Consider the following 113,836-nt stretch of genomic DNA (forward strand, 5'->3'; position numbering starts at 1 on the left):
GCGAGACCCGCGGCACCAGCAGGTCGACGCCGAGCGGCACCCGGCGGGCCAGCCCGCCGAAGAACTCGGCCACCGGGTACAGGCTCGTCGGCCCGGCCGCAACCTCGCCGGCGGCGAACTTGGGCCCGGGCACCGCGTGTACCCGCGGCTGCGGCAGCTCGGGGAACAGGTCGCCCGCGCCGGGCCCGACCAGCGACAGCACGGCCAGCTCGCCGGTGGCCGCGCGCGGCTCGACGCGGGTGAAGAAGCGCATCATCTCGAGGTACTTGAGCAGGCCCGCGCCCGCACCCGGCTCGGTGTCGAGCCAGGCGGTCTCGCCGTCCTCGGTGACGTACGCGTGCTGCTCGACGTGGCCGTGCGGCGAGAGCACGAGCAGCTCGGTGCCCTGGTCCTTGGTGAGGTCGCTGAGGTGCTGCGTGGTGAGCGTGTGCAGCCAGCTCGCACGCTCCTCGCCGGGCACCGCGACCACGTCGCGGTTGGAGCGGTCGACCAGGCCCACCGCCGTGGCGAGCGTGCGCTGCTCGCGCATCGGGTCGCCGTAGTGAGCCGGAACGCCGCCGTCGGGCGACGCGGGGTCGAGGTCCTCGACCATCACCACGGTCATGTCACAGCTCCTTGCAATCCCCGCACACGCCGAAGAGCGACACGTGACCCACGTCGACCCGGAAGTCTCGCTCGCTCAGCAGCCGGTCGGTCACCGGTTGCATCACACTCGGGTCTACCTCACTGATCGACCCGCATCCACGGCAGACGAGGTGAACGTGCTGATCCTCACCCGCGGAGTGGTAGGTGGGCGAGCCGTGCGAGAGGTGGGTGTGGTTGACCAGCCCGAGCTCCTCGAGCAGCTCGAGCGTGCGGTACACCGTGGTGATGTTGACCCCGGCCACCCGCTCGCGCACGTGGTTGTGCACCTGCTCGGGGGTGGCGTGGCCGAGCTCGTGCACCGCCTCGAGGATCAGCTGGCGCTGCGGGGTGAGCCGCAGGCCACGCTCCCGGAGCATGGCGGCAAGCGAAGTGGCGGACACCCTCAGAAGGTTACGCTGCGGACGCTCAGCCGCCGACCCGCAACAGCCGCGCCGACATGTGCGGCAGCAGCCCGCTGTCGTCGATGGCGAGCTCGTGGGCGTAGAGCAGCGCGCCCTCGACGATGCCGAACAGCCGCTTGGCGCCGGTCGCGTGCTGGCCGGTCGGCGTGTAGGCGATCGCGTCGGCGTCGATCTCGAGCCGGGTCGTGCCGATGGTCTTGCCCAGGTAGAGCTCGGCGACGCCGTCCGGGTTGATCATCAGCGCTTCCATCTCGTCGGTGGCCCGGCCGTCGGCGCTGAGCACCGGCCGCCAGAACCCGGACTCGACGATCCACTCGCCGGCCGGCTTCGACTCCTCGTCGAGCAGCCACGAGCGCGACTCGAAGCGCAGGAACGGCCGGCCGTCGTGGCTGATCCGCACCTCCTGCGCGAAGTTGTAGTCGGCCTCGGCCGGGAAGCCGCCCTGCCCGCGGCCGCGCCACAGCCCGACGAACGGCAGCAGGCCGAGCAGCGCGCCGTGCAGGTCGGGCCCGGAGCGCAGGTCGTGGGTGTCCTCGTACGGGTAGGGGTCGACCGGAGGCGCGTTGAGCCAGGGCGGCGGGCCCAGCGGGTTCTCCTGCTGATCGCTCACCAACGCCCCCTCGACACGCGCATCGCCAGATAGCCGAGACCGCCCGCCAGCGCGCCCAGACCGGCGACCAGCAGGCTCACGAAACCGATTTCCGTAACCATGACCGGCCCATCTTAAGGGTGGGACATATGCTGGCCGCCATGGCACGTCTGCTGGTCGTCAAGGCAACCGCCGGAGCCGACGCCCCGGAGCGCTGTTCGCAGGCCTTCACGGTGGCGAGCACCGCGCTGTCGTCCGGGGTGGACGTGTCGTTCTGGCTCACCGGCGAGTCGACGTGGTTCGCGCTGCCGGGCCGGGCCGCCGAGTTCGAGCTGCCGCACGCGGCGCCGCTGCCCGACCTGCTCGACCTGCTGCTCTCGACCGGCCGGGTCACCGCCTGCACGCAGTGCGCCGCCCGCCGGGGCATCACGCCCGGCGACGTGCTGCCCGGCATCCGCATCGCCGGCGCCGCCGTCTTCGTCGAGGAGATCATGTCGGACGGGGCGCAGGCGCTCGTCTACTGACAGCCGCGGCTCACGGTCACCCGTCCGGGCAGCACGGTCACAGCGTCGTCGCCGGCCCGCCACGTCCAGCCGTCGCTGATGGGCACGAGCTTGCTGCGGCCCGCCACGGCGCGCACGGCCTCGCGCAGTTTCCGCTCGCCGGGTCGCAGATCCACCGCGTACGACACCCCGACCGTCCCGTCCGGACACGTGACCGCCCACGTCCGAGCGGGCTCCGCGTTGCCGCCCACCGCGCGCACGACGTCGGCGAGCAGGCGGGGCGCGGCCGGGACCGGGGGATCCCGTACGTCGGGGGTGCCGTCGCCGGCACGGGGCCGGCAGCCCGTCGACACCCGGAACGTCAGCTCCTGGGTGGTCGCGTCCTCGCTCAGGTCCACGCCCACGAAGTTGCCGGCGTCGGCGTGCAGCGACACCTGCGTGCCCCCGTGGCTGGTGCCCGCGTCGGCCCGGTAGCCGGCGGGCAGCGCGGCCGCGATCGACTCGACCGCCGCGGTGGCCTCGCCCACCGGCACGTAGACCACCACGCTGCGCGCCGCGCCCAGCCCCGAGCGCACGGGCGTGAGCTTGCAGTCCCGTTCCCACTGCAGCTCCTCGAGCGCCACGGTGCGGCCGTCACCGCTCGCGGCCGCGAAGACCGCGCCGGTGGCCCGCTGCAGGTCGGCGACCGCGAGGCCGATGTCGCGCTGCTCGGGCACGGTGGGCCGCTCGTGGCCCACCGACCAGACCGCGAGCGCCGCGACCACCACGATCCACGCCCCGACGACCGCGATCAGCACCCATCGCCGCTTGGCGGCCCGCGGCGTCGTGGTCACTTGCCGGCGAGGCGCTGCAGGGCGCCCAGGGCGACGTCGGAGCGGGTCGTGTACCAGAACGGGGGCAGCGACTTGCGCAGGAAGGCGCCGTAGCCGCGGGCCGTCTCGAGGCGGGAGTCGAGAACCGCCACCACGCCCTTGTCGCCGGTGGAGCGGATCAGGCGGCCCACGCCCTGCGCCAGCCGCACGGCCGCGATCGGCACGCTCACCGAGGCGAACCCGGAGCCGCCGTTCGCGTCGACGGCCGCGGCACGGGCCGCCGCGAGCGGCTCGTCGGGGCGCGGGAACGGCAGCCGGTCGATGACCACGAGCTGGCACGAGTCGCCCGGCACGTCGACGCCCTGCCAGAGCGACATCACGCCGAACAGGCAGCTCGCCTTGTCCTCCTTGAACCGCCGCACGAGTACCGGCAGCGACTCCTCGCCCTGGAGCAGGATCGGCAGGTCGGTGCGTGCGCGCAGCAGCTCGGCGGCCTGGGTGGCGGCCTTGCGCGACGAGAACAGGCCCAGCGTGCGGCCGCCGAGCGCGGTCACCAGCTGCACCAGCTCCTCGCCGGCGGCCGTGGGCAGGCCGGACATCTGCGGGCGGGGCAGGTGGGCGGCGACGTAGAGGATGCCCTGGCGCGGGTAGTCGAACGGCGAGCCCACGTCGAGCGACGTCCAGCCGTCGCCGGAGGCCGGGGACTGCGGGCTCGCCGGCGCGCCCGGCTCGGCCGCGGGCAGGCCGAGCGAGCGCGCCACGGTGTCGAAGCGGCCGCCCAGCGTCAGCGTCGCCGAGGTCGCCACCACCGTACGGTCGGAGTAGAGGCCCTGCGCGAGCGTGCCCGCCACCGACAGCGGCGCCACCACCAGCGCCCGCCGCCCGTTGCCCAGGTCGGATTTCTCGACCCAGGCCACGTCGAAGTCGGACTCCTCGAGCAGCCGCTGGGCGGTGTCGCTGAGGTCGTCGAGCGCGGCCTTGGCCTGCTGCTTGCGCACCGGGTCGGGGTCGTCGGCCTTGACGTCGCCGATCGCCGTGAGCCCGGCCCGGGTCGCCGACTCGACCAGCGTGACCGCCTGCTGCAGCAGCTCGGGCAGGCCCGCGGTGATGCGGCCGGCGGGCGTCTCGGCGAGCCCCACGGTGAGCGCGTCGGCGGCCTCGGCCAGCGACTCGGCGACCGCGGGCGGGATCAGCGTGCGGGCCCGGCGCGAGCACCGCTCGATCGCCTCGGGGGTCAGCTCGGCCTGCGAGGCCGACGAGACGCGGTCGGCGAGCTCGTGGGCCTCGTCGATGACGAGCAGCTTGTGCGGCGGGACGATGTGCCGCTCGGCGAGCATGTCGACGGCCAGCAGGCTGTGGTTGGTGACGACGATGTCGGCCTCACGGGCGCGGGCGCGCGACGCCTCGGCGAAGCACTCCGCGCCGTACGGGCACCGCTGCGCGCCGACGCAGTCGCGCGCCGGCATCGAGACCTGCCGCCAGGCCGTGTCGTCGACGCCGGGGTCGAGCTCGTCGCGGTCGCCGGTGGTCGTCTTTTCGGCCCAGGCCTGCAGCCGCTGGATCTGCTTGCCGAGCCGGCCTGCCTCGCCCAGCCACTGGGTGGCCCTGGGCGGCGCGTCGTCGAACAGCGTGTCGGTGGGCGCCTCTTCATCGGCGTGTTCCATCTTGGCCACGCAGAGGTAGTGGTGACGGCCCTTCAGCACGGCGAAGGTGGGTTTGCGGCCGAGCACCGGCTCGACCGCGGCGGCGAGGCGGGGAAGGTCGTGCTCGACGAGCTGGTTCTGCAGCGCGAGGGTGGCCGTGGAGACCACGACCGGGCCGTCGACGAGCAGCGACGGTGTCAGGTACGCCAGCGACTTGCCCGTGCCCGTGCCGGCCTGCACGAGCAGGTGCTCGCGGTCGCGTATCGCCTTGTCGATGGCGGCGACCATGGCCTCCTGGCCGGGGCGCGAGGAGCCGCCGGGCACGGCGCCGACGGCGGCCTGGAGGAGCTGCTCGGCAGTAGCCTTTTTCTTCGTTGCTGCGGGCACGCGCAGACGGTACCCGCCACCACCGACAGAAGCCGACCACCGTTAGGGTTCTTGCATGCCGAGTGACACCGTCCGGGTCGTCTACACGAAGTACGACGGTTCGGCCCACCGGGATTACCCCGCCCGCCGGTTCGACTCCGACGATCTCGGCGTCTGGGTCGGCGTGACACGCGGCACCGAGTCGGTCTACCACGGCCGGCAGTCCGTCGAGCAGATCCCGTTCGTGCTGCTCATCCCCCACCACGCGTGGTGGACCGGCATGTTCAACCCGCAGCCGCGCACCAGCGAGGTGTACTGCGACATCACCACGCCCGCGCGCTGGGAGGGCGACACCGTCCACATCATCGACCTCGACCTCGACGTGGTGCGCCGCCGCTCGACGGGCGTGGTCGAGCTGCGCGACGAGGACGAGTTCGACGAGCACCGCACCCGGTTCGGCTACCCCGACGACCTCGTGCGCGAGGCCCACGCCGCCGCCGAGAAGCTGCTGGTGGCGCTGGGCGACGGCAGCGAGCCGTTCGCCACGCACTACCACCAGTACCTACAGAAGGTCGCCGACTGACAGCTTCGCCGGGTTGAGCTGCTGGAACAGCCCGGTGATGCGGCCGTCCGCGACGGTGATGCCCAGCGCGCCCCGCAACGGCCGGCCGTCGTCGGACTCGCCGGAGACATAGAGACCGGCCGTTCCGTTGACCAGCGCGGGCTCGAGGACGGCGCCGGCCAGCCGGCCGCCGTGCACGATCCCCACGAAGAACCGGGCGACCTTGTCGGCGCCGAGGATCGGGCGCAGCGCGGTGCGCACGAAGCCGCCGCCGTCGCTGATCGCCACCACGTCGGGCGCCAGCACCGCGGCGAGCGCCTGCAGGTCGCCGCCGTTGACGGCGTCGACGAAGGCGGCGAGGAGCCGGCGCTGCTCGGCCAGGTCCGCGTTGTGCCGTACGCCGCCCTCCGACGCAGCCCGCCGCCCGCGCGAGGCGTGCTGGCGGGCGGTCGCCTCGGTGGTGCCCAGCACCTCGGCCACCTCGCCGTAGGGCACCGCGAACACGTCGTGCAGCACCAGCGCCACCCGCTGCTCGGGGGTGAGCCGTTCGAGCACCACGAGCAGCGCCAGCCCGACCTGCTCGCGCTGCTCGGCCTGCCCGGCGGGACCGGGGTCGGGGTCCACGAAGTAGTCCGGCAGCCACTGGCCGGTGTACGCCTCGCGGGACACGCGGGCGGACTTGAGCACGTCGAGGCAGAGCCGGCCGGTGACGGTCGTGAGCCAGCCCCGCAGGTCGCGGATCTCGTCGTCGCCGGTGCGCATGTAGCGCAGCCAGGCCTCCTGCACGACGTCCTGCGCCTCGGCGACGCTGCCCAGCATGCGGTAGGCGAGGGAGACCAGGTGGGCGCGCTCGGCTTCGAACGCCTCGGCTGACGGTGGCATGAAGGGAATTCTGCGCGACGTTGCCGGGCGACGGGTAGCAGGTGTGACAGAGTAGGAAACGCCCTATTTAGTACGAATCGGATGGTGCGCAGTGAACGACGGGCTTGCGATCGCAGGCGGCGTGGCCGGGGTCGCGGGGCTCGCCGGCATGGCCACGGCCGGGGTCGTCGTACTCCGCCGCCCCGGCGCCTACCTGAACAGCGGGCACGCGGTGGCGCGCCCGGACGACCTCGACCCGCTGCCCGGGGTGATCCGCCGCGGGCTGGGCGGCCTCACCGTGCCGGTCACGCCGGGCCCGCGCGGGGAGCTGTTCCTGGGCCCCGGGGCGCCGCAGCCCGGCCGCACGCTGCGCCGGCTCGTGCTGACCCCGCTGTTCGCCCGGGCCCGCGCGGGCGGCGGCCGGCTCGCCGACGAGCAGCAGGTGCCGTTCCGGCTCGCGGTCGAGTTCACCGGGGCGGTCCGCGACGCCGAGACGCTGCTGCGGGCGTACCGGATGCTCGACCAGCAGCTGCGCGACCACGCCGGGCTGCTCAGCCGCTGCGAGGACGGCGAGCCCTCGCCGGGCGCGGTCACCGTGTCGATCACGGGCATCGTCGACGTCCGTGAGCTGCTCGCGGCGCAGGATCTGCGGTACGCGTTCGCCGAGGGGTCGTTCGACGACATCGGCTCGCCCGCCGCGCCGCCCGCGCTCGTGCCGACGATCAGCGAGCCGTGGAGCCGGCGGTTCGGGTGGGACGGGCTCGAGCCGATCCCCGCGGAGGAGCGCCACCTGCTGCACGCCCTCGTGCGGTCCGCGCACGACGACGGGCGTACGGTCCGCATCTGCGGCCTGCCCCACGGGCCGCGCCGCGCACGGGCCGCGATCTGGGCCGAGCTGGGCGCCGCGGGCGTCGACGTGATCGCCGACCAGGACCAGCGCGGGCTGGCCCGGCATCTGCGCCGGCACCCGGTGAGCCGCTGGGTGGCCCGCGACCCGCTGCCCGCCCGGGCCCTACGGCGCCCCTCACCCCGGCCGACGACCACCCGGGGGGAACCACGACGGGAACCCGTTTAACGGGCGAACAACAGGTGAACCAGGGAAGGCCTTACCATTCGTGGTGATCATCCCCGCTCGTCGATCGAGGTTCGCGCCGTGAAGTTCTCGTTCCGCCCCGTCGAGGGCGCCTTCTACGACCTGTTCACGCAGGCCGCGAACAACCTCGTCAAGGGCACCACGCTGCTCAACGAGCTGGCGCTGCCCGGGGCCGACGTGCAGTCGGTGAGCGAGCGGCTGACCGACGTCGAGCACGACAGCGACCAGATCACGCACGACCTCTACAAGAAGATCAACTCGACCTTCATCACGCCGTTCGACCGTGAGGACATCTACTCGCTGGGCTCGCAGCTCGACGACGTGATGGACCACCTCGAGGCGGTCGGCAACCTGCTCTACCTCTACGGGCTGACCGAGCTGCCGTCGCTGCCGCGCGAGATGCACGAGCTCGCCGACGTGCTCGACCAGCAAGCCAAGATCACCGCCGAGGCGATGCCGAAGCTGCGCACGATGAAGGACCTCGACGAGTACTGGATCGAGATCAACCGCCTCGAGAACGAGGGCGACCGGGCGTACCGGATGCTTCTGGTCCGGCTCTTCTCGGGCGAGTACGACGCGCTCACGGTGCTCAAGATGAAGGAGGTGGCCGACGAGCTGGAGGCCGCCTGCGACGCGTTCGAGCACGTGGCGAACACCGTCGAGACCATCGCGGTCAAGGAGTCGTAGGCCTTGTCGCCCGAGTTCTTCGCCGTCCTCGCGGTGATCATCGCCGCGATGGCCTTCGACTACACCAACGGCTTCCACGACGCCGCCAACGCCATCGCCACCAGCATCAGCACGCGCGCGCTCACCCCGCGGGTGGCGCTGGCCATGGCCGCGGTCGGCAACTTCATCGGCGCCCACCTGGGCGGCGACGTCGCCAAGACCGTGGGCGACGGCCTGGTCAAGCTCGAGCTGGGCATCCCGAGCCTGGGCGTGGTCTTCGCCGGCGTGGTCGGCGCCGTCGCCTGGAACCTGATCACCTGGTGGTTCGGGCTTCCGTCCAGCTCGTCGCACGCGCTCTTCGGCGGCCTGGTCGGCGCCACGCTGGTGGCCGGCTCGGCGCTGGGCGACGTGCAGTGGCGGACCATCGTCGACAAGGTCCTGATCCCGATGGTCGCCTCGCCGGTGGTCGGCTTCCTGCTCGGCTTCGTCGTGATGGTCGCCATCATGTGGATCTTCCGCCGCGGCAACCCCGGACGGCTCAACCGCGGCTTCCGCATCGCGCAGACGCTCTCGGCCGCGCTGATGTCGCTCGGGCACGGCATCCAGGACGCGGCCAAGACCATGGGCATCGTGGTGCTGGCGCTCTACACCGGCGGGTTCCAGGACAACGCCACGGACATCCCGTGGTGGGTCTACATCACCACCGCCACGATGCTGGCCGCCGGCACCTACTCCGGCGGCTGGCGCATCATCCGCACGCTCGGCCGGAAGATCATCGACTTGGGACCGGCCGAGGGCTTCGCCGCCGAGACCGTGGCCAGCTCGGTGCTCTTCTTCAACGCGTACGTCCTGCACGCGCCCATCTCCACCACCCACACGATCACCTCAGCGATCATGGGCGTGGGCGCCACCAAGCGCCTGAACGCGGTCCGCTGGAACGTCGCCGGCAACATCGTGATCGCCTGGGTGACCACCTTCCCCGCGGCGGGCCTGATCGCCTGCCTCATGTACTTCCTGGTCCGCCCCCTCTTCAACTGACGGGCCGGCTCAGTACGCGACGCCGATCTCCTCGCGGATCGTGTCGAGCAGGGTCATGACCTCGAGCGTGGTGGCGTGCGGCATGAGCGGGCTCTCCAGCTCGCCCGCCAGCACGCACCGCTGCACCTCGGCGGCCTCGAACTGGTAGCCGCTGCCGGGGAAGTCGAACTCGAAGGTCTCCGGCTCGCGTCCGGGGCGCCGCAGCACGAACGAGCGCGGCACGAAGAAGCCCTCGGGCAGCTCGATCCGGCCGTCGGTGCCGGTGATCGTGGCGTTGTTGCGGCTCTCGCCGTTGATGCTGCAGGTCAGCGCCGCCACCGCGCCGGGCTGGTAGCCGAGCAGCACGCCGGTGTTCTCGTCGACGCCCTCGGGGGTCAGGTGCGCCCAGGCGTGCACCACGGCCGGCGTGCCCAGGATCAGGTGGACCAGGTTGATCGGATAGACGCCCAGGTCGAGCAGCGCCCCGCCGCCCAGCTGGGGGTCGCGCAGGCGGTGGCCGGCGTCGAACGGGCCCTGCAGGCCGAAGTCGGCGTGGATGGCGCTCACCCAGCCGATCGCGCCGTCCTCGACCAGCTCGGCGACCTTGCGCACGGCGGGGTTGAGGCGCATCCACATGGCCTCCATGAGGAAGACGCCCTTCTCGCGGGCCGCGGCCACCAGCCGGGCGGCGTCCGGCAGGTCGAGGGTGATGGGCTTCTCCACGAGCACGGACTTGCCGGCCTCGATGCACAGGTGCGCCGCCTCGGCGTGGAAGGCGTGCGGCGTCGCGATGTAGATGACGTCGACGTCGGGATCGGCGGCCAGGTCGGCGTACGAGCCGTGCGCCCGGGCGAACCCGAACCGCTCGGCGAACGCCTTGGCGCTCTCCACCCTGCGGCTTCCGACGGCGGCGAGCTCGGCGCCCGGCACGAACTGCAGGTCGGCGGCGAAACTGGCGGCGATCCCGCCCGGGCCGAGGATGCCCCAGCGAACCTTCTGTTCGGTCATGATCGCTACCGTACCGTCCCCCGGTGCCAGGATCAGGGGGTGACCGAATCGACGCCCTGGCGGCTTCCCCCGGCGATGGCCCGGCGTGCGCGCGAGTTCGACGGGGTCGCGGCGCCCCCGCGCGACGCGGCCACCGTCGTGCTCCTGCGCCCCACCGGCGAGACCTTCCAGCTGTACGTCCTGCGGCGCGCGGCGACGATGGCCTTCGGCGGCCTGTACGCGTTCCCCGGCGGCGGCGTCGACCCGGACGACCGCCCCGCGACGATCCGCACCGACTGGCCGGCCCGGCTCGGCGTCGGCGAGGACCGGGCCCACGCGGTCGTCGGCGCGGCCGTACGGGAGCTGTTCGAGGAGACCGGCGTCCTGCTCGCCGGGCCGGTCGACCACCCCGAGCGCGTCGTCAGCGACATCGGCACCACCGCGTGGGAGGCGGACCGGGCCGCCGTGCAGGCTCGCGAGCTGACGATGACCGGCCTGCTGCGCCGGCACCGGCTGCGGCTGCGCGACGACCTGCTGTTCCCGTGGGCGCGCTGGATCACCCCAGAGTTCGAGCCCAAGCGGTACGACACCTGGTTCTTCGTCTCGCTGCTGCCGCAGGGGCAGCACCCGCGCGACGTCTCCGGCGAGGCGACCGAGGCGACCTGGACCGACCCGGCGGCCGCCCGCGAGCTGGCCATGCTGCCGCCGACCCGCCGGACCGTGGACTCGCTCCTGCCGTACGGGACGGCGGGCGACGTGGTCGCGGCCGCGAGCCACCGCGATGCCGCCACCCCCGTGACACCCCGCCTCGAGCTCACCGACGACGGCGGCGCCCTGCTTCACCTCACGTGAAGCGGGACGCCGCCGCCCACTCTGCCCACCCCGCCCACCCAGGGGGCTGGCCCGAAAATACGCCGCCGGTGGGCCCCGGAAAGGGTTGTCCACAGGTGACGTGCGGGACAGTTCCTAGCCGAAGCGACCGGTGATGTAGTCCTCGGTCTTCTTCTGGGTCGGGTTGCTGAAGATCTTCTGGGTGTCGTCGTACTCGATGAGCCGGCCGGGGTCCCCGGTCTTGTCGATCGAGAAGAAGCCGGTCTTGTCGCTCACGCGGGCGGCCTGCTGCATGTTGTGCGTGACGATGATGATCGTGAAGCGGTCCTTCAGCTTGAACATCAGGTCCTCGATCGCCAGCGTCGAGATCGGGTCGAGCGCCGAGCAGGGCTCGTCCATGAGCACGACCTGCGGCTCGACCGCGATGGTGCGGGCGATGCAGAGACGCTGCTGCTGACCGCCGGAGAGGCCGGCGCCGGGCCGGTTGAGGCGGTCCTTGACCTCGTTCCACAGGTTCGCCGACTTGAGCGACTGCTCGGCGGCGTCGTCGAGCAGCGACTTCTTCTTGACGCCGTTGAGCTTGAGGCCGGCGACCACGTTCTCGTAGATCGACATCGTCGGGAACGGGTTGGGCCGCTGGAAGACCATGCCGATCATGCGGCGGACGGCCGTCACATCCACGTCGGGGTCGTAGATGTTCTGGTCGTCGATCGTGAGCGCGCCCTCGATGCGGGCGCCCGGCAGCACCTCGTGCATGCGGTTGATCGACCGCAGGAACGTGGACTTGCCGCAGCCCGAAGGGCCGATCAGGGCCGTGATCGTCTTGGGCTCGACGGTCATCGACACGCTGTCGATCGCCTTGAACGAGCCGTAGTAGGAGGAGACGTTGCTCGCCTCGATGCGCTTGGCCATGGGGTTACCTCTTAACGGGACAGACGGTTGCGGCGGGCGAGCAGCTTGGCGGCGACCGTCAGGACGAGCACGATCGCGACCAGGGTGAGCGCGGCCGTCCAGGCCCGCGCCGGCGCGTACCTCGAGGCGTCGCCGGCCTGCTGGTACACGAAGAGCGACAGCGACTGCTGGCCACCCGCGAACGGGTCGAAGTTGATCGCCGCGGCGCCACCGGCGACCAGCAGCACCGGCGCGGTCTCGCCGGCCGCGCGGGCGACGGCGAGCATGACGCCGGTGACGATGCCGGGCAGGGCGGTGGGCAGGACGACCTTGAGGATCGTCTTCCATTGCGGTACGCCGAGGGCGTACGCGCCCTCCCGCAGCGGCCCCGGCACCAGGCGCAGCATCTCCTCGGTGGAACGCACGATCGTCGGCAGCATGAGCACCGTCAGCGCCAGCGAGGCGGCAAATCCGGAGAACCGCGGCGTCCCGTTGTTGAACCACGGGCTGACGATCAGCACCCAGAACGACAGGATGAACAGACCGGCGACGATGGACGGAATGCCGGTCATGACGTCGACGAAGAAGCGCACGGTCATGGCGAACTTGCCCCGGCCGTACTCGACCAGGTAGATCGCGCCGAGCACGCCGAGCGGCACGGCCATCAGCGTGGCGATGCCGACCTGCTCCAGGGTGCCGATGATGGCGTGGTACGCGCCGCCCTCGGGGTCCCGGGCGCCGATGTTGTTCATCGACGTGCCGAAGAAGTTGCCGTCGAGCCGCCCGGCGCCCTTGGAGATCAGCGTCCACACCACCGAGGCGAGCGGCAGGATCGCCAGCACGCAGGCGGAGTAGATGAGCGCCTTCCACATGCGGTCGCGCGCGGCCCGCCGGCCCTCGATGCGGCCGGCCACGACCTGCAGGCCGACCAGGTAGAGGACGGCGCCGAGCACGACGACCAGCACCCAGTTGCCGATGCCGAACCCGAGCACCACCGCGGCCGCGACGACCAGGCCGGCCACCGCGATGCCGATATTGGCCGCCACGGGCAGGCGCTTGGAGCGAATGTTGTCCGGCGTCATGACGACACCGGCAGCCTCACGGTCAAGAAGTGTCATGCCGCACTGTCCCGGAACTCGCGCCGACGGTAGATGATCGCCCGCGCCGCCATGTTGACCACCAGGGTGATCGCGAAGAGGACGAGACCCGAGGCGATCAGCGCGCCGCGGCCGGTCTCGTTGGCCTCGCCGAAGGCGTTGGCGATGTTGGCGGCGATCGAGTTGCCGCCGTTCTCGATGACGTTGAACGAGATGTTGAAGACGATGCCCAGCGTCAGCGCCAGGGCGATCGTCTCGCCGAGCGCGCGGCCGAGGCCGAGCATCACCGCGGCGATGACACCCGGCTTGCCGTACGGCAGGACGGCGGTCCGCACCATCTCCCACCTGGTGGCGCCCAGCGCGAGCGCGGCCTCCTCGTTCATGCCCGGGGTCTGCTGGAAGACCTCACGGGACAGCGAGGTGACGATCGGCAGCACCATGATCGCCAGCACCAGGCTGCCGAGCAGCACCGAGCGGCCGAACGGGCCGTCGCCGCCGAAGATCGGGATCCAGCTGAAGTACTCGTTGAGCCACCCGGAGAAGTTGCGCACCGGCTCCATGAAGACGTCGCGGCCCCAGAGGCCGAACACGACGCTGGGCACCGCGGCGAGCAGGTCGATCACGAAACCCAGCGGGGTGGCCAGCCGCTTGGGCGCGTAGTGCGAGAGGAACAGCGCGATGCCGAGCGCGATCGGCACGGCGACGAGCAACGCGATGATCGAGGTCAGCACGGTGCCGAAGGCCAGGACCGCGATGCCGAACTTCGGCTCGGTCTCGTTCGGGAACCACTGCTTGTAGGTCAGGAAGTTCTCGGTGTCGGCGTTGATCGCCGGCACGGCCTTGGAGATCAGGAAGACCGCGATGGCGACGATGATGACCAGCACCATCGCGCCCGCCGCCACGGAGAGGCCCTTGAAGCCGGCCTCCATCCCGAAACGGGTCTTCCTGGGCAGGGCGCCCCCGCCGCCGCCGAATGGGGGTTCTTCGTAGCTACCCGGGGAAACGCCGGTGCCGGCGGCCCGGGCGTGACTCGTGGTCACACCCGGGTCGCCGGCGGTGGCGTTCTCCGAGCGGGAGGGGTAGTCACCCATCTGCTCGCTCGCTGTCGTCTCGGAGGGATGCGTCGGATCAGAAGATCGGCGTCAGATCAGGAGATCGAGGCGACCGCGGTCGCGACCTTGGCCCGGATGGTCTCCGGCAGCGGGGCGTAGCCCAGCTCGCTCAGCGCGTCCTGGCCCTCGGTGCTGGAGGTGTAGGTGAGGAAGTTCTTCAGCGAGGCCGCCTTCGTGGAGCCCTTGCTGCAGACGATCTCGTAGGTGACCAGGACGATCGGGTACGCGCCGGCGGTCTTGGCCTGGTAGTCGATGCTCAGCTTGAGGTCGTTGCCGGTGCCCGTGATCTTGGCGCCCTCGATGCCCTTGCCGGCGCTGTCGCCGTTGAGCTCGGTGTACTCGCCCGCGCCGTTCTTGATCTTGGCCTTCTGCAGGTCGTTGTTCTCGGCGTACGAGAGCTCGACGTACGAGATGGCGCCCTGGGTGCCCTTGACCGCGGTGGCCACGCCGTCGGACTTCGCCGCGCCGGTGCCGCCCTTGGCCTTCCAGGCCTTGGCGTTGCCGTAGGTCCAGTCGGACTCGGCGGTCTTGCTCAGGTACTTGGTGAAGTTGTCGGTCGTGCCCGACTCGTCCGAGCGGTGCACGGCGGTGATCGGGCTGTCCGGCAGCTTGGCGCCGCTGTTCTGCGCCGCGATCGCCGGGTCGTTCCACTTGGTGATCTTGCTGTCGAAGATCTTCGCGAGGGTCGGGGCGTCGAGCTGCAGCCCGTCGACTCCCTCGAGGTTGTAGACCACGGAGATCGGGCCGACGACCATCGGGAGGTTGAGCGCGGAGCCACCGGCGCACTTGGCGTCGGCCTGCGGCTGCTCCTCCTCCTTGAGGGCGGAGTCGGAACCCGCGAAGTCGGCGGTGCCCGCGATGAACGCCTGGATGCCGGCGCCCGAGGCGGTGCCCTGGTAGTCAACCTTCGCGTCAGCACACTTGCTCTGGTACGACTTGATCCACTCGTCCATGGCGTTCTTCTGCGCCGACGAACCCTGAGCAGTCAGGCTGCCGGCGACGCAGTCGCCGGTGCCGGCCGACGAGCCGCCCGCGGACGTCGACGGCTCGTTGTCCGAGCCACATGCGGCGAGCGCGAGCGTCGCCGTCAAAGCAATGCCGGCTGCCAGGTAACCGGACCGCTGGAGCTTCACAATTTTCCCTTCGGTGGTGTGCACGCCGGCTTCCGCACCGGCACCACCGAAGCTAGGGACGACAGGTAGCCGGTTAACCGGGCCCAAATGAACGCGCAGTGAACACGTGAACGCCCGAAAATGGCCTTCCCCTGAGGGCGAGTTGTCCGTTGCGTGAACCGAGGGACAGAAGACCGTAATGTCGGGTAATGGGGCCGACATTTCCGGCCCTGGAACGTCCTCTTGTCCGGCTTGTTGCTCGTGTGACCGCGCCCGGTGTGGCGCCCGCCACCCTGAGCAAATTATGGCCGCAGGTAGTTGATGTCCGTCTTGTAAACGGCGAAGCCCAGCCGGCGGTAGAGCGCGACGGCGGCGGAGTTCGACTCGTCGACGTAGAGGTTCGCCACGGTCAGGCCCTGATCGGCGAGGTGGCGCAGGCCGGCGACGCTCAGCGCGGCGCCCAGCCCGCGGCGGTGGCCGGCCGGGTCGACGCCCAGCACGTAGATCTCGCCGATCGCCGGGTCGGCGCCGGCGGCGGGATGCACCTTGGTCCAGTGGAAGCCCAGCACGGTGTCCTGAACGTCGACCGCGAGCAGGAAGCCGGCCGGGTCGAACCACGGCTCGGCCTCGCGCAGCTGCAGGTCGTCGAGCGTCCAGCGGCCCTGCTCGGGGTGGTGCGCGAACGCGCGGGAGTTGACGCCCAGCCAGGCCTGCTCGTCGGCGCCGGGACGGAAGGCGCGCACCGTCACGCCGGCCGGCAGCGGGATGTCGGGCAGGGGCTCGGTCAGCGAGCGGCGCATCTGCCACAGGACCCGTACGCGCTCGAAGCCGTTCTTCTCGGCGAACGCGCGGGCGCCGGCCTCGTCACCGTGCGCCCAGAAGCGGAGCGGCCCGGCCCCCGCGGCCGCGAGCAGGGCGGTGCCGTGCCCCCGGCGGCGCTGGTCGGGGTGCACGACCAGCTCGCCGGAGCCGTCGCGCTCGAGGAACGCGTATCCGGCCAGGCGGTCGCCGGCGAAGGAGAGCAGATGCGTGTGCGCGGCCGGGGAGCCCCCGCCGCGCACACGCAGCACCACGTCCTCGGACAGCGGGTAGACGCCGTCGGCCGCCTCCGCGGCAGTGGCCAACGCGAGCACGTCGGCCGCCTCGGCGGCACTCAACCGGTCGACAGACCTGACGGACGTCATGCCGGCACGCTAGACCGGCAGCGAGACGGGCTCGTTGTCAGGGAGCTGGCGGCCGGAGGGCGGGGTCACGAACTTGTAGCCCACCTGGCGCACCGTGCCGATCATCGACTCGTACTCCGAGCCGAGCTTGGCGCGCAGCCGGCGCACGTGCACGTCGACCGTGCGCGTGCCGCCGAAGTAGTCGTAGCCCCAGACCTCGCGCAGCAGCTGGTCGCGGGTGAAGACCCGGCCCGGGTGCTGGGCGAGGAACTTCAGCAGCTCGAACTCCTTGTAGGTCAGGTCGAGCGGGCGGCCCTTGAGCTTGGCCGCGTAGGTGTCGGGGTCGATGTTGAGCTCGCCCGCGCGGATCGAGCCGCCGGCGCCGGCGGTCGCGTTGCTCAGGCGTCCGACGGCCAGCCGCAGCCGGGCCTCGACCTCGGCCGGACCGGCGCTGGCCAGGATGACGTCGTCGACACCCCAGTCGGCGTTGAGGGCGATCAGGCCCGCCTCGGTGACGACCGCCATGAGCGGGACACCGATGCCGGTGGCGTGCAGCATGCGGCACGTGGCGCGGGCCTCGGAGAGCTCGGAGCGGGCGTCCACCAGCACGGCGTCGGGGCTGGGCCCGGACACCAGGGTGCGGACGTCGCGGGGCGCGGTGCGTACGGAGTGGGGAAGCAGATCCAGCGCGGGCAGCACAGCGGATGGCTCACCGGCACGTGCCGTCACCAACAGAAGGATTTCCACACTCACCTCCGTCCTTGCGGCTCGGGGCCGCTCGGGTGACTCGATGGCGTCACTCTCGGTGTCCGCCATCGGCGGACAGGTCCCGGCGTCACCGACGGGTGGGCTGGGATTACCTTAACCGATGCATCCTCGGCGACGCCTCGATCATTTGACTGAGTGATGTAGTGAACGCCCTTCCGGGCTACGTTTGGCAGTTTCGTAACAAGGCTTTAACGAGCGGCCGGCGAATTGGGCGGAGCGCCGGGTTCTGGCACGATCGCAGGGTGTTCCCCTCGATGCCGCAGGACGATGCCTGGGACGCCGACGTCTCGCGTGAGATCGCGAGGGGCGGCGGCAAGCGGCCGGCCGCGGGCCTGACGGACGAGACCGGGCCCGAGAGCCGCCGCGCGGACGAGCCCGACGACGCCGACGGCGAGGAGCTCGACGAGGTCGAGGTCGTACCCGTGCGCCCGCAGCTGTCGCTGGCCATCGCCGGGTTCGCCGGGCTGCTGGCGGTCGGCCTGGTGCTGGGAGCGCTGACCTCGGCGCCCGACTCCCGGTGGCCGTACGCCGTGGTGCTCTTCGGGGTGCAGTTGCTCTACCTGCTCGCGTGGGTGATGGCGCTCAACCCACCGGCCGCGAGTGTCACCGCGGGCGTGGCAGTCGTGGTCGCGCTCGTCGCCGACCATCAGGGCGTCACCCGTACGCCCCCGGGTCTGCTGCCCCTGCTCTGGCTGACGGCGGGCGGCTTCGTGGTCGCGCTGGCCGGTCAGCTGATCGTCACCCGCAGCCGCCGGCGCGTCATCGACTCGTGGCGCACCACGCTCGCGCTCGTGGCGGGCGTGGCGGCGTACTCGATCCCGATCGTGCTGACCCGTCAGGAGAGCGGCACGCAGACCGTGACCGTCTGCGCCGCAGCGGCCGGCGTGGCGCTCGTGGTGGCCCGGGCCGCCGACGCGGTCCTGCCCAAGCCCCGGCTCGCCGCCCAGGTGCCCCGCGGCGCGGCCGGGATCGTGCTCGGCGCGATGCTCGGCACGCTGGCGGCGGCCGCCATGGGCAGTGTGCTCGTGCTGCCGTTCACGCCGGCCAAGGGAGCGGTCATCGGCCTGACCGCGGTCGTGGCCGCGCACCTGATCGACCTGGCCGTGAACTTCGGGCAGGCGGACCGCCGGCTGGCCGGGGACGCGCCGACATTCTGGCTGGCCCGGCACATGCAGGGGCCGCTGGGCGCTTTCGCCCTGGTCGCCCCCGCCGCGTACGCCTTGAGCCACTGGTTCCTGCGATAGCCGTTTCGCCGGGCCCTGGATCCGGGCATGTACGGTTCTCCGAGCACATCTGGCTCGTCAGGAGGATCGGTGAGCGGCGAGGTCTACGGCACGCAGCGGCCGCGCAAGAAGCGGTGGGGGCGGCGTCTGCTCATCACCCTGCTGGTCTTCCTGATCCTGCTGGCGGCCGTGCTGGTGGCGCTCGACCGGTTCGCCGTCGGCTACGCCGAGCGCATGATCGGCGACCGGGTCTCCGAGCAGATCGCCGACCAGCGGGCGACCAGCGAGAAACCCGACGTCACGATCGAGGGCATCCCGTTCCTGACCCAGGTGGCCCGGGGCCGCTACCAGGACATCCGCATCCAGCTGACCAACCTGTCGGGGCCGGCCGGCAACAACCGTACGGTCCGGGTCGCCGACCTCGACGTGCACGCGCTCGACGTCGACGCGCCGATCGACACGATCCGCAGCGGCACCGGCGACATCGTCGCGCAGACCGTCACGGGGACGGGCACCATCGACTACCCGCAGCTCGCCGAGCTGATCGGCCAGCCCGGTCTCAAGCTCGCCGAGCAGAACGGCAAGCTGATCGGCAGCGCGCCGCTGCAGGCGCTGGGGCAGACCTTCAACGTCTCGGGCGCGGCCACCGTCGCCGTCCGGGGAGGCGTCGTGCAGGTGCGGTTCTCCGACGTCACCGCCGAGGGCCTGCCGAACGTGCCGCTGATCCGCACGCTGATCGACTCGTACGTCCAGCGGCTCTCCGTCGACCTGCGGGTCCCCGAGCTGCCGCTCAAGCTCGCCGTGCAGAAGGTCGAGCCGACGCCGCAGGGCCTGCGGTTCACCGCCGGCGCCGACGACGTGGCGCTCAACGCGGGCGGCCTGTGACGCCTCCCATGGTCCCGGATCGTGGTCGGTGCTGTTACCGATACGTGAACCGCTGATAGGGTCGCTTCCATGAGCCCGTTGCTCACGAAAAGGCGTGCGGTCGACCTGTGCCGCATGGCCGCCTGCCTGTGTCGCCCTGTCCTCTGACGGGGCCACCTGTGCTGTGAGCAAGGTCCAGCTCTTCCCGCCGGCATCGAGGCCGGTTCGTGGCGCCGTCGCACGACAGCCCTTACCACTGGGTTACGCGCGCGGTACGACACAGAACCCCGTGCGCTGACTCACCCCCATCTCTCACCGAATCAGGGAGTGAACCGATGAGTCGCGACACCGCACTCGTCTCGGCCGACTGGGCCGAGCAGAACCTCAACACCCCCGGCCTGGTCTTCGTCGAGGTCGACGAGGACACCACCGCCTACGACGGCGGCCACATCCCGGGCGCCATCAAGCTCGACTGGAAGAAGGACCTGCAGGACCCGGTCCGCCGCGACTTCGTCAACCAGGAGCAGTTCTCGGCCCTGCTGTCCGAGCGCGGCATCTCCAACGACGACACCGTGATCCTCTACGGCGGCAACAACAACTGGTTCGCGGCGTACGCGTACTGGTACTTCAAGCTGTACGGCCACGAGCAGGTCCGCCTGATCGACGGAGGCCGCAAGAAGTGGGAGCTCGACGCCCGCCCGTACACCAAGGACGTGCCGGTCCGCGCGAAGACCAACTACCAGGCCAAGGCGCCCGACCTGTCGATCCGCGCGTTCCGCGACGAGGTCGTCGAGGCCATCGGCGTCAAGAACCTGGTCGACGTGCGCAGCCCCGACGAGTTCGCCGGCCGGCTGCTCGCCCCGGCGCACCTGCCGCAGGAGCAGTCGCAGCGCGGCGGGCACATCCCGACCGCGATCAGCGTGCCGTGGAGCAAGGCGGCCAACGAGGACGGCACCTTCAAGTCCGACGACGAGCTGCGCAAGATCTACGGCGAGGCCGGCCTGGACGGCAGCAAGGACACCATCGCGTACTGCCGCATCGGCGAGCGCTCCTCGCACACGTGGTTCGTGCTGCGCGAGATCCTCGGCCAGCAGAACGTGAAGAACTACGACGGCTCGTGGACCGAGTACGGCTCGCTCATCGGTGTGCCGATCGCGCTCGGCGACGAGCCCGGAAAGGCGTGAGAACGATGACCTCTCCGAACATCGCGGCCGGCTGCGCTGCCCCCGACCAGTCGGCGCCCATTCCCGCGAGCGTCGACCTCAACCGCGAGACCGTGCTCACCGGCATCGTGCAGGCCGACGGCCAGCCCGTGGGCGGCGCCTACGTGCGGCTGCTCGACTCGTCCGGCGAGTTCACCGCCGAGGTGGTCTCGTCGCCCGAGGGCGTGTTCCGCTTCTTCGCCGCTCCCGGCTCGTGGACGCTGCGCGCCCTGAGCCGGAGCGGCAACGGCGAGGCCGTCGTCGACGCCACGGTCGGCGTCAACGAGGTCGCGCTGAGCGTTTCGCCTGCCTGACCCACGCTTGTTGGTTCACCCGGGAGCCCGCGCCGATCAGCGCGGGCTCCCGTCCCATTTCCACGTGGTCAACCGCGGCCGGCCGGGCAGCTCGAGGCGGCCGGTGCACCACAGCAGCGCCGTCCACGGGTCGGTGTCGCCCGGCGCGTCGGGGAAGAGCCGGGCCAGCGCGCGGGCGCACAGGTCGGCCGGCGGCGTCCAGTCGAGCTTCAGGCCGGCGGCCAGGTCGTGCATGTGGACCAGCACCTCGACGACGCCCATCGCGGCGAACCCGCTCGGATCGGACGCGCCGTAGCTGTGGAACGACATCCGCTCGGGCGGGGCGACGGCGACCATCGCGGCGAGCAGCCCGCCGGAGGACTCCAGAACCCGGAGCAGGCCGTCGGGGCCGTCCGCGCGGTCGACGAAGACGGTCAGACCGGGCCCACCCTCGCGGCGGTGCTGCCAGCCGTACGGGACGTTGGTCGTCAGCGACGGCTCGGTCAGGCTCAACTGGGCCGCGTACGTGAACAGGTCGTCCGCCACGTGCTCGACGGTTTCCCAGCAGGTCCAGGTCAGGTCGCCGGCCGGCGCCTCCCAGTCCCGATCGGTGGCGGCCGTCAACGTCGCGGCGGCCAAGTGCACGGCATGCGTCACATCGTCAGAGTTCATTGAATGACTTGTAGGCGAGGCGCACGTCGTTGCCAACCGAATTAGGCCCGCTCACGTGCCTCCGCCGGTGACCACCACCGCGGTCGGCGGCACCTCGGGGCGGCGGCGGGTCAGCCGGCGCACGCCGGTGTTGAGGACGGCGATCAGCGGTACGGCGATCAGCGCGCCGATGATGCCGGCCAGCACCACGCCCGAGGCGATGCCGACGATCACGGCGAGCGGGTGGATCGCGACCGCCCGGCCCATGATCAGCGGCTGGAGCACGTGGCCCTCGAGCTGCTGCACCAGGATCACCGCGCCGAGCACGACCAGCGAGATCACCCAGCCCTTGTCGACCAGCGCCACCAGCACGGCCACCGCGCCCGAGACGCCCGCCCCGACGATCGGGATGAACGCGCCCAGGAACACCAGCGCGGCCAGCGGGAACGGGAACGGGATGTCCAGGATCACCAGGGCGATGCCGATGCCCACCGCGTCGATGAAGGCGACCAGCACGGTGGCCCGCACGTAGGCACCGAGCGTGGCCCACGAGGCGTCGCCGGCGTCGGCGAGCGACCACCGCGCGTTCACCGGGAACAGCCGCACGACGAAACGCCAGATCTTGCGGCCGTCGCGCAGGAAGAAGAACGTCGAGAACAGCACGAGCAGCATGCCGGTCAGCACCTCGGCGACCGTCGCCGCGGTCGAGATGCCGGTCGAGGTGAGCGACGCGGTGTTCGCGTTGATCCACGCCTGCGCGTTGTCGATGGCCTGGTTGACCTGGTCGTCCGAGAGGTGCAGCGGGCCGGTCTTGGCCCACTCCTGGATCGTCCGCACACCGGCCGTCGCGCCCTGGGTGAGCTGGGGCAGCCCGTTCACGAACTGGGTGATCACCAGGGTGAGCGTGCCGGCGACCGCGGCCAGCCCGCAGATCAGCACGAGGAACGTGGCCAGCGACGGCGGCAGGCGCAGGCGGCGCAGCCAGCCCACCGCCGGGGCGAGCAGGGCCGAGAGCAGCAGCGAGATCGAGAGCGGGATGACCACCACGCTGATCACGCCGATGAAGCGCAGCAGCGCCCAGCCGACCAGGCCCACGACGATCAGCCGCCAGCCCCAGGCCGCGGCGATCCGCAGCGAGTGCGGCACCTCCGCGTCGTCCCGGCTGCTCGTCGAGTGGTGCACGTCGTCGGGCTCGGGCGGCGGCAGGACGAACTCGACCTCGTTGTCCGACTCGGTGGCGGTGTCCTCGCGCGCGTGGCGCACGGATTCGCGCCCCGACTCGTACGCCCTCCGGAGGTTGTCCCGGACTCGCTGCAAGCGGCTCACCCGCCGTACCTCCCTGTCCGTCGCGCTACGCCGATAACAACCTAGTGGCCCGGCGCTCCCCGCCGGGCCGCGGCTCGCGAGGGCGGGACACGGGCGTACCGTCTGCTCGTGAGCACCGACACCCGAACCGAGAGCGGACTGCCGATCCGCATGCTGCACGACCGCGTGCTCGTCCGGCAGGACGGCGGCGAAGGCGAGCGGCGGTCGTCGGCCGGCATCGTCATCCCGGCGACCGCGTCGATGGGTCGCCGGCTCTCGTGGGCGACCGCCGTGGGCGTCGGGCCGAACGTGCGCTCGATCGTCGTGGGCGACCGGGTGCTGTTCGACCCCGACGACCGCTCCGAGGTCGAACTGCACGGCCGCGAGTACGTGCTGCTCCGCGAGCGCGACGTGCACGCGGTCGCGGCCAGCCGGGTCGAATCCGACGGCACCGGGCTCTACCTCTAGTCCGTCCCGGCCGCCTCGGGCAGCCGGTCGCCGATCGGGTGACTACGCTGGCTGCATGGCCGACGTTTCGCCGGGCGGAACGCCCGACCAGGCTGCCCCGTCCTCGCCCGCTCCCGTGTCGTCACCCGCCCCGGAGTCCCCGGTCGCGGTCGCGGTCCCGGCTCCCGAGGGCGCGCGGCGCACCGGCTGGCGGCGCTGGCTGCCGATCGCCGGCGTGGTCTCGTTCCTGCTGGCCGGCGCGATCGGCATGCTGCTGTTCCTCGGCGTGGACATCGGCGTCACCGGCCTGGTCGTCGGTGTCACCGCCGCCGTCGTGCCGGTCCCGCTGCTGGTGGCCAGCTTCCTGTGGCTCGACCGCTACGAGCCCGAGCCGATCCGCTACCTGGCGTTCTGCTTCGCCTGGGGCGCCGCGATCGCCACCGCCGTCGCGCTGGTCGTCAACACCGGCGCGGCCGTGCTCTTCGAGAAGATCGGCCTGCCCGACGCGCTTGTCGCGGTCCTCGTGGCGCCCTTCATCGAGGAGCTCATGAAGGCCGCAGGCCCGCTGCTGCTGTTCTGGCGGCGCCGCTCCGAGTGGTCGGGCATCACCGACGGCATCGTCTACTGCGGCCTGTCCGCGCTCGGCTTCGCCATGGTCGAGAACATCCTCTACCTGGGCAAACACGGCTACGCGACGGGCGTCGAGGAGTTCGGCCCGGCCACCGGCCTGCAGAACCTGTTCGCCATCTTCATCGTCCGGATCCTGTTCACCGGCTTCGCCCACCCGCTGTTCTCGTCGATGACCGGCATCGGCCTGGGCATCGCGGCCCGCTCCGGCGACCGCCGCGTCCGCTGGCTGGCCCCCATCGGCGGCCTGCTGCTCGCGATGATCCTGCACGGCACGTTCAACCTGCTGCCGACGCTCTCGGTCAACCTGTCCCAGCCCCTGATCATGCTGTACGGCTACCTGGGCTTCATGGTCCCGCTGTTCTTCGCCGTCGTCGGCTTCGCGATCGCGCTGCGCAGCTGGGAGGGCCGCCTCACCGAGCGGGTGCTGCCCCACTACGTCAGCGCCGGCTGGTTCTCCCCACCCGAGGTCGCCGCGCTCGGCAGCCTGGGCCGCCGCTACTCGGCCCGCCAGTGGGCCAAGCGGGTCGCCGGCACGGGCGGCCAGAAGGCGATGAAGGGCTTCCAGTTCGCCTCCACCCAGCTGGCCCTGCTCCGCGACGGCATGAACCGGGGGTTGGACCGCAAGCCCGCCGACGTCGACCGGGCCGCCGCCGAGGAGAAGCGGCTGCTCAACGAGATCCTCCAATACAGGGCCGTCTTCACCGCCAAGGACCCGCAGTCGCCGCAGGCCTTCTGGGACGGTCGCAACTATCAGATCGCCTTCCCCGACGGGGTAACCCGCACCGTGCCGCCGCCCGCGGAGCCGGTGGTGCCCCTGCCGGTGCGGGTGCCTGCCTACGCCTACGGGGGTGGGGGGCCGGCCTATCCCGGCGCCTCTTACGGCGGTTTCCCGGGGGGCTCGCCGTACGGTCCCCCCTTGAGCGCGCCGCCCTACGGCAGCCAATCGGGTCCTCTGCCCAATGGCGGCCAGCCAGACGCTCTTTCTTGGGGCACCCCGCCGAGCGCGCCGCCCTACGCCACCCAGCCCTACGGCAGCCAGCCAAGTGCGCCGCCCTACGGCGCCCAGCCAGGGGCCCCGCTCTACGGCAGCCAGCCGACTGCCCAGCCCTACGGCTTCCAGCCAAGCGCGCCGCCCTATGGCGGTCAGCCGGCCGCTCCCCCTTACGGCACCCAGCCGAGCGCGCCGCCCTACGGCACCCAGCCGGGTTCCCCCCTCCACGGCAGCCAGCCGACTGCCCAGCCCTACGGCTCCCTGCCGAGCGCGCCGCCCAACGGGGGTCAGCCAGCGACTCCGCCTTATGGCGCGCAGCCGAGCGCGCCTCCCTATGGCGGCCACCCCTACGCCACCCCGGCCGGCTCCTACGGCGGCGTTGCGCCGACGTATCCGGCCCAGCCCGGTTACCCGAGTCAGCCTGGTTCTTCTGCGCAGCCCAGTTATCCAGCCCAGCCCGGTTATCCAGCCCACCCTGGCTATCCGGCCCAGCCTGGTTATCCGGCCCAGCCTGGTTATCCGGCCCAGCCGAACTACTGGTCTCAGCCCGGCCACTCGACCCACCCTGGCAACCCGGTTCAGCCCAGCCATCCGGCCCAGGCGCCGCAGCCCTCCGACGGCGCTCAGCCCGCCGGATCCCCCGGCAGCCCATCCGGCGACGGCCACCACCCCGCTCCCGGCTATCCCACGCCACCGCCGTTCGCGCCGCCGCCGCCCGCTGACCCCACCCCGAACACCGGCAGCGACGACCGTCCGGCGCCCCCGCAGGCGTCCGCAACCGAGGGTTAGGCCGGAGGCCGCCCCAACGCCGAGCGCGACGTGGGTTTTCGACGCCCGGCGCGGGCCCGACCGTGCCAGCCGACCGCCCGCCGAACCTGGCGCGGCGCCTCGGCGTAGTCCACGCCGCTGGCCCGCAGCAGGTCCGTAGCCGCCGTGCGCACCTGAGCGACGATCACCCCGCCCGAGAAGCCCACCCCTTCGTCGTACGCCCTCCCGCACTCCCCCGCCGCCCGCAGCGCCCTTTCCCGGGCGGCAACCGGCTCGACGCCCTTGGCCCACTCCTGCCGCAACAGGTCCACGGCGTCGCCCAGCAGCCCCACAGAGGCCGCCAGCACCTCCGGGATCGGCTCGTCGTCGCCCAGTGCCGTGTCGGCCCGGCGGATCATGACGCGGCAGTTCCTGAGGGCGTACGTCACGTGGTCCGCCCCGTCGACGTAAAGCCCGAGCGCACCCCGGCTCCGCCAGCGGGCCGGCGCCAGGGCCACGTTCTCGCGGGCGGCGGTGACGGACGACGAGAACGCGGCGAACGTTCCCTCCGCGGCCCGCAGCTGGGCCAGCGCCTCCTGGATCGTGCCGCGGCTGCGTTCGGTCAGGCCCGCGCTGACCTGATGCAGGCCGTCCGCCAGCGCGCGCAGGGCCGGATCGGCCGCTCGCCGCACCACGCTGAGCGGGTTGAGCGGCAGCAACACGGTCATCACCGCCAGCCCGACGCCGCCGCCGACCAGCGCGTCGAAGAACCGGGTCCACGGCAAACCGGTGGCCGAGGTTAGCGTCGCGACGAGCACCGCCGAGGACGCCGACTGCACGACCAGCGGCGTACCTCCACCGACCGCCGTCGCCACCAGCACCGCGAGCAGCACGATCAGCCCGATCTGCCACGGCCCGCTGCCGATCAGCAGGATGATCGCGTCGCCGAGCCCGATGCCGATCGCGACACCCAGCACCAGCTCGGCCGTGCGACGCACCCGCTGCCCGACCGACGACGCCAGCGTGATCACGGCCGCGATCGGCGCGAAGAACGGACTCGGCCGGCCGATCACATCGTGCGCGAGGAACCACGCCAGGCCCGCCGCCACTCCCGCCTGCAACGCCAGCGCCAGCCCGTAGCGCGTACGCCGCAGCCCGGCCCGGATCCCCGCGCGCGACCGACTCGTCGCCCGGGTCATCGCCCGCGCGAACCGTCCCTGCTGCGCGGCCTCGCTCATGCCCTAGAACCCTAGATCCTCCACCCCGACTCCGCGCAGATCCGCCCCGGCGCCTGTGGATGGGGCCGCTTTGTGGATAACTCCTCCACCGCTCCCCGGCCGCATAGGCTCGCCTCGCCTCGCCTCGCCTCGCCCCGTCCCTGGGTGGGCGGGGGAGGCGGTGGCCCACCGAGGAACGATCATCGCGCGGGCTGGTTGATCGAGGTCGGCGGGGAACGACTCGCGGGTCCGGTCTTGTACGGGCATCCGGTGGCTGAACGAAACCGCGGGCTGCCGGCCTTGTGGGGTCTGCTCGCCGTCGCGTCCGCGGGCCACCTGGGCCCGAGCCATGCGGGCGGCAGCGGCATGGACAGGGGACGTGGACGCGCACGGGAGCACGAGGCGGGACCGGGACGCGAGGCTGGAATGGGCGGGACGGAAGGGCGCGGGCGAGGGGCACGCGGGCGACACCGCGTGGGCGGTGCGCCCGGGCGAAGGCGCGAGGGCGAGGGGCAAAGGCGCGAGCGCGAGGGCAAGGCGAGGGCGCGAGGGCAACGCGAGGGCGCGAGGGCAACGCGAGGGCGCGAGGGCAACGCGAGGGCGCGAGGGCAACGCGAGGGCGCGAAGGCAACGCGAGGGCGCGAGCGCGAGGGCAAAGGGAGGGCGCGGGCGCGAGGGCGAGGGCGCGGGGGCGCGAGGGCGAGGGTGCGGGGGCGCGAGGGCGAGGGCGCGGGGGGCGCGAGGGCGAGGCCGAGGGGGCGGGCGCGAGGGCGAGGCCGAGGGGGCGGGGCGCGGCGGCGAGGCCGAGGGGCCGGGGGGCCGGGGCGCGGGGGGCCAGGCCGAGGGGGCGGGGTGCGGCGGGGCGAGGCCGAGGGGGCGGGGGCGCGAGCGCGAGACGGCAACTCAGGAGAGAGTCGGCGGCGAAGAGACCCCCGCGAAGACCGACCAGAAGCCGAACGCGAGGCAAAAGACCAAACCACGCCGACGAAGGGCTGAGCAGCGGCACTCAAACACCGGCCCCCGCGGGCCGCGGAAGGGCTGATGTCAGGATTGCGGCGTGGAGAAGCTTGTCAAGGACTTCCAGCAGGCGGCACGGGCGGCAGGGGCCACGGCTCAGGACGGCGACCTCGAAGCCGCCGCAGGTTATCTGCTGAGCAAGTGGTCGGAGCCGCAGCGGGAGTATCACACGGTGGCGCATCTGGGGGCCGTCCTCGAGGTGGTCGACCGGTTCGCGAACCTGGCGCCGCACCCGGAGAGGGTGCGGCTGGCGGCCTGGATGCACGACGCGGTCTACGATCCGCGGGCGCTGGGGGACGCGAACGAGCGGGACAGCGCCGAGTTCGCCGAGGGGCTGCTGCAGACGCTGGGGGTGCCGGACGCGACGGCCGCGGAGGTGGCTCGGCTGGTCGGCCTCACGGCGGGGCACGCGACGGGTGAGGACGACCCGGACGGGGAGCTGCTCTGCGACGCGGACCTGGCGGTTCTGGCGGGCGACGACGAGGCGTACGCGCAGTACACCGCGGCCATCCGGCGGGAGTATGCGCACGTGCCGGACGACGATTTCCGGGCCGGCCGGGCGCAGGTGCTCAAGGCGCTGCTGGAGCTGCCGTCGATCTATCGTCTGCAGCCGCTGCGGGAGCAGTGGGAGCAGCGGGCGCGCGCGAACCTGGAGCGCGAGCTGCGTGGAGGTGCTTAGGCCGGCGCAGACCGGACGCGCGCAGGCGGGCGGCCAGGTCGCGGGAGGGCAGCAGCGTCGCGCCGAGCCAGAGCGCGCTGCGGAAGCGGTGCGCCGGGATGTCGTAGTGGTCCCGGTCGAACGCCCGCCGCGGCGCGCCCAGCATCTCGGCGAAGACGTGCAGTTCGGCGTACGACAGGTCGCTGACCAGGTGCGACCAGAGGTGCCCGCGGGCGGGCCACAGCGGCTCGTCGACGAGGATCAAGGCGTGGTGAGCGGCAGGTCGACCCCGCGGTCGCGGGCGTAGCCGCGCACGTCCGGCGCGCCCAGGCGCGCGGCGTCGGCGGCCAGGTCGTCGGGCATGGTCTGCGACTGCCGTTCGGCGGCCACCCGGGCCAGGTAGTGCTCGACCTCGCGCTCGCGCTGCGCCTTGTCCCAGCCGAGCGCGTCGCCCATCACCTCGGCGGCGTGGGCGGCCGACTCCGTGCCGCGGTGCGCCGTCTCGATCGAGATCCGGGTGCGCCGGGTCAGCACGTCGTCGAGGTGCAGGGCGCCTTCGGCGAGGGCCGCGTACGCCACCTCGGCCGCAAGGTATTCCGGGGCGCCCGCGAGCGGGGCCGCGAGGGCCGGGTCCGTCTTCATCATCGCCAGCAGGTGCACGGTCAGGGTGCCGTACCGCTCCAGCAGGTGTTCCACCACGCCGGTGGTGACGCCGTGGCGCCGGGCCGTGTCCTGCCGGTCGCGCCAGGCGGCCGCGTAGCCGTCGGCGCCCAGCAGCGGAAGCTGGTCGGTGCGGGAGGGTCTGGTGGGGCCGCCGAGCCGCCGGACCGCCTGGTCGATCACGTCGGCGGCCATCACGCGGTAGGTGGTGTATTTGCCGCCCGCGACCAGCAGCAGCCCGAGCATCGGCTCGACCACCGCGTGTTCGCGGGACAGCTTGGACGTCGAGTCGGCCTCGCCGGAGAGCAGCGGCCGCAGCCCGGCGTAGACGCCCTCGATGTCGTCGGTGGTCAGCGGCCGGTCGAGCACCGTGTTGACCTGGTCGAGCAGGTATCGGATGTCGCGCGCGGAGGCGGCCGGGTGTGACCGGTCGAGCTTCCAGTCGGTGTCGGTGGTGCCGATGATCCAGTGGCCGCCCCACGGGATGACGAACAGCACCGAGGTGGGCGTGCGCAGGATGAGCCCGGCCTCGCCGGTGATCGCCGAGCGCGGCACCACGAGGTGGACGCCCTTGGAGGCGCGGACCTTGAACCCGGGGCGTACGCCGACGTCGCGCAGCATCTGCGACATGTCGTCGCTCCACACGCCGGTGGCGGCGACGACCGTACGGGCCCGGACCTCGAACTCGGGTGCGTCGGGCGCCTCGAGGTCGCGCACGCGCACGCCGACGACCTCGCGGGCCTCGCGCACGAAGCCGACCACGCGGGCGCTGGTGACCACGGCCGCGCCCAGGCTTGCCGCCGTACGGGCCAGGTCGACCACCAGGCGGGCGTCGTCCACCTGACCGTCGTAGTAGCGGATCGCCCCGCTCACCGCCTCGGCGCGCAGGCTCGGGAACAGGTGGCGGGCGCCGTCGCGGGTGAGGTGGCGGTGCAGCGGCATGCCGCGGCCGGGGCCGAAGATGCCGGCGAACACGTCGTAGGCGGCCACCCCGAGCCCGTAGTACGCCCGGCGGGCCACGCGGACGGCAGGGTTGCCGGCGGGCAGCGGAACCAGGATCGGCACGGGGCGTACGAGGTGGGGCGCCAGCCGGGTGGAGAGCAGCCCGCGCTCGGTCAGCGCCTCGTGCACCAGGTGCAGCTCGAGCTGTTCGAGGTAGCGCAGCCCACCGTGGATCAGCTTGCTGGACCGGCTGGACGTGCCGGCCGCGAGGTCGCGGGCCTCGACCAGCGCCACCTTGAGCCCGCGGGAGGCCGCGTCGAGGGCCGCGCCGGCGCCGGTGACGCCGCCACCGACCACGAGCACGTCGAACTGCTCGTCGCGCAGGCGCCGCAGATCGGCCACCCGCCGGATCGGGGAGAGCCGGCCGGCCGCGTAACGGGAGACGGAGGGATCGCGCACGTGTCCCACGTTAGCGCTCGCGGGCGCACCCGAAGCCACTCCCCGCTGCAACCGTCCGGCACTCTGCCGTCCCTAGCGTCGATCCTTGACCCTCACCGCCGGAGTGAGGGCTCGCCGCCCTAGAGACGACGGGGATCTGCATGCATCGAGCCGTTCTGCGGTCCAAGGCTTACCGGACGCTGGTCCTGGTGGTCGTGGCCACGGTCGCCCTCACGGCGACGATCACGATCCTGGGCAACAGGGCGGACGCGGCCATCATCAAGGATTTCATCTCCCGTTTCTCGGCGAACGTCAACGGTTCGATCGTGCTGCGCGGCAACACCAACATGGTGTGCCCGGCCGCCGCGGCCGGCTGCGTCGACGGCCAGAACGGCGTCAGCAGCGGCGACCTCGGCACGCTGAACAACAACAACTACGTCATGGAGTACGCGAACGCGGACAACGACCCGTCCACCTTCAACGACAGCACCACGACTCTCGCCCTGCCGGCCGGCAGCAAGGTGCTGTTCGCGGGCCTGTACTGGAGCGCCGACACGTCGCTGGGCAGCGGCGGCGCGGCGGCGCGGACAGCCGCCGACAAGAACAAGGTCAAGTTTCGTACGCCCGTCGCCGCCTGGACCCCGGTGACCGCCTCGACCGTGTTCGAGAACGGCACGAACGCGGCCTACCAGGGCTTCGCCGACGTGACCGCGCTGGTCTCGGGCGCCGGCAACGGCGTTTACAGCGTGGCCGACATCCAGGCCGGCACCGGCAAGGACCGGTACGCCGGCTGGGCGCTCGCGATCGCGTACCAGAACGCCGCCGAGCCGATGCACAGCCTGCGCGTCTTCGACGGCTTCGGCGTGGTGAGCAGCAGCGACACCAGCGTGGCCATCCCGGTCGACGGGTTCAAGACCCCGCAGAACGGCACGGTCGGCGCCACCATCGGCACGGTCGTCTACGAGGGCGACCTCGGCCTGACCGGCGACACCCTCATGCTCGACAACCAGCAGATGTCCGACGCCGTGAACCCGGGCACCAACTTCTTCAACAGCACCGTCAGCGAGGCCGGCCGGCTGCTCAACAGCGGCCGGGCGCCGGCGAACAAGAACTTGATGGGCGTCGACATCGATCAGTTCGACGCGAGCGGCAAGCTGACCAACAACGCGACGAGCGCGAAGCTGACGCTCACGACCGGCGGCGAGACCTTCTACCCCGGCGTGGTCACCTTCACCACCGACTTGTTCGCTCCCAACGTCGTCTCCACGGTCGACGCGACGGACGTGAACCACGGCGACCTGCTGCCCGGCGACGAGATCGAGTACACGGTCGAGGTTGAGAACATCGGCACCGACACCGCGATCAACAACGTCGTGACCGACGCCATCCCGACGCACACCACTTACGTCCCCGGCTCGCTCAAGATCGGTTCCGCCGGCCGGACCGACACGGTCGGCGACGACACCGCGCAGTTCGCCGACGGCAAAGTGACCTTCGGAGTCGGCTCGTCGTCCAACGGCACGGCGGGCGGCACGCTGGGCCCGAACGCCTCGACGACCGTCACCTTCCGCGTCAAGATCGACACGGACGCCCCGGCCGGCTACACGATCACCAACGTGGCCGGCACCGCGTACAACGCCCAGTTCACCGGCATGGCCGTCACCGGCGTGCCGGCGAGCAAGGACCTGATCGTCAAGCAGCCGCACGCCGACCTGGCGGCCGCGGTCACCGTCTCGCCCGGCGACGTGCAGCGCCCCGCCCTGCCGGCCGGCGTCACCTACACCGTCGTGGTCACCAACAACGGCACCGACCTGGAGCCGGCCGCCGAGGCGGAGCTGACCCTGCCGACCGGCGTCACCCCGGGCACGCTGCCCTCGGGCTGCTCGTACACGGCCCCGGTGGTCACCTGCCCGGCGGGCGCGCTGCTCGCCGGCACCCAGGCCACGTTCGTCGTCCCCGCGACCGTGGGCTCGGGCGCGGCCACCGGCACGGTCGCCACCGTGAAGGTCTCGGGCGTCGGCGCGGACGCGGTCGCGACCAACGACACCGCCTCGGCCCCGCTGCGCGTCAATGTCGCCCCGGTGGCCGTCCCGGACACCGCGGACACCACCAACGGCGTCACCGCGCACATCGACGTCCGCCGCAACGACACCGACTCGGACAACGACACGCTGACCGTCACGCTGGGCGCGGCGCCCTCGCACGGGCACGCGGTCGTCGAGGCGGACGGCACGGTCTCCTACACGCCCGACCTGGGCTGGACCGGCGACGACACGTTCAGCTACGCCGTCGCCGACGGCCACGGCGGCACCGACACCGCGGGCGTGGTCGTCACCACGGCGAACGCGCTGCCGGTCGTGATCGACGACTCCCGCTCCACCGCGTCGGGCGCCGCGATCGACATCCGGGTGCTGGACAACGACTCGGACCCGAACGGCGACACGATCCACGTCGCCTCGGTGACGCAGCCGCAGTCCGGCGCGGGCTCGGTCACGCTCAACGGCGATGTCGTGACCTACGCGCCCGCCGCCGCCTTCACCGGCACCGCGACCTTCTCGTACGTCGTCGAGGACAGCCTGCACGGGCGCAGCACCGGCCAGGTGGAGGTCGTCGTCGGCAACGCCGCGCCGCACGCGGCGGACGACCGGGCCGACGTGGCGTACCACGACAGTGCCGACATCGACGTGCTCGCCAACGACACCGACGCCAACGGACGCAGCACGCTCAGCGTCCGGTCGGTCGGCACGCCGAGCGCCGGCACGGCCACGATCTCGGGCGGCAAGATCACGTACCAGGCGCCGGTCGGTTTCTCCGGCGACGCCACCTTCACCTACGTGGTCACCGACGGCACCGACACGGACACCGCGACCGTCACCGTGACGGTCGCGAACGCGGCGCCCACCGCGGCCGACCAGTCCGTGCACACGGCGGCCAACACCGCCGTACGCGTCGACGCGCTGCTCGGCGCGAGCGACCCGAACATCCGCGACACGCTGCGGGTCGTCGGGTTCACCGACCCGCCGAACGGCAGCCTGGCCGACAACAACGACGGCACGCTGACCTACACCCCCGACCGGGGCTGGTCAGGCCCCGACAGCTTCACGTTCACGGTCGGTGACGGCCACGGCGGCACGGACACCAAGACCGTCACCGTGCAGGTCACCAACGGGGTGCCGGTCGCCGGCACCGACGCGGTCACCGTCCCGGCGGGCGTCGACACCGTCGTCGACGTGCTGGCGAACGACAGCGACCCGGACAACGACCACCTGACCGTCACCGTCGACGTCGCGCCCGCCCACGGCGTCGCCGCGGTCGGCGCCGACGGCAAGGTCACCTACCGGCCCACCGCCGGCTACGTCGGCCCCGACTCGTTCCACTACACCGTCGACGACGGCAACCGCGGCACCGCGGGCGCCACCGTCACGCTCGGCGTCGTCAACACCGCGCCGGAGGCCCGCGACGACGCGGTCGTCACCGACGCGGACACCGCCGTGACGATCACGCCGCTGACCAACGACACCGACCTGAACGGCGACGCGCTGACGGTCACCGCGATCACGGCGCCCGGCCACGGCACCGCCCAGCTCGCCACCGACGGCACGGTCACGTACACCCCGAACGCGGGCTTCGAGAGCAGCGACACCTTCACGTACTCGATCCGCGACGCCCACGGGCTCACCGCCTCGGCGCTGATCACGGTCACCGTGCGCAACGCCGCGCCGATCGCGGTCGACGACCGGTTCGTGGTCCGCCCCGGCGCCACCACCAAGCTGGACCTGCTCGCCAACGACCGCGACCCCAACACCGGCCAGACGCTGCGGATCTCCTCGTTCGGCTCGCCCGGCAAGGGCACGCTGACGCGCAACGCGGACGGCACGGTCGGCTACCGCCCGAACGCCCTCACCGAGGGCACGGACACGTTCGAGTACGTGGTCACCGACGACCTGGGCGCCACCGACACCGGCCGCGTCACGATCGTCATCGACGCGCTGCCGACCGCGACCTCGGACACCGCCACGGCCGCGGCCGCCACGGCCGTCGACATCGCGGTCACCGCCAACGACGTCGACCCCGAGCACGGCGCGCTGACGCTGGTCTCCGCCGGCGCTCCGCAGCACGGCACCGCCACCGTGGTGGACGGCAAGGTCCGCTACACCCCGGCGGCCGGGTTCAGCGGCACCGACACCTTCACCTACGAGGTGCGCGACGCCGCCGGCAACACCACGACCGGCACGGTCACCGTGACCGTCGCCAACGCCGCTCCCGTGGCCGCCGACGACGCGACCGCGGTGCTCGCGGGCAAGCACGTCGACCTGGACGTGCTGACCAACGACACCGAGTCCAACACCGGCCAGACGCTGACCGTCACCGCGGTGGGCACGCCGGCGCACGGCACGGCCATGATCGTGGACGGCCGGATCCGGTACACGGCGTCGCCCGACTACGCCGGCGCCGACACCTTCACGTACACCGTCGGCGACGGCCACGGCGGCACCGCCCAGGCGACGGTCACCGTGACCGTCAGCAACGGCGCGGCGGTGGCCGTGCCCGACGAGCGGACCACGCCGTACCAGCAGCCGGTGACCGTTCCGGTGCTCGGCAACGACCTGGACCCGGACCGCACGCTGGCGCTCACCAGCGTCACCGCGCCGGACCACGGCACCGCCGCGATCGTCGGCGGCAAGGTGAAGTACACGCCGCCGGCGGGCTTCACCGGCGTGGCGAAGTTCAGCTACACGGCCACCGACGGCGACGGCAACCACGTCACGACCAACGTGACGATCACCGTGGGCGCCCCGCCCGTGGTGCCGAACCAGTCGCTGCACGCCAAGCCGGGCAAGGCCCTGCGGGTCGTGCTACCCACCACCGACCAGCACGGCACGCCGGTGACGGTCCGCGCGATCGGCACGCCGAAGCACGGCACGGCCAAGCTCAACGCCGACGGCACGGTCACGTACGTGGCGGCGATGGGCTTCAGCGGCACGGACAGCTTCACGTACTCCGCCGCCGACGCGGACGGCAACGTCGCCGAGGGCACGATCACGATCAAGGTGGCCGGCACGAACACCAAGCCGGTCGCCAAGAACGACGCCGTCTCGGTGGACGCCGGCGGCTCGGTGGTCATCGCGCCGCTGGGGAACGACACGGACGCCAACACCGACGCACTCGGGGTCGTGACGATCGGCAAGCCGCGGCACGGCACGGCGGTGCTCAACAAGGACGGCACGGTCACGTACGCGCCGTTCCAGCACTACGCCGGCGGCCTGGACTCGTTCGTCTACACGATCAGCGACGGCCACGGTGGCACCGCCACCGCGATCGTCGCCGTCACCGTCAACGCCGCCGCGGCCGGGGACAACGACGGCACCGGCATCATCAAGCTGCCGAAGACCGGTATGGACCTCATCGCCGTGGTGGTCGCGGGTGGCATCGCCGTCCTGGTCGGCGGGTTCCTGCTGATGGCGGGCGGTGACCGGCTCGGGCTGGCCGTGCCGACGCCGGCGGGCGCCGGCCGGCACCGGCCCGGACGCCACCGGGGCTAGGCAGCGGAAAAGGGCGGGTCGCCGAGGCGACCCGCCCTTCTCGTGTTGCTACGACTGGACTCAGAAGTCCATGTCACCGCCGCCCGGGGCGCCGGCCGGGGCCGGGGTCTTCTCGGGCTTGTCGGCCACGACGGCCTCGGTGGTGAGGAACAGCGCGGCGATCGACGCGGCGTTCTGCAGCGCCGAGCGGGTGACCTTGGCCGGGTCGATGATGCCCGCGGCCAGCAGGTCGACGTACTCGCCGGTCGCGGCGTTGAGGCCGTGACCCGCGTCGAGGTTGCGCACCTTCTCGACCACGACGCCGCCCTCGAGGCCGGCGTTCACGGCGATCTGACGCAGCGGGGCGTCGAGCGCGACCTTGACGATGTTGGCGCCGGTGGCCTCGTCGCCCACCAGGTCCAGCTTGTCGAACGCGGTCTTGCCGGCCTGCACCAGGGCGACACCACCACCGGGCACGATGCCCTCCTCGACGGCCGCCTTCGCGTTGCGAACGGCGTCCTCGATGCGGTGCTTGCGCTCCTTGAGCTCGACCTCGGTGGCCGCGCCGACCTTGATGACCGCAACGCCGCCGGCCAGCTTGGCCAGGCGCTCCTGCAGCTTCTCGCGGTCGTAGTCGGAGTCCGACTTCTCGATCTCGGCACGGATCTGGTTGACCCGGCCCTGGATCTGCTCGGCGTTGCCGGCACCGTCGACGATGGTGGTCTCGTCCTTGGTGATGACGACCTTGCGGGCCTGGCCCAGCAGGCTCAGGTCGGCGTTCTCCAGCTTGAGGCCGACCTCCTCGCTGATGACCGCGCCACCGGTGAGGATGGCGATGTCCTCGAGCATGGCCTTGCGACGGTCACCGAAGCCGGGGGCCTTGACGGCGACCGACTTGAAGGTGCCGCGGACCTTGTTGACGACCAGGGTGGCCAGGGCCTCGCCCTCGACGTCCTCGGCGATGATGACCAGCGGCTTGCCGCCCTGCATGACCTTCTCCAGCACGGGGAGGAGGTCCTTGACCGCGGAGATCTTGCTGTTTGCGATCAGGATGTAGGGGTCGTCGAAGACGGCCTCCATGCGCTCGGCGTCGGTCATGAAGTACGCCGACACGAAGCCCTTGTCGAAGCGCATGCCCTCGGTGAGCTCGAGCTCGAGGCCGAAGGTGTTGCTCTCCTCGACGGTGATGACGCCTTCCTTGCCGACCTTGTCCATGGCCTCGGCGATGATCTCGCCGACCGTGGAGTCACCGGCGGAGATGGAGGCGGTCGAAGCGATCTGCTCCTTGGTCTCCACGTCCTTGGAGAGCTGCTGAAGGCCCTCGGAGACGCTCGCCACGGCGGCCTCGATGCCCCGCTTGAGGGCCATCGGGTTCGCGCCCGCGGCGACGTTGCGCAGGCCCTCACGGACCAGCGCCTGGGCGAGGACGGTCGCCGTCGTCGTGCCGTCACCGGCGACGTCGTCGGTCTTCTTCGCGACCTCCTTGACCAGCTCGGCGCCGATCTTCTCGTAGGAGTCCTCGAGCTCGATCTCCTTGGCGATCGACACACCATCGTTGGTGATGGTGGGCGCGCCCCACTTCTTCTCGAGCACGACGTTGCGGCCCTTGGGGCCGAGCGTCACCTTGACGGCGTCGGCGAGCTGGTTCATGCCCCGCTCGAGGCCGCGACGAGCTTCCTCGTCGAATGCGATGATCTTGGCCATACGGCTGTGTCCTCCTGGACAGTCGAGGTGCGTGGCCCGTGGCCGCGCCCCTCCGCACGTTTGCGGAACTCTGCGGACGTCACCACCTGGCGATGTGACGTCCTCAGGCCGAGCCGGATAGCCCGCGACGACCGGCCCCGTGCCCCGGCGCCGATGGCGGCGCCGCGACCGGAACCCCACCGTCCCGACCTGCTTGGCACTCAGCAGTCGCGAGTGCCAATGACCTGTTTAGCACTCCCCGGGTGCGAGTGCAAGGAAACCCCGTCTTGCGCGCAGGCGACCGCGGGGCTCACTCCTCCGGGGCAGCCAGCTCGTTGCGCAAGGATGCGCTGGTCACCGGCTCTTCGAGGCGACGGGCCTGGGCGTACGTCACCAGCGCCGCGATCGCCCACAGCTGAGCGAGCACCACGCCCGCCAGCGTGGCGGCCAGCCCGCCGAGGAACTCGTCGGCGATCTGCGGCACCACCGTGACGGCGGCCGCGGCGGCGATCAGCCCGACCGGCTGCACCCGGGCCAGCAGCCGCACCGTGCGGCGCCGCGCGTGTCCGCGTTCGATCAGCACGACGCAGCCCAGGACGCCTCCGAAGGTCAGCACGGCGGTCGAGACAGCCGCGAGCACGACGGCCAGCGGGACTCGCGCGGCCGGGCCGAGCGAGTCCTCGGTGAGCAGCAGCGGCAGGCTGCCGGTCAGCACGGAGAAGGCGGCGAACCACAGCCACAGCGCGCGCAGCCGCAGCGCGACCAGCGACCAGACCAGCCGCGGCCGGAGCCGGGCCCCGGCGGCCTGCGGCACCAGGACGCCGACCGCGCCGGCCAGCGTGATCACGTGGGGCAGCGCGGTCACCGCCAGATAGGCCAGCCACATGATCGGCAGCAGCAGCAGGCCGAAGCCGCCCGCGAGCTCGGACAGGTAGGGCGCCGCGATCACCGCCTCGTCGAGCCGGCCGACGAAGAAGTGCATGGGAAGCGCGGCCAGGGCCGTCACCGGCAGCAGGAGGACGCCCCCGCGGGTCAGCACCGCACCGAACCGGCCCGCCCAGGCGGCCGCGCCCGGGCCCGGGACCAGGCGGTCGGACAGCGCCGGCGCCGACGCCAGCCGGCGCAACGGCCCGGCGAGGTCGGCGGTGCGCCCCTCGGCGTCGAACGGATCGGCGGCGTTCACCACCGGCGGCTCGACCATGAAGATGGGAGCCTCACGGTGGTCCATCGGCACACCTTGCCTCAGCACGGGCCTTCGCCGCCACCCCGTGACTATTCGTGGCAACCGGGTTGCCGCACCGGCCCGCTGGGGGTAGTCAGGACGACATGGGGAGCTGGAGCGTGCACCGGATCAGGCCGCAGGACGCCGCCCGGATGCGGGCGCTGCGGCTCGAGATGCTCGCCGACAGCCCGCTGGCGTTCCTCGAGACGCTGGCCCAGGCGGCCGCCCGCTCGCACGACTCCTACCGGCAGCGGATCGCCCAGGCCGCCGCGGGTGACGACCTCGCCATGTTCGTGGCCGACCCCGGCGACGACGGCCGGCTGATCGGGCACGCGGGCGGCACGGTCGCGCCCGAGTTCCCCGGCGAGACGGTGATCTTCGCGGTCTACGTGACGCCGGCGTACCGCGGCGGCAAGGTGGTGGCCGACCTGATCGAGGCGGTCGTCGACTGGTCGCGGGCCGCGGGCCGCCCCCGGGCGCTGCTCGAGGTGGTCGTCGGCAACGACCGGGCCGTGCGGGCGTACGAGAAACTCGGCTTCTGCGACACCGGCGAGCGGGTGCCGCACCCGGTGGTCCCGACGCTCACCGAGCTGCGCATGCGGCGGCCCGCCTGATGGCCGCCCGGCACATCGCCCGCGGCCTGCTCACCGCGCTCAACGGCACCACGGGCGCGGGTCTGCTGATCGCGCTCGCCACCCGCAGCCGCATCCGGCGCGGGCGGCACGGCGTGCTGATCGCGGAGGGTTACCGGCTGCCCGTGCCGCCGGCCACCTGCTTCACGGTGGGCTCGGTGATCCTGACCCGGCGCAGCGCCGATTGGCTGCTCGCCGACGAGCGCACCGAGCTGTTCGGCCACGAGCACCGCCACGCCGGGCAGTACGCGGTGCTCGGTCCGCTGTTCTGGCCCGCCTACTGGGCGGCGTGCGGCTACTCGTACGCCACCACCGGCTCCTGGGGCGCGCGCAACTTCCTCGAGAAGCACGCGGGGCTGCGGGCCGGCGGTTATCCCACCGACCTGCCGCTGCGGCCGTGGGCGCGCCGGCTCAGAGGTTCTTCTGCCACTCCGTCCAGGCGTCGACCGCCCGGAAGCCCATCGCGCGGTTGATCCGCAGCATGAACGTGTTGGACGCCGCGTTGAAGGTGTCGATGGCCTCCAGCCGCGGCTTGTGCTCGCGCACCAGCGCCAGGTTCTCGAGTTTGACCAGCATGCCGAGCCGGTGACCGCGGTGCTCGGGGTCGACCAGCGTGGTGTACTGCCAGGCGTGGGCCGGCTGGTCGAGGTCGCCGACGATCCACGTCCAGGCGGCCAGCCGGTCGCCCAGCAGCGCCCCGGCGTGATAGCTGCGGCTGCCGCGCGCCGCCCGCCGCTGCTCGCCCCGGCGGATGCGGTCGGCGTCCATCTTCTCCGGCTGCCAGTTGATGTCGCCGGTCGGCGCGTCCGCGTTGAGCCGGCCCTCCAGGTAGGCCACGCCGTCGATGAGGTCGTCGGGCGGCACCCCCACCCAGCGCCGCAGCCGGTAGCCCTCGGCGTGTTTCCCGGCGTCCGCGCGCAAGCCGGCCAGCAGCGTGTCGTCGAGCGCGGTCACGTCGAGCCGGCTGCGGATCTCGTCCAGGCCCGCGGCGGCGCCGACCGCCCCGGCGAACGCTGCGCCGTCGGGATGGCGGTCGACGGTGGCGGCGATCAGGTGTTTGCGGCCGGCGGCCCGGGCCCGCTCGACGGCCACGTCGTGCAGCGCCCGGCCCAGCCCGTGCCGGCGGCGGCCGGGCAGGACCATCAGCTCGACCTCGACGTTGTCCAGGTTGTCGAGCTGCGGGAAGGTGAGCTCCAGCAGGCCGGCCGGCTCCCCGTCGAGATAGCCGACGTGTCGCTCGACCCGCTGCCCCGGCGGTGGCGTGTCGAAGCCCGCCAGGTAGGTCTCCCGGCTCGTGAACGGGATGTCGGGACAGTCGTGGATCGCCGTGGCACGCGCGATGTCGTAGGCGACCTGCGGGGACGTCAACGGCCCGGTCGAGATGCGCATGGCCGCCACCCTGCCGGGCGGCGGCCATGATCGCGAACGCTTTTTTCAGCGGGAGTTTGGTCGGGATGGCGGACGCACAGCGCCTCCGGCGCTGGGTCGTTGGGCCCCTCGAGAGATTGTCGCCAAGCTCGAAGGTGAGGGGCCGCGTACGGCGTCGCGCCCTCCCGCAGAGAGCATCCTGCCGATCCGGAGATCCCGGCGCAAGTCCTCGCGGGATGGAATTCTCACTTCTTGACGGAGCGCCGGTTACTCACGGTCATCCGAGCAGCCCGGCCTCGCGAGCGCCCTTGAGCGACGGCTTGATGCGGTGGGTGGGGCCGACCTGGCCCGCCACCGCGTCAAGCGTCTTGAGGCCCTCGCCGGTGTTGTAGACGACGGTCTCCTTCTCGGGGTCGAGCTTGCCGCTCTCGACCAGCTTCTTGAGCACCGCGACGGTGGTGCCGCCGGCGGTCTCGGCGAAGATGCCGGTGGTCTCGGCGAGCAGCCGGATGCCGGCGCGGATCTCGTCGTCGTCGGCGTAGTCCATCCAGCCGCCCGTGCGCCGGACCGCCTCGATCGCGTACGCCCCCGCGGCCGGGTCGCCGATGTTCAGCGACTTCGCGATGCCGGTCGGCTTGACCGGCACGATCTCGTCGGTGCCCGCGTGCAGCGCCGTGGCGATCGGGTTGCAGCCGGCCGACTGCGCGCCGAAGACCGTCCAGCCGCCCTCGGGCGCCTCCGCGAGGCCGATCTCGACCAGCTCGGCGAACGCCTTGTCGACCTTGGTGAGCAGCTCGCCGGAGGCCATCGGGATGACCACCTGGGCCGGGATGCGCCAGCCGAGCTGCTCGGCCACCTCGTAACCCAGCGTCTTGGAGCCCTCGGCGTAGAACGGCCGCACGTTGACGTTGACGAACGCGGTGTCCTCGAACTCGTCGGTCTCGACCAGCTCGCCGCAGAGGCGGTTCACGTCGTCGTAGGAGCCCTCGATCGCGACCAGGTCGCCGCCGTAGACCGCGGTCGTGATGACCTTGCCCTGCTCCAGGTCGTACGGGATGAAGACGATGCTCGGCGCACCCGCCCGGGCCGCGTGTGCGGCGACCGAGTTGGCCAGGTTGCCGGTGGAGGCGCAGGCGAAGCGGGTGAAGCCCAGCCCGCGGGCCGCGGTGAGCGCCACCGAGACGACCCGGTCCTTGAACGAGTGGGTGGGGTTGGCCGAGTCGTCCTTGACGTACAGCGGCGCGCGCAGGCCGACGGCGGCGGCCAGGGCGGGCGCGGCGACCAGCGGGGTGAGGCCGGGGTCGAGGCTGACCCGGGCGGCCGGGTCCTGCCCGGCCGGCAGCAGACCGGCGTAGCGCCAGATGTTCTGCGGCCCGGCTTCGATCTGCTCACGGGTGACCCGCGCGAGGAGTTCCTGGTCGTAGGCCACCTCGAGCGGGCCGAAACACTCGTAACAGGCGTGCTGTGCGACCAGCGGATATTCCGCGCCGCACGCACGGCAGACGAGGCCCTTGGCCGGGGAGGTGGTAGCGGTGGGTGCACTGACGGTAGACGTCATCGAGGCCTTCCCTCTCATCTTTCCCCGCGGCGGATGCCGGGCGAGGACGGAATTAGCACCTGCCGCGAAGGGCCTCGCCGTCGAGACTGCGCGGTGGTTGCCGGGGCTTCATCGGGCCGTTCCCTCTGCCCCTCTGGATGAGGTATTCAGTTGTGTTTCCACCACCTTACGACGGGATCCCGCGTTCCGGCTCGCGGGTTCCCGAGGTGTGAGCGAAGCCCCTCAGCGGGTCGGCAGGCGCAGGAAGGCCGACCGCGACCAGAAGAAGCCGAGCAACGAGAGCCCGGCGCACCAGGCGACCGCGACCCCCCAGGTGCCGAACCCGACCGGGGCGCCGGCCAGCAGCCCGCGCAGCGTGTCGATGATCGGGGTGAACGGCTGGTGCTCGGCGAACCAGCGCACCCCGGGCGACATCGACCCGGTCGGAACGAAGGCGCTGCTGACGAACGGCCCGAACTGGAAGAGCAGCGAGGACGAGTTGGCGCCCGCGACGGTCTTGGCGACCAGGCCGAACGCCGCGGTCATCCAGCTGACCGCGAACGTCGTCAGCACGAGCAGCCCCGCCACGCCGAACCAGTCGCCGACCCCGGCCCCGGCGCGGAAGCCGATCAGGTAGCCGACCCCCAGCACCAGCGCGAGGCTGAGCACCGTGCGCACCATGCCGCCGGCGACCTGCCCGGCCAGCACCGACGTACGGGAGATCGCCATCGTCCGGAGCCGGGCGATCACGCCCTCGGACATGTCGGTGTTGATGTTGATCGCGGTGCTGGCGCCCCCGCCGCCGATCGCCATGACGAGGATGCCGGGTATCAGATAGTTCACGTAGGCCGCGCGGTCGCCGCCGCCGATCGCGCCGCCGAAGACGTAGACGAACAGCAGCATCATCAGGCAGGCCAGCCCGATGCCGCTGATCAGCATGAGCGGGAACCGGACCGCGTGGCGCAGGTCGCGGCGGAACATCGTGGCGGTGTCGGCCAGCACGTACGTGGTCATCGGATGCCTCCGGTGAGGGCGAAGAAGACGTCGTCGAGCGTGGACTCGGCTCCCACGGAGCTCTTGAGCTCGTCGGCGGTGCCGGTGGCGACGAGCACGCCGTGGTCGAGCAGCGCGATGGTGTGCGCCAGCTCGTCGGCCTCGTCGAGGTACTGCGTGGTCAGGAAGATCGTGACGCCCTCGTCGGCGACCAGGCCGCGGATGATCTGCCACATCGTGCGGCGGCTGCGCGGGTCCAGGCCGGTGGTCGGCTCGTCGAGGAAGATCAGCTGAGGGTCGCCGACCAGCGTCATCGCGAGGTCGAGCCGGCGCCTCATGCCGCCGGAGTAGGTGGCGACCGGCCGGCCCGCCGCGTCCACCAGGTCGAAGCGCTCGAGCAGCTCCTCGGCCCGCGCCCGGCCCGCCCGGCGGCCGAGGTGCCGCAGGTCCGCGATCAGCTGCAGGTTCTCCCGGCCGGTGAGCAGGGCGTCGACCGCCGAGAACTGCCCGGTCACGCCGATCACCGAGCGGATGGCGTCCGGCTCGCGGCGCAGGTCGTGACCGGCGACGGTGACCTCGCCCGCGTCGGCCGGCAGCAGCGTCGTGAGGATCTCGACGATCGTGGTCTTGCCGGCGCCGTTGGGCCCCAGCAACGAGAAGACGGATCCGCGGGGCACGTGGAAGTCGACGCCGTCGAGGACGGCGTGCTTGCCGAAGGACTTCCGCAACCCCGACACGGTGATCATGTCTGACTGACCCATACGTAGAGCATACATATACGTATGCGTGGAGGCTACGTAGAAAAGCCGACAGGGCCGCGGCATCGTGCGCCGCGGCCCTGTTCTGCAGAGCGGGCCTTACGAGGTGATGTCCTTGCGGGTGAAGCGCCAGAACGCCACGCCCCAGCAGACGGTGGCGTACGCGACGGCGCTGATCGCGCCCTTCACCAGGTCGTCGGTCTGGGCCGGGGTGGACAGCAGCCCCATCCAGGCGTCGCTGAAGTGGGTCGGCAGCAGGGAGCGCAGCGCCCCCAGCGCGGTGATCTGGTCGAGGATGCTCGACAGGATCCACAGCATCACCGCGCCGCCCACGGCGCCCAGCGGCGCGTCGGTCAGCACCCCGAGCAGGAACGCGAGCCCGGCCACGACCAGCATCGACACGGCCAGATAGCCGACGATCGCGAACAGCCGCCCGAGGCCCGGCCAGGGCGCGATCTCGGCGGCCACCGTGCTGCCCAGCGGATGCCAGCCGTAGCGCAGGGTGCCGGCGAGCAGCGCGGTGACGGTCAGCGTGAGCAGCGCCAGCGCCGAGTACGCGAGCGCGACGATCAGCTTCACCGCCAGCAACCGGGCCCGCGGCACCGGAACCGCCAGCAGATAACGCAGGCTGCCCCAGCTCGCCTCGCTCGCCACCGTGTCGCCGCAGAACAGCGCCACCACCACGACCAGCAGGAAGCCCGCCGAGACGGCCAGGCAGAACAGCGCGAAGTTCAGCCCGCCCGAGGTGGCCAGGTCGACCAGGCTGTCGAAGGCGCCGCCGCCCTCCTCGTCCTCGCCGCCGCCGAACTCGAACGCGACCAGGATGATCAGCGGCAGCAGCGCCATGAAACCCAGAGCCAGCTGCGTACGCCGCCGGGACGCCTGCCGGCGCACCTCGGCCAGCAGCGGCAGCGTGCGCGACGGCCGGTAGCCCACCGCGCCGGAGGTCTGAACGCTCATCGGTCGCCGCTCCCTCGCGAGTTCTCCCCCACCAGCGCGAGGAAGGCGTCCTCCAGCCTTCGCCGCGGCACCACCCGGTCGACGGCGACGCCCGCGTGCACCAGCGAGGCCACCACCTCCGAGCGCGGCGTGCCGTTCATGTCGACGATCAGCCCGGACGGCCCGTCGGGCAGCACCGAGCGAACGCCCAGCCCGCTCAGCACCCGCTCGGCGGCCGGCACGTCGGAGACCTCGAGCTGCACCGACGGGGACTCGCCGACGATCTCCTCGACCGGCCCGGAGGCGACGATGCGGCCCTTGTTGACCACCACGGCGTGCGTGCAGGTCTGCTCCACCTCGGCGAGCAGGTGGCTCGAGACGAGCACCGCGCGGCCGTCGGTGGCGTAGCGCATGAGCACGCGGCGCATCTCGGCGATCTGCGGCGGGTCGAGCCCGTCGGTCGGCTCGTCCAGCACCAGCAGCTCGGGCAGCCCGAGCATGGCCTGGGCGATGGCGAGCCGCTGCCGCATGCCGTGGCTGTACTTCTTCGTGCGCCGGTGCACCGAGTCGCCGAGCCCCGCGATCTCCAGCGCCTCCTCGAACCGGGCGTCCGCCTCCGGCCGTCCGGTCGCCTTCCAGTACGCCCGCAGGTTCTCCAGCCCGGTCAGGTGGGGCAGGAAGCCCGGTCCCTCGACCAGCGCGCCCACCCGCGACAGCACCGGCGCGCCGGGCACCAGGCGGTGGCCGAACACCAGCGCCTCGCCCGCGGTCGGCATGGTCAGGCCCATCAGCACCCGCAGCGTGGTGGTCTTGCCGGCGCCGTTGGGCCCGAGCAGCCCGACCACCTGGCCGCGCTCCACGGTGAAGCTGATCTCCTCGACGGCCACGAACCCGTCCGCGTACGCCTTGCGCAGCCCACGGACCACCAGCGGCGTCTCCGCGTGCTCGGTCGCCGTGGGGGTGAGCTGCCCGCGCAGCCGGCGCCGCCGCACGAGCAGCACCGCGGCCAGGCCGAGCACGATCGCCGCGAGCAGCCCGGCCAGCACGTAGCGCCAGACGGTCTGCGGGTTGGCGACGGGCTCGCCCACCACGGTGGGCAGGGTCAGCAGGTTGCCGGCCTGGACGGTGTACGCCGCGGGCTGCGCCGGGGACAGGAACGCCTGGTCGGTGGTGGCGACCACGACGCGTACGGTGTGGCCGGCGTCGATCTGGCGGACGATGGCCGGCAGCTTGACCGTGCGCACCTCGGCGTCCTCGAGCGTGGGCGGCAGGCCGGTGAGCCGCACGGGGGCGACCAGACCCGCGCTCAGCGTCTCGGCGCCGTCCTGGTCGACGTCGTAGAGCTTGACGAACAGCGTGGCCTCCCCGGTCGGCGAGGCGGCCCGCAGCTGGACGGACGGGGATCCCACCACGTCGATGGGCTCCGGCACCGGCCCGGACTCGAAGGCCGCGAACTGCCCAGGAATGTCGGCGGCGACGCCGGAGAGCAGCTCGCTGAGCCGTCCGCCGGTGCCGGGCAGCGACGACAGAGCGCCGGGGCTGCCGTTCGGCGGGTTCGCGATCGCCTGCGCCGGCCCCTGCAGGATCAGCTGGGTGCTCCCGGTCCCGCTCAGGCCGGGGTACGCGCCGGTGGAGTAGCCGTTCGTCACGAGGTCACGGTCGAGCGCGCTGAAGCCCGCCACCCGCGAGTACGTGAAGTCGTCCGAGGGCGCCTCCCCCTCGCCCTTGACGTAGTGGTCGAGCCACTGCGCGGTCAGGTACTTCACCCTGTCCTGGTCCGTCTGCGGGCCGGCGCCGCCGTCGTGGCCGCCGGTGAACCAGGCGACCCGCACCGGGGTGCCGGTCGCCGCGATCGAGCGCGCGTTGGCGTCCGCCTCGCTCAGCGGGAACAGCGTGTCGACCGCGCCCTGCACGAGCAGCGTGGGCGCCTTGATCTGCCCGATCACGCTCGCCGGGCTCGACCGGCGCAGCAGCTCGAGGGTCGCCGGGTCGGGGTCACCGGTGGTCGCCGCGTCGAGGTAGGCGGCGCAGACGTCGGCCGCGAACCGCCCGCAGGCCGGGTCCGGGTTGACGCCCACCGGCGGAGCCTGCTGCCCGGTCGCCGAGAGCGCCCCGGCGTTGCCGAAGAAGACGCCGGCCCAGCCCTTCTTGAAGACGCCGGTCGCCGACGTGTCCGCCGACTGCGGCAGGAAGACGTTGGTCAGGTCGTTCCAGGTGATCGACGGGACGATCGCGTCGACCCGGCTGTCCTGCCCGGCCAGCAGCAGTGCCAGCGCCCCGCCGTAGGACCCGCCGACCACGCCGACCCGCGGGTCGCCGGAGGCGTCGGTCTGGATCTCGGGCCGGGCCGCGAGCCAGTCGAGCAGGCCCTGGGCGTCGCGGACCTCGTAGTCGGGGCTGTTCAGGTGGATCTGGCCGCCGCTGCGCCCGAAGCCCTCGGCGGTGTAGGTGAGCACCGCGTAGCCGCGCCCGGCCAGCGACTCGGCGTCGTCGCTCACCGACTCCTTGGTGCCGCCGAACCCGTGCGCCAGCAGCACGGCCGGCACCCGGCCGCCGCGGTCGCGGGGCAGGTAGAGCCGGGCGTCGAGGCTGACGCTCTCGTTGCGGCCGGGGCCGGAGAGCACGGTGATCGTCTGGTCGCGCGCGGTCCAGCCGGCGCGCTCGGGCCACACGGCCCAGCCGACGAGGACGGCGAGGATCAGGAGCACGGCCGAGCCGGCGAACAGGCGGCCGCGGGTGGGCCGGGGTAAGGCACGGCGCAGCCGGCTCGACCAAGACATGCCTGGAACGCTAGCTCCCGGGGTCTGAGCGATGCCTGTGAAACCTCTCAGGCGGGCGGTGGGCGATAACGTGGGCCGGGTGGATGAGGAACTGACGTTGACCGTCACCCAACGGCCGGCGGGGCTCGACGACCGCCGCGGCATCGTGCGGCTGCACCCCGACGTGATGGCCGCCCTCGAGATCAACGCCGGTGATCCCGTACGGCTGGAGGGGACCCGCGTCACCGCCGCGCTCGCGGCCAAGGCCCAGCCGGGCGCGAGCCGTGAGTTCCTCTACGCCGACGACCTCACGCTCGGCAACCTCGGCCTGCGCGACGGCGGCCGGGTCGGCATCGCCCGGCAGCCCGCGGTCGCGGCCCGGCGGGTCTCGCTGGCCGGCGCGGCCGACGTGGTCGCGCTGATCTCGCCCGAGATGCTGCGGCTGGCGCTGCTCGGCAAGGTGGTCAGCCGCGGCGACAACGTCTCGCTGCGCCCGCAGGACGTGCTGCCGCCGGCCGGGCTGCGGCCCCCGGGGCTCGACGTCGGCCGGAGCCTGCGCAACCGGCTCGGCTACCAGTGGACCACCGCGCTGCTCACGGTGACCGATGTGGCCGAGTCGGACGGCGCGGTGATCACCATGGACACCGTCGTCGGCTGGCAGGACGGACCGGTCTCGTCGCCGGTGCCGGGCCCGGCCGCCCGGCAGGAGGCGCCCGCCGCCACCGACCCCGAGGTGCCGCCGCCCAGCCTCGACGACCTGCCGGGCCTGCGCCCGCAGGCCAAGGAGCTGGAGGAGCTGCTCGATCTCGGCTTCAACCACCGCGAGGTGCTGGCCCGGCTGGGCACCACGGTCTCGCTCGGCGTGCTGATCTCGGGACCGGCCGGCTCCGGCAAGTCGGCGCTGGTCCGCGCGGTCGCCGCCCAGGTGGACGCGCGGGTGGTGCAGGTCTGGGCGCCCGAGCTCGCCGCGCTCACCAACACGGCGGCCGCCGCGCGGCTGCGCGAGCTGACCCGCGACGCCCGCGACGACGGACCGACCGTGCTGCTCTTCTCCGACGTGGACGCCCTCGCGCCCCGCGACGAGCCGGGCCCGATCTCCATCGTCTTCCGCCAGGTGCTCGAGGAGACGTTGCGGGCCGGGGTCGCCGTGGTCGCCACGACCAGCCGCCCGGAGTCGCTCGACACGTCGCTGCGCGCCCCCGATCTGCTCGCCGTGCAGCTGGCCGTGCCCCTGCCCGACACGGCCCTGCGCCGGGAACAGCTGGGCGTGCTCACCCGCGGCATGCGCCTGGCCGAGGACGTGCGCCTCGACGACATCGCGGGGCGCACGCCCGGCTTCGTCGCCGCCGACCTGGGCGCGCTGGCCCGCGAGGCCGGGGTGCGCGCCGCGCTGCGGCAGAAGGAGGCCGAGGACCCGGCCGTGACGATGGCCGACTTCGAGGCCGCGCTCGACGTGGTGCGGCCCACCTCGATGGCCGACTCCACGCTCGAGGTGGCCGCGGTGACCCTCGACGACGTGGGCGACATGGCCGAGGTCAAGCAGACGCTCACCGAGTCGGTGCTGTGGCCGCTGAACTACCCCGACACGTTCGCCCGGCTCGGGGTCTCGCCGCCGCGCGGCGTGCTGCTCTACGGGCCGCCCGGCTGCGGCAAGACGTACCTGGTCAAGGCGATCGCCGGCACGGGCAAGGCCAACGTGCTGTCGGTGAAGGGCGCCGAGCTGCTCACCAAGTGGGTGGGCGAGAGCGAGCGGGCGGTGCGCGAGCTGTTCCGCCGGGCCCGCGAGGCCGCGCCCACGCTGGTGTTCCTCGACGAGGTCGACGCGCTCGCGCCGACCCGCGGGCAGGCCTCCGACGGCGGCACCACCGACCGCGTCGTGGCGGCGTTGCTGACCGAGCTCGACGGCGTGGAGGACCTGCGCAACGTGGTGGTCATCGGCGCCACGAACCGGCCCGACCTGATCGACCCGGCGCTGCTGCGCCCCGGACGGCTGGAGCGGCTGGTCTACGTGCCGCCGCCGGACGCCGAGGCCCGCGCCGCGATCCTGTCCGCGTCGGCCAAGGCCGTGCCGCTGGACGAGTCGGTGGACCTCACGAAGCTGGGCGCCGAGCTGGAGGGCTTCTCGGCGGCCGACTGCGCGGCGCTGATCCGCGAGTCGGCGCTGGCCGCGATGCGCGACAGCCTGGAGGCGACGACCGTCACCGCGGCGAACGTGGCGACGGCGCGCAAACGCGTACGGGCGTCTCTGGACCCCACCCAGGTCGCGTGGCTCGAGGCGTACGCCTCCACGCACCAGCCCTAGCGGCGGCGGGTGCGGGCCCTGGTCGAGCGCAGGCGCCGCAGCCGGCCGACCAGCACGGGGTCGTGCTCGAGCGCGGCCGGATCGTCGAGCAGGGCGTTGAGCAGCTGGTAGTAGCGGGTGGACGAGAGCCCGAAGGTGTCGCGGATGGCCTGCTCCTTGGAGCCCGCGTGCTTCCACCACTTGCTCTCGAACGCGAGGATCTGCTGCTCGCGCTCGCCGAGGCCGGGCTGCGCCGGGGCCTGCTCGGGCGCGTCCGGCTCGCTGTCGGCCCGCGGGACGGGAATGTGCTGCTGCTCTTCGGACGAGTCCGCGGCCGGCTGCATGACGCTCCAAAGAAGAGGGACGAGCACAGGTGTACGAATCGGGGACCGTCAGCATATGCGCCGACGGCCCCCGGCCGCCCACCCGGTCGACGTTACCTCAGGTGACGTCCCGGCTACGCATGGTCCACATCGACACCACCACGATGAGCACGAACACGCCCGCGAGGATGGCGCCCGCCATCGGCCACGTCAGCGTCAGCGAGTCCGGCACGCACCCGCCCGCCGAGGAGTAGTCGCACGAGTTGTAGTCCTCGATCTTGATCTCCTTGTCCATCCAGGCGATCATCCAGACCGGGATCAGGTACGCGTCGGCAAACTTGACCTTCGCGAGGTTGAGCACGGTGCCCAGTCCGAACTGGAACACGATGAGCGCGCCGATCGTGACGCCCAGCGCCATCGCGGTGTGCCGGCCCAGCGAGGCCAGCCCGAACCCGAGCGCGGCCGCGACCACCACCAGGGCGAGACCGCGCAGCTCCATCAGCCCGATCGACTGCCAGGCGCCCGAGGTCATGCTGTCGGTGCTGCCGCGCAGCTCGGCGATCCCCACGAACAGCGCCGTCCACAGCGCGGAGAACACGACGGTCAGCACGGTGAAGAACACCAGCAGGGCCGCCAGCTTGGTGCCGAGCACCCGCAGCCGCTGCGGACGCCAGAGCAGCAGGTTCATCATGCCGCCGCTGCTCCACTCGGCGCCCACGAACGACGCGCCCACGATGAACGCGACCAGCGCGAGCAGCGCCGCCAGAGTGGTGACCATGTCGGGGAAGTTCTCGCGGAAATCGAACGTCGGCGGCATGTACCACTGCGTCTGGAAGTTGTCCTGGGTGGGCCCGGACATGCCCTCGCAGCCGGGCGGCCACCGGTCGGCATTCGGCGTTCCCTGCGCCGCCTTGCAGTCGGCCAGATCACGCTCGAACTGCTCGGTCGCCCGCTGGAAGTCCTGCTGCGCCTCGGCCCGCGCCGAGGCGATCTGCGCGGGGCCCACCTTCTGGTTGGTGAAGACCATGCCCGCCGCGACGGCGGCCAGGATCAGCGTAACGCCCAGCAGGAAGAGCCGGGTGAAGCGGCGCTTGGTCAGCCGCCGGGTCTCGGCGCGGTACAGGCTCACTGACCCCACCCCCCGCCCGCCGGCGCCATCGCCGTCTGGTCGACCTGCCGGTTCCGGCCCTCGACCGGCGCGGTGCCGGTGAGCTCGAGGAAGACGCTCTCGAGGTCGGCCGCGATCGGGGTGAGCTCGCTGACGTAGACCTGCCGCTCGGCGAGGATCCGCGTGATCTGCGCCGGGTTCGGGGCGTTCCCGACGGTGAAGTGGTCGTGCTCGACGGTCACCTGGGCGCCGTTGGCCCGCAGCAGCTCGACCGGGCCGCGCATGTCGACGCCCGGCTCGAGGCGTACCCGTACGCCCGTGGAGGTGTGCGTGGCCAGCACGTCGGCCACCGAGCCCGCGGCCACCCGCCGCCCCGCCGAGATGATCGTGACGGAGTCGCAGATGAGCTGGATCTCGCCGAGGATGTGGCTGGACAGCACGACGGTCATGCCCGACTCGGCGAGCGTGCGCATCAGCGAGCGCATCTCCCGGATGCCGCCCGGGTCCAGGCCGTTGGCCGGCTCGTCGAGTATGAGCAGCTTCGGCTCCTTGAGCAGCGCCGACGCCACCGCGAGCCGCTGCTTCATGCCCAGCGAGTACGTCTTGACCCGGTCCTTGGCCCGGTCCCGCAGCCCGACGAGCTCCAGCACCGCGTGCACCCGGTCGCGGCGGACGCCCCCGGCGTCCGCGAGCAGCGACAGCGTGTCCTGCGCGGTGAAGTTGCCGAAGAACTGCGGGCTCTCCACGATCGCGCCGACCTGCCCCGCCACCTCGGACAGGTGCGCGGGCACCTCGCGGCCGAGGATCGCCATGCGGCCGCCGTTGGGCCGGATCAGCCCCAGCAACGTCCGCAACGTGGTCGTCTTGCCCGAGCCGTTGGGCCCGAGGAAACCGTGCACCTGACCCGCCTCGACGGTCATGTCGAAGCCGTCGAGCGCTTTGCGCACACCTTTGCGGCTGCGATACGTCTTCTGCAGCCCGGCTATCTCCAATACGGCAGTCACGCGCGAGACTCTAGACACACCCGTCAATACACGCTGCTACGAAAGCTCTCAATCTCCCTTTGCGCGCTCACGGGCAGCTCACCGCAGTCCACCGATCCGGTGACGTCCCGCAATCGGGCCGCGAGATGCGGGTTGGCCTGCCAGAACTCCGCCGGCGCGCGCACCACGGCAACCAGCAGGTCACCCGCGTAGAAGTCACCCTCCGCGAGCGGATCCTGTTCCAGCCGCTCCAGCGCGAGCGGCACCAGCACCGGCAGGCCGATCTGCTGGCCGATGAGGATCCGCAGGTCCTCGACGCGGAGGTCGCCGACGGGCTTGCGGCGCAACCGGTGCACCGTCCCGATGAGATAGGTGGTGTCGCTGGGCGGGTCTCCCCAGTCGTCGCCCTCGATCTCCTGCAGCGAGCGGTCACGCGCAGATGACATGGACTCCGGCCTCGCGGAAGCGGGAGACGGTGTCGGGGGTGGCGCCGGAGTCGGTGACCAGGGTTTCGACCTTGGTGATGGGGCAGATGCGGGCGAAGGCGTGCCCGCCCAGCTTCGAGGAGTCGGCTATCACCACGACCCGCTTGGCGCGGGCCACCATCAGGCTGTTCATCGCGGCCTCGCCCTCGTGGTGGGAGGCGGCGCCCAGCTCGACGTCGAGGGCGTCGACGCCGAGCAGGACGATGTCGAGCGTGACCTCCTTGAGCAGCGCGCCGCCGAGCGGGCCGACCACCTCGAAGGACTGGGGGCGCACCACGCCGCCCGCGACGACGATCTTCATGCGCGAGCGGACCAGCAGCTCGTTGGCGATGTTGAGGGCGTTCGTGACCACGGTGAGCTGGGAGCCCTCGCCGCCGGCGTTCAGGTCGGGGCGTACGGCCAGGGCACGCGCGACCTCGGTGACGGTGGTGCCGCCGTTGAGCCCGACGACCGTGCCGGGCTCGACCAGGCCGGCGGCGGCCTCGCCGATGCGCTGCTTCTCGGCGGAGTGCTTGGCGCTCTTGTAGCGCAGCGGCAGGTCGTACGAGACGCCGTTGGCGACCGCCCCGCCGCGCGTACGCGTGATCATCTGCTGCTGGGCCAGCTGGTCGAAGTCGCGGCGGATGGTGGCCTGCGAGACGTCGAGGCGCTCGGCGGCGTCCTCGACGCTGACCCGGCCACTCTCCGCGAGTAGCTCGAGCAGGGCATTCCACCGCGCGTACCGGTCCACCCACACTCCCAGCTGCACGTTCCGTGATAAGAGTGTGCACATTAGTGCGCGAAAGCCGGGGAAGCAAAGCTCACCCCTGCGCGGACCGGCGACAACGCGACGTCCGGGCGGCTGCGATGGTTGCGTCCGCGCCGACCTTCCACGCAGAATGACGCTCGAAAGCGCGGGGAAACGAGCGCTTCTGCGCACGGTGTGAAGGGTGGCCCATGACGTACGTCAAGGTGGAGATCGCCAGCCAGCCGGAGTGCTGGCGCCGGGCGGCCAAGCTGACCGACTCCCCGGGCCTTCCGGAGCGCGGCGGGCGCGTGGCCGTCGTGGGCTGCGGCACCTCGTGGTTCATGGCCAAGGCGTACGCCGCCCTGCGCGAGCGCGCGGGCGAGGGCGAGACCGACGCGTTCCAGGCCTCGGAGTTCCCGCGCGGCCGCCGTTACGACCGGGTCGTCGCGATCACCCGCTCCGGCACGACCACCGAGGTTCTCGACCTGCTCAACGACCTGGCCGGGGGCACCCCGACCACCGTGCTGACCGCCGACGCGGCGCAGCCGGCCGCCCGGATCGCAGACGCGGCCGTGGTGCTCGACTTCGCCGACGAGCAGTCGGTGGTGCAGACCCGCTTCGCCACCAGCGCGCTCGCGCTGCTGCGCGCCCACCTCGGCGAGGACATCGAGTCGGTCGCCGCCGACGCCGAGGTCGCGATCCGGCTGCCGCTGCCCGTGCACCCCGCGCTGGCCGAGCAGATCACCTTCCTGGGCCGCGGCTGGACCGTCGGGCTCGCCGAGGAGGCCGCGCTCAAGTGCCGCGAGGCAGCCTCGTTCTGGGCCGAGGCCTATCCGGCGATGGACTACCGCCACGGTCCCATCTCGATCGCCGCCCCGCGCCGTGTGGTGTGGGCGTTCGGCGACGTCCCGACCGGGCTGGCCGACGAGGTCGAGGCCACCGGCGCCCTGTTCGTGCACAGCCGTCACCACGGCGGCTACGCCGCGCTCGGCAGCTGGTGCGGCGGGCGCGCCCCGCTCGACCCGATGGCCGACCTGGTCGTCGCGCAGCGCGTGGCCGTGCTGCTGGCCACCAGCCAGGGCCTCGACCCCGACCACCCGCGTCATCTGACCCGCTCGATCGTGCTGCGATGACCGACCGCGTGGTGGTCGCGCTCGACGTGGGCGGGACGGGCATGAAGTGCGCGCTGGTCCGGCCGGACGGGGCGGTCCATCACACCGAGCGGCACCCCACGCGCGCCGAGCGGGGACCGGAGGCCGTGCTCGGCACCATCCTCGAGGTCGCCGAGGGGCTCGCCACCAGGGCGAGGGCCGACGGCCTCGAGCCGGTGGCGGCCGGGGTCGCCGTGCCGGGCGTGGTCGACGAGGAGAACGGGCTCGCGGTCTGGTCGTCGAACGTCGGCTTCCGCGACGTGCCCGTCCGCGCCCGCCTCGAGGAGCGGCTGGGCGTGCCCGCCGCGCTCGGCCACGACGTGCGGGTCGGCGGCCTCGCCGAGGCCCGGCGGGGCGTCGGCCGCGGCCACCGGCACGTGCTTTTCGTGGCCATCGGCACCGGCATCGCGGCCGCGCTCGTGGTCGGCGGGGCGGGCTACTCCGGGGCGCACGGCGCGGCCGGCGAGCTCGGCCACATCGTCGTCCGGCCCGGTGGCACGCCCTGCCCGTGCGGGCAGCGGGGTTGCATGGAGGCGTACGGCTCGGCCCGCGCCATCGGGCTGCGCTACGCGGAGCTGGCCGGGGCCCCGGGCGCCACCGCGCTCGACGTCGTCACGCGGGCCGGCGGGGGCGACGAGCTGGCCCGCACGGTGTGGCGGGAGGCGATCGAGGCGCTGGCCGACGGCATGGTGATCGCTCAGGCGCTCTACGACGTCGACGTGTTCGTGATCGGCGGCGGCCTGGCCGAGGCCGGCGACGCGCTGCTGCACCCGCTCCAGCAGGTCTTCCGCCAACGGATCAGCTTCCACCGCGTGCCCGGGTTCGTCCGCGCCGGCCTGGGCGACGAGGCCGGCTGCATCGGCGCCGCCCTGCTCGCCCTCGACCACCTGGAGAACGCACAGTGACGCGCATCGGCGGCAGGATCGTCCGGCCCGGAGCGGTCGTCGAGGGGTACGTCGAGGTCGAGGGGCCGGCGATCCTGTCGGTCGAGGCCGCCACGGGCGCGGGCGACGACGTGATCGTGCCGGGCTTCGTCGACCTGCACTGCCACGGCGGCGGCGGGCACACGTTCACCACCGGCGACCCCGGGTCGGCGCGCGAGGCGGCCGGGTTCCACCTGCGCCACGGCACCACCACGATGCTGGCGAGCCTGGTCAGCTCGCCGTTCGAGCTGATGCGCGACGCGACCGCGGCGTACCGCCCGCTGGTCGCGGCCGGGGTCCTCGCGGGCGTGCACTACGAGGGGCCGTACCTGTCGGGCGTGCGCTGCGGCGCGCAGAACCCCGAGTTCCTGCGGCCGCCGTCCGCCGACGAGCTGACCGAGCTGATCAAGCTGGGCGAGGGCGCCGTACGCCTCGTGACGATCGCCCCCGAGCTGCCCGGCGCGCTCGAGGCGATCGCGTTGCTGCGCGACAACGGGGTGGCCGCCGCGGTCGGGCACACCGACGCCACGTACGAGCAGGCCCGCGCGGGCGTCGAGGCCGGGGCGACCGTGGGCACCCACCTGTTCAACGGCATGCGCCCGCCGCACCACCGCGAGCCGGGCCCGGTCGTCGGGCTGCTCTCCTCGCCGGTGGTGTGCGAGCTGATCGCCGACAACATCCACCTGCACCCGGGCATGCTGGCGTTCGCCGCGCGCGCCGCCGGGCCGGACCGCGCCGCGCTGATCACCGACGCGATCGACGCGACCGGCATGGCCGACGGCACGTACGACCTGGGCGGTCAGCAGGTCGTCGTGGCCGACCGGGTGGCGCGGCTCGCGCGTGACGGCTCGATCGCCGGCAGCACGCTGACCATGGACGAGGCGCTGCGCAACACGGTCGCCGCGGGCATCGCGCTGCCCGACGCGGTGGCGATGGCCTCGACCACCCCGGCGCGGGTGCTCGGCCTCGCCGACGAGTTGGGCGCGCTGGAGGCCGGGCTGCGCGCGGACCTCGTCGTGCTCTCCCCCGACCTGCGGGTCAAGCGTGTGATGCGGTCCGGTCGCTGGGTGTGAGCCCGGCGGGCCGCTCCCAGCCGCGCAGCGCGGGCAGCGGGACGCGGTCGAACGGGATGCGCTCGACCAGGCGGGCCAGCACGACGCCGAGCAGCAGCCCGGCGACCGAGTCGGTGAGCCAGTGGAATCCGGTGTAGACGGTCGTGACGAACACGATCGCCACGGGCAGCACCCGGATCGCGTACGTCTCCCGGCGGCTCAGCGGCCGGCGCAGCAGCGCGGCGGTCAGCATCGCCAGCACCGCGTACCAGACCAGCGAGTTTCCCAGGTGGCCCGACGGGTAGCTCATCGCGTACGCGCCCTCGGCGTACGGGTTGTGCATGACGACCCGCTCGGGGCCCTCGAAGCGCGGAGCGGCCCGGTCGGCCCAGATCTTGAGCGGCCCGATGGTCAAGTAGGTGATCAGGAAGGCCGCGGCGAACGGGAACACCGCCCGCACCGAGCGCGTGCGCCACGCGAGCAACCCGGTGAGCAGCAGCGACAGCGGCATGAGCACCTGCCCGCCCTGCCCCAGGTAGTTCAGCACCCGGGCGGTCCAGTACGGCACCCGCGGCTGGTGGGTCAGGGCCCAGTCGGCCACCCGCTCGTCGAGGGACAGCAGGTGACCCCGGATCAGCGCGACGGTGAGCGCCACGAACGCCGCCATCAGGACGGCGTCCAGCCACCAGCTTCTTTTGACGGGCACGCCCTCAGAGGTTAGAGGTACTTGGCGAGCCTGGTGGCGAGCAGGTCACCCCGTACGCCCGAATTGGGGCAACCGCCGAAGTGGTGCAGCGCCACCACCTTGTTCGTCGCACGCGAGAGCACCGGCGACCCGGACGAGCCGCCCTCGGTGTCGCAGTAGTACGCCACGTCGGAGGCGGTCGCGTACCCGTCGTAGCCCGGGTTCACCACCATGCAGTTGCCGGCCTTCTCCCCCAGCGCCCCGGAGATCCTGGTGGGCTTGCCCGCCGGGTGCTGCGGCACGTACAGCTGCTGGTTCTTCGCGGGCCGCTTGGTGTCCAGCGACAGGTAGCCGAACTTCTGCACCGACGCGAACTTGTCGACGCTGAACAGCGTGTAGTCCAGCGTGCGGTCGGTCGCGATCACCTGGGCGCCCCACACCTTGGTCGGCTTCACGACCTCCGGGCCGCCGCACTTGGCGCACTGGTAGTTGAACCAGACCTCGGTGTCGTACGCCTCGGCCGAGGTGGTGAAGCAGTGGTTGTTGGTGAGCAGGCGGTTCTGCGTGCCGATCCGCCAGCCGGTGCACAGCTCGGTGCCGTTGATCAGCAGCCGGGCGATCGCCTTGGACTTCGTGTACGCGACCGGGTCCGCCGATCGGTAGCAGACCGCGTCGGCGGAGGTGTCGCTGCCGCAGACCGACTCCTCGCGGCCGGTGCGGCCGGGGGCGATGAGCTGCTTCTCGGGCTGACGTTCCTGTTCCGTACGGCTGAAACCGCGCGCCACCCGGTCGACGTCGACGCCGGCCGGGCCGTCGAGGCCCTCCTCGTCCTGCTCGGCACGGTGCACCTCCAGCACGGCGGTGTCGCCGGTGACCGACATGGCCCACCGGTCGCCGCCGCGCGGGTCGTCCGGCGTGGGCGCCTCGTACCGGTGCTCCTCGGTGCCGTCCGCGTTCGAGACGGTGACATAGTCGCCCGGCTCCAGGTCCATGCGCGAGAAGTGCAGCTTCACGAAGGTCGCGCCGGGGTAGTGGAACTTCTCCCGCTGGGGCTGGTCGCCTTGCAGGCGCAGCAGCTTGCGGACGTTGACCAGCTCGCCGACCTGCTCGCGGCCGGTGGCGGCGCCCGACTCGACGGGCCGTTCGGGCGAGCCCGCCCGTGGGACGGTCGCGCTCTCCGGCTCCCGCGTCACGGAGCCGGGCTCGGCGGTGGCGGGCTCGGTCGCGAACGGCTCCGCGCCGGGTGACGCGACGACGGGCGAATCCGGTGCGGCCTCGCGCGCGGGCCTCTGCCCGGCCTTCTGGTCGTCGACGGAGACAGGCGTACGGGCCGCGGCCGCCGGAGCCTCGTGCCAGGTGCCGACCGGTTTCCCGTCGTCCCCGGCGGCATGCCAGGCGGCGCCCCCGGCCACACCGGCCAGGACCAGGGCGGCACAGGCCGCGAGCGCCAGGCGTGCCTTACGTGGACCGGTCTTCAAGGGCACTGTGTCAACCCCGCCATTCGCGTCATATCAGGGACATACGTCCTAACCGGGCTCTGTCGCACCTGTGTAACGAGCCACCTGCGGCAGCGACGCGCCGGGCGATACGTGCACACTGGTTCCGTGCGCATCACTTCCGCCGTCGTCGACCCGGCGCTGCTGGATCTGCCGTGGGGCGTGCCGCTCGAGGAGTGGCCGGCCGACCGCCTGGTCGCCCTGCCCCAGGGCATCTCGCGGCACGTCGTCCGGTTCGTCAAGCTCAACGACGTGGTCTACGCGCTCAAGGAGACCCGCGAGCGGATCGCCGAGAAGGAGTACGACCTGCTGCGCGCGCTGGAGCGCATCGACTTCCCGGCCGTCGAGGCGGTCGGCATCGTCACCGACCGCGAGGACGCCTCCGGTGAGCCGCTCGAGACCGTGCTGATCACGCGGCATCTGCAGTTCTCGCTGCCGTACCGGGCCCTGTTCTCGCACGTGCTGCGGCCCAACACGCTCAACCGCCTGCTCGACGCGCTCGCCGCCCTGGTCGTCCGGATGCACCTCACCGGCTTCTCGTGGGGCGACTGCTCGCTGTCCAACACGCTGTTCCGCCGCGACGCGGGCGCGTTCGCGGCCTATCTGGTCGACGCCGAGACCGGCAACCTCTACCCCAAGCTCTCCGAGGGGCAGCGCAGCGAGGACGTCGAGATCCTGCGGCTGAACATCTTCGGTGAGCTGCTCGACCTGCAGGCCGCCGAGCTGCTGCACGAGTCGATCGACCCCGAGGCGGTGGTCGACGACATCGTGGCCCGCTACGAGCGGCTGTGGCACGAGGTGACGTACGAGCAGCAGGTGCCGCTCGACGCCCGGCACGACATCGAGCGGCGCATCCGGCGGCTCAACGAGCTCGGCTTCGACGTGGCCGAGGTGGACATGTCCACGGTGGACGGCGGCTACCGCGTACGCCCGAAGGTCGTCGACGCCGGCTATCACACGCGCCGCCTGCTGCGGCTGACCGGCCTCGACGCCGAGGAGAACCAGGCCCGCCAGCTGCTCAACGACCTCGACGCGTACCGTGCCGAGAGCCTGCTCACCGACGAGCAGCAGGCCGCGCACCGCTGGCTCACCGAGGTGTTCGAGCCGGTGGTCCGCGCCGTGCCGCCCGACCTGCGCCGCAAGCTGGAACCGCAGGAGATCTTCACCCAGGTGATCCAGCACAAGTGGCTGCTCTCCGAGAAGGCGGGCCGCGACGTCGGCATGGCGGCCGCGGTGCAGTCCTACCTCATCGACGTGCTCGCCAAGAAGCCCGACGAGGAGGCCGTGCTCGGCGTCGAGGTGGACTCACTCGCCGGCGGCGTGCTCTAGCGGCGCCGCCTGCTCGATCAGGTCCCGCAGGCCCGCCCGGCGGGCCACCACCACGATCTCGTCGCCCGCGGCGAGCACCCGGCGGCCGTCGGGCAGCCAGTCGACCCATTCCGAGCCGGCCGCGGTCATGCCGATCACCCGCGCGCTGCCGGGCAGCTCGGCGCCGGCCACCGGCGCGCCGTCCAGCACCGATCCGGGCAGCACGCGCACCGTGCCGACCAGCAGCGCGTGCCGCTCGACCGGGATCGTCGCCAGCACCTCACGCTCGAGCATCGCGGCGGCGAAGGCGGGCGCGCACAGCCGCGAGACGCTCCGCGAGATGTTGACGTTGAAGGCGGTCTGCACCCGCCGGGCGAAGTCGTCGTCGAACAGCCGCAGCACCACCCGGATGTCCTCGCGGGCGGCCCGGGCGTGCAGCGCGGCCTGCAGGTTCACCGCGTCGTTCGTGGAGACCACCACGAGAGCCTGGGACTGCTCGATCGACGCGGCGTGCAGCGTCTCCTCGAGCGAGGCGTCGGCCTCGATCACCGGCACGCCCAGCGACGCGGCCACCTTGACGCCGCGCGCACCCGGGTTGCGGTCGATCGCCACCACGTCGAGGCCGAGGTCGACGAGCTGGCGCAGCACGCGGGTGCCCACCGTGCCGAGCCCCACCAGCACGATGTGCCCGGAGTGGACCCTGAGCACCTCGCCGCGGTCGAGCGCCAGCCGGGTCTTGACCACGCCGTCGACCACCGCGGCGGTGATCAGCGGGATCAGCGCGACGCCCGCGATCGTGAGCACGAGCTGCGCCGCCTGCGCGCCCGGCGCGTTCTGGGGCTCCACATCGGACGAGCCGACCATCGTCAGCAGCGTGACGTAGACCGACCGCCAGAAGCCCTGCACGCCGGTGAAATGCGTGAGCAGCACGCCGGAGACCGCGGTCAGGCCCAGCGCCACCAGCACCGCGATGCCCAGCTTGCGGGTCAGCCCCACGCGCAGCGCCCGCCCGATCGACAACCACGGGCGGCGACGGCGCCCGGCGCGGGCCAGGCGGCGGGCGGTCACCGCCTGCGCCGCCGGACGGCCGGTGGCCTCCGCGAGCACGACGTCGGAGGGCCGGCGCTGCCCGGGTTCCGGCTCGGCGGGCAGCACGGTGACGTGCCCGCCGTCGTCCGCGGTCGCCAGCGTCAGCAGCGCGGCCTGCTCGGGCACGTCGCCACGCTTCGCGACGTGCAGCGTGCGTGCCGCGTACCGGAAGTGGGTCGGCGCCACCTCGCCGAGCGCGGCCGCGACGAAGGCGGGAGCGGCCATCGCGGCGTCGGAGAGCACCGCGCAGTCGGCGAACAGGCGCCGCACCCCGTACGTCAGCCCCGACGTGAACATCCGGATGACCAGCCGCAGGTCGCCCTCCACCGCGCGGGCGCACAGCGCGGCGTGCAGGTTGACCATGTCGTCGGGCATCACCAGCGCCAGCGCGGCGGCCCCGGCCAGCCCGGCCTCGCGGAACGTGCGCTCGTCGAGCCGCTGGGCGGTGATCACCCGTACGCCCCGCTCGCGCAGACCCTCCAGATCGGGCACGGCCGGCCGCAGACCGGGCGGCGTGATCACGGTGAGCCGGATGCGCCCGGAGTTCGCCAGCTCGTCGGCGAGCGTGTAGACCAGCGCGTCCGACCCGCAGACAACGTAGTGCGGCCGGGCGTCGCCGTTGCGCTCCCGCAGCCGCGCCACCAGCGACCGCCGTACGCCCTGACCCGCCGGTTCCGTCGCCACGCCCGCGATGGTAGCCAGCCGGAACCCGTCGCCGGGCCCGCTCGTTGCCCCCTCCGATGTCTTTCGTCCGGAATCGGGCCCAATCCAGGAGGAGAACAGTGCGCAAGTTGTGGTGCGCCCTCGCCGGCGGGATCGTCCTGTTCGCGGCCTCACCCGCGCAGGCCGACGCGCTGCCCGGCGCCGCCGCCGCTCAGCCGGCCGACCGGTCCGCAATGGACCGTCCATCCGATCCGCTGCCGGCGCGCACGCTGCCCGACGTCTCCGGCATGCCCCTCGGCGGCGTGCTGCTCCCGCCCCTCACCGGCCCTTCCGCTGCCCCGACGCTGCCCGCCGCCGACGTGGTGCCGGCCCCGAGGACGACCGCACCGGCGCACAGCAGGCGCAGCCCGCGGCCGAAGGCCACGCCGTACGACCCGCGCCTGTTCGAAGAGCCCGTCGAGATCGACGACGAGCCGGAGCACCGCCCCGCCACCGCCGCCACACCGCACAAGTAGGACATTCCGCCTGTGGACAACCCGCTCCGGCGCCGCGCCGCGGCGTAGGATCGTCCCGCTCCCCGGGTGGGCGGGGGTATGGGCGGGCCCACAGCAAAGATCGGCTCACGAGATACGAGCAGCGAAAGGGCCCGCCCGGCACGACGCCGGACGGGCCCTTCGACTTACCGCCTGCCTACTCGGTGACCGTCGTGATCGCGATCGGCGCGCGGCCGACGACCGCGCCCTCGTCGGTCACGATGGCGACCTCGCCCGACAGGGCGCGGCCGGCCGGGGGCACCGCCAGCGCGGTGACCGAGGCGCTGACCTTGGTCGACGCGCCGTTGGCCAGCGTGACCGGCGGGGCCGACGCGGTGACCGAGCCGAGCGCCGGGCTGAAGTACACGTCGAGGTAGTCGTACGCCGTGGTGCCCGCGGGCACCGAGTAGCCGTCCACCTTGGCCGTGTACGTGCCGGCCGCCGGGTCCGCCACCGAGATCGACTCCTCCGAGTCACCGTCGGCGTCCTGGGCGACCAGCTTGCCGTCGCGGTACAGCGACAGGTCCAGGTCGGCGGTGGCGTCGGCCGGGTTGCCGATCGTCACGTCGAGCCGCGACGAGCCCTCGGGCACGACGATCTCGTACTCCTGGCTCGCGCCCTCGGCGATCGTCGGCCGCTGGCGGTCGGCGCTGCCGAGCGGGCCGCCCTGCGCGGTCACCGTCACCGGTCCGAAGTCGTTCCTCACGGTGAACTCGGCGGTGGCCGGCTGGTTGACCGTGACGCTGGGCAGCGTGACGGCCTCGGGCGTCAGCGTGACGCCCTGGATCTTCGCGGTCACCTGGAACGGGTTGCTCAGCAGCGGCGAAGTGCGCCGCGACTCGACCTCGAGCTCCCAGATGCCCGGGATCGGGTTCTCGTACGACCGCTCCTCCGGCTTGCAGGCCGCCGCGTCGGAGAAGTTGGTGTAGCAAGCGGTGCTCGCCGTGTCCTCGACCGGCACGCCCCAAGGGTTGATCGCGATCCAGCGGGTCTGCGAGCCGGACGCGATGCCGGACAGATCCACCTGCAGCGCCTTGGCGCCCTCGGGCACGGTCACGAAGTAGGACGTGGTCGAGCTGCGGTCCACCTTGCCGGAGAACGTCGTCGCGTACGACGGCTTCCTGGTGTCCACACCGGTGACGACCGTGTTGAGCACCTCGAAGTCGACCACCGGAGTCGCCGGGTCGTCGACCTTGAGGATGGCGCTCGCAACGCCGTCGGCCGCCCGCACGACGACCGGCACGCTGACGGTCTTGTTGAGCGGCAGCACCACCAGCGGCGCGGAGACGAACGACGAGCGGTCGCCGATCCACGACAGCCTGTGCACCACCGGGGAGCTCGGGCCGCTGGTCCGGGTCAGCTTGACCGTCTGAACCTTGACCTGGCCGGGCTTGAGCCCGCCGTCGGCGACGGCGCACCGGTTGTAGATGCCCGTGCCCTGTCCCGGGGTGGCGAACAGGTCGTCGAGCGGGGTGCAGACCGGCGCGGACGACGTGTACGTCCGGGTGGCCGGCTTCTTCGCGAGCAGCTTCCAGGCGTCCGGAACGTTCAGCTGGCCGTACCCCTGCTCGTTGACCTGCTCACCTCCGATCAGGTCGGCCGAGGAGTAGATCGCGCGGCGCAGCTGCGGCGGCGACACCTTGATGCCGTTGGCCTTGGCGGCCGACAACAGCAGCGCCGCGCCACCGGTGGCCTGCGGGGCGGCCATCGAGGTGCCGTTCTGCATCGAGTAGCCCGGCGGGAGGGTGTAGGGCACGGTCGTCACGCCTGCCACGTTCTCCCACAGCGGCGACAGCGAGATCGCCGAGCCGGGGGCCGAGATGTTCGGCTTGAAGCCGCCGTCCTCGCGCGGGCCACGCGACGAGAACGGGAACAGCTGCAGCTGCTTGCGGGTCTCCGCGCCGTAGTTGGACAGCCAGGTGTCGTCCGAGACGCTGGCCGCGACGCTGACCACCTCGGTCGCGCCCGACGGCTCGCCCATCGTGTTGACGCCCGGGCCGCTGTTGCCGGCCGAGATGAACAGCTGCACGCCGTACTTGGTGATGAGCTGGTTGTAGAGCTGCGCCTGCGCGTTGCTGCCGTCGTTGAGCGCGGGCAGGCCGCCGATCGACATGTTGACGACGTCGACGCCACGGTTGATGACCAGGTCGGCCATGCCGGTGGTCAGCGCGGCGTTCGTGCAGCCGCCGCCCCACGAGCAGGCCCGCGCCGACACGATCTTGGCGCCGGGCGCCTGGCCGTCGAACGCGGCGTTGCCGAACAGGTCGTTGCCCGCGGCGATGCCCGCCACGTGCGAGGCGTGCAGGCCCTCGGGGATGCCGATGTTGACGAAGTCGGCGGTGCCCTCGGCCCCGGCCGGCGTCAGGTCGACGTCCTCGCGGTACTCGACGACGAACGGCATCCGCTCGGCGATCGCGGTGGCGGGGTTGTCGGTGCCGAAGTGGCCGACGTCGAACTTCTCCTTGTACGGGCGCATGACCGCCTCGTCGGTGAAGTCCTGGTTCTGGTTGGTGTCCACGATGATGTCGTGGCTGACCGGGTTGTAGAGGATGCCCCACGAGTCGGTGGTGTCGCCGTCGCGGTTCACGTCGCCGGCCGGCTCGGACGCGGCCGTGATGTTCTCGTTGAAGCGGTTGATCCGCCAGGTGCCCGCGGGAGCCTTCCAGCTGACGCCCAGCCACGAGAACGCCGGCCCGGTGACCTCGGTCAGCATCGGGCGCCAGGTGAGGTCGTTCTCGAGCAGCGGGTCGGTGGCGGTGACCCAGTCGGAGATCTTGCGCTCCCCGGTGGTGGTCTTCGCCAGCGCCGGGTGGTCGAGGTCCACACCGGAGTCCATGATGCCGATGGTCACGCCGCGACCGTCGTACTTCGGGTTCTTCCGCTTGAAGTCCACCGAGCCGGTCTCGTCGGTCGGCAGGTACGGGTTGGCGGCCGGCGTCGACGGGCCGGGCGCGGCGAGCTGCTTCGCCTGCTGCGCCGACTTCTCACCGGCGCTGGTCTCGGGCAGCTCGATCGTCTCGTCGAGGTCGACGGCCGCGATACCGGACAGCTTCGCGGCGGTCAGCACCTTGCCGATCGGCACCGACGCGAGCACGTAGCCGATCTGGTCGAAGCGCCGGGTCACGACGCCGCCGAGCCCTTCGATCTTCGCGGCCACCTCGGCGGACTTGCCGTTGTCGGTGGCGACGATGACCGTGACGAACTTCTTCTTCGCGGCCTCGGCCTGGGCCAGCAGGTCGGCGTCGTGCGCGCCGAGGGTGTCGGCCGGCGACTCCTTGGGGGTGGCGGGGTTGTCGGCCGCCTTCTGCAAGGCGGCGGCGACCGCGTCCGCGCCCGGCGCCGCAGCGGCCGGCAGCGCGCCGCTGAACGTCACACCGGCGGCCACACCGACGGCCAGCATCGAGGTGAACGTTCGCCGGCCCCATGTGAATTGTTGTCTCACGTACGGGTCCTCCGGAAGGAAGGCGTCCAGCGGGGGTTCACTGGGCGCATCCACCGGATCTTCCGATCGATCGGGATGGAAGTCACTACAGTCGATGACGTTGTGACGAGGCCGTGACATTGGCGCCGACGCTCGGCACGAGATCATTTCTGGTGCGTTACCGCTGGTGGAGATAATCCTCGGACGTATCGACGGATGCGAAGCCAAATGTCCTTTGCCGCCGGCACTCTATGCGATGACGCCCGATTGACCGCCCGGATCGCGCCTCCGGCGGCCTGCCTTCGCATTGATCACGACCAGCACGACGAGGACGGCGGCGATCACCTCGACCGCGGCCGGAAGCAGCGGCGTGAGCAGAATCAGCACCACGGCGACCGGGTACACGGCCAGAAGCGCGCCGCTCTGGTGCGGGCGCAGATGCAGCAACCAGACGAAGAACAGGTAGCAGGCCACCGGAACGGCGATCGCGTACGCCGCGAGGGTCGCCGAGACCTCCGCGTGGTGGGTCACGTGGTCGACGCCGACCGCGAGCCCCGCGCCGACCGCGGCCGCCGACGCGAAGATGAAGTAGTGGCCGTAACCCCACAAGATGGACGTACGCAACGACGACAGCAGCCGGTGGGCGGACCGGTCGAAATAGATCCACCACAGCGCGAAGACGATCACGATCCCGCTGATCGCGAGGGCGACCAACCCCCGCTCGGCGGACGCGTCCTGGAACGCCACCGTCGCCGCCAGCACCGACTCGCCCAGCACGATGAGCGTGAACAACCCGTACCGCTCGGCGATGTGGTGCGGGTGGTACGTCGTCGGCCCGCCCGGCGCGCGCTCCGCCCAGACCGGCACGGCGATCTCGAGCAGCGCCAGCGCCACGAACACCGGCACCGTGGCCGCCGACTCCGCGGGCAGCAGCAGCCGCAGCAACCACAGCACCTGCACGCTGGTCACCCCGACCGCGTACCGGATGGCCGTGTCGCGGCGCTGCGGGTCCGACCGGGCGGCGCGCAGCCACTGCGCGACCAGCGCGAGCCGCATGACGACGTACCCGATGGTGATCAGCGTGAAGTCGGAGTGGTCGGAGGCCGCCTCCACCCCGGCGGCGAGCACCAGGGCGCCGGCGATCTGCACCAGCGTGGTGATGCGGTAGACGTCGTCGTCGGTGTCGTACGCCGAGGCGAACCAGGTGAAGTTCATCCACGCCCACCAGATCGCGAAGAACACCATCAGGAAGCCGCGCACGGCCACGAGCACGTGCCCCTCCGCGACCGCGTGGTGCAGGGGCACGGCGGCCTGCGACACGGCGACCACGAAGCACAGGTCGAAGAACAGCTCCAGCGGCGTGGCGACGCGGTGCGGCTCGTCGGTGGGGCGGGCCCGCATCGGCGTCAGCCAGCGGCGGCTCGGTTCGGGTTCGGTGGTCCGCTCGGTGCGCATGGCGGCCACCTTCTCACCTTCCGGTGAAAGGATTCGACCTGCCCGGGGCCGTAGCATGACGGCCGTGACCGAAGGGTTCGTGCTCGGCGTCGACCTGGGTACCTCGCACACCGTGGCCATGCTGCGCCACCCCGACGGGCGCACGCGGCCGCTGCTGTTCGACGGCCTCCCGCTGCTGCCCTCCGCGGTGTTCCTCGACGCCGCCGGCCGCCTGCACGTGGGCGCCGACGCGGTGCGCCTCGGCCACGCCGAGCCCGGCCGCCTGGAACCCCACCCCAAGCGTCGCGTCGACGACGGCACCGTGCTGCTCGGCGAGGACGCGAGCGTGCCCGTGGCCGACCTGCTGGCCGCCCTGCTCGGCGCGGTCGCCCGCGAGGCCGTGGCGACCGCCGGCTTCCTGCCGCCCGCCACGCTGACGTGCCCGGCATCCTGGGGGCCGCCCCGCCGTGCGGTGCTCGTGGACGCCCTCGCGCGTGCCGGCTGGCCCGCCGGGACGCCGCTGCTGCCCGAGCCGGTGGCGGCGGCCCGCTACTTCGCCGAGGTGCTGCGCCGCCCGCTGCCGGTGGGCGCGTCGCTGGCCGTCTTCGACTTCGGCGCCGGCACGCTCGACGTGGCCGTCGTGCGCCGCGACGCGGCCTTCTCCGTCATGGCCTCGGGCGGCGCCGACCTGGGCGGGCTCGACCTCGACGCGGCGCTCGTGGACCACCTGGGCACGTCGCTGGCCGCGGCCGAGCCTGCCGCCTGGCGGGCGATCACCGAGCCGGTCACGCTCGCGCAGTGGCGTGCCCGGCAGCAGTTCTGGGAGGACGTACGCGGCGCCAAGGAGATGCTGTCCCGCAGCTCCTCCGCTCCGGTGGCGGTCCCGGGCGTGGAGCACGCCGTCCCCCTGACCCGCGACGAGCTCGAGGCCGCCGCCGACCCCCTCGTACGCCGTGCCGTGACCGAGACCGCCGAGGTGATCGCCGCCGCCGGTCTGAAGCCCGCCGACCTGGCCGGCCTCTTCCTGGTCGGCGGCTCCTCGCGGGTGCCGCTGGTGGCCCGGCTGCTGCACGGCGAGCTGGGCATCGCCCCCACGGTGCTGGAGCAGCCCGAGCTCCCCGTCGCCGAGGGCGCCACCCTCGTCGCCGCCGAAGCCGCCGCCTCGATCCCGCCGGCGACCGCACCGGACCTCGACCCGCTGCCGGCTGCTTCCCCCGAACCGGCCACGGGCGCCCCCGCCGCCGCCTCACCCGCTGCGGCCACCTCTCCCCCGCCCTCACCCTCTCCCGCCCCGGTTGCCTCCGGGGGGAGCCCGGCCGACGACCGCCACTACGCCGAGCCCGTGGATCCGTGGGCGACCGGCGAGGCCGCCGCCATCGCTGCGGGCAGCCACGCCGTGCCCGGCTCGCCCGGCGCACCCGGCTCTCCCTTCGGACCGCCGAGCGCCGAACCCTGGCTGGCCTCCGACACCCCGCCCGGGCCCGCGCCTGCCGAGCCGCGCCGGCGCCGCCGCTGGATCGCCGCCGGTGCGGCCGCGGCGATCCTGGCCGGCGCGGGCATCGCGTGGGCGGTCCGGCCCGGCCATCCGGCCCTGGACTACCACGCGCTCGGCACACCCGTTCACGTCGCTCCCGCCGTACCCATCGGCTCGGGCTGGAAAGACGCGGTCGTCCGCGGCGACCGCGCCTATCTGGCTGGCGCCGACTACGACAGCGGCAAGGTCGGCGTGGTCGCCGTCGACACCGGCTCCGACAAGCCCGCCTGGACGAACGCCGACGTCGCCGTCGCCAAGCGCTGGGAGTCGATGGTCGCGTTGCCGGACGGCGTGGTCCTGTTCAGCGCCCCCGACTACGACACCGACAAGCGCCTGATGGTGGTCCTCGACGGCGACAGCGGCGACAAGCTCTGGCAGCGCGACCTGGGCGAGCAGGACCAGGTCCGCTTCGCCGCCGACCGGGCCGTGGTCGCCGACCGCGCCGGCAAGCGCTTGACCGGCCTCGACCTGGAGACCGGCGAGCAGCGCTGGGAGCAGCCCGACCCCGGCGGGTCCTCGTCGGCGCCGACGCTGATCACCGTGACGACACCCGCCGACCTGGCCGGACCCGCCGGCGTCGGGGGCGTCCCATGGTCCGCCGATCTGGGCGACGACCCCCGGCTGGTGCAGATCACCGGCGACCGCTCCGCCCGCGTGATCGACGCCCGCAACGGCGACGTGAAGGTCGACCGGCCCAACGTCGCGAGCACCAACGACGAGGTGGTCGCCCACAACGGGCGGCTGATCGTGCGCGAGTCCGAGGGCGCCCACCGCGTGGTGGCGTACGGCCTCGACAAGCTCGACGGCGTGGACATCGTCTATTCCGCGCCGTCGTCGACCGCCCGGCTCACCGCCCTGACCGCGTGCGGCGACGACCGCGTCTGCCTGGTGCAGGGCACCGGCTACGCCGACGACAAGGCGCAGGTGGTCGCCGTGGACGTCGCCGACGGCAAGCGCCTGTGGCAGGCCGAGGCGCCCGGCGCCACCGACCTGACCCCCGTCGGGGAGGCCGTGCTGGCCGTGAGCTCGTCCGGCACCCGCCTCCTCGACGCCGACGGGCACGAGGTGTGGTCGCACGAGGCCGCCGCGGCCCGGATCGACGCCGGTAACGTGCTGGAGTTCAGCAAGCCGCTGGCCGGCTACGCCGACGACCCCGCCCTGGCCGGCCGCCACCTCGGCGACGAGCCGGTGCAGCTGGGCCCGCTCAGCGACGTCCAGACCGACACCTGCTCGTGGAACACCGCCTGGCTGGCCTGCGCCGGCAAGGAGGACTTCGTGCTGGTCGAGTTCGCCGGCTGACACGAAACGGGCGGCCTCCCCGCTGGGAGACCGCCCGTTCCTATGGCTGTGTCGTTCAGATGCGAACGCCGGACTCCGCGTTGAACACGTGGAGGCTGTTCGTCTGCGGCTTGACGTAGACGGTCTCACCCATGCTCGGCATGTGCCGCCGGTCGGTGCGAACCGTGAACCGCTCCGAACCGCCGTCGAGCTCGGCGTGACCGTAGACGTTGGCGTCGGAACCCAGGTCCTCGACCAGGTCGACGACGATCGGGAAGCCGCCCTGACCCTCCGACACCAGGTCGGCGGCCTCGGGACGGAAGCCGATGGTCACCTTGCCGTTGCCGTTCTGCGCGCCCGCGACCTGCTCGCGGGTCAGCGGCACGGCCAGCGTGCCGAAGTGGCCGCCCGCCTCGGTCAGCGGAACGGTCTTGATGTTCATGGCCGGGGAGCCCATGAAGCCGGCGACGAAGACGTTGCCGGGGGTGTCGTACAGCGCCCGCGGGGTGTCCACCTGCTGCAGCACACCGTCGAGCATGACGGCCACGCGGTGGCCCATCGTCATGGCCTCGACCTGGTCGTGGGTCACGTACACGGTCGTGACGCCCAGCTTGGCCTGCAGCGTCGCGATCTGCGAACGGGTCTGGACGCGCAGCTTGGCGTCGAGGTTCGACAGCGGCTCGTCCATGAGGAACACCTGCGGCTCACGCACGATCGCGCGGCCCATCGCCACACGCTGGCGCTGGCCACCGGAGAGCGCCTTGGGCTTGCGGGACAGGTACTCGTCGAGCTGCAGGAGAGCCGCGGCCTCCTTGACCCGGCGGTCGATCTCGGCCTTCGAGGTCTTCCGCAGCTTGAGGGCGAACGCCATGTTCTCGTACACCGACATGTGCGGGTAGAGCGCGTAGTTCTGGAACACCATCGCGATGTCACGCGACTTCGGCGGGAGGTTGGTGACGTCCTTGCCCTCGATGAGGATCCGACCCCGGTCGACGTCCTCGAGGCCGGCGAGCATGCGCAGCGAGGTCGACTTGCCACAACCGGAGGGACCGACCAGAACGAGGAACTCCCCGTCGCCGATCTCGAGGTTCAGCTCGTTGACCGCGGGACGCTCGGCGCCCGGGTAGATCCGCGACGCGTGATCGTAAGTAACGGTGGCCATAGTGAACCAGACTTCCTTTCCACCGGCAGGAACGTGCCGGACGATCCGAGTGGAGGAACAGCCCTGTAAACGTAAAGGTTTTTACGCACCGTGCCAAGGTGGCCGGCAAGTTCCCAGCCGTTATGCTGGCCCCCACGCCCCTGTAGCTCAGATGGCCAGAGCACCCGTCTTGTAAACGGGAGGTCGTCGGTTCGATCCCGACCGGGGGCTCGTCGGGGGGCTCACCCTGCTCGCACACAGCGCGAGCCGGGCCGCCTCGCATTCTCACCTGGGGGCCGAGCCCCCAGACCCCACGGTGCGATGGTCACCCCGGGGGATTCGGTTACGCAGCGTAAAGCGCAGCGCGCGCGCCAGCAAAAAACCCGGCCCAGGCTTGGGGGATCTCCTTGCGACGGCGGCCAGAGCGAATCGCAACGAAAAGGGAGACGCAACCCGCCTTTTGGTTGCGTCTCCCTTTTCGTTGCGATTCGCTCTGGCCGCCGCCGCGAGGAGATCCCCCAAGCCCCCACCGCAACCATCGCCAGGGAGATCTCCGCAGCGATGGCCGGGGTCTGGGGCAGCGCCCCTGGGTCTTATCCCCCGTGAGTCCGCCGCCGAGCCACCTCAGCAAGCGTCACAGCAGCAGCCACCGAAGCGTTCAAAGACTCCACATCCGAGGCCATCGGAATAGAAACCCGCAGGTCACAGGTCTCCCCCACGAGGCGCGACAATCCACGCCCCTCGGATCCCACGACGACCAGCAGAGGCCCCACGGCGGCCTCCAGCTCATAGAGGTCGGTCTCCCCGTCGGCGTCGAGGCCGATCGCCGTGAACCCCTGCTGCTGCGCCGCCTTGATGGCGCGCGTCAGGTTCACCACCTGCGAGACCGGCACCCGGGCCGCCGCGCCCGCGCTCGTGCGCCAGGCGGTCGCGGTGATCCCCGCGGCGCGGCGCTCGGTCATGAACACGCCGTGGCCGCCGAAGGCAGCGACCGACCGGATGACGGCGCCGACGTTGCGCGGGTCGGTCACGCCGTCGAGGGCCACCAGCAGCGGCGCGGTCTGCTCCAGCGCCGCGGTCACCATGTCGTCGTAGTTCTCGTAGGCGAACGGCGGCACCTGCAGGCCGATGCCCTGGTGCAGCACGCCGCCGGTCATCCGGTCGAGCTCGTTGCGGCCGATCTCGAGGATCGGGATGCCGCGGTCGCCGGCGGTGCGGACGATCTCGGCGACCCGCTCGTCGATGTCGATGCCCTGCGCCACGTAGAGCGCCGTGGCGGGCACCGCGGCGCGCAGCGCCTCGACCACCGGGTTGCGGCCGAGCAGCAGCTCGGGGCCTTCCTTGGTGGGGTTGGAGCGCCGGCCGGGAGCGACCCGCGGGCCGCTGCGGCCGCGCTGCGGGGCCTGCCGCCCGTACGCCCGGCCGCCGCCCCGGCCCCACGTCGTGTCCTTGCTGCCGGGGACGCCCACCTTGGGCGCGCGGCCCTCGGCGGCCGCCGCACGGCGTTCCTTGTCCTGCTTGCGGGCGGTCTTGTCGGGCAGTTTCTCGGTGCCCGAGTAGCCCTTGTGCCAGGGCCGCTCGTCGGCGGGCAGGGTGCGGCCCTTGCCCTTGAGCCCGGAGCGGTTCTTGCCGCCCGACCCGCTCGGGGCGCCCTTCTTGGCGACGACCCGCTTGCTCGCGTTGCGTGAGTTGCCCGGCATCAGTGCTCTCCTACCGTCCAGCGCGGCCCGGCCGGAGTGTCCTCCACCTGAATTCCCGCGTTCTTGAGCTGGTCGCGCACCGAGTCGGCCGCCGACCAGTCCTTGCGTGCCCGCGCCTGCGAGCGTTGCTCGAGGGCGAGCTTGACCAGCGAGTCGACGACCGGTTTGAGGTCGCTCTGCGTCGCGCCGCCGGTCCAGACCTCGTCGAGCGGGTCGAGCCCGAGCACGCCGAGCATCGCGCGCACGGCGGTGAGCGCCCCGCGGATGCCGGCCTCGTCGCCCGCCGCGAGCGCGGTGTTGCCCTCGCGGATGCAGTCGTGCACGACGGCCAGCGCGGCCGACGTGTTGAGGTCGTCGTTCATCGCCGCGGCGAACGCGGGCGGCACGTCCTTGGGGCGGCCCGGACCGACGATCTCGGCGGCCCGGTGCACGAAGCCCTCGATCCGGCGGTAGGCGACCGCGGCCTCGCTCAGCGCGTCGTCGGAATAGTCGATGCGGGAGCGGTAGTGCGGGGTGCCGAGGTAGTAGCGCAGCTCGACGGGCCGGATGCCCTGCGCCCGCACCGACGCCAGGTCGATCACGTTGCCCAGCGACTTGCTCATCTTGGCCTCGCCGAGGTTGAGCAGCGCGTGGTGCACCCAGTGCCGGGCGAACGGCAGACCGGCCGAGCGGGACTGGGCGATCTCGTTCTCGTGGTGCGGGAACGTCAGGTCGAGCCCGCCGCCGTGGATGTCGAACTCGTCGCCGAGGTAGCGACGGGCCATCGCGGAGCACTCGATGTGCCAGCCGGGGCGGCCGCGGCCCCACGGGGACGGCCACGACGCGTCGCGCGGCTCGTCGGCCTTCACGCCTTTCCACAGCGCGAAGTCGCGGTAGTCATGCTTGTCGGGCTCGCCGCCGTCGGACGGCGGGCGCATGTCGTCGGGGTTCTGCCCCGAGAGGGCGCCGTAGTCCGCATAGGAGGGCACGTCGAAGTACACGTCGCCGGTGCCGCCGGCCGCCGGGTAGGCGTGCTCGCGCCGGATCAGTTCCTCGATCAGCTCGTGCATCTCGGGGATGTGCGCGGTCGCCAGCGGCTCGTAGGTCGGCGGCAGCACGTTGAGCGAGCGGTAGTCGGCGTCGAGAGCCAGCCTGTTCTCATACGCGATGGCCCAGAACGGGCGGCCGGAGGACTGCGACTTCTCGAGGATCTTGTCGTCGACGTCCGTGACGTTGCGGACGAACGTGACCTCGTAGTTGGTGTGCAGCAGCCAGCGGCGCAGCACGTCGTAGTTCACCGCGGAGCGCAGGTGACCGATGTGCGGCGAGGACTGCACGGTGAGGCCACACAGGTAGACACCGACCTTGCCGGGCGTCATCGGGACGAAGTCCCGGACCGATCGGGTCGCGGTGTCGTACAGGCGGATACTCACCCGACAAGGGTACCGGCCCCGCCAAGCGGGTAACCGCCCCGCCCGAGGGACCCGGGGAGGCGGTTATCCACACGTTGTCCACAGCCTCAGGGGCGGGTCATCCGCAGCACGTCGAGGGCCTCGTCGAGCTGCTGCTCGGTGAGCTTGCCGCTCGCCAGGTGGCCGCGCTCGACGACGACCTCGCGGATGGTGCGGTTCGAGGCGAGCGCGGCCTTGGCGATCGCGGCTGCCTCGTCGTAGCCCAGGAAGCGGTTCAGCGGGGTGACGATCGAGGGAGAGCCTTCCGCGTACGCGCGGGCGACGTCCACGTTCGGCTCGAGCCCGTCGATGCAGCGGTCGGCGAGCAGGCGCGCCGCGTTGGCCAGCAGCCTGATCGACTCGAGCAGGTTGCGGGCCATCACCGGCAGCATCACGTTGAGCTCGAAGTCGCCCTGCGAGCCCGCGAAGGACACGGTCGCGTCGTTGCCGATGACCTGGGCACAGACCTGCCGTACGGCCTCGGGCACCACCGGGTTCACCTTGCCCGGCATGATCGAGGAGCCGGGCTGCAGGTCGGGCAGGCGCAGCTCGCGCAGGCCGGCCCGCGGGCCCGAGCCCATCCAGCGGATGTCGTTCACGATCTTGTAGAGCCCCACGGCGATGACCTTGAGCTGGCCGGACGCCTCGACGAGCGCGTCGCGCGCGCCCTGGGCCTCGAAGTGGTCGCGGGCCTCGGTGACCGGCAGGCCGGTGGTCTGGCGCAGCCGATCGATGACCGCGGGCGCGAAGCCGGGCGGGGTGTTCACGCCGGTGCCGACGGCGGTGCCGCCCAGCGGCAGCTCGGCCAGGCGCGGCAGGGTGGCGGTGAGCCGTTCGATGCCGTTGGCGACCTGACGCGCGTACCCGGAGAACTCCTGCCCGAGCGTGACGGGGGTGGCGTCCATGAGGTGCGTACGCCCGCTCTTGACCACCTCGGACCAGGCGTCGGACTTGGCCAGCAGCGAGGAGCCGAGGTGCTCCAGGGCCGGGATGAGGTCGGCGGTGACCGCCTCGGTGGCGGCCAGGTGGATCGACGAGGGGAACACGTCGTTGCTCGACTGCGAGGCGTTGACGTGGTCGTTGGGGTGCACCGGGCGGCCCAGCTCGCGGGCCGCCAGCGTGGCGATCACCTCGTTGGCGTTCATGTTGGACGAGGTGCCCGAGCCGGTCTGGAAGACGTCGATCGGGAACTGGTCGTCGTACCCGCCGTCGGCCACGTGCGCGGCCGCCGTGGCGATCGCCTCGGCCAGATCCTTCTCGAGGACGCCGAGATCCGCGTTCACTTGCGCGGCCGCGCCCTTGATCTGGGCCAGCGCCTTGATGTGCGCGGACTCGAGGCCACGCCCGGAGAGGGGGAAGTTCTCGACCGCGCGCTGCGTCTGCGCGCGCCACAGGGCGTCGGCCGGCACCCGAACCTCACCCATCGTGTCCTTTTCGACCCGGTAACCGCTCTCGTCTGTAGTCGTCACGCCCCAATGGTCTCTCCGACCGCGCCGGTTCGCAGTTGATCCTCACCACCGATCCGGGCGAACGACTCCTCGACGTCGGCCAGCTCGTACGCCCCGAGGGCGGCCAGCGTGGCCCGGGCCCGGCCGAGCAGACGCCGCGCCTCGGCTCGATCCTCGTCGATCAGGTGGTCGCCGAGCCCGGCCTGGGCCAGCGCCAGGGCGTACGGGAGCCGCACCTGCTCGCTGACGCGCAGCGCCCGTTCGAGCAGCAGGCGCGCGGCGGCCCGGTCGCCGGCCAGCCGCAGGGTCTGCCCGAAGGCGAGGCAGATCCGCGACTCCAGCTCCCGGTCGGTCAGCCGCTCGGCGAGCGCGACGGCCCGCCGGTGACCGGCGATCGCCTCGGCGAGCCGGCCCTCCGCCGCGAGCAGCTTGGCCATCTCGTGCTGGGCGTTGGCCTCGCCGTGCGGATAGGCGGAGCGTTGCAGCAGCCGCAGCGCCACCCCCACCTGCCGGCGCGCCGCGGCGACGTTCACCTCGCCCAGCCGGTGCTTGAGCACGGCGATGTTCCACAGCGAGTCGGCTATCCGGGTGGGGTCGCGGACGTCGAGCTGCATCATCAGGCGCAGCCGGTGACAGCGCAGCGCCTCGCGGAAGCGGCCCAGGTGCTGGTAGGCGTTCGCGAGCACGTTGACCTCGTCGCGGCCGTACCTCGCCGCCGCCAGCCGCCGGACCTGCAGCGCGATCTCGATGCTCTGCTCCCACCGGCCGTTCTCGTGGTGCAGGACGGCCAGGTTCGCCAGCGCGCGGGCGAGGGCGTCGCGGTCGCCGAGCGTGCGGCGGATCGCGATGCACTGCTCCAGCAGCCGGGCGGCCTCGGCCATCTGCGACCGGCGGTAGTGCACGGAGGCCAGGTAGTTGAGCATGGTCGCGGTGCCCGCCCGGTCGCCGTCGCGCCGCAGCAGCGCCAGCGCGCGCTCGTTCATGCTCTGCACGTCGTCGAGGTAGCCCCGCATGAACAGCTGGCGCCAGGCCGCCCGCGGCAGCTTCCACGCGTAGTGGCCCAGGCCGGGGGCGCTCGCCGCGGCCTCCACATAGGCGCGCAGGTGCGGCCGTTCGCGTTCGAGCCGGGCGACCGGGTCGCTGACCGCCGCGAGCAGGTCGGGCCGCAGCGGGGACAGCTCGCCGATGTCGCGTTCGACGGCCCCGCGGTACGCCGGGAGGTTGCTCGCCACCGCCGCGTGCAGCTGCAGGTCGAGCGCCCCGCGCAGCGCCTCGGCGCGGTCCCCGGCGGGGATCTCGGTGGCCAGCGCGGCCGCGTACTCGCGCAGCAGGTCGTGCAGCCGGTAGACGCCGGGCTCGGGCTCGTCGACCAGGTGCACGTCGATCAGGTCGTCGAGGGTGTCCTGCGCGGCCGGCAGCGGCAGGCCGGTCATCGCGGCCGCGGTCAGGGCGTCGAAATCGGTGCCCGGGCTCAGCCCGAGCAGGCGGAACACCCGCCGTACGGCCTCCGGCAGCTGGCGGTACGAGACGGCGAACGCGCTGGCCACCGACCGCTCCTCGGCCGCGAGCTCGGGCAGCGCCGACTCGCCGAGCCGGCGCACGAGGTCGGCGACGCGCCACCGGGGCCGGTGCGCCAGCCGGGCGCCGGCCAGCCGCAGGGCCAGCGGCAGCCCGCCGCACCGCCGGGCCACCTCGGCGGCCGCCTCCGGCTCGGCCCGCACCCGCTCGCCGGCGATGCGGGCCAGCAGGTCGACCGCCTCGGCCGGCTCGAGCACCGGCAGCGACTCCGGGTGGACGCCGTCCAGGCCGAGCAGCCGGCGCCGCCCGGTGACCAGCGCGAGGCTGCCCGGCGTGGTGGGCAGCAGGTCGGCGAGCTGGGCGCTGGACGCGGCGTTGTCGAACAGCACGAGCACCCGCCGCTCGGCCAGCTCGGTGCGCCACAGCCCGATCCGGTCGACCAGCCCGGGCGGCACGCGGTCGGCCTCGACGCCGAGCTGGCGCAGCAGCACCAGCAGCGCCGCGGCCGGGTCGAGCGGCTGCTCGGCGCTGTGGCCGTGCAGGTCGACGAACAGGTGCGCGTCGGGGTAGCGGTCGCCCAGCAGCGCGGCCACGTGCAGCGCGAGCGTGGTCTTGCCGCTGCCGGCCATGCCGTCGATCACCGCGATCACCGGCGCGGACCGCCCGGCCGCGTCGATCGCGCCGACGAGCCGCCGCACCACCTCGTCGCGCCCGGTGAAGTCGCCGACCGTACGCGGAAGGCAGCGGATCACCGCCGTGGCCGACGCCGAGCCGGTCAGCGTCGTCACGTGCAGTCGCTGCAGCTCGGACCCGGGGTCGAGACCCAGCTCGTCGCGCAGGGCCGACCGGATCCGGCGGTACTCGGCGAGCGCGTCGGCCTGCCGCCCGGCGCCGCGCAGCGCCCGCATCAGCAGCCCGCTCAGCCTCTCCTGCAGCGGGAACCGGTCGACCGCGGCGGACAGCTCGCCGATCAGGTCGCGCTCGCGCCCGGCGGCCGTCTCGAGCTCGGCCCACGCCTCGATCGCGGCGACGTGCTGCTGGTCGAGGGCGTCCGCGGCCAGCCGTACGTCGTGGCTGTCGATCCCGGCCGCCGCGTCCCCGCGCCACAGGTCGAGCGCCCGCCGGTAGAGCGCCGTGTCGCCGCTGCGGCGGGCGTCGGCGACCAGCCGCAGGAACTCGGCGGCGTCGAGCTCGCCCAGGCCCGGAGTCAGGCAGTATCCGGCGGGGTCGCTGCGGATCGCGTCGGCGGGGAGCGAGCGGCGCAGCCGGGACACGCACGTCTGCAGCTGGCCGCGGGCGGTGGCGGGCGGGTCCACGCCCCAGACCGCGTCGGCCAGGGCGCCCACGCTCACCACGCGGCCGGCGTGCAGCAGCAGCATGGCCAGCACGACGCGATCACGGCCCGCCGTGACGGCGACGTCGTGCCCGTCGACGGTGACGGACAGTGGCCCGAGGATCCGGTAGCGCATGCCACCCTCCGTCCCCCTGGGAACATCGAGAGTAACCGAGGTGACGAGAGCGGGACGACAGTGGAACGACAGCGCGGTACGCCACGCTGAAGCCCACGCCGTCGCATCGTGGATGTATGACATCGCCCCAGCACGGTGCGGCGGCCCAGCGGGGGAGACGGGGGACGCGCAGCCCGTCCGCGCATCGCGCGGACGGGCTGTTCGTGCCCCGCCGATCACCGTCGGTTGGACGACGGGCGGACCGGAACGTAACGTTCGCGGGGCGTGCCCCGTCCCCGACCGAAGAGGATCACCTCATGCGACGCGCCCTGATGGCCGTGCTGGCCGGCGGCGTCCTGCTGACCGGCGCCGCCTGCGACAGCGACGCGACCAGCACCGAGGCGGCTCCGGCCGCCACACCCGAGAGCACCGCTCCGAGCAGCCCGCCCCCGCCGGACTACACCGCGAACACCCGCCAGGTCTGCGGCAAGCTGCAGACCGTCTACTCGGGCGAGATGCGCGACTTCGGCGCCGCGATGGGCAAGCTCATCACCTACCGCGAGACCAAGCAGGCCGCCGAGGCCAAGAAGGCCGAGAACACGGCGGTCGCCGAGCTCAAGGCCGTCGCCGCCAGGATCCGCAAGGAGACCGCGGCGGCGCAGAACCCGGAGTTCAAGGCCGCCGGCATGACCTCCGCCGCCAAGGTCGACGCGAGCGCGGTCAACCGGGCGTACATCAGGAAGGCGACCACCATGAAGGTGCTGACCAGCACCATCGAGGGTCAGTTCAAGGAGTGGCTGAGCCCGGTCGCCGGCTACTGCGCGAGCTAGCGCCGCCCGATCGAGAGGACGGGCTTCGTCACCTCGGCGAAGAAGTCGTTGCCCTTGTCGTCGACCACGATGAAGGCGGGGAAGTCCTCCACCTCGATCTTCCAGACCGCCTCCATGCCGAGCTCGGGGTACTCGAGCACCTCGACGTGGCGGATGCAGTCCTGGGCGAGCCGGGCCGCGGGGCCGCCGATCGAGCCCAGGTAGAACCCGCCGTACGTGTTGCAGGCGCGGGTCACCTGGGCGGAGCGGTTGCCCTTGGCGAGCATCACGAGCGAGCCGCCCGCGGCCTGGAAGCGCTCGACGTAGGAGTCCATCCGGCCGGCCGTCGTGGGGCCGAACGACCCGGAGGCGTACCCCTCGGGGGTCTTCGCCGGGCCGGCGTAGTAGACCGCGTGGTCGCGCAGGTACTGGGGCATCGGCTCCCCGGCGTCCAGCCGCTCGGCGATCTTGGCGTGCGCGATGTCGCGGGCCACCACCAGCGGGCCGGACAGCGACAGCCGGGTCTTCACCGGATAGCGGGACAGCTCGGCGCGGATCTCGGCCATCGGGCGGTTGAGGTCGACCTTCACGACCGGCTCCGCGTCGAGGTCTACCTCGGGCAGGAACCGCGCCGGGTCGGTCTCGAGCCGCTCCAGCCACACGCCGGACGGGGTGATCTTGGCGACGGCCTGGCGGTCGGCCGAGCACGAGACCGCGATGGCGACCGGGCAGGACGCGCCGTGCCGGGGCAGGCGGATCACCCGCACGTCGTGGCAGAAGTACCGGCCGCCGAACTGCGCGCCGATGCCGAAGTCGCGGGTCAGCTCGAGGACGGCCGCCTCCAGCTCGACGTCGCGGAAGCCGTGGGCCGACATCGTGCCGTGCCGGGGCAGGTTGTCCAGGTATTTCGCGCTGGCCAGCTTGGCGGTCTTGAGTGCGTACTCCGCGCTGGTGCCGCCGATGACCACCGCCAGGTGGTAGGGCGGGCAGGCGGACGTGCCGATCAGCCGCAGCTTCTCGTCCAGGAACTCCATCATCCGCGCCGGGTTCAGCAGCGCCTTGGTCTCCTGGTAGAGGAACGACTTGTTGGCCGAGCCGCCGCCCTTGGCCATGAACAGGAACTTGTACGCGTCGGGGGCGCCGCCCGGGTCCTCGGCGTACAGCTCGATCTGCGCCGGCAGGTTGGACCCGGTGTTGCGCTCGTCCCACATGGTCAGCGGCGCGAGCTGCGAGTAGCGCAGGTTGAGCCGGGTGTACGCCTGGTAGACGCCCTGCGCGATGGCTTCCTCGTCGGTGCCGTCGGTGAGCACGTGCCGCCCGCGCTTGCCCATCACGATCGCGGTGCCGGTGTCCTGGCACATCGGCAGCACGCCGCCGGCCGCGATGTTCGCGTTGCGCAGCAGGTCGATGGCCACGAACCGGTCGTTCGGCGAGGCCTTGGGGTCGTCGATGATCGCGCGCAGCTGGGCCAGGTGCGCCGGGCGCAGGTAGTGCGCGATGTCGTGCATCGCCTCGGCGGTGAGCTGCGTGATCGCGGCCGGCTCGACGGTGAGGAACCGGCGCCCGCCCGGGCCGTGTACGACGTCCACGCCCTCGTCCGTGACCAGTCGGTACTCGGTCAGGTCGTCGCCGGTGGGCAACAGCGGCGAGTACGAGAATGCGGCGCCTCTGCTCATGAGCGGCAAGCCTAGACAAGCGGCCACGGCATGTGCGAACCGCTCCGGCCCCGGACGCATACCGTTTCGGTCAAGCAAAGGGGAGATACGCCATCTCGCGCCCGGCGACGGCGATCATGCCGCCCGGCCCGACGGCGAAGATCCCGGCATCCGTACGCACGTCGGCCAGCACGCGGCCGCTGCCCGGCGAGACGGCCACGACCCGGTCGGGCTTGCGGGTCGTGATCACCGCTGCGTACCGGGTGAGCGCCGCGGTCACGTCCGTGCCGACCTGCCGTGACCAGGTCGTCCGGCCCCGGCTGAACGAGTAGCCGCGCAGCGTCCGCGAGTCCGCGCCGCGGATCACCCCGAAGCTGTCGTCGACGGCGAGCACGCTCTCGCCGCTGCCGCCGTGCCACATCACCCGCCCGTCGTGCGCGGCCAGCAGCTCCTCCCGCCCGGTCGGGTCGACGCCGAGGATCACGTCCTCGCCGCCCGCCGGGTCGTGTTCCTGCTTGCACTCCGCGCCGTTGTCGGCCGTACGCAGGTTGAGCCCGTCGCGCTGCCAGACCGGCGCGGACGAGGGCGGATCGGTCGCGACCACGCCGTAGTAGCAGGTGCCGTCCCGCGCCGTGCCGGTGACGGTGAGCACCCTGCCGCCGGCGATCGCGACCCGCTGGTCCGCCGCGGGCTGCGCGACCTGCAGGACCCGTCCGGTGGCAGTGTCGATCACCCGGACCCGCCCGTCGTCGGGCAACCCGATCAGCCCGGGCATCCGCCGCGGGCGGGCCACGTCGTCGTCCACCCGGCCGGCCGTGAGCTGGCGGGTGTCGGGCAGGTCGGGGTTGGCGGCGTTGAGCACGAAGCCGATGCCGCCGGTGTCGACGGTCCAGAGCGGCCTGGTGCCGCGCGGCGCCCAGGCGGTCAGCCGGCAGTCCCCGCCCTTGGCGCAGTGCAGGTCGAGCAGCGCGTTGCGGTAGGTCCAGACCGCGGTGGCCTCGGTGTCGGCGCGCAGCACCGAGCCGCTGCGCGGGTCGAGCACCTGGTAGCCCTTGGTGAGCAGCCGTCCCGTGGCGACCACGGCGTTGGCGCCGTCGCCCGCGATCGCGGCCCAGTCGGCGTCGCTGTCCCACAGCTTGACCCCGGCGGTCAGGCCGTACGCCTCGACGGACGTGCGGTATTCGACGACGACCGCGTCCCCGGCGATCGCGACGCTCTGCGGGCTGCCGCCGATGCGCTGCTGCCACCGGGCCGTGCCGCCGGCGATCGGCTCGCTGGTGTTGACCCAGCCCCAGACCCTGGGCCACGGGTTCCAAACGCCGGTCGTGGCCAGCACGATCACGATCACGATCGCGACCAGCGCGTACCCCTTCCAGGGGCTGCCACCCGACGCCATGCGCGACACGCTAGCCAGATCAATTACCCGTACGAGGGAACCTGATTCGCCCGTGTCGATACCGTATGGCCGACATGTCGGACGGGACGCCGGTGACATTGTGCAAGTTGCACCGTCGGGCGCCGTTGCGACGCCGCCGGGCGAGCACGGTGCGCAACCGCGCGGACAACTGTTGAAACGGCCTGTGACCTGCGACAACCTCAGTCAATGACGCAGACGATGGCTTACGGGACCCGCACCGACGACGTCTTTCCCGTCAAGGGCGTCGACCACCTCAAGTTCCTCGTGGGCAACGCCAAGCAGGCCGCCCACTACTATTCCACGGCCTTCGGCATGACCTGTGTCGCCTACCGCGGCCCCGAGCAGGGCTACCGCGACTCCGCCGAGTACGTGCTGGTCAGCGGCGGCGCGCGGTTCGTGCTCGCGGGCGCGGTGCACGCGGGCGCGCCCGGCGCCGACCACGTGACCAGGCACGGCGACGGCATCCAGGACATCGCGATCGAGGTGCCCGACGTCGACAAGGCGTACGCCCATGCGATCTCGGCCGGCGCCCGCAGCGTGACCGAGCCGCACGACCTGACCGACGAGCACGGCACCGTACGGGTGGCGGCCATCGCGGCGTACGGGGACACCGTGCACTCGCTGGTCGACCGCTCCCGCTACACCGGCCCCTTCCTGCCCGGCTTCGTCTCGCGCGCGCCGATCGTGGACCGGCAGCCCGCGATCGACGCCGGCCTGCAGCCCAAGCGCTTCTTCCAGGCCGTCGACCACGTGGTCGGCAACGTCGAGCTGGGCCGCATGGACGAGTGGGTCGGCTTCTACGGCCGCGTCATGGGCTTCACGAACATGGCCGAGTTCATCGGCGACGACATCGCGACCGACTACTCCGCGCTGATGTCCAAGGTCGTGGCGGACGGCACCCGCAAGGTCAAGTTCCCGCTCAACGAGCCGGCCGTCTCGCGGCGCAAGTCGCAGATCGACGAGTACCTCGAGTTCTACGGCGGACCCGGCGCCCAGCACGTCGCCGTCGCCACCAACGACATCCTGGCCAGCGTCGACGCGATGCGCGCCGCGGGCGTCGAGTTCCTGGACACGCCCGACTCCTACTACGAGGACCCCGAGCTGCGGGCCCGCATCGGCCAGGTGCGCGTGCCGATCGAGGAGCTCCAGCGGCGCAAGATCCTGGTGGACCGGGACGAGGACGGCTACCTGCTGCAGATCTTCACCACGCCGGTGCAGGACCGGCCGACGGTCTTCTTCGAGCTGATCGAGCGGCACGGCTCGCTCGGCTTCGGCAAGGGCAACTTCAAGGCGCTGTTCGAGGCGATCGAGCGGGAGCAGGAGCGTCGCGGCAATCTGTGACACTGGTCGCGTGACCCAGCCACCCGGGTACGGGCCCCAGACGGGGCCCGTGCACCCGCTCCGCCCGCCGGCTCCCGAGCCCGGCCGGCCCTGGACAACGCCGATGCCGCCGCCCGCGCCGCTGAGCCCGGCCGGTGCGCCGCTGGCGGCCTTCGCGGACCGGCTGCTGGCGCACCTGATCGACACCCTGCTGGTCGGGGCGGTCGGCCTCGTGCTGGCGACGCCGTTCCTGGTCCTTGTCGTCCGGCGGCTCTCCGTCGCGGACCCCTACGAGCAGACCGGTGCCGGCGCCGCGTTCGCCGACTTCGCGCTGCCCGTCCTGCTGTTCCAGGCGGGGTTCTTCGTCGCGATGGCGCTGCTCTACTACCTCTACCTGGTCGAGTACATGCACCGCAGGGGCCAGACCCTGGGCAAGCGGGCCATGGGGATCCGGGTCGTGCCGGTCGACCCCGGCCGCACGCTCACCCGCGGCATGGCCGCCAAGCGGTACGCCGTCACGTACTTCGGCGGCGTGTTCATCCCGATGTTCACCGTGCTGGACGGATTGTGGCCGCTCTGGGACAAGCCCTACCAGCAATCCCTGCACGACAAAACCGCCGGCACCGTGGTCGTTAAGGTTTCCCCATGAGCTCGCTGCCTGCCGGTTGGTACAAGGACCCGGCCGACCCCGACACCCAGCGTTACTGGGACGGCGAGGGGTGGATCGGGAAGGCGATCCCGGCCGACGCGGTGCCGCCGGAGGGTCCGCCCCCGGTCGAGGAGGAGCCGCCCGCGGCCGCCACCCCGCCCGCGCCGGCGCCGCCCACGCCGGCCGCAGCGCCCACGCCGCAGGCCCCACCGCCGGGCTGGGGCCCGCAGCCGCCGCCTCCGCCGGGCTGGCAGCCCCCGCCCGGATGGCAGGCGCCGCCACCCGGCTCCCAGCCCCCGCCCGGATGGCAGGCCCCGCCACCCGGCTCCCAGCCCCCGCCCGGATGGCAGGCCCCGCCGTCAGGCTGGCAGCCTCCGCCGGGATGGCAGCCGCCGCCCGGCATGCGCGCGGGCATGTTCCCGCCCGTGCAGGCGCGCCCGCACGGCTTCGCGCTGGCCGGGCTCGGCCCGCGGCTGGTGGCCCGGCTGATCGACATCCTCGCGGTGCTGCTGCTCAACGTCGTCGTCAACGGCTGGTTCGCCTACCAGTGGCTGCGCGAGTTCGTGCCGATGTACCGCGCCACCCTCGACGAGATGGCCAACGGCGGCAACGCCTTCGACGTGCAGGCCTCGGGCCGCATGGACGGGCTGCTCTGGGCCATGCTGATCGTCGCCACGCTGCTGTGGCTGGTCTACGAGGCGCCCGCGATCGCGAGCAGCGGCCAGACGCTGGGCAAGCGCATCATGCGCATCAAGGTCGTCGCGGTCGAGAACACCGAGCCGCTCGGGTTCGGCCGCGCCTTCGGCCGGTGGGCCCGCCTCGGCCTGTGGACCCCGGCGTGGGGCTGCGCCGGCATCGGCCTCGTGCTGCAGCTGATCGACTGCGTGTCGCCGCTGTTCGACCAGCAGCTGCGCCAGGCGTTCCACGACAAGACGGCCCGCACGGTCGTGATCGCGCTACCCCCCGACGACCGCCGCCCGGTCGACGCCACCACCCGTGGCGGCGGCACTACGGAAGGAAGATGATGACCCGCCTCACCCGCGCCGACCTCGACAACCTCCCCGCGTACGTGCCGGGCCGCAACCTGGCCGACCTGACCCGCGAGCTCGGCATCGCCGAGGCGATCAAGCTGGCCAGCAACGAGGTGCCGTACGGTCCCCTGCCCGGCGTGCCCGAGGCGGTGGCCGACGCGATGCTCCAGTCGCACCGCTACCCCGACATGGGCGCGCTGGAGCTTCGCGACGCGCTGGCCGGGCGGCTGGGCGTGCCCGCCGACCACATCGTGACCGGCTGCGGGTCGGTGGCGCTGGCCGAGATCCTGGTCAAGGCGACGTGCCTGCCCGGCGACGAGATCGTCTACTCGTGGCGCTCGTTCGAGGCGTACCCGATCATCGCGGCCGGCGCGAGCGTGACCAGCGTGCGCGTGCCCAACACCGCCGAGCACGGCCACGATCTGCAGGCGATGGCCGACGCGATCACCGAGCGGACCCGCCTGGTGATCGTCTGCAACCCGAACAACCCGACCGGCACGAGCGTGCGCAAGGCCGAGCTCGACCGGTTCGTCGAGGCCGTGCCCTCCGACGTGCTGATCGTGCTCGACGAGGCGTACCGGGAGCTGGTGACCGACCCCGAGGTGCCGGACGGCCTGGCTACGTACGGCGACCGGCACAACGTCCTCGTGCTGCGCACCATGAGCAAGGCGTGGGGCCTGGCCGGTCTGCGCATGGGTTATCTGGCGGCGCAGCCCGAGGTGGCGGCCGCGATCCGCAAGGTGCTCACCCCGTTCTCCACCAGCCTGGTCGCCCAGGCGGCCGCGATCGCCGCGCTGGCCCAGGAGGACGAGGTGCGCCGGCGGTGCGCGCTCGTGGTGGCCGAGCGCGACCGGGTCACCGAGGCGCTGCGCAAGATCGGCGCCGACGTGCCCGGCAGCCAGGCCAACTTCGTCTGGCTGCCGCTGGGCGACGAGTCGGCGGCGTTCGGCAAGGCGTGCGAGTCGCGCGGGGTCATCGTGCGGCCGTTCCAGGGCGACGGCGTACGGGTCACGATCGGCACCCCCGAGGAGAACGACGCGTTCCTGGCCGCGGCCGAGGCGGCCCTCAACGGCTAACCGACGAGCTGCGCCTCGGCGCGGTGGTGGTCCTCCTCGCTCAGCCGGGCGGGGAAGACCCGGCGGCCGGCCGTCACGATCAGCACGACGGCCGCCAGCGCCAGCCCGGCGGTGATCAGCGGCAGCCCGCCCAGGTGGCCGGCGCGCACCATCCGCTCGCCGAGCAGCGCGCCGCCGCCGATCCCGATCTGGAATGCGACCACGTACAGCGCCGATGCCGCGTCCCGGGCGCGCGGCGCGATCCGCAGCGGCGCCGCGGCGAGCAGCACCGGGATGGCCGTGAAGGCGCCGCCCCACAGCAGCGTCACGATCACGGTCGGCACCGGCCCCAGCACCGGCGCGAGCAGCGCCACCGACGCTGACAGCACGGTGAGCAGGACGACGAGCATCGTGCCGGGCCGCCGGTCCACGAAGCGGCCGGACACGTAGTTCATGACCAGCCCGACGAAGCCGTAGCCGAGCAGCAGCACGCTGAGCCCCGCGCCCTCCAGCCCGGCGTCGCGGCGCACGAGCGGGGCGATGTAGGTGTACGCCGAGAAGTGCCCGATCACCAGCACCGCCGTGATCAGGCAGAGCAGCAGCACGTGCGGATCGCGCCCGATGGTGATCGCGGCCCGCAGCTGCGCGCCGGCCCGCGTGTTCAGGTCGTGCGGCCGCGGCGGCAGTGCGGGCAGCACCTTGAGCAGCCCCGCGACGCACACCACGCCGCCCACGGCCATGGCGCCGACCGCCACCCGCCAGCCCAGCCACTGGCCAAGCGCGGTTCCGAGCGGCACGCCCAGCACGATCGCCAGCGAGTTGCCCACGAAGACCAGCGCGGTGGCGCGTCCGGCCTGCCCCGGCGGCGCCAGCCTCGCGGTGACGGGCCCGATCACCGACCAGAACACCCCGTGGGCCAGCGCGCAGATCAGCCGGGCGAGCACCAGCACGACGAACGTCGGCGCGAAGGTGGCCGCCGCCTGCGACACCACGAAGATCGCTACCGTGATCGCCAGCAGCAGGTGGCGCGGCACCCGCATGGTCAGCGCGGTCAGCGGGATCGTGCTCACCGCCGCCACGACCGCGTAGCTGGTCAGCAGCAGCCCGACGTCGGACTCCGCCACCCGCAGGTCGCCGGCGATCTCGGGCAGCAGCCCCACCGGGAGCGTCTCCGCGGTCACGTAGAAGAACGAGGTGGCGCCGAGGATGGCCAGCGCGGGACGGTTCAGGGTCACGTTCGTACATTAAGCTCTTTGTTCGAGCAAAATGAAGGGAAGCCACTGTGACGACGCGCTCAACCGACCTTCTCCGGTTGGTGCACACCCACCCCGGCATCACCCGTGCCGACGCCGCGCGCCGCCTCGGCATCGGCACCGGCGCGGCCACGGAGCTGGTGGGGCGCCTCTCCCAGGCGGCGTTGCTGACCGAGGCGCCCGCCGCCCCCAGCGGCGCTCGCGGCCGCCCGACCACCGTGCTCGTCCCCCATCCCGCGGGCCCGCTGGTGCTGGCCGCCGAGATCACCCACGAGGCGTGGCGCATCGACGTGGTCGAGCTCGGGGGCCGCACCCTCACGTCCGTCGCCGGCCGGCACACCGGCACGACCTGGGCCGAGGTGAGCGGGGCCGTCACCGTCGCGATCCAGGAGCTTTCCCGGCCGTACGGCGACCGGCTGCGCGCGCTGGGCGTCTCGGTCCCCGGCACCGTCAGCCCGGCCCTGCGCCTGGACGCGAGCGGCCCCGGCTGGCACGACGCCGACCTGACCGCCCTGCACCCCGCCTCCTTGCGGCCCACCTCCGCCGCGCCGCTCATCGTGGCCGGCAACGACGCGAGCCTGGCCGCCGCCGCCGAATCGGCCCGCGGCGCTGCCGTGGGCGCCTCGGTGGCGCTGCACCTGCGCATCGAGGGCGGCCTGGGCGGCGCGATCGTCGACCACGGCCGGCTGGTGATCGGCGCGACCGGCTCGAGCGGCGAGTTCGGCCACATGCCGTTCGGCGACCCGGCCGTCGCCTGCGCCTGCGGCGCCCACGGCTGCTGGGGCACGGCCGTCGACGGCACCGCCCTGGCCCGCCTGCTCGGCCGCCCTGCCCCGCCCGACCCGGTCGCCTTCGCCCGCCAGGTCATCGCCTCCCCCGGCGCCGCCGAACAGGCAGCCGTCCGCACGGTCGCCGCCGCCCTGGGCCGCGGCGCCGCCGGCCTGGTCAACGGCCTCGACGCCGACCTGGTCACCCTCGGCAGCATCGGCGCCGACCTGCTGGCGGCCGCCCCAGACGAGCTCCACGCCGCCTACCGCTCGGGCCTCATGGCCATCCGCCGCGCCCGCCCCCCTCTGCTGTTGCCGGCCGCCCTCGGCCCCGACGGCCCCCTCGCCGGCGCCGCCGAGAGCGCCTGGTCGGCACTGTTGTCGCAGCTCGGCTAGGCCGCATCCCTGCCTCAGCGATCAGCAGCGGAACTGATGTGCGGCAACGGGGTTTTGTCGACCTTGTAGGCGGGGCCGCTGCGGACGAAGGTGAGCCGCACGCCGCCGGCTTGGATGCTGAGGTGTCCAGGCTTGGCTGACAGGACGGTGACGTGCACGGGCGGCGCCTCGAAAGAGGAGCTCGGCGCGCTCGACACGGCCGGGGGAAGGGACGTCATGGCGGCGATCCCGGTCATGGCGGCCCACTGGGCGGGGTCATTGCCGCCGTATCCGACGAGGGTGGTCGCCGCGTCGGAGACATCGAAGCCGACACCGGTGGTGGTGAAGTGCCCGTCGGTCGTGTTGACACCGTCGGAGGCGAGGATCTCACCGTCGGCTGCGAGCTCCAGCCACGCGTCGATGGACGCGGGGATCGAGGTGGTGCCGCGGCGGTCCGTCACGCCGGTGAGACGCCAGTGGCTGTCGAGGTAGCCGGCGCTGACGACGCCGGGCGAGGCGGGCGGCAGCGACGCTACTTCGAGGGGCACGGGCTGGTCCTGGTGGTGAGTCAGCAGGATGCCGAGGGCGACGACGGCCAGAACGCCGGTAGCGGCCAGGAGCGGGACGGTCCGGCGGCTTCGTCGGCGGGGCCCGGGGGTGTCGGTCACGTCAGGTGAAACGGCGTGCGGCGTCCGGAGGTGCGCCACCGCGCCTCTCGACCGGCCGTCAGCCCGCAAATGCGAGATGGACCTGACGGTCGGCACCTCCTAGCGTCGGTGCATGGAATTCTGGTCCGACGCCGAGCGTCACCTCGTCCGCTACTCCGGCGCGGGACGGTTCGTTCCCGAGATCATCGAGCGGGCCGAGGGCAGCTTCGTCTTCACCGCCGACGGCCGCCGCCTGCTCGACTTCACGTCGGGGCAGATGAGCGCGATCCTCGGGCACTCGCACCCGGCCGTGGTCGCCACCGTGCAGCGTCAGGTCGCGACCCTCGACCACCTGTTCAGCGGCATGCTCAGCCGCCCGGTGGTGGACCTCGCCCGCCGCCTGGCCGAGTCGCTGCCCGAGCCGCTGAGCAAGGTGCTGCTGCTGACCACCGGCGCCGAGTCGAACGAGGCCGCGATCCGGATGGCGAAGCTGGTCACCGGCGGCCACGAGGTGATCTCGTTCGCCCGGTCGTGGCACGGCATGACGCAGGCGGCGGCGAACGCCACCTACAGCTCCGGGCGCAAGGGGTACGGTCCCGCGACGCCCGGCAACTTCGCGATCCCCACGCCCAACGCGTACCGGCCGGACTTCGTCGGCGACGACGGCGAGCTCGACTGGCGGCGTCAGCTCGACTTCTCGTTCGAACTGTTCGACGCGCAGTCGGTGGGCAGCCTGGCGGCGTGCATCGTGGAGCCGATCCTCAGCTCGGGCGGCGTGCTCGACCTGCCGCCCGGCTATCTGGGCGCGCTGCGCGACAAGGTGCACGAGCGTGGCGGGCTGCTGATCCTGGACGAGGCGCAGACCGGGCTGTGCCGCACCGGCGACTGGTACGCGTTCCAGCGCGACGGCGTGGCGCCCGACATCCTGACGCTGAGCAAGACGCTGGGCGCCGGCCTGCCGCTGGCCGCCGTGGTGACCAGCCCCGAGATCGAGCAGACCGCGCACGAGCGGGGCTTCCTGTTCTTCACCACGCACGTGTCCGACCCGCTGGTCGCCGCGGTCGGCAACACCGTGCTGGACGTGCTGGAGTCCGAGAAGCTCGACCGCCGGGCGGCCGAGCTGGGCGCGCACCTCGCCGCCGGTCTGCACGAGCTCGAACAGCGTCACGCCGTGATCGGCGACGTGCGCGGCCGCGGCCTGCTCGTCGGGCTGGAGCTGGTGCTGGACCGCGCGACCAGGCAGCCCGCCGACGAGCTCGGGGCGGCGGTCACCCGGCGCTGCCTGGAGCTCGGCCTGCACATGAACGTGGTGCAGCTGCCCGGCATGGGCGGGGTGTTCCGGATCGCGCCGGCGCTGACCTCGTCGTTCGAGGAGCTGGACCTGGGCGTCGAGATCCTCGACCGGGCCATCGGGGACGTGTCGGCTAGATCGCCGAGATGATCACCGTGTCGACCGTGAAGTAGTGCCCGGGCGCCTCCGGGTCGTCGGGTCCGTCGCCCGTGAGGCGCTCGATCGCCACCCACTCGTCGGTGACCTGCCACAACCCGGGCTTCCAGGTCAACCGCTCGCGGTCCACGGTCAGCGCGAAGTCGGTCAGCACGGCGCCCGCCGCGGAGCGGGTCTGCAGGTGCCGGTCCGCGGTGAGCACCACGAGGCGGTCCCGCGAGGCGCCGAGCACCTGGACGCCGGCGGGCACGGGCACGGCCCTGCCGTCCACGGGATAGAAGTCCGGCCGAGCGGTGCGGACGGGCGCCACCCCGCCGGTCAGGTATCCCCGGCCGTCCCCGTCGCGCATCCCTCCGCACGCCGAGCTCGCGACCGCACAGCCCACCGGCTCGAAGGGCCCCTTCCCGTACGCCGGGAGCGCCGCACCGGTCGCCACGTCGTACCCGCCCGTGCCGCAGAAGTACTGCCCGCCCAGCGTCGTGAACCCGTCCGCGCATCCGTCCGGCACGTCGACCGCCCACCGCCGCACGCCGGTGCCGATCTCGTACGCCGCGAGCCGCCCGCCCCCGCCGACCAGCACGGCGTCCGCGGCCACGTGCAGCCCCGGCGGCGCCCACACGGTCGACGCCCCGGTGCGGTGTCCCTCGTACCCCGGCGCGGGCAGCCCGGAGCCGGCGCGCCACGCCTCCCGGCCCGTACGCCCGTCGACCGCGATCAGCAAGCCGTCCGACCACCGCGTCACCACGGTCGGCCCCACGGCCACGACCCCCGACACCTGCGCGGGCCAGCGCCGCAGCGACCACCGGGCGGTGTTCACGCTCTTGGCGTCGACCGGGCCGTCCGCCCGCACCTGACGCTTGCCGGCGTACACCCGGATCCGCCCGTCGACGATCAACGGCGCCATGTTCGTACGGCCGGTGACCTGCGGGGAGCGGGCCGGAGGCGCGGGATAGGCCGTCGCGGCCGGCGACAGCACCTCGGCCGGGGCCAGCACCCGCCAGCCGATCAGACCTGCGGCGGCGGCCAGCACGAGCGCCACCAGCGATCGCAGCAGCACCCGGGACACCCGGGCAGCCTATGTCAGGCGACCGCCGCCAGATCGTCGAGGTCGCGCCGCAACGCCCCCTCGGCCGTCTCGGCGGCCAGCCCACCGAAGATCAGCCCGAGGATGCGGGCCGCCGGCGCGGTCGCGGAGCCGTCCTGCTGCACGGTCACCATCGTGCCGCCGCGGTGCCGGCCCGACACGACCGGCGCGAACGAGTACGTCATGCGGTAGTCGGCGCCGATCCCCGGCGAGGCGACCACGAACCGCTCGGGCACCTCGCACTCGCGCACCCGGAACTCCTCGGTGACCTCGCCGCCGTCGGCCATGGCGCGGGTCTCGCGCCAGACGGTGCCGGCGCCGAACGGGCCGTGGGTGCGCACCTCGACCCGGATGACGGCGGTGAGCCACTCGCGGCGCCGGCCCAGATCGGTGAACACCTGCCACACCGCGGCGACCGGCGCGTCGATGAGACGGGTCACCACGACCGTCGACATAGCGTCACCCCCGCGTACACGGTACGACAGCTACGCGACGACGGTCCCGGAGACCGAGCCCAGCGCGATCTGCTTGCCGCCGGCCGACCGCGCGGTCGCGCTGATCCGCACCCGGTCACCGTCCTCGAGGAACCCGCGCAGCGAGCCGTCGGCCAGCTTGACCGGCTCGGCGCCGTTGCGCGTGAGCTCGAGGAACGAGCCCACCTCGTCGCGGGCGGGCCCCGAGACCGTGCCCGAGGCGAACAGGTCGCCGGTGCGCACCGAGGCGCCGTTGCTGGTCAGGTGGGCGAGCTGCTGGGCGGCGGTCCAGTACATCGAGGCGAACGGCGGGCTGCTCACCGGGGTGTCGTTCCACTCGACGGCCAGCCGCAGGTCGAAGCCGGGGCCGGGCGGCAGCAGATAGCCGAGCGGCTCCGGGTCCTGCACGAGCGGGGGCACGGTGGCGAGCGCGTCGAGCGGGGTGACCCACGGCGACACCGAGGTCGCGAACGACTTGGCCAGGAACGGGCCGAGCGGGCGGTACTCCCAGGCCTGGATGTCGCGGGCCGACCAGTCGTTGACCAGCACCACGCCGAAGACGTGCTCGGCGAAGTCGGTGGTGGCGATCCGCCGGCCCGGCACGCCGACCACGAAGCCCACCTCGGCCTCGACGTCCAGCCGCCGGGTCGGCCCGAACACGCCCTCGGCGAGCTGCCCGCACGGGCGCTGGATGGGGGTGCCCGAGACGACCACGGTCGCGGAACGGCCGTGATAGCCGATCGGCAGGTGTTTCCACGACGGCGACAGCCCGGGCGCCTCGGGCCGCAGGATCTGCGAGACGTTGAGCGCGTGGTGCTCGGAGGAGTAGAAGTCGGTGTAGTCGGCGACCTCGAACGGCAGGTGCAGGGTCACGTCGCGCAGCGGGATCAGCGGCGGCTCCGTGGCCACCAGGTCGTCCACGGCCTCACGCGCCGCCGTCCACTCGTGACGGCCGGCGGCCATCAGCGGGTTGAGCGACCCCGCGGCCAGGTGACCGCCGAGGACCGAGAGATCGACGACCGAGGACCACAGGCGTACGCCGATCCGCCGTTCGCCGTTCGGCTCGCTGAACACGCCGTAGGGCAGATTCTGCAGCCCGAAACCGCTCATTCGTACCCACCGTAGATCAGGCCGAGCCGGACCAGCTCGGTGAGCGGCTCGACGACGTTCACGGCCCCGAACCCGGTGAACAGCGGCCGTTCCTCCTGCCGGCGCCCGCGGCACGCCTCGACCAGCGGCACCGGGTGGGTCGCGGCCAGCACCTCGGCGACCTCGGCCACCTCGCCGCCGTCGTGCGCGCTGATCCCCGCGGTCACCACGTTGAGGAAGCCGTGGTGGGTGAAGCCGGTCTCGGGGTCGGTGTGCCGAATCGCGTGCCGCAGCCCCGCGGCCAGCCGGAACGGCAGCTCCCGGTCGCGGCAGGCGCAGACCACCGCGGCGAGCTCCACCGGCGTCGGGAACAGCTCGGCGGCCAGCCCGCCGACCCGGAACTTGGGGGCCAGCCGCAGGCCCGCCGCGCGCGCCTCGGCGACCGTGTCGAGCGCGGCCAGCAGCCCCCAGCTGAGCGGGATCTCCGCGTACACCAGCAGGTCCTGACGCTCGGCCAGCGCGCGCAGGGCGGCGAGACCGGGCTGCGGGTCTTCACCCCGGCGGGCGACAGCGGCCTCCACGTGCCGCACCCGGGCGCCGGCCGCCCGCAGCTTCTCGACCGCGACGGGCACGGCGCTGACGCTGACGTCGCCGACCAGGGCGACCGGCAGGTCACCGGCGTTCAGGTCGGCGCCGATCAGCGAGGCGGGCAGCAGCAACGGACCGAGCAGGCCGGCGAACCAGCCTGCGCGGTGCTCGTCGTGCTTGGCGACGGCCTCAGCGACGCCGGTGGGGCTCGGCGGCAGCAGCGACGCGTCGTCCACCAGCCCGGCGAAGAGCGGAGGCACCAGCGTTGACACGAATTCGAACCTAATGGACGCTGCGAGAAGCGGACAACCACGTCCAATATGTCGGATTACCGAAGGTGGGAGGCAACGATGCCCTACTACCGCAGCGTCGGCGAGGTGCCCCACAAGCGGCACACCCAGTTCCGGCGCCCTGACGGCGGGCTCTACTCCGAGGAGCTGATGGGTCAGGAGGGCTTCTCGTCGGACTCGTCGCTGCTCTATCACCGGCACCCGCCCACCGCGATCGTGTCGGCCGAGGCGTTCGACGCGCCCGCCCTGTCCCGGTCGCCCAACCTGCCCCTCAAGCCCCGGCACGTACGCACCCACAAGCTCGACGCCGGCCCGGCCGACGCGGTGCTGGGCCGCCGGGCGCTGTTCGCCAACGACGACGTCCGCATCGGCTACGCGATCGCCGACCGGCCGTCCCCGCTCTACCGCGACGCCGTGGGCGACGAGCTGCTCTACGTCGAGGACGGCCGGGTCAGCGTCGAGACCAGCTTCGGCGCGCTCGAGGCCGGCAGCGGCGACTACGTGATCGTCCCGACCTCGGTGGTGCACCGGATCGTGCCGCAGGGCGGCCCCGTCCGGCTGCTGACGATCGAGGCGACCGGCCACATCGGACCGCCGAAGCGCTATCTGTCGGTGCGCGGCCAGTTCCTCGAGCACGCGCCCTACTGCGAGCGGGATCTGCGCGGCCCGTCGGCGCCGCTGCTGGTCGACGGGTCCGACGTCGAGGTGCTGGTCAAGCACCGCGCGGGCTGGACCAGGCACGTGTACGCCCGGCACCCGTTCGACGTCGTCGGCTGGGACGGCTGCCTCTACCCGTGGGCGTTCTCGATCCACGACTTCGAGCCGATCACCGGCCGCGTCCACCAGCCGCCGCCGGTGCACCAGACCTTCGAGGGCCCGAACTTCGTGGTCTGCTCGTTCGTCCCGCGCAAGGTCGACTACCACCCGCTGGCGATCCCCGTGCCCTACAACCACCACAACGTCGACTCCGACGAGATGATGTTCTACACCGGCGGCAACTACGAGGCGCGCCGCGGCTCGGGCATCGAGCAGGGCTCGATCTCGCTGCACCCGTCCGGCTTCACCCACGGCCCCCAGCCCGGCGCGGTCGAGCGGGCCCTGGGCGCCGAGGCCTTCGACGAGCTCGCGGTCATGGTCGACACGTTCCGCCCGCTGGACCTGTGCGACGCCGCGCTGCAGGTGGAGGACACGGCGTACGCCTGGACGTGGAACCGGGCCTAGGGCGCGTCTCGAAGTGGGTGTGTTGATCATCGATAGACGAAGAGGTCTCCGGTAAAGGGTTCATCGACGAAGAAGTACCTTGAATACCGGAGACCTCGTGGCCACCTTAGCGGTGACGAGGCGGTTCGATCTGACCGACGCACAGTGGGCGCTGCTGGCGGCGTTGCTGCCTGCGCCGAAGCGGTCAGGTCGGCCGTCGCGATGGACGAAACGGCAACTGATCGACGGGATCCGCTGGCGAGTACGCACGGGGGCGCCGTGGCGTGATGTGCCAGACTGTTACGGCTCGTGGCAGGCGGTCTATGCAGTGTTTCGGCGCTGGCAGCGCGCCGGGATCTGGGCGCAGATCGTGACCAGACTGCAGGCCCGCGCGGATGCCGCTGGTCTGATCACCTGGGATGTCAGCGTGGACTCGACCATCGCCCGGGCCCATCAACACGCAGCCGGAGCCCGTAGCGATGTTCAGCGTGAACCCGCCGGCGGGGTCAGACCGGAGCCGACCGATCATGCTCTAGGACGTTCACGCGGTGGCTGGACCACGAAGTTGCATCTGGCCTGCGAGCAAGGTGGTAAGCCGTTGTCGATGCTGCTGACCGCGGGCCACCGTGGTGACAGCCCGCAGTTCGCGCCTGTGCTCGCCGGTATCCGGGTGCCACGCTGCGGGCCTGGCCGCCCACGGGTGCGCCCTGACCTGGTCCTGGCGGATCGGGCCTACACCTCACGCGCGAACCGGGGCTACCTGCGTCGACGCGGGATTAGGGCCTGCATCCCGAGCAAGACAGACCAGGACGCCCACCGCTTGGCCAAAGGCTCACGCGGTGGGCGCCCACCCGCGTTCGACGCTCAGCTCTACCGGCAACGCCACGCCGTCGAGTGCGGCATCAACCGCCTCAAACGACACCGCGCAGTCGCGACCCGCTTCGACAAACTCGCCGTCCGCTACGAAGCCACCCTGCACATCACCGCGATCAACGAGTGGCTACACGCACTTCGAGACGCGCCCTAGCCGTGGGCCTCCAGCACTGACAGCTCCACGAGGATGCGGGCCGGCAGCGGCTTGCCGGTCGGGAAGGAAGGCACACGCAGGGCGAACAGGTGGTTGTCGTCGCCGGTCTTGTGCAGGCAGTACGCGCTGCCGGCGGTCAGCTGCAGGTAGCCCGTCCGATACTCGACGCCGTTGCTCTCGTCGCACGCGGCCGGGTCGGCGAACGGATCACCGGTCGCCGGCCCGATCGTCGCCCGCCCGGCCAGCGGCTCGGCGCTCCACACCCGCTGGTCGCCACCCGTGCAGTTCTGCACCTTCTCGGTCTTGCCCGGCGTCGCGCACAGCAGCGAGACGTCCCCCGTGTACGCGTCCGTGCCCGGCCGCGGCGGCAGCAGCCAGAGCGCCGCCTGCGGATACTTGTCCCCCGACCCCATCGGCAGCTCGATCTTGAGGACCGCCGCACCCAGCCCCTGCCGGGCCGGCGCCGACGCCCCGATGACCTTGGGCAGCGCCGCCTCGTCCGGCTCCTCCCCCGTCTGGCTGCGATAGAGCGACACCGCGAACGCGCCCGCCGCCACCACCGCAACCGCCAGCGCCACCGCCATCCCGGCCCGCCCCACCTGCTTGGCGCGCACCAGCAGAATCGCCACACCCACGAGCACAACGACCGCGACGACAGCGATCACGAGATCCACCATGGCCGATAAGGTACTCAGCCCACCCCGCCCGCCGGACCCTGCCTCCACCCCCGGCCGCCGCCATGACACCCCCTCGCGATCCGCAACGCCGATCGCGCGGCCCGCCGAACCGACCCGCCCGCCGGCCGCCGCTCGCCGCGCCGAGGCGGGTTGTGATCGTCTTCCGCCGGGAAGAGAGCGGCCATGACTGACGGGGATGAATACGAACGGCAGCGCCGCGGCATCGCGAGGAGTCACCGGTGGCTGCGGCGCCCCTGGTGGGTGCGCGGGGCGATCGCCGGCCTGGTGTTCGGCGCGGCCATGTTCGTCTTCTCGTGGGCGACCGACGACGACCCCGACCCGGCTGGTCAGATCGTCGGCGCTGCAGTTTCGGCCGTGCTGTTCGCGATCGCCATAGGTCTTGTCATCAGGGCCCAGGAGCGACGACTCCACCGAGCCGACGGCCGGAGCCTGACCCCGGAGGAGCGGATCACGGTCATGCGCAGCGTCGAGGCCGGACGGTGGCCCGACGACGCGCGGCTGCATCCCGCCGTCTCCCGGCTGCTGGACCATAGGCTCCGTGCGGGGGCTCCGGCGTTCGAGATCGCAGTGTTCGTCCTGATGCTCGCCGTGGCCGGGCTGAACGTGGTCCTCAACGGGCCGTGGTGGTGGCTCGCCGTGGTCTTCTGGGCCGTCGTGGGCCCGTTGTCGATGCGGAGCACCAGGCGCCGCCGAGCCGCGGCGCAGGCCCTGCGCGATGCGGCGCCCACCGGCAGAGCGCTGTAGGAGGCCCGGGGCCGGAACCGCAGGACGGCCCGGCCCCGGGAACGGGCGACCGCTCAGCCGATGCGGAAGCTCTCCCCGTAGACGGCGAACTCCAGCGGCGTGTTCAGGTCGAAGTTGCCGGCGGCGAGGAAACGGCGCTGCGCGGTGTCCACACGGGACGTGTCCGAGTGCGCCTCCTCCTTCTTCATCTCGATCACGCGCTCGTCCAGGAAGGCGGTGAGCCAGGCGCGCTCGTCGCCGCCCTGGGCGGGGGGCTTGGCCCGCTGCAGGGCGCGGCTGCGGATCTGGCGCATGCCCTCGTAGCCGTGCATCACGGCCGCGTCGTAGTAGGCGAACTGGCCGAGAGCCCGTACGCCGTCGTTCCTGCCGTCCCGCACCGACGGGTTGAAGTACACGCGGTCGCGCTCGGCCTCCTGCGCGGCCTGGAAGCGGGGGTCGGCCGCGGCCGTACGCCAATCGGCCGTGAACGTCGGGTCGAGGCCCGCGTGCGAGGCCGTGCCGTTCACCGAGCGCAACGCGGGCAGGTACTTCGCCAGGACGTTGTCGGGAACCGCCGAGGTGTACGCCTCCACGAGCTCGAGCATGTCGCCGGTGCCCGAGCAGAAGCCGATGATGCCGGCCGTGTAGCCGCGCCCGTCGCGGATGTCCTCGATGTAGCGGAACTGCGCCCGCCAGTCGAGCGACGAGTTCTCGGCCGCGGACACGAGCTGCATCGCGGCGTCTTTCTTGGCCGGGTTGTCCAAATTGGTCCCCACAGGAGCCGAGGGCGGTGTGGCGCCGCCGGGCAGGGTCCAAGTCTGGTTCGCCGAGTTGGCGCACGTCCAGATCTGCAGCCGGGTGCCGTTGGCGGAGTTGCGGCCGGTGACGTCGAGGCACTTCCCGCTGCCCGAATTGACCAAACTTCCGCCGTTGACCGACCACTTCTGGGCGCCGGTGTTGTTGCAGTCGTACAGCTGGATCTTGGCGCCGTCGGCGGTCGACGCGGCGGTCACGTCGAGGCACTTGCCGAGGGCGCGGATGCTGCCGTCGGCGTTGCCGACGGTCCACTGCTGAGCCGTGGAGCCGTTGCAGTCGTACAGCTGAATGGCCGTGCCGTTGGCCGAGCTGCCGCCCGCGACGTCGGCGCATTTGCCGCCGAGGCCCTTGATCGGACCGGCCGTGGCGGCCTCGGCAGGCAGCAGCCCATAGATCAGGGCAGCTCCGGGGACGGCCGCGGCGATGGCGGCGTACAGGGCTCTCCTTGCGCGTTTCATGGCGCTCCTGGAAAGAGGGGGATTTCGTGGGGATGGCGCGCGCGACGAGGAGTGACGGTACAACTGTTAAGTAGGTTTATCAACAGGGGTCGATGAGTAGGGCGGCCTTGACACGCCTCCGGCGGGCCGCCTACCGTCCCCGGGATCTGTTAGCTAGGTTTTCTATTTGGGGAGCCGCCGTGACCCGTCTGGCCGGTTCGTCCAAGCTGCTGCGCGCCATGAACGAGAGCGCGGCGCTGGCCCACCTGCTGGATCCGGGCATGCTCACGCGCGCCGACCTGCGCAGGCTCACGGCGCTGTCCACCCCGACGATCTCCGAGGTGCTGCGCCGGCTCACCGACGCCGGTCTGATCACGGTCGTGGGCCACAACAGCGGCCGGCCCGGGCCCAACGCGGAGATCTACAACGCCGATCCCGACGCGGCGTACGCGGCCGCCGTCTCCGTGCGCGACATCGGTCTCAGCGGCGCGCCGTCGGTGGTCGCGGCCCTCTGCGACCTCACCGGCACGGTGCGCGGGCGCATCGAGTCCCGCATCGACTTCCTCACCTCCGACCCGCTCACCGCCCTGGTGGAGGTCGTCGACCGGCTGCGCGAGGAGTCCGGCGTCCCGGCGGAGCGCATCCGCCACGTGCAGTTCGGCGTCGCCGGTTCCTACGACCCGCACAGCCGGACGATCCGCCACGTGGACGTGCCGGGCTTCGGGCGTACGGGTCTGGTGCCCCAACTGGCGGCCGAGCTCGGCACCGTCGTCGGCGTCGACAACGACGTCAACCTGGCGGCGATCGCCGAGCGGCAGCGCGGCGTGGGCCGCAACGCCGAGGGGTTCGCCCTGCTCTGGCTGAGCGAGGAGGGCCTCGGCCTGGCCATCGACATCGGCGGCAAGCTGATGCGCGGCGCGCGCGGCGGCGCCGGCGAGATCGGCTACATGCCGCTGCACTCCCCCGAGCACTCGAGCCGCAAGCTCGACCTGCAGGACCTGTTCGGCGGCGCGGCGGTCCTCGAGCTGGCCCGGGACAACGGCGTTCCGGGCCACACCCCCGCGGAGGTCGTGCGCACCGCGGCGGCGAACCCGGCCACCGGCGGCGACTTCCTGATGGCGCTCGCCGACCGCATCGTCGTCGGGCTGGCCGCCGTGATCGCCGTGCTCGATCCCTACCTGGTCGTGCTCGCCGGCCCGATCGCCCAGGCGGGCGGCGCGAAGCTGCTCTCCGCGGTGACCTTCGCGGCCCGCCGCGCGGCGCCCCTGGAGAGCCCGATCGCCGTGACCGCGATCCAGGACGACGCCGTGCTGCTCGGCGCGCTCGACGCCGGCCTCACCGCCGTCCGCGAGGCGCTGATCGCCTCGATCCGCGAGAGCTGACCGGCTCGCACGAGCCGCAGCGCACGCGAAGCGGCGGGCGGGCTCAGCGTCTGGTCAGGACCAGCAGTTCGGCGAGCGCGGCCAGCACCATGGTGGCCACCAGCGCGACGACCCCGCCGATCACGGCGTAGAGCAGCAGGCCCAACGGCGCCAGGAAACCCACGTACGCCGCGGCCGCGAGCGCTCGATCATGAGCGCGGAGCCGCCCGAGCGCCACGGCCACCGGCTCGGGCAGCGCCCGGCTCAGCGCGACCAGGATGCCCACGAACACCAGCACGCCGATCATGCCGGCCCACACCCGCGAGATCCCGTCGTTGGTCAGCGTCATCAGCCCCGCGGTAGCTCCCACGACCAGCGTCGCGTTCGCCCCGTACAGCACGAACCGCCGCACCGCCCCGGCCGACGGCTCCGACGGGTCGAGCACGGGCCCGCTGGGCCGGCTGATCACGGGTTCGTCCACCCAGCTGCCCGAGCTGCGCTCCTCCGGGGCGGTCTCCGGCCGGTCGGGCGCCGGATAGGGCCGCGGGAACGGCGACGGATACGCCCCGTCCTCCGCGTCGTCCTCGGTCCGCGCGGGCAGCGTCGCCTCGTCGGCCAGCGCCTCGAGCGCCCTGGCCCACCGCCGGCGCTCGAACCGCACGATGCCCACGTCGCTCTGGGCCTCGCCGATCGCCGGGTCGAGATCGAGGGCTTGCGAGTACGCCCTCTGGGCCAGATCGAAGAGCCGCAGGCGCGCCGCGACCATCGCCAGCACCAGATGCGCCTCACCCTCGGCCGGCGCCACCCGCACCGCGTTCCACGCCGCGTTCAGCGCCTCCTGCCCGTTGCGCGACTCGCTGAGCAACGCGGCGCCGGTCCGCTGCGCGTACGCGTCGGCCGGCCACTGCTCGATGATCGTGGTGGCCACCCGGGCCGCCTCGCCGTACTTCTGGGAGTCGGTCAGCGCCATGGCCCGTACGACCATGCCGGTCAGCGTGCCGGGCGCGGCCGCCACCGCCTTCTCGGCCGCCCGCAGCGCCTCCCCCGGCTGGTCGGCCGCCAGGTGGATGCGGGCCAGCGTCGCGAGCAGGCTGGGCTCCTCCGGCGAGGCCGCCAGCCCCGCCGCGATCTCCTGCGCCGCCTCGTCGTAGCGCCCGAGGTCGGCGAGCAGAAGCGCGCGCTGCCGGTACTCCTCCGGCGTGGTTTCTGGTTCAAGAGAGGCCGCCACAAATCGAGCGTAGGCGCTTCTGCCCACCCCTGCCTTGCCGGGTGACCAGCCGGGCGCGCGATGCGCGAGGTCAGGCCCGCGCGAGCAGTGCCACGGCCGTGGCCGCCAGGCCCTCGCCCCGCCCGGTCAGCCCGAGGCCGTCCGTCGTGGTGCCCGAGACGGTGACGGGGGCGCCCACGGCGGCGGACAGGACCTCCTGGGCCTCGGCCCGGCGCTTGCCGATCTTGGGGTGGTTGCCGATGACCTGGATCGAGACGTTGACGACCTCGAACGACGCGGCCCGCACCAGACGGGCCGTCTCGGTGAGCAGCGCCACACCGGAGGCGCCCGCCCACTCGGGGCGCGACGTGCCGAAATTGCTGCCCAGATCGCCGAGGCCGGCCGCGCCGAACAGCGCGTCGCAGGCGGCGTGCGCGGCGACGTCGGCGTCCGAATGGCCGGCCAGGCCCACCTCGCCGGGCCACAGCAGACCGGCCACCCAGCAGGGACGATCCGGCGCGAAGGCGTGCACGTCCGTGCCGATGCCGACCCGCTGGTTGATCACCCGGACAGGCTATCGGGCAGGCGGAGCAGCGCCTCGGCGAGGACCAGGTCCAAGGGTCGCGTGATCTTCATGGCGAGCTCGGAGCCGGGGACGCAGGCGACCGGCACCCCGGCCTTCTCGACCAGGCCGGCGTCGTCGGTGAGCGAGCCGGCGGCGCTCGCGTGCGCGGCGGCGAGCACCTCGTGGCGGAAGCCCTGCGGGGTCTGCACGCTGCGCAGCACGGAACGGTCGACCGTGCCGAGCACGATGTCGTCGGCGGACACCTCTTTGACGGTGTCGACGACCGGGAGCACCGGGATGACCGCGGGGCGCCCCTCGCGTACGGCCGCAGCCACCGACTCGATGACGGCGGGCGGGGTGAGGGCGCGGGCGGCGTCGTGCACCAGCACGATGCCGATGTCAGCGGGCACCTGCGCGAGGGCCAGCGCGACGGACTGCTGGCGCTCGGCCCCGCCGGCCACCACGGTGACCGGCGCGACCGGCGTCAGGAGTGCGCGCACCGCCTCGACCTCGGCCGCGGGAGCGGCGACCACGATGAGACGGACCGACGGCGAGGCCGCGACCCGGCGGATCGCATGCACGAGCAGCGGCTCGCCCGCGAGCAGACGCAGAGCCTTGGGCCCGCCCGGGCCGAGTCGCAGGCCGGCTCCTGCCGCCGGAACCAGGACCGCGACGTCACCGCGGGCATTAAGCTTCGCGGTCACGTCGCGGTCCTGTGCAAACACACGTTTTGGTGCTTGGGAGGTGGGTAGATCAGGCCTCGGTGAGGACCTTGTCGAGCAGCACCTCGGCCTCGTCCTTGGTGCTCTTCTCTGCAAGAGCGACCTCACCGACGAGGATGTCGCGCGCCTTCGCGAGCATGCGCTTCTCGCCGGCCGACAGCCCGCGCTCACGCTCACGACGCCAGAGGTCACGCACAACCTCGGCAACCTTGAGGGGGTTACCGGAAGCAAGCTTCTCGAGATTGGCCTTGTAACGCCGCGACCAGTTCGTCGGCTCCTCGGTGTGCGGAGCACGGAGGACGTCGAAGACCTTGCCCAGGCCCTCCTCGCCAACCACCTCGCGCACGCCGACGATCTCGGCGTTCTCAGCGGGCACCCGCACGGTCAGATCGCCCTGGGCGACGCGGAGAACGAGGTACTGCTTCTCCTCGCCCTTGATGACCCTTGTTTCGATTGCCTCGATGAGTGCGGCCCCGTGGTGGGGGTAAACAACGGTCTCGCCGACACTGAAAACCATAGGTTCGAAGCCCCTTTCGCTGTGTCTAGGGTAACACGCTCAGGGAGCAATGTCCTGCCCAGCCGTTGACTGTTAGTGCAGCTCAGGGGCCCTGTGATGGGCGTTTCTGCGGCTTGACAGACGGCCGAACAGCCAACTCAGTAACTCTGGGTGACGACTATGTGACCGCATTGGCGTACGGGTCGGATATTTCGCACCTACGGCGTTTGTGAGGTCAAGCTTATCGCTAAGGTCCGAAAGAGCGCCCTACTGGCGGTTGGCCCCCGTGTGAGGAAGGCTGGGATGCGAGGTCCCCGACCGAAGATTCACTGGGTCGGCCCGGGGGAAGGGTGAGTCATGGCTGGTGCGAGCGACAACGGCGGATGGTCGTCGGATGGCGGTTCGCCCGACGACCTGCCCGAGCTCCCCGAGGAGTGGGGCGTCATCGTCATCCCCGACGATCTCTCCGAGCTCTCCGACGAGGTCGAGGCGGTCCGGGCCGAGCTGCGCCTGGCCGGTCCGCCGACGCGGTGGCAGCGGTTCGCCCGGCGCCCCGGCGTGCGCCGGCTGCGCCGCCTCGCGTCCACCACGCTGCGCGCCCCGGTCCTGATCATCTCGCTGGCCGTGCTGGTCACCGTGGCCAGCCTGTTCGCCTCGGCGTGGCCCGGGCCGCCGCGCCAGCCCACCACCCAGCGCACGGCCACCAGCACGCCCGAGCGTGCCACCAGCCTGCCCGCGCTCGAGCTGATCGGCCCCGACGGCGGCACGGTCCCGCTGCGCGGGCGGCTGCCGGCGGTCATCCTGCTCGTGGACGGCTGCCCCTGCGCCACACTGATCTCCGACACGATCGACGCGGTCGGCCCCGAGATCGCCGTGGTCGCCGTCTCGGCCGCGACCGCGTCGGCCTCCACGGCCAAGACGCCGCCGACCGGCGCGAACCCGCCGCCGGACGGCAAGACCGTACGCGTGCTCCACGACCCGACCGGCAGCCTGCGCACCCACCTGCACCTGACCGCTCCCGACACCACGGCCGCCGCCGTGCTCGTCGACCGCAACTCGCGGATCGTGCGGCTGTTCCCGCGCACGGCCTCCGTCGAGGACTTCCGGGCGGACCTGGCCCGGCTCTGAGAGCCCTTCCGCGCCGACCTTGCCCGGCTCCGGCAGCCGAGCAATTCCGCGCCGGCCCTGCCCTGCTCCGAGGCCGGACGCGGTCAGCCGTCGACGCGCCGGAGCGAGTAGCGGAAGACGACCGGCCCCTCCTCGCCGACCACGACGTGCAGGCGCATCATGTCCGCCAGGCCGACCTCGAAGCGGTCCGGAGGCCGGTAGTCCGAGCAGCTCATGCCTAGTCCCGAGTCGTTGCCGGCCGGGCTCAGGCTGACCCGTACCGTCGTGCCCGGGCCGCCCCGGCAGATCACCGACACCAGGTACTTGCCCGTCGTCCCGACCGGCGTCTCGACGTCGTGCTCCGCCTCGGGCCGCAGGGTGAGGGTGCCCGCGTCCTCCTGGTCGCCGTCGTCGGGCAGCTGCTGCTCGACGGATTCCCGCCATTGGGCGAGGTCGCCGTCGCCCTGCTCGGGCGGCGCCGCCAGGAACCACCACGTGGCGCCGGCGGCGACCACCGCGCCGGCAACCACGTAGAGGATGCGTCCCCGGTCGGCCGTCACGCTGTGACTGTAGAGGCCTCGAGCAGCGTGCCGTAGAGGGTCAGCCCCGGGCCGAACGCGAGCATCACGACCCGGCGCGGCGGCGAGGCCCGGCGGCGCAGCTCGTCGAGCACCAGCAGCACGGTGGGCGACGAGCAGTTCCCGTACGCCGAAAGCACCTCTCGCGAAGCGGCGAGCGCGGCGTCGTCGAGCCCCAGCTGCTCCTGCACCACGTCGAGGATCTTGGGTCCACCCGGGTGGATGGCCCAGCCGTCCACCTCGTCGATGCCCAGCCCGTGCCGGCCCAGCAGGTCGTCGACGAGCTTGCGGACGTGCAGCTCGAGCACCGCCGGCACCTGCGGCGACAGCCCCATCCGGAAGCCCAGGTCGGTGACCTCCCAGGTCATGTGGTCGGCCGTGGTCGTGTCGGTGGAGGCGGCGATGTCGCGCAGCACGTAGCCGGGCCCGCCGGGGGTGACCACGACCGCGGCGGCCGCGTCGGAGAACAGCGCGTGCGACACGATCTGCTGCAGGTCCGCGCGGACGCTCGCCGGCTGCAGGTGCAGGCTGGTCAGCTCGGCGCACAGCAGCAGCGCCGGGCGGCCGCGCGCCACCACGAAGTCGGACACGGTGCCCAGCCCCGGCAGCGCCGCGTAGCAGCCCATGTGCCCCACGAACAGCCGCTGCACGCTGGGCGACATGCCCAGGTCGCGGGCGAGCAGGATGTCCAGCCCGGGGGTGGCGTAGCCGGTGCAGGAGCAGACGGCGAACAGCCCGAGCTCGTCCGCCGCGATCCCCGCGTCGGTCAGCGCGCGGCCCACCGCCTCCTTGCCCAGCGGCACGGCCTCCACCTGGTAGCGGCGCATCCGCTGCTCGGTCGTCCACTCCGAGACGTCCTCGAGCAGCGGGCTGACCGCCGCCTGCCGGGTGCGCACCCCGGAGTTCGCGAAGATGCGCTTCGCGAGCGCCCGCCTGGAGGCGGAAGCGGCGTAGTGCCGCTCGAAGTAGCCGTCCCACAGATCGTCCTGGACGGCGCGCGGAGGCAGAGCCGTGCCCAGCCCTGCGATGGTCGCGTTGCGATTCACTTGTGCCTCCCCGGCCTGAACCCCGCCGCCCTGAAAAAAGAAAAAGCCGTTACCAGCGCGGTGCCGAGCCCTCCGAGTCCGCGTCGCCTCCGAGAGCGTCTACCCCGAGCCAATCCGCACACACATCACTGGTTGCCGGCTGCAACGAGCCCGCCCGGGCGTCCCGGTAGAGCCGCTCCAGTGGGTGCCCGCGCCGCATGGCCGACGTGCCGGCGGCCTCCAGCATCGACGCCGCCACCTCGGCCGCCGTCGTGCCGGCGAGCAGCTTGGCCCGCCACACCCAGCGGTTGGTCTCGGCATCGCCGGGCTGCTCGTCGACGCGCCGGGCCGCCTCCATGACCGCCAGGTGAGCGGCCGCGACCGCCGCGTCGGCCCGCCCGATCCGCGACCGGATGGCCGGCAGGTGCCCGAGCTTGCGCTCGTTGACGTGCTCGACCGCCGCGTCGACCGCCGCGCGGGCCACCCCCACGTAGACGGCCGCGTAGCTGGCCACCATCCAGTGCGGGGCGAGCTGGGCCACGACCAGCGCCAGGCCCTCGACCCCGCCGAGCAGGCTGCCGGACGGCACCTCGACGTCGACGTGCAGGTCGTGCGAGCCGGTCGCGCGCATGCCCAGCGCGTCCCACGTCTGCTCCACCCGCAGCCCGTCGCCGGCCGGCACGAGGAACTGCGAGACCTGCGACGGGTCGGCAGCGCTGCGCGCGGCGATCAGATAGGCGTCCGCGTGCCCCGCGCCCGAGCAGAACGTCTTGGACCCGCGGATGCGGTAGCCGCCGTCGACCGCCTCGTACGACGTGGTGAGCTGCGACAGCCGCGAGCCGGCGCCGCGCTCGCTCATCGCCACCGCGTACCACTTGCCCTCGGCCGCCGCCCGCAGGTGGTCGTCGCGGGCCTGCAGCGCCTCGGGCGGCAGGCCCAGCGCGTCGGCGAGCCCGTCGGTCACGCCGGCCAGCGCGCCGGTCACCGAGGCGTGCATGTTGAAGATGAGCGCGGTGGCGCCGTTGCCGCGGGCCAGCTCGTACGCGACGGCCGCGTACTCGGCGAAGCTCGCGCCCGCGCCGCCCAGCTGCTTGGGCGCCATCAGGCCGAACAGGCCCGCGGCGCGCAGGTCGGCGAAGTCGTCGGCGGGAAAGCTGCCGTCCCGGTCGTGGGCCGCGGCCCGCGCCGCGAACCGGGGCGCCAGCCGCCGGGCCTCTGAGATCATGCGGACTCCTCTGCCTTGTGCCCGCGGCCCTGATAGAGCACGGCGGTCGAGCGGGTCGGGACGATGCGGCCGAGCGGGCCGCCGTTGTGCGCCGGAGCCGGCCTCAGCCAGCGGACGAGCCCGGCGACGCTGGGGCGGGCGCCGCGCACCTCGAGGCGTACGCCGTGCGACGCGCACTCCGCGATCAGCCGGCGCGGGTCGACGAAGAGCGCGGGATCGTGCAGCCCCGCAGGGGCCAGGCCGAGGCGCTCGCCCAGCGTGACCGTCACGAAGCGGCTGAGCGCGTTGTCGTTGACCGTGTCGAGCACGAGCAGGCCGCCCGGCCTGAGCACCCGGCACAGCTCGGCCACGGTCGCCGGCAGGTCGGTGACGTGCTCGAGGATCTCGCCCGCCGCGACCACCTCGGCCGAGCCCGTGGCCAGCGGCAGCGCGGTGACGTCGCCGCGCACCGGATGGATCCCGCGGGCGGCCGCCAGCGACAGCCCCGGGGCGCCCAGGTCGACCCCGACGTGGGTGTAGCCCTTGCCGGCCACGTGCGGCGCCAGCAGCCCGCCGCCGCACCCGGCGTCGACCAGCACGGCGCCCGGGGACGCCGCGGGCGGGATCAGCCGGGCGCGGGCCGCGGCCAGCCAGTGCAGCAGCTCGAAGCCGCCGCCCGGCCGCCACCACTGGTCGGCCAAGTCGTCGTACTGACGCGGATCGTTACGCGGCATCGACGGCATGTGATCGAGCGTGGCATGCATCCGGCACACCCGCCACACTGCTCGCATGTCCCGAGCGTCAGCTGTGATCAAGTCATCCCACCCCGAGCCCGGCGGAGCCGTCACGCTGGCGATGACGCTGCTCGCCGTCGGGGTGGGCCACCGGGGCTGGGCGATCCTCGGGGTGTTCGCCGCGGTGGGCGCGACCCAGCTGGCCGTGGGCTGGGTCAACGACTGGCTCGACGCGGACCGCGACCGGGCGACCGGGCGCTCGGACAAGCCCGTCGCGAGCGGCGCGGTCTCCCGCCGTACGGTCGGGGTCGCCGGCCTGCTCGCCGCGCTCGCGATCCCGCTGCTCGGGCTGCCGTTCGGCCTCCTGCCCACCCTGCTGATCACGCTGGTCGGCGTGTTCGCGCTGCTCTACGACTGGCCGCTGAAGTCCACGGTGTTCTCGGTCGTGCCCTACCTGGTGGCGTTCGGCCTGCTGCCCGCGTTCGTCGTGGTGGCGCTGCCCGGCCATCCGGCGCCCCCGGCCTGGCTGGTCGCGGCGGGGGCGCTGCTGGGCGGGGGCGCGCACTTCGCCAACGTGCTGCCCGACCTCGCCGACGACGCGGCCACGGGCGTACGCGGTCTGCCGCACCGGCTCGGCGCCACCGGTTCCTCGATCGCGGCCGCGCTGCTGCTTCTCGCCGCGACCCTCACGCTGGTCTTCGGGCCGGACGGGCGTCCGTCGTGGCCGGGCTGGGCCGCCGCCGCGGCCTCCGTCGTGGTCCTTCCCCTCGGCTGGTACGCCACCAGGCGCGCGCAGGGACGGGCGGTGGCCATGTTCCGCGCCGTGATCGTCGTGGCGCTGATCGACGTTCTGCTGCTGATCTTCAGCGGTCGGGTGGTGTGAATGGACGGGTCGCCGCACACGCCCGATCCCGGCACTCTAGGCTGGGTCTTACGCCCTTGGTGTGTCCACTGGTGTTCGCCCTTGTTCCGCTTGGAGGTTCGTGATGCGCTCGCTGGGAACCCGCCGCGTCGCACTGGCCGCGGGTGTCGCCACGGCCGCCGTGATCGGGCTGACCGGCTGCTCGGCCGGTCAGGTCGCCGAGACTGCGATGCTCGACACCCCGATCTCGGGCCTGAACACGCAGAGCCCCGACGGGCGCCTGCTCATCCGCAACCTCCAGGTGGCCTACAACGACGTCGAGGGCTACCCGGCCAACGGTGACGCGGCCCTCGAGTTCGGCCTCTACAACCAGACCACCTCGGAGATGACCGTCCTGATCAGCAGCCGCCCGCTGCAGGACGAGCAGGCCGGCGTCGTCTCGGCCCGCCAGGTCGGCCTCAGCGGCGGCGCGGCGGCCGCGTCGCCCAGCGCCAACCCCGAGCCGTCCGGCAGCCGACCGTCCGACACCTCCGACGGGCTGCCCGGCGACGTCGACCAGAACGGCGGCGTCTCGCAGCCGTCGGTGCAGCCCAGCACGCCCGGCGCGCCGTCGGTGCCGCCCACCGGGTCGCTGCAGCCGGCCCGCATCACGCTCCCGCCGCTGAGCAGCGTCACCTACCTGGTCGGCGACCAGGCGCAGGTGATCGCCGCGGGCCTGAGCGACGAGCTGCTGCCCGGCAACTCGCTGAGCCTGGTCTTCGAGGTCAGCGGCCAGTCGCAGCCGGTCGAGGCGCTGGCCCCGTTCGCGGTGCCGCTGTCGCCCGCGTCGCGCGGACCGGCCGAGGTCGAGGAGCACGGCGGCGAGTAATTTGTCGTACCACCCCGCTAGCTTTGCGGGGTGACTTCGACCCGCACCGCTGCCAAGGCAGCCCGCCCCGCCTTCGTCTGCGACGCCTGCGGCCACCAGCCGCCCAAGTGGCTGGGCCGCTGTCCCGAGTGCGGCGAGTGGGGCTCGGTCATCGAGTCCACGGTGACCACGCCGCTCGGCGCCGGCCGGGTGGTCAGCTCGCGCATGCCGGCCGAGCCGGCCCGTCCGATCGCGACGATCAGCGCCGCCCCCGCCCGTGCCGTGCCCACCAACGTGGGCGAGCTCGACCGGGTGCTCGGCGGCGGCTTGGTGCCCGGCGCGGTGGTGCTGCTGGCCGGCGAGCCCGGCGTCGGCAAGTCCACCCTGCTGCTCGACGTGGCCCAGCAGTGGGCCGCCCACTCCGGCACACCGTCGCTCGTGGTCAGCGGCGAGGAGTCGGTGAGCCAGGTGCGGCTGCGGGCCGAGCGGCTCGGCGCGCTGCACGACCGGCTGTTCCTGGCCTCCGAGAGCGACCTCGGCGCCGTGCTCGGCCACCTCGACGCGGTCAAGCCCGGCCTGCTCGTGCTCGACTCGGTGCAGACCATCTCCGCCCCGGGCACCGAGGGCGTCCCCGGCGGCGTCACCCAGGTGCGCGCCGTCACGGCCGCGCTGGTCGGCGTCGCCAAGGAGCGGGGCATCGCCACCGTCCTGGTCGGCCACGTCACCAAGGACGGTCAGGTCGCCGGCCCGCGCGTGCTCGAGCACCTCGTCGACGTGGTGCTGCACTTCGAGGGCGACAAGCACTCCTCGCTGCGGCTGGTGCGCGGCGTCAAGAACCGGTTCGGCGCCGCCGACGAGGTGGGCTGCTTCGAGATGCACGAGGGCGGCATCGCGAGCCTGCCCGATCCGTCCGGGCTGTTCCTCACCCGCTACTCCGAGCCCGTCCCCGGCACGTGCGTGACCGTGGCGATGGAGGGCCGCCGCGCGCTGGTCACCGAGGTGCAGGCGCTGATCGGCGCCGAGGTGCAGGGCTCCCCGCGGCGCACGGTGTCGGGCCTCGACAGCGCCCGCCTCGCGATGGTGCTCGCCGTGCTCGAACGCCGCACCAAGCAGCTCAAGCTCTACAACCGCGAGGTCTTCGCCGCCACGGTGGGCGGCATCCGGCTGATCGAGCCGTCCGCCGACCTGGCGATGGCGCTGGCCGTCGCGTCCGGCGGGCTCGACCTGGCGATGGCGCCCCACCTGGTCGCGATCGGCGAGGTGGGGCTGACCGGCGAGATCAGGCGGGTCGGCGCGGTCGGCCGGCGGCTCGCCGAGGCGGCCCGGCTCGGCTTCAAGGCGGCGCTCGTGCCGCCCGGCTGCGCCCCCGAGGCGCCCAAGGGCATCGAGGTGATCGAGGTGAGCGATCTGCGGTCCGCGCTGCAGTCCGCGGCCCGCGCGTCGGCCGATCACGGCGGTGACCGACGGTGACGCCAGATCACGCTACGGAGCATTCATCGAACCACGCCTCGTTGCACTGGATGACAGTCCGTAGAATGTCCAGGTGCCGCTCGACCGCGATGGTTCCAAACCCGCCCCCGCCGGCCCGACGCCACGACCAGGCGTCAACGGCTCGGTGCATCGTCCGGCGACCCCCGGTCTCACCGGTGGCGGCGTGACGGCCGATCCGCTGCGCGCCAATCTGGCGCTGATGGCCCCGGGCACGGCGCTGCGCGACGGGCTCGAACGCATCCTGCGCGGCCGCACCGGCGCGCTGATCGTGCTCGGCCACGACGCCGTCGTCGAGAGCATCTGCACCGGCGGCTTCCCGCTCGACGTCGAGTTCTCCGCGACCCGGCTGCGCGAGCTGTGCAAGATGGACGGCGCGGTCGTGCTCTCCAGCGACGGCACCCGCATCGTGCGGGCCGCGGTGCACCTCATGCCCGACCCGTCGATCCCGTCCGAGGAGTCCGGCACCCGGCACCGCACGGCCGAGCGGGTGGCCAAGCAGTCCGGCTTCCCGGTCATCTCGGTGAGCCAGTCGATGCGCATCATCGGCCTCTACGTGAACGGCCAGCGCCACGTCCTCGACGACTCCGCGGCCATCCTGTCGCGCGCCAACCAGGCGCTGGCCACGCTGGAGCGCTACAAGCTGCGCCTCGACGAGGTCTCCGGCACCCTGTCCGCGCTCGAGATCGAAGATCTGGTCACGGTCCGTGACGCCGTCGCGGTCGTCCAGCGGCTCGAGATGGTCCGCCGCATCGCCGACGAGATCTCCGGCTACGTGGTCGAGCTCGGCACCGACGGCCGCCTGCTCGCCCTGCAGCTCGACGAGCTCATGGCCGGCGTCGACTCCGACCGCACCCTGGTCATCCGTGACTACCTGCCCACCGGCCGCAAGTCGCGCACGCTCGACGAGGCGCTGGTCGAGCTCGACCTGCTCACCGCCACCGAGATGATCGACTTGGTCGCCGTCGCGAAGGCCATCGGCTACCCCGGCGCCAGCGACTCCCTCGACGCCGCCGTCTCCCCGCGCGGGTTCCGCCTGCTCGCCAAGGTACCGCGCCTGCCCGTCCAGATCGTCGACCGCCTGGTCGACCACTTCGGCAGCCTGCAGCGCCTGCTGGGCGCCACCGTCGAAGACCTGCAGGCCGTCGACGGCGTCGGCGACGCCCGCGCCCGCGGCGTCCGCGAGGGCCTGTCCCGCCTGGCCGAGGCGTCCATCCTCGAGCGCTACGTCTGACTCCCCGCGCCCCGGACGGCCCCCATCGTGACGCCGCCCCGGCGCCGGCGCTCGGCCGGTGCGCCCGAGCTGCGGCGCTGGGCCGGTGTACCCACCCGAGCGCTCGGCCGGTGCGCGCCCGCCTTGGCGCTCGGCCGGTGCGCGCCCGCCCTGGTGCTCGGCGGGTGCGCGCTCACCTTGGCGCTCGGCGGGTGCGTGCCCGCCCTGGTGCTCGGCCGGTGTGCGCTCGGCGGGTGCGCGCTCGCCCGGTGCGCGGCCGCCCTGGTGCTGGGCGGCTCCCGCTTCGGCGGTGTGCCGGTATGACCCCGCTCCGGCGCTGGGCCACTGTGCCCCCGCCCCGGCGTTGGGTCGGTGTGCCCGCGCGCGCTCGCGTCGTCCTGACCGCGACTGCGCTGGTCTTCGTCTATGGCACGGGCGCCCACGTGACGCAGCTGCTGACGGGCGGCCTCAACCCCTATCCGGCGATGCCCGGGTGGCTGTCGATCTTCTTCGTGTCGCTCACCCTCCTCGACGCGCTCGTGGTTGCTCTCCTGCTGCTGCGGCCCGCGGCGGGCCTCGTGGTCGGTGCCCTGATCCTGGT

The 113,836-nt window shown here is 72.6% G+C and carries 100 protein-coding genes, 1 tRNA gene, 2 pseudogenes and 1 riboswitch (2 of these 104 cut by a window edge); of the genes and pseudogenes, 43 read left to right on the top strand and 60 right to left on the bottom strand.

Translation table 11 applies throughout. The annotated features are described in order from the left end of the window. The 4 genes in view from ygfZ to mtfM are tightly spaced (at most 49 nt apart) and all read right to left on the bottom strand, a layout consistent with a single transcriptional unit that may run on beyond the window. Nucleotides 1–604 carry the 5' portion of a CAF17-like 4Fe-4S cluster assembly/insertion protein YgfZ gene (gene ygfZ / locus ACSNN8_RS10240; protein ID WP_436648415.1) on the bottom strand. The gene continues 437 nt to the left of window position 1, outside the view, so 604 of the gene's 1,041 nt are visible here — the first part of the coding sequence; the start codon lies at nucleotides 602–604; the stop codon falls past the left edge of the window. A gap of 1 nt (nucleotide 605) precedes the next feature. Further along, nucleotides 606–1,001, bottom strand: coding sequence for a Fur family transcriptional regulator (locus tag ACSNN8_RS10245; RefSeq protein WP_436648416.1), 396 nt, complete (start codon nucleotides 999–1,001; stop codon nucleotides 606–608). 49 nt (nucleotides 1,002–1,050) lie between these two features. Beyond that, a complete protein-coding gene (locus ACSNN8_RS10250; RefSeq protein ID WP_436648417.1) occupies nucleotides 1,051–1,656 on the bottom strand; it encodes a heme-binding beta-barrel domain-containing protein in 606 nt (201 codons plus the stop codon). Beyond that, nucleotides 1,653–1,757, bottom strand: coding sequence for a small membrane protein MtfM (mtfM, locus tag ACSNN8_RS10255; protein ID WP_436648418.1), 105 nt, complete (start codon nucleotides 1,755–1,757; stop codon nucleotides 1,653–1,655). Before mtfM ends, ACSNN8_RS10250 begins: the two co-directional genes overlap by 4 nt. Nucleotides 1,758–1,784: 27 nt before the next feature. Between mtfM and ACSNN8_RS10260 the strand changes: the two genes are divergently transcribed. Then, entirely contained in the window at nucleotides 1,785–2,159 is a 375-nt protein-coding gene (locus tag ACSNN8_RS10260; RefSeq protein WP_436648419.1) for a DsrE family protein, read from the top strand. Here ACSNN8_RS10260 and ACSNN8_RS10265 read toward each other — a convergent pair. After that, nucleotides 2,153–2,971, bottom strand: a complete 819-nt coding sequence (locus ACSNN8_RS10265) for a hypothetical protein (protein ID WP_436648420.1) — start codon at nucleotides 2,969–2,971, stop codon at nucleotides 2,153–2,155. The two genes, ACSNN8_RS10260 and ACSNN8_RS10265, sit on opposite strands and share 7 nt — an antisense overlap. After that, nucleotides 2,968–4,980, bottom strand: a complete 2,013-nt coding sequence (locus ACSNN8_RS10270; RefSeq protein WP_436648421.1) for an ATP-dependent DNA helicase — start codon at nucleotides 4,978–4,980, stop codon at nucleotides 2,968–2,970. The genes ACSNN8_RS10265 and ACSNN8_RS10270 overlap by 4 nt, the downstream gene beginning before the upstream one ends. Before the next feature lie 55 nt (nucleotides 4,981–5,035). On the opposite strand from ACSNN8_RS10270, the gene ACSNN8_RS10275 reads away from it, so the two are divergent. Next, entirely contained in the window at nucleotides 5,036–5,542 is a 507-nt protein-coding gene (locus ACSNN8_RS10275) for a DUF402 domain-containing protein (protein WP_436648422.1), read from the top strand. On the opposite strand, the gene sigJ is transcribed toward ACSNN8_RS10275, so the two are convergent. Then, entirely contained in the window at nucleotides 5,522–6,403 is an 882-nt protein-coding gene (gene sigJ, locus ACSNN8_RS10280) for an RNA polymerase sigma factor SigJ (RefSeq protein ID WP_436648423.1), read from the bottom strand. The genes ACSNN8_RS10275 and sigJ overlap by 21 nt on opposite strands. A 91-nt stretch (nucleotides 6,404–6,494) precedes the next feature. Here sigJ and ACSNN8_RS10285 point away from each other — a divergent pair, with 91 nt between their 5' ends. The 3 genes from ACSNN8_RS10285 to ACSNN8_RS10295 all read left to right on the top strand — a co-directional run bounded on the left by ACSNN8_RS10285 (nucleotide 6,495) and on the right by ACSNN8_RS10295 (nucleotide 9,179). Continuing rightward, nucleotides 6,495–7,457, top strand: a complete 963-nt coding sequence (locus tag ACSNN8_RS10285; RefSeq protein ID WP_436648424.1) for a hypothetical protein — start codon at nucleotides 6,495–6,497, stop codon at nucleotides 7,455–7,457. A 78-nt stretch (nucleotides 7,458–7,535) separates the two neighbouring features. Then, nucleotides 7,536–8,162 carry a DUF47 domain-containing protein gene (locus tag ACSNN8_RS10290; protein ID WP_436648425.1) on the top strand — a complete coding sequence of 209 codons (627 nt, stop codon included), beginning with the start codon at nucleotides 7,536–7,538 and terminating at the stop codon, nucleotides 8,160–8,162. A 3-nt stretch (nucleotides 8,163–8,165) separates the two neighbouring features. Beyond that, a complete protein-coding gene (locus tag ACSNN8_RS10295; RefSeq protein ID WP_436648426.1) occupies nucleotides 8,166–9,179 on the top strand; it encodes an anion permease in 1,014 nt (337 codons plus the stop codon). A 9-nt stretch (nucleotides 9,180–9,188) separates the two neighbouring features. On the opposite strand, the gene ACSNN8_RS10300 is transcribed toward ACSNN8_RS10295, so the two are convergent. Next, nucleotides 9,189–10,166, bottom strand: a complete 978-nt coding sequence (locus tag ACSNN8_RS10300) for a Gfo/Idh/MocA family protein (RefSeq protein WP_436648427.1) — start codon at nucleotides 10,164–10,166, stop codon at nucleotides 9,189–9,191. A 75-nt stretch (nucleotides 10,167–10,241) separates the two neighbouring features. On the opposite strand from ACSNN8_RS10300, the gene ACSNN8_RS10305 reads away from it, so the two are divergent. Then, a complete protein-coding gene (locus ACSNN8_RS10305) occupies nucleotides 10,242–10,997 on the top strand; it encodes an NUDIX hydrolase (protein ID WP_436649493.1) in 756 nt (251 codons plus the stop codon). A 114-nt stretch (nucleotides 10,998–11,111) separates the two neighbouring features. Here ACSNN8_RS10305 and pstB read toward each other — a convergent pair whose 3' ends face one another. From pstB to ACSNN8_RS10335, 6 genes are all read right to left on the bottom strand, one after another. Next, nucleotides 11,112–11,888 (bottom strand): phosphate ABC transporter ATP-binding protein PstB, encoded by a 777-nt coding sequence (gene pstB / locus ACSNN8_RS10310; protein ID WP_436648428.1) that lies wholly within the window; start codon nucleotides 11,886–11,888, stop codon nucleotides 11,112–11,114. Nucleotides 11,889–11,899: 11 nt separating this feature from the next. Beyond that, a complete protein-coding gene (gene pstA, locus ACSNN8_RS10315; protein WP_436648429.1) occupies nucleotides 11,900–12,985 on the bottom strand; it encodes a phosphate ABC transporter permease PstA in 1,086 nt (361 codons plus the stop codon). Then, nucleotides 12,982–14,055, bottom strand: coding sequence for a phosphate ABC transporter permease subunit PstC (gene pstC, locus ACSNN8_RS10320; protein ID WP_436648430.1), 1,074 nt, complete (start codon nucleotides 14,053–14,055; stop codon nucleotides 12,982–12,984). The genes pstA and pstC overlap by 4 nt, the downstream gene beginning before the upstream one ends. Before the next feature lie 56 nt (nucleotides 14,056–14,111). Beyond that, entirely contained in the window at nucleotides 14,112–15,209 is a 1,098-nt protein-coding gene (pstS, locus tag ACSNN8_RS10325) for a phosphate ABC transporter substrate-binding protein PstS (protein WP_436649496.1), read from the bottom strand. A 281-nt stretch (nucleotides 15,210–15,490) separates the two neighbouring features. Beyond that, complete coding sequence (gene mshD, locus ACSNN8_RS10330; protein ID WP_436648431.1) at nucleotides 15,491–16,372, bottom strand: mycothiol synthase; 882 nt, start codon at nucleotides 16,370–16,372, stop codon at nucleotides 15,491–15,493. Between the two features lie 9 nt (nucleotides 16,373–16,381). Next, nucleotides 16,382–17,104, bottom strand: a complete 723-nt coding sequence (locus ACSNN8_RS10335) for a winged helix-turn-helix transcriptional regulator (RefSeq protein WP_249999523.1) — start codon at nucleotides 17,102–17,104, stop codon at nucleotides 16,382–16,384. Between the two features lie 269 nt (nucleotides 17,105–17,373). Here ACSNN8_RS10335 and ACSNN8_RS10340 point away from each other — a divergent pair, with 269 nt between their 5' ends. From ACSNN8_RS10340 to ACSNN8_RS10360, 5 genes are all read left to right on the top strand, one after another. Next, nucleotides 17,374–18,363 carry a hypothetical protein gene (locus tag ACSNN8_RS10340; protein ID WP_436648432.1) on the top strand — a complete coding sequence of 330 codons (990 nt, stop codon included), beginning with the start codon at nucleotides 17,374–17,376 and terminating at the stop codon, nucleotides 18,361–18,363. Between the two features lie 69 nt (nucleotides 18,364–18,432). Next, nucleotides 18,433–19,227, top strand: coding sequence for an LmeA family phospholipid-binding protein (locus tag ACSNN8_RS10345; protein WP_436648433.1), 795 nt, complete (start codon nucleotides 18,433–18,435; stop codon nucleotides 19,225–19,227). Between the two features lie 69 nt (nucleotides 19,228–19,296). Further along, nucleotides 19,297–19,374 carry an Ms5788A family Cys-rich leader peptide gene (locus tag ACSNN8_RS10350; RefSeq protein WP_317620705.1) on the top strand — a complete coding sequence of 26 codons (78 nt, stop codon included), beginning with the start codon at nucleotides 19,297–19,299 and terminating at the stop codon, nucleotides 19,372–19,374. 167 nt (nucleotides 19,375–19,541) lie between these two features. Then, nucleotides 19,542–20,390 carry a sulfurtransferase gene (locus ACSNN8_RS10355; protein ID WP_436648434.1) on the top strand — a complete coding sequence of 283 codons (849 nt, stop codon included), beginning with the start codon at nucleotides 19,542–19,544 and terminating at the stop codon, nucleotides 20,388–20,390. A 5-nt stretch (nucleotides 20,391–20,395) separates the two neighbouring features. Next, entirely contained in the window at nucleotides 20,396–20,722 is a 327-nt protein-coding gene (locus ACSNN8_RS10360; RefSeq protein ID WP_436648435.1) for a DUF1416 domain-containing protein, read from the top strand. 36 nt (nucleotides 20,723–20,758) lie between these two features. Here ACSNN8_RS10360 and ACSNN8_RS10365 read toward each other — a convergent pair whose 3' ends face one another. After that, nucleotides 20,759–21,373: a maleylpyruvate isomerase N-terminal domain-containing protein gene (locus tag ACSNN8_RS10365; protein WP_436648436.1), complete on the bottom strand. Its 615-nt coding sequence runs from the start codon at nucleotides 21,371–21,373 to the stop codon at nucleotides 20,759–20,761. A gap of 51 nt (nucleotides 21,374–21,424) precedes the next feature. Further along, nucleotides 21,425–22,678: an AI-2E family transporter gene (locus tag ACSNN8_RS10370; RefSeq protein WP_436648437.1), complete on the bottom strand. Its 1,254-nt coding sequence runs from the start codon at nucleotides 22,676–22,678 to the stop codon at nucleotides 21,425–21,427. A gap of 150 nt (nucleotides 22,679–22,828) precedes the next feature. Between ACSNN8_RS10370 and ACSNN8_RS10375 the strand changes: the two genes are divergently transcribed. Together ACSNN8_RS10375 and ACSNN8_RS10380 are read left to right on the top strand one after the other, a co-directional pair. Continuing rightward, nucleotides 22,829–23,125, top strand: coding sequence for a GroES family chaperonin (locus tag ACSNN8_RS10375; protein ID WP_436649498.1), 297 nt, complete (start codon nucleotides 22,829–22,831; stop codon nucleotides 23,123–23,125). A 55-nt stretch (nucleotides 23,126–23,180) separates the two neighbouring features. After that, a pseudogene (locus tag ACSNN8_RS10380) lies at nucleotides 23,181–24,911 on the top strand (PrsW family glutamic-type intramembrane protease); the annotation flags it as partial. Nucleotides 24,912–25,510: 599 nt separating this feature from the next. Here the strand turns inward: ACSNN8_RS10380 and ACSNN8_RS10385 are convergent. After that, nucleotides 25,511–26,710, bottom strand: a complete 1,200-nt coding sequence (locus ACSNN8_RS10385) for an FUSC family protein (RefSeq protein ID WP_436648438.1) — start codon at nucleotides 26,708–26,710, stop codon at nucleotides 25,511–25,513. 1,036 nt (nucleotides 26,711–27,746) lie between these two features. Here ACSNN8_RS10385 and ACSNN8_RS10390 point away from each other — a divergent pair. Further along, nucleotides 27,747–28,385, top strand: coding sequence for an HD domain-containing protein (locus tag ACSNN8_RS10390; protein WP_436648439.1), 639 nt, complete (start codon nucleotides 27,747–27,749; stop codon nucleotides 28,383–28,385). On the opposite strand, the gene ACSNN8_RS10395 is transcribed toward ACSNN8_RS10390, so the two are convergent. Continuing rightward, a complete protein-coding gene (locus ACSNN8_RS10395) occupies nucleotides 28,276–28,629 on the bottom strand; it encodes a DUF4031 domain-containing protein (protein ID WP_436648440.1) in 354 nt (117 codons plus the stop codon). The genes ACSNN8_RS10390 and ACSNN8_RS10395 overlap by 110 nt on opposite strands. Continuing rightward, nucleotides 28,626–30,425 carry a glycerol-3-phosphate dehydrogenase/oxidase gene (locus ACSNN8_RS10400; protein ID WP_436648441.1) on the bottom strand — a complete coding sequence of 600 codons (1,800 nt, stop codon included), beginning with the start codon at nucleotides 30,423–30,425 and terminating at the stop codon, nucleotides 28,626–28,628. The genes ACSNN8_RS10395 and ACSNN8_RS10400 overlap by 4 nt, the downstream gene beginning before the upstream one ends. Nucleotides 30,426–30,565: 140 nt before the next feature. On the opposite strand from ACSNN8_RS10400, the gene ACSNN8_RS10405 reads away from it, so the two are divergent. Further along, nucleotides 30,566–35,947, top strand: a complete 5,382-nt coding sequence (locus tag ACSNN8_RS10405) for an Ig-like domain-containing protein (protein ID WP_436648442.1) — start codon at nucleotides 30,566–30,568, stop codon at nucleotides 35,945–35,947. Between the two features lie 60 nt (nucleotides 35,948–36,007). Here ACSNN8_RS10405 and groL read toward each other — a convergent pair whose 3' ends face one another. After that, nucleotides 36,008–37,630 (bottom strand): chaperonin GroEL, encoded by a 1,623-nt coding sequence (gene groL / locus ACSNN8_RS10410; RefSeq protein WP_436648443.1) that lies wholly within the window; start codon nucleotides 37,628–37,630, stop codon nucleotides 36,008–36,010. Nucleotides 37,631–37,919: 289 nt separating this feature from the next. After that, on the bottom strand, nucleotides 37,920–38,837 hold the full coding sequence (locus tag ACSNN8_RS10415; protein ID WP_436648444.1) for a hypothetical protein: 918 nt from the start codon (nucleotides 38,835–38,837) through the stop codon (nucleotides 37,920–37,922). A gap of 98 nt (nucleotides 38,838–38,935) precedes the next feature. On the opposite strand from ACSNN8_RS10415, the gene ACSNN8_RS10420 reads away from it, so the two are divergent. Next, nucleotides 38,936–39,445: a GNAT family N-acetyltransferase gene (locus tag ACSNN8_RS10420; protein ID WP_436648445.1), complete on the top strand. Its 510-nt coding sequence runs from the start codon at nucleotides 38,936–38,938 to the stop codon at nucleotides 39,443–39,445. Next, complete coding sequence (locus ACSNN8_RS10425; protein WP_436648446.1) at nucleotides 39,445–39,936, top strand: hypothetical protein; 492 nt, start codon at nucleotides 39,445–39,447, stop codon at nucleotides 39,934–39,936. Before ACSNN8_RS10420 ends, ACSNN8_RS10425 begins: the two co-directional genes overlap by 1 nt. Here the strand turns inward: ACSNN8_RS10425 and ACSNN8_RS10430 are convergent. The 6 genes and pseudogenes from ACSNN8_RS10430 to ACSNN8_RS10455 all read right to left on the bottom strand — a co-directional run bounded on the left by ACSNN8_RS10430 (nucleotide 39,875) and on the right by ACSNN8_RS10455 (nucleotide 47,838). Further along, the gene (locus ACSNN8_RS10430; RefSeq protein ID WP_436648447.1) at nucleotides 39,875–40,852 is read right to left on the bottom strand and encodes a GNAT family N-acetyltransferase; all 978 of its coding nucleotides are present in this window, start codon (nucleotides 40,850–40,852) and stop codon (nucleotides 39,875–39,877) included. The two genes, ACSNN8_RS10425 and ACSNN8_RS10430, sit on opposite strands and share 62 nt — an antisense overlap. Before the next feature lie 256 nt (nucleotides 40,853–41,108). Continuing rightward, nucleotides 41,109–42,389, bottom strand: a complete 1,281-nt coding sequence (gene thrC / locus ACSNN8_RS10435; RefSeq protein ID WP_436648448.1) for a threonine synthase — start codon at nucleotides 42,387–42,389, stop codon at nucleotides 41,109–41,111. Between the two features lie 11 nt (nucleotides 42,390–42,400). Then, nucleotides 42,401–42,533, bottom strand: a riboswitch (SAM riboswitch). Between the two features lie 78 nt (nucleotides 42,534–42,611). Beyond that, nucleotides 42,612–43,382, bottom strand: a complete 771-nt coding sequence (locus ACSNN8_RS10440) for an ABC transporter permease (RefSeq protein WP_436648449.1) — start codon at nucleotides 43,380–43,382, stop codon at nucleotides 42,612–42,614. A gap of 53 nt (nucleotides 43,383–43,435) precedes the next feature. Next, nucleotides 43,436–44,122: pseudogene (locus ACSNN8_RS10445) on the bottom strand (ABC transporter ATP-binding protein); the annotation flags it as partial. Between the two features lie 96 nt (nucleotides 44,123–44,218). Then, on the bottom strand, nucleotides 44,219–45,079 hold the full coding sequence (locus ACSNN8_RS10450; protein ID WP_436648450.1) for an ABC transporter permease: 861 nt from the start codon (nucleotides 45,077–45,079) through the stop codon (nucleotides 44,219–44,221). Next, nucleotides 45,076–47,838, bottom strand: a complete 2,763-nt coding sequence (locus ACSNN8_RS10455) for an alpha/beta fold hydrolase (RefSeq protein ID WP_436648451.1) — start codon at nucleotides 47,836–47,838, stop codon at nucleotides 45,076–45,078. Before ACSNN8_RS10455 ends, ACSNN8_RS10450 begins: the two co-directional genes overlap by 4 nt. A gap of 79 nt (nucleotides 47,839–47,917) precedes the next feature. Between ACSNN8_RS10455 and ACSNN8_RS10460 the strand changes: the two genes are divergently transcribed. Then, a complete protein-coding gene (locus ACSNN8_RS10460) occupies nucleotides 47,918–50,119 on the top strand; it encodes an AAA family ATPase (RefSeq protein ID WP_436648452.1) in 2,202 nt (733 codons plus the stop codon). Here the strand turns inward: ACSNN8_RS10460 and ACSNN8_RS10465 are convergent. The 5 genes from ACSNN8_RS10465 to ACSNN8_RS10485 form a co-directional block, all read right to left on the bottom strand. Continuing rightward, entirely contained in the window at nucleotides 50,116–50,442 is a 327-nt protein-coding gene (locus ACSNN8_RS10465) for a DUF3263 domain-containing protein (protein ID WP_436648453.1), read from the bottom strand. The genes ACSNN8_RS10460 and ACSNN8_RS10465 overlap by 4 nt on opposite strands. Before the next feature lie 97 nt (nucleotides 50,443–50,539). Next, nucleotides 50,540–51,550, bottom strand: a complete 1,011-nt coding sequence (locus ACSNN8_RS10470) for an ABC transporter permease subunit (RefSeq protein WP_436648454.1) — start codon at nucleotides 51,548–51,550, stop codon at nucleotides 50,540–50,542. Further along, entirely contained in the window at nucleotides 51,547–52,533 is a 987-nt protein-coding gene (locus ACSNN8_RS10475; RefSeq protein WP_436648455.1) for an ATP-binding cassette domain-containing protein, read from the bottom strand. The genes ACSNN8_RS10470 and ACSNN8_RS10475 overlap by 4 nt, the downstream gene beginning before the upstream one ends. Nucleotides 52,534–52,556: 23 nt before the next feature. Continuing rightward, nucleotides 52,557–52,958 carry a contact-dependent growth inhibition system immunity protein gene (locus ACSNN8_RS10480; RefSeq protein ID WP_436648456.1) on the bottom strand — a complete coding sequence of 134 codons (402 nt, stop codon included), beginning with the start codon at nucleotides 52,956–52,958 and terminating at the stop codon, nucleotides 52,557–52,559. Beyond that, nucleotides 52,942–53,727 (bottom strand): DeoR/GlpR family DNA-binding transcription regulator, encoded by a 786-nt coding sequence (locus tag ACSNN8_RS10485; RefSeq protein WP_436649500.1) that lies wholly within the window; start codon nucleotides 53,725–53,727, stop codon nucleotides 52,942–52,944. The genes ACSNN8_RS10480 and ACSNN8_RS10485 overlap by 17 nt, the downstream gene beginning before the upstream one ends. Nucleotides 53,728–53,933: 206 nt before the next feature. Here ACSNN8_RS10485 and ACSNN8_RS10490 point away from each other — a divergent pair, with 206 nt between their 5' ends. The 3 genes from ACSNN8_RS10490 to nagA are packed head-to-tail and all read left to right on the top strand — an operon-like array spanning nucleotide 53,934 to nucleotide 56,871. Beyond that, entirely contained in the window at nucleotides 53,934–54,857 is a 924-nt protein-coding gene (locus ACSNN8_RS10490) for an SIS domain-containing protein (RefSeq protein ID WP_436648457.1), read from the top strand. After that, complete coding sequence (locus ACSNN8_RS10495) at nucleotides 54,854–55,780, top strand: ROK family protein (RefSeq protein WP_436648458.1); 927 nt, start codon at nucleotides 54,854–54,856, stop codon at nucleotides 55,778–55,780. The genes ACSNN8_RS10490 and ACSNN8_RS10495 overlap by 4 nt, the downstream gene beginning before the upstream one ends. After that, a complete protein-coding gene (gene nagA, locus ACSNN8_RS10500; protein WP_436648459.1) occupies nucleotides 55,777–56,871 on the top strand; it encodes an N-acetylglucosamine-6-phosphate deacetylase in 1,095 nt (364 codons plus the stop codon). Before ACSNN8_RS10495 ends, nagA begins: the two co-directional genes overlap by 4 nt. Here the strand turns inward: nagA and ACSNN8_RS10505 are convergent. Together ACSNN8_RS10505 and ACSNN8_RS10510 are read right to left on the bottom strand one after the other, a co-directional pair. Continuing rightward, nucleotides 56,837–57,556, bottom strand: coding sequence for a phosphatase PAP2 family protein (locus ACSNN8_RS10505; RefSeq protein ID WP_436648460.1), 720 nt, complete (start codon nucleotides 57,554–57,556; stop codon nucleotides 56,837–56,839). The genes nagA and ACSNN8_RS10505 overlap by 35 nt on opposite strands. Nucleotides 57,557–57,567: 11 nt before the next feature. Continuing rightward, nucleotides 57,568–59,019: a trypsin-like peptidase domain-containing protein gene (locus ACSNN8_RS10510; protein ID WP_436648461.1), complete on the bottom strand. Its 1,452-nt coding sequence runs from the start codon at nucleotides 59,017–59,019 to the stop codon at nucleotides 57,568–57,570. Between the two features lie 120 nt (nucleotides 59,020–59,139). On the opposite strand from ACSNN8_RS10510, the gene ACSNN8_RS10515 reads away from it, so the two are divergent. Then, nucleotides 59,140–60,360, top strand: coding sequence for a DUF4032 domain-containing protein (locus tag ACSNN8_RS10515; RefSeq protein ID WP_436648462.1), 1,221 nt, complete (start codon nucleotides 59,140–59,142; stop codon nucleotides 60,358–60,360). Here ACSNN8_RS10515 and ACSNN8_RS10520 read toward each other — a convergent pair. Beyond that, nucleotides 60,337–62,112, bottom strand: coding sequence for a potassium channel family protein (locus tag ACSNN8_RS10520; protein ID WP_436648463.1), 1,776 nt, complete (start codon nucleotides 62,110–62,112; stop codon nucleotides 60,337–60,339). The genes ACSNN8_RS10515 and ACSNN8_RS10520 overlap by 24 nt on opposite strands. 98 nt (nucleotides 62,113–62,210) lie before the next feature. Here ACSNN8_RS10520 and ACSNN8_RS10525 point away from each other — a divergent pair, with 98 nt between their 5' ends. Continuing rightward, nucleotides 62,211–62,606, top strand: coding sequence for a hypothetical protein (locus ACSNN8_RS10525; protein WP_436648464.1), 396 nt, complete (start codon nucleotides 62,211–62,213; stop codon nucleotides 62,604–62,606). Between the two features lie 175 nt (nucleotides 62,607–62,781). Here ACSNN8_RS10525 and ACSNN8_RS10530 read toward each other — a convergent pair whose 3' ends face one another. Then, nucleotides 62,782–66,024: a S8 family serine peptidase gene (locus ACSNN8_RS10530; protein ID WP_436648465.1), complete on the bottom strand. Its 3,243-nt coding sequence runs from the start codon at nucleotides 66,022–66,024 to the stop codon at nucleotides 62,782–62,784. A 270-nt stretch (nucleotides 66,025–66,294) separates the two neighbouring features. Beyond that, nucleotides 66,295–67,500, bottom strand: a complete 1,206-nt coding sequence (locus ACSNN8_RS10535; RefSeq protein WP_436648466.1) for a low temperature requirement protein A — start codon at nucleotides 67,498–67,500, stop codon at nucleotides 66,295–66,297. A gap of 55 nt (nucleotides 67,501–67,555) precedes the next feature. Between ACSNN8_RS10535 and ACSNN8_RS10540 the strand changes: the two genes are divergently transcribed. Further along, on the top strand, nucleotides 67,556–70,312 hold the full coding sequence (locus ACSNN8_RS10540; RefSeq protein WP_436648467.1) for an Hsp70 family protein: 2,757 nt from the start codon (nucleotides 67,556–67,558) through the stop codon (nucleotides 70,310–70,312). A gap of 55 nt (nucleotides 70,313–70,367) precedes the next feature. On the opposite strand, the gene ACSNN8_RS10545 is transcribed toward ACSNN8_RS10540, so the two are convergent. Next, on the bottom strand, nucleotides 70,368–71,453 hold the full coding sequence (locus ACSNN8_RS10545; RefSeq protein WP_436648468.1) for an ABC transporter ATP-binding protein: 1,086 nt from the start codon (nucleotides 71,451–71,453) through the stop codon (nucleotides 70,368–70,370). Nucleotides 71,454–71,589: 136 nt separating this feature from the next. On the opposite strand from ACSNN8_RS10545, the gene ACSNN8_RS10550 reads away from it, so the two are divergent. Beyond that, a tRNA-Thr gene (locus tag ACSNN8_RS10550) sits at nucleotides 71,590–71,663 on the top strand. Nucleotides 71,664–72,025: 362 nt separating this feature from the next. Here the strand turns inward: ACSNN8_RS10550 and rlmB are convergent. From rlmB to ACSNN8_RS10570, 4 genes are all read right to left on the bottom strand, one after another. Continuing rightward, complete coding sequence (gene rlmB, locus ACSNN8_RS10555; RefSeq protein ID WP_436648469.1) at nucleotides 72,026–73,132, bottom strand: 23S rRNA (guanosine(2251)-2'-O)-methyltransferase RlmB; 1,107 nt, start codon at nucleotides 73,130–73,132, stop codon at nucleotides 72,026–72,028. After that, nucleotides 73,132–74,544, bottom strand: a complete 1,413-nt coding sequence (gene cysS, locus ACSNN8_RS10560) for a cysteine--tRNA ligase (protein WP_436648470.1) — start codon at nucleotides 74,542–74,544, stop codon at nucleotides 73,132–73,134. Before cysS ends, rlmB begins: the two co-directional genes overlap by 1 nt. An 86-nt stretch (nucleotides 74,545–74,630) precedes the next feature. Further along, on the bottom strand, nucleotides 74,631–76,031 hold the full coding sequence (locus ACSNN8_RS10565) for a class II fumarate hydratase (RefSeq protein ID WP_436648471.1): 1,401 nt from the start codon (nucleotides 76,029–76,031) through the stop codon (nucleotides 74,631–74,633). Beyond that, nucleotides 76,028–78,997 (bottom strand): BTAD domain-containing putative transcriptional regulator, encoded by a 2,970-nt coding sequence (locus tag ACSNN8_RS10570; protein ID WP_436648472.1) that lies wholly within the window; start codon nucleotides 78,995–78,997, stop codon nucleotides 76,028–76,030. The genes ACSNN8_RS10565 and ACSNN8_RS10570 overlap by 4 nt, the downstream gene beginning before the upstream one ends. Nucleotides 78,998–79,293: 296 nt before the next feature. Here ACSNN8_RS10570 and ACSNN8_RS10575 point away from each other — a divergent pair, with 296 nt between their 5' ends. After that, nucleotides 79,294–79,806 (top strand): hypothetical protein, encoded by a 513-nt coding sequence (locus ACSNN8_RS10575; protein ID WP_436648473.1) that lies wholly within the window; start codon nucleotides 79,294–79,296, stop codon nucleotides 79,804–79,806. On the opposite strand, the gene ACSNN8_RS10580 is transcribed toward ACSNN8_RS10575, so the two are convergent. Next, nucleotides 79,803–81,461, bottom strand: a complete 1,659-nt coding sequence (locus ACSNN8_RS10580; protein WP_436648474.1) for a fumarate hydratase — start codon at nucleotides 81,459–81,461, stop codon at nucleotides 79,803–79,805. The genes ACSNN8_RS10575 and ACSNN8_RS10580 overlap by 4 nt on opposite strands. Before the next feature lie 70 nt (nucleotides 81,462–81,531). Beyond that, nucleotides 81,532–82,836, bottom strand: a complete 1,305-nt coding sequence (locus tag ACSNN8_RS10585) for a hypothetical protein (protein WP_436648475.1) — start codon at nucleotides 82,834–82,836, stop codon at nucleotides 81,532–81,534. 207 nt (nucleotides 82,837–83,043) lie between these two features. Here ACSNN8_RS10585 and hppD point away from each other — a divergent pair, with 207 nt between their 5' ends. Genes hppD through hisC form a run of 4 tightly spaced genes read left to right on the top strand, consistent with a single transcriptional unit; the run spans nucleotide 83,044 to nucleotide 86,933 of the window. Then, on the top strand, nucleotides 83,044–84,198 hold the full coding sequence (gene hppD, locus ACSNN8_RS10590) for a 4-hydroxyphenylpyruvate dioxygenase (protein ID WP_436648476.1): 1,155 nt from the start codon (nucleotides 83,044–83,046) through the stop codon (nucleotides 84,196–84,198). 10 nt (nucleotides 84,199–84,208) lie between these two features. After that, nucleotides 84,209–84,826, top strand: a complete 618-nt coding sequence (locus ACSNN8_RS10595; RefSeq protein ID WP_436648477.1) for an RDD family protein — start codon at nucleotides 84,209–84,211, stop codon at nucleotides 84,824–84,826. Next, on the top strand, nucleotides 84,823–85,851 hold the full coding sequence (locus ACSNN8_RS10600) for an RDD family protein (protein WP_436648478.1): 1,029 nt from the start codon (nucleotides 84,823–84,825) through the stop codon (nucleotides 85,849–85,851). The genes ACSNN8_RS10595 and ACSNN8_RS10600 overlap by 4 nt, the downstream gene beginning before the upstream one ends. Continuing rightward, nucleotides 85,851–86,933, top strand: coding sequence for a histidinol-phosphate transaminase (gene hisC / locus ACSNN8_RS10605; RefSeq protein WP_436649502.1), 1,083 nt, complete (start codon nucleotides 85,851–85,853; stop codon nucleotides 86,931–86,933). The genes ACSNN8_RS10600 and hisC overlap by 1 nt, the downstream gene beginning before the upstream one ends. On the opposite strand, the gene ACSNN8_RS10610 is transcribed toward hisC, so the two are convergent. After that, on the bottom strand, nucleotides 86,930–88,147 hold the full coding sequence (locus ACSNN8_RS10610; protein WP_436648479.1) for an MFS transporter: 1,218 nt from the start codon (nucleotides 88,145–88,147) through the stop codon (nucleotides 86,930–86,932). The two genes, hisC and ACSNN8_RS10610, sit on opposite strands and share 4 nt — an antisense overlap. 47 nt (nucleotides 88,148–88,194) lie before the next feature. Between ACSNN8_RS10610 and ACSNN8_RS10615 the strand changes: the two genes are divergently transcribed. Further along, the gene (locus ACSNN8_RS10615) at nucleotides 88,195–89,328 is read left to right on the top strand and encodes an ROK family transcriptional regulator (protein WP_436648480.1); all 1,134 of its coding nucleotides are present in this window, start codon (nucleotides 88,195–88,197) and stop codon (nucleotides 89,326–89,328) included. A gap of 14 nt (nucleotides 89,329–89,342) precedes the next feature. On the opposite strand, the gene ACSNN8_RS10620 is transcribed toward ACSNN8_RS10615, so the two are convergent. Then, entirely contained in the window at nucleotides 89,343–89,975 is a 633-nt protein-coding gene (locus ACSNN8_RS10620) for a hypothetical protein (protein ID WP_436648481.1), read from the bottom strand. 112 nt (nucleotides 89,976–90,087) lie between these two features. On the opposite strand from ACSNN8_RS10620, the gene ACSNN8_RS10625 reads away from it, so the two are divergent. Next, nucleotides 90,088–91,395, top strand: coding sequence for an aspartate aminotransferase family protein (locus ACSNN8_RS10625; protein WP_436648482.1), 1,308 nt, complete (start codon nucleotides 90,088–90,090; stop codon nucleotides 91,393–91,395). On the opposite strand, the gene ACSNN8_RS10630 is transcribed toward ACSNN8_RS10625, so the two are convergent. From ACSNN8_RS10630 to ACSNN8_RS10645, 4 genes are read right to left on the bottom strand one after another with little or no spacing between them, the layout of a single operon-like run. Continuing rightward, a complete protein-coding gene (locus ACSNN8_RS10630; protein WP_436648483.1) occupies nucleotides 91,379–92,467 on the bottom strand; it encodes a PQQ-binding-like beta-propeller repeat protein in 1,089 nt (362 codons plus the stop codon). The two genes, ACSNN8_RS10625 and ACSNN8_RS10630, sit on opposite strands and share 17 nt — an antisense overlap. A 14-nt stretch (nucleotides 92,468–92,481) precedes the next feature. Further along, entirely contained in the window at nucleotides 92,482–92,940 is a 459-nt protein-coding gene (locus tag ACSNN8_RS10635) for an SRPBCC family protein (RefSeq protein ID WP_436648484.1), read from the bottom strand. Between the two features lie 30 nt (nucleotides 92,941–92,970). Next, nucleotides 92,971–94,068 (bottom strand): fumarylacetoacetate hydrolase family protein, encoded by a 1,098-nt coding sequence (locus tag ACSNN8_RS10640; RefSeq protein WP_436648485.1) that lies wholly within the window; start codon nucleotides 94,066–94,068, stop codon nucleotides 92,971–92,973. Continuing rightward, nucleotides 94,065–94,907: a hypothetical protein gene (locus ACSNN8_RS10645; RefSeq protein ID WP_436648486.1), complete on the bottom strand. Its 843-nt coding sequence runs from the start codon at nucleotides 94,905–94,907 to the stop codon at nucleotides 94,065–94,067. Before ACSNN8_RS10645 ends, ACSNN8_RS10640 begins: the two co-directional genes overlap by 4 nt. A gap of 78 nt (nucleotides 94,908–94,985) precedes the next feature. Here ACSNN8_RS10645 and ACSNN8_RS10650 point away from each other — a divergent pair, with 78 nt between their 5' ends. After that, nucleotides 94,986–96,146, top strand: coding sequence for a homogentisate 1,2-dioxygenase (locus ACSNN8_RS10650; protein ID WP_436648487.1), 1,161 nt, complete (start codon nucleotides 94,986–94,988; stop codon nucleotides 96,144–96,146). Between the two features lie 97 nt (nucleotides 96,147–96,243). Beyond that, a complete protein-coding gene (locus ACSNN8_RS10655; RefSeq protein WP_436649504.1) occupies nucleotides 96,244–97,152 on the top strand; it encodes an IS5 family transposase in 909 nt (302 codons plus the stop codon). Here ACSNN8_RS10655 and ACSNN8_RS10660 read toward each other — a convergent pair. Further along, nucleotides 97,149–97,829 (bottom strand): hypothetical protein, encoded by a 681-nt coding sequence (locus tag ACSNN8_RS10660; RefSeq protein ID WP_436648488.1) that lies wholly within the window; start codon nucleotides 97,827–97,829, stop codon nucleotides 97,149–97,151. The genes ACSNN8_RS10655 and ACSNN8_RS10660 overlap by 4 nt on opposite strands. Nucleotides 97,830–98,012: 183 nt before the next feature. Between ACSNN8_RS10660 and ACSNN8_RS10665 the strand changes: the two genes are divergently transcribed. Beyond that, nucleotides 98,013–98,594, top strand: a complete 582-nt coding sequence (locus tag ACSNN8_RS10665) for a hypothetical protein (protein ID WP_436648489.1) — start codon at nucleotides 98,013–98,015, stop codon at nucleotides 98,592–98,594. 53 nt (nucleotides 98,595–98,647) lie between these two features. Here the strand turns inward: ACSNN8_RS10665 and ACSNN8_RS10670 are convergent, their stop codons facing one another. After that, nucleotides 98,648–99,847: a chitosanase gene (locus tag ACSNN8_RS10670; RefSeq protein ID WP_436648490.1), complete on the bottom strand. Its 1,200-nt coding sequence runs from the start codon at nucleotides 99,845–99,847 to the stop codon at nucleotides 98,648–98,650. A gap of 179 nt (nucleotides 99,848–100,026) precedes the next feature. Between ACSNN8_RS10670 and ACSNN8_RS10675 the strand changes: the two genes are divergently transcribed. Then, nucleotides 100,027–101,208, top strand: a complete 1,182-nt coding sequence (locus ACSNN8_RS10675) for an ROK family transcriptional regulator (RefSeq protein ID WP_436648491.1) — start codon at nucleotides 100,027–100,029, stop codon at nucleotides 101,206–101,208. 43 nt (nucleotides 101,209–101,251) lie between these two features. Here ACSNN8_RS10675 and ACSNN8_RS10680 read toward each other — a convergent pair whose 3' ends face one another. From ACSNN8_RS10680 to ACSNN8_RS10695, 4 genes are all read right to left on the bottom strand, one after another. After that, nucleotides 101,252–102,415, bottom strand: a complete 1,164-nt coding sequence (locus ACSNN8_RS10680) for a tetratricopeptide repeat protein (RefSeq protein WP_436648492.1) — start codon at nucleotides 102,413–102,415, stop codon at nucleotides 101,252–101,254. 70 nt (nucleotides 102,416–102,485) lie between these two features. After that, entirely contained in the window at nucleotides 102,486–102,959 is a 474-nt protein-coding gene (ispF, locus tag ACSNN8_RS10685; RefSeq protein WP_436648493.1) for a 2-C-methyl-D-erythritol 2,4-cyclodiphosphate synthase, read from the bottom strand. Continuing rightward, nucleotides 102,956–103,663 (bottom strand): 2-C-methyl-D-erythritol 4-phosphate cytidylyltransferase, encoded by a 708-nt coding sequence (gene ispD / locus ACSNN8_RS10690; protein ID WP_436648494.1) that lies wholly within the window; start codon nucleotides 103,661–103,663, stop codon nucleotides 102,956–102,958. The genes ispF and ispD overlap by 4 nt, the downstream gene beginning before the upstream one ends. A 49-nt stretch (nucleotides 103,664–103,712) precedes the next feature. Further along, nucleotides 103,713–104,198, bottom strand: coding sequence for a CarD family transcriptional regulator (locus tag ACSNN8_RS10695; protein ID WP_030443670.1), 486 nt, complete (start codon nucleotides 104,196–104,198; stop codon nucleotides 103,713–103,715). Between the two features lie 336 nt (nucleotides 104,199–104,534). On the opposite strand from ACSNN8_RS10695, the gene ACSNN8_RS10700 reads away from it, so the two are divergent. Beyond that, a complete protein-coding gene (locus tag ACSNN8_RS10700) occupies nucleotides 104,535–105,305 on the top strand; it encodes a hypothetical protein (RefSeq protein ID WP_436648495.1) in 771 nt (256 codons plus the stop codon). An 83-nt stretch (nucleotides 105,306–105,388) separates the two neighbouring features. Here ACSNN8_RS10700 and ACSNN8_RS10705 read toward each other — a convergent pair whose 3' ends face one another. Genes ACSNN8_RS10705 through ACSNN8_RS10720 form a run of 4 tightly spaced genes read right to left on the bottom strand, consistent with a single transcriptional unit; the run spans nucleotide 105,389 to nucleotide 108,834 of the window. After that, on the bottom strand, nucleotides 105,389–105,844 hold the full coding sequence (locus ACSNN8_RS10705; RefSeq protein ID WP_436648496.1) for a DUF6023 family protein: 456 nt from the start codon (nucleotides 105,842–105,844) through the stop codon (nucleotides 105,389–105,391). Then, nucleotides 105,841–106,908, bottom strand: coding sequence for a type III polyketide synthase (locus ACSNN8_RS10710; protein WP_436648497.1), 1,068 nt, complete (start codon nucleotides 106,906–106,908; stop codon nucleotides 105,841–105,843). The genes ACSNN8_RS10705 and ACSNN8_RS10710 overlap by 4 nt, the downstream gene beginning before the upstream one ends. Nucleotides 106,909–106,957: 49 nt before the next feature. Further along, on the bottom strand, nucleotides 106,958–108,112 hold the full coding sequence (locus tag ACSNN8_RS10715) for an acyl-CoA dehydrogenase family protein (protein ID WP_436648498.1): 1,155 nt from the start codon (nucleotides 108,110–108,112) through the stop codon (nucleotides 106,958–106,960). Then, entirely contained in the window at nucleotides 108,109–108,834 is a 726-nt protein-coding gene (locus tag ACSNN8_RS10720) for a methyltransferase domain-containing protein (RefSeq protein WP_436648499.1), read from the bottom strand. Before ACSNN8_RS10720 ends, ACSNN8_RS10715 begins: the two co-directional genes overlap by 4 nt. A 46-nt stretch (nucleotides 108,835–108,880) precedes the next feature. Between ACSNN8_RS10720 and ACSNN8_RS10725 the strand changes: the two genes are divergently transcribed. The 6 genes from ACSNN8_RS10725 to ACSNN8_RS10750 all read left to right on the top strand — a co-directional run. Beyond that, complete coding sequence (locus ACSNN8_RS10725) at nucleotides 108,881–109,708, top strand: UbiA family prenyltransferase (RefSeq protein WP_436648500.1); 828 nt, start codon at nucleotides 108,881–108,883, stop codon at nucleotides 109,706–109,708. A 103-nt stretch (nucleotides 109,709–109,811) separates the two neighbouring features. Then, nucleotides 109,812–110,555 (top strand): hypothetical protein, encoded by a 744-nt coding sequence (locus tag ACSNN8_RS10730; RefSeq protein ID WP_436648501.1) that lies wholly within the window; start codon nucleotides 109,812–109,814, stop codon nucleotides 110,553–110,555. Nucleotides 110,556–110,585: 30 nt separating this feature from the next. Then, nucleotides 110,586–112,004: a DNA repair protein RadA gene (gene radA / locus ACSNN8_RS10735; protein WP_436648502.1), complete on the top strand. Its 1,419-nt coding sequence runs from the start codon at nucleotides 110,586–110,588 to the stop codon at nucleotides 112,002–112,004. 73 nt (nucleotides 112,005–112,077) lie between these two features. Next, complete coding sequence (disA, locus tag ACSNN8_RS10740) at nucleotides 112,078–113,256, top strand: DNA integrity scanning diadenylate cyclase DisA (protein WP_436648503.1); 1,179 nt, start codon at nucleotides 112,078–112,080, stop codon at nucleotides 113,254–113,256. A 27-nt stretch (nucleotides 113,257–113,283) separates the two neighbouring features. Then, the gene (locus tag ACSNN8_RS10745) at nucleotides 113,284–113,559 is read left to right on the top strand and encodes a hypothetical protein (protein ID WP_436648504.1); all 276 of its coding nucleotides are present in this window, start codon (nucleotides 113,284–113,286) and stop codon (nucleotides 113,557–113,559) included. A gap of 119 nt (nucleotides 113,560–113,678) precedes the next feature. Continuing rightward, nucleotides 113,679–113,836, top strand: the 5' end (the start) of a protein-coding gene (locus ACSNN8_RS10750) for a hypothetical protein (protein WP_436648505.1). The gene runs 172 nt beyond the window's last position; the window shows 158 of its 330 coding nt (coding positions 1–158); its start codon is at nucleotides 113,679–113,681; its stop codon lies beyond the right edge, outside the window.

The sequence above is a fragment of the Actinoplanes sp. URMC 104 genome, assembly GCF_051386375.1.
In the GTDB taxonomy this organism is placed as follows: domain Bacteria; phylum Actinomycetota; class Actinomycetes; order Mycobacteriales; family Micromonosporaceae; genus Actinoplanes.

Excerpts from the sequence above, each read along its gene's own strand:
- ACSNN8_RS10360 (WP_436648435.1), top strand. The coding sequence starts at position 20,396 with ATGACCTCTCCGAACATCGCGGCCGGCTGCGCTGCCCCCGACCAGTCG.
- sigJ (WP_436648423.1), bottom strand. The coding sequence starts at position 6,403 with ATGCCACCGTCAGCCGAGGCGTTCGAAGCCGAGCGCGCCCACCTGGTC.
- ACSNN8_RS10625 (WP_436648482.1), top strand. The coding sequence starts at position 90,088 with ATGGAATTCTGGTCCGACGCCGAGCGTCACCTCGTCCGCTACTCCGGC.
- ACSNN8_RS10575 (WP_436648473.1), top strand. The coding sequence starts at position 79,294 with ATGCGACGCGCCCTGATGGCCGTGCTGGCCGGCGGCGTCCTGCTGACC.
- ACSNN8_RS10580 (WP_436648474.1), bottom strand. The coding sequence starts at position 81,461 with ATGAGCAGAGGCGCCGCATTCTCGTACTCGCCGCTGTTGCCCACCGGC.
- mshD (WP_436648431.1), bottom strand. The coding sequence starts at position 16,372 with ATGACGTCCGTCAGGTCTGTCGACCGGTTGAGTGCCGCCGAGGCGGCC.
- ACSNN8_RS10305 (WP_436649493.1), top strand. The coding sequence starts at position 10,242 with ATGGCCCGGCGTGCGCGCGAGTTCGACGGGGTCGCGGCGCCCCCGCGC.
- ACSNN8_RS10715 (WP_436648498.1), bottom strand. The coding sequence starts at position 108,112 with ATGATCTCAGAGGCCCGGCGGCTGGCGCCCCGGTTCGCGGCGCGGGCC.
- ACSNN8_RS10665 (WP_436648489.1), top strand. The coding sequence starts at position 98,013 with ATGACTGACGGGGATGAATACGAACGGCAGCGCCGCGGCATCGCGAGG.
- ACSNN8_RS10730 (WP_436648501.1), top strand. The coding sequence starts at position 109,812 with ATGCGCTCGCTGGGAACCCGCCGCGTCGCACTGGCCGCGGGTGTCGCC.
- ACSNN8_RS10385 (WP_436648438.1), bottom strand. The coding sequence starts at position 26,710 with ATGAGCGAGGCCGCGCAGCAGGGACGGTTCGCGCGGGCGATGACCCGG.
- ACSNN8_RS10480 (WP_436648456.1), bottom strand. The coding sequence starts at position 52,958 with ATGTCATCTGCGCGTGACCGCTCGCTGCAGGAGATCGAGGGCGACGAC.
- ACSNN8_RS10695 (WP_030443670.1), bottom strand. The coding sequence starts at position 104,198 with ATGGTTTTCAGTGTCGGCGAGACCGTTGTTTACCCCCACCACGGGGCC.
- ACSNN8_RS10405 (WP_436648442.1), top strand. The coding sequence starts at position 30,566 with ATGCATCGAGCCGTTCTGCGGTCCAAGGCTTACCGGACGCTGGTCCTG.
- ACSNN8_RS10570 (WP_436648472.1), bottom strand. The coding sequence starts at position 78,997 with ATGCGCTACCGGATCCTCGGGCCACTGTCCGTCACCGTCGACGGGCAC.
- pstA (WP_436648429.1), bottom strand. The coding sequence starts at position 12,985 with ATGACACTTCTTGACCGTGAGGCTGCCGGTGTCGTCATGACGCCGGAC.
- ACSNN8_RS10440 (WP_436648449.1), bottom strand. The coding sequence starts at position 43,382 with ATGACCACGTACGTGCTGGCCGACACCGCCACGATGTTCCGCCGCGAC.
- hisC (WP_436649502.1), top strand. The coding sequence starts at position 85,851 with ATGACCCGCCTCACCCGCGCCGACCTCGACAACCTCCCCGCGTACGTG.
- pstC (WP_436648430.1), bottom strand. The coding sequence starts at position 14,055 with ATGGGTGACTACCCCTCCCGCTCGGAGAACGCCACCGCCGGCGACCCG.
- ACSNN8_RS10340 (WP_436648432.1), top strand. The coding sequence starts at position 17,374 with ATGCCGCAGGACGATGCCTGGGACGCCGACGTCTCGCGTGAGATCGCG.
- ACSNN8_RS10365 (WP_436648436.1), bottom strand. The coding sequence starts at position 21,373 with ATGAACTCTGACGATGTGACGCATGCCGTGCACTTGGCCGCCGCGACG.
- rlmB (WP_436648469.1), bottom strand. The coding sequence starts at position 73,132 with ATGCCGGGCAACTCACGCAACGCGAGCAAGCGGGTCGTCGCCAAGAAG.
- pstB (WP_436648428.1), bottom strand. The coding sequence starts at position 11,888 with ATGGCCAAGCGCATCGAGGCGAGCAACGTCTCCTCCTACTACGGCTCG.
- ACSNN8_RS10490 (WP_436648457.1), top strand. The coding sequence starts at position 53,934 with ATGACGTACGTCAAGGTGGAGATCGCCAGCCAGCCGGAGTGCTGGCGC.
- ACSNN8_RS10535 (WP_436648466.1), bottom strand. The coding sequence starts at position 67,500 with ATGCGCACCGAGCGGACCACCGAACCCGAACCGAGCCGCCGCTGGCTG.
- ACSNN8_RS10545 (WP_436648468.1), bottom strand. The coding sequence starts at position 71,453 with ATGGCCACCGTTACTTACGATCACGCGTCGCGGATCTACCCGGGCGCC.
- ACSNN8_RS10420 (WP_436648445.1), top strand. The coding sequence starts at position 38,936 with ATGGGGAGCTGGAGCGTGCACCGGATCAGGCCGCAGGACGCCGCCCGG.
- ACSNN8_RS10415 (WP_436648444.1), bottom strand. The coding sequence starts at position 38,837 with ATGGACCACCGTGAGGCTCCCATCTTCATGGTCGAGCCGCCGGTGGTG.
- ACSNN8_RS10455 (WP_436648451.1), bottom strand. The coding sequence starts at position 47,838 with ATGTCTTGGTCGAGCCGGCTGCGCCGTGCCTTACCCCGGCCCACCCGC.
- ACSNN8_RS10300 (WP_436648427.1), bottom strand. The coding sequence starts at position 10,166 with ATGACCGAACAGAAGGTTCGCTGGGGCATCCTCGGCCCGGGCGGGATC.
- ACSNN8_RS10430 (WP_436648447.1), bottom strand. The coding sequence starts at position 40,852 with ATGCGCATCTCGACCGGGCCGTTGACGTCCCCGCAGGTCGCCTACGAC.
- ACSNN8_RS10245 (WP_436648416.1), bottom strand. The coding sequence starts at position 1,001 with ATGCTCCGGGAGCGTGGCCTGCGGCTCACCCCGCAGCGCCAGCTGATC.
- ACSNN8_RS10650 (WP_436648487.1), top strand. The coding sequence starts at position 94,986 with ATGCCCTACTACCGCAGCGTCGGCGAGGTGCCCCACAAGCGGCACACC.
- ACSNN8_RS10350 (WP_317620705.1), top strand. The coding sequence starts at position 19,297 with ATGAGCCCGTTGCTCACGAAAAGGCGTGCGGTCGACCTGTGCCGCATG.
- ACSNN8_RS10450 (WP_436648450.1), bottom strand. The coding sequence starts at position 45,079 with ATGAGCGTTCAGACCTCCGGCGCGGTGGGCTACCGGCCGTCGCGCACG.
- ACSNN8_RS10635 (WP_436648484.1), bottom strand. The coding sequence starts at position 92,940 with ATGTCGACGGTCGTGGTGACCCGTCTCATCGACGCGCCGGTCGCCGCG.
- ACSNN8_RS10585 (WP_436648475.1), bottom strand. The coding sequence starts at position 82,836 with ATGGCGTCGGGTGGCAGCCCCTGGAAGGGGTACGCGCTGGTCGCGATC.
- mtfM (WP_436648418.1), bottom strand. The coding sequence starts at position 1,757 with ATGGTTACGGAAATCGGTTTCGTGAGCCTGCTGGTCGCCGGTCTGGGC.
- ACSNN8_RS10670 (WP_436648490.1), bottom strand. The coding sequence starts at position 99,847 with ATGAAACGCGCAAGGAGAGCCCTGTACGCCGCCATCGCCGCGGCCGTC.
- ACSNN8_RS10425 (WP_436648446.1), top strand. The coding sequence starts at position 39,445 with ATGGCCGCCCGGCACATCGCCCGCGGCCTGCTCACCGCGCTCAACGGC.
- ACSNN8_RS10540 (WP_436648467.1), top strand. The coding sequence starts at position 67,556 with ATGACGGCCGTGACCGAAGGGTTCGTGCTCGGCGTCGACCTGGGTACC.
- ACSNN8_RS10375 (WP_436649498.1), top strand. The coding sequence starts at position 22,829 with ATGCTGCACGACCGCGTGCTCGTCCGGCAGGACGGCGGCGAAGGCGAG.
- ACSNN8_RS10725 (WP_436648500.1), top strand. The coding sequence starts at position 108,881 with ATGTCCCGAGCGTCAGCTGTGATCAAGTCATCCCACCCCGAGCCCGGC.
- ACSNN8_RS10275 (WP_436648422.1), top strand. The coding sequence starts at position 5,036 with ATGCCGAGTGACACCGTCCGGGTCGTCTACACGAAGTACGACGGTTCG.
- groL (WP_436648443.1), bottom strand. The coding sequence starts at position 37,630 with ATGGCCAAGATCATCGCATTCGACGAGGAAGCTCGTCGCGGCCTCGAG.
- thrC (WP_436648448.1), bottom strand. The coding sequence starts at position 42,389 with ATGACGTCTACCGTCAGTGCACCCACCGCTACCACCTCCCCGGCCAAG.
- ACSNN8_RS10700 (WP_436648495.1), top strand. The coding sequence starts at position 104,535 with ATGGCTGGTGCGAGCGACAACGGCGGATGGTCGTCGGATGGCGGTTCG.
- hppD (WP_436648476.1), top strand. The coding sequence starts at position 83,044 with ATGACGCAGACGATGGCTTACGGGACCCGCACCGACGACGTCTTTCCC.
- ACSNN8_RS10660 (WP_436648488.1), bottom strand. The coding sequence starts at position 97,829 with ATGGTGGATCTCGTGATCGCTGTCGTCGCGGTCGTTGTGCTCGTGGGT.
- ACSNN8_RS10495 (WP_436648458.1), top strand. The coding sequence starts at position 54,854 with ATGACCGACCGCGTGGTGGTCGCGCTCGACGTGGGCGGGACGGGCATG.
- ACSNN8_RS10355 (WP_436648434.1), top strand. The coding sequence starts at position 19,542 with ATGAGTCGCGACACCGCACTCGTCTCGGCCGACTGGGCCGAGCAGAAC.
- ACSNN8_RS10720 (WP_436648499.1), bottom strand. The coding sequence starts at position 108,834 with ATGCCGTCGATGCCGCGTAACGATCCGCGTCAGTACGACGACTTGGCC.
- ACSNN8_RS10530 (WP_436648465.1), bottom strand. The coding sequence starts at position 66,024 with ATGCTGGCCGTCGGTGTGGCCGCCGGTGTGACGTTCAGCGGCGCGCTG.
- ACSNN8_RS10640 (WP_436648485.1), bottom strand. The coding sequence starts at position 94,068 with ATGAGCGGTTTCGGGCTGCAGAATCTGCCCTACGGCGTGTTCAGCGAG.
- ACSNN8_RS10260 (WP_436648419.1), top strand. The coding sequence starts at position 1,785 with ATGCTGGCCGCCATGGCACGTCTGCTGGTCGTCAAGGCAACCGCCGGA.
- ACSNN8_RS10465 (WP_436648453.1), bottom strand. The coding sequence starts at position 50,442 with ATGCAGCCGGCCGCGGACTCGTCCGAAGAGCAGCAGCACATTCCCGTC.
- ACSNN8_RS10600 (WP_436648478.1), top strand. The coding sequence starts at position 84,823 with ATGAGCTCGCTGCCTGCCGGTTGGTACAAGGACCCGGCCGACCCCGAC.